Annotated in this window: 90 protein-coding genes and 1 pseudogene (2 of these 91 running past the window's edge); 57 read left to right on the forward strand and 34 right to left on the reverse strand. The window is 46.3% G+C overall.

The window, feature by feature from the left end; genetic code table 11:
* Positions 1-237, forward strand: the 3' portion of a protein-coding gene (gene natB, locus MY9_RS01610) for a sodium ABC transporter permease NatB (RefSeq protein WP_014662663.1). It extends 924 nt beyond the left edge of the window; the window shows 237 of its 1,161 coding nt (coding positions 925-1,161); its start codon lies beyond the left edge, outside the window; its stop codon occupies positions 235-237.
* 136 nt (positions 238-373) lie between these two features.
* On the forward strand, positions 374-1,306 hold the full coding sequence (locus MY9_RS01615; protein ID WP_014662664.1) for an aldo/keto reductase: 933 nt from the start codon (positions 374-376) through the stop codon (positions 1,304-1,306).
* Positions 1,307-1,345: 39 nt separating this feature from the next.
* Here MY9_RS01615 and MY9_RS01620 read toward each other — a convergent pair whose 3' ends face one another.
* Together MY9_RS01620 and MY9_RS21475 are read right to left on the reverse strand one after the other, a co-directional pair.
* Positions 1,346-2,410, reverse strand: a complete 1,065-nt coding sequence (locus tag MY9_RS01620; protein WP_014662665.1) for a DUF4352 domain-containing protein — start codon at positions 2,408-2,410, stop codon at positions 1,346-1,348.
* 22 nt (positions 2,411-2,432) lie between these two features.
* Entirely contained in the window at positions 2,433-2,564 is a 132-nt protein-coding gene (locus MY9_RS21475) for a hypothetical protein (RefSeq protein WP_134976045.1), read from the reverse strand.
* Between the two features lie 173 nt (positions 2,565-2,737).
* Here MY9_RS21475 and MY9_RS01625 point away from each other — a divergent pair, with 173 nt between their 5' ends.
* Positions 2,738-4,156 (forward strand): YcdB/YcdC domain-containing protein, encoded by a 1,419-nt coding sequence (locus MY9_RS01625; protein ID WP_014662666.1) that lies wholly within the window; start codon positions 2,738-2,740, stop codon positions 4,154-4,156.
* 185 nt (positions 4,157-4,341) lie between these two features.
* Complete coding sequence (locus MY9_RS01630) at positions 4,342-5,703, forward strand: YcdB/YcdC domain-containing protein (protein WP_014662668.1); 1,362 nt, start codon at positions 4,342-4,344, stop codon at positions 5,701-5,703.
* 7 nt (positions 5,704-5,710) lie between these two features.
* Here MY9_RS01630 and cwlK read toward each other — a convergent pair whose 3' ends face one another.
* A complete protein-coding gene (gene cwlK / locus MY9_RS01635; RefSeq protein ID WP_014662669.1) occupies positions 5,711-6,214 on the reverse strand; it encodes a peptidoglycan L-alanyl-D-glutamate endopeptidase CwlK in 504 nt (167 codons plus the stop codon).
* Between the two features lie 122 nt (positions 6,215-6,336).
* Here cwlK and rapJ point away from each other — a divergent pair, with 122 nt between their 5' ends.
* From rapJ to znuB, 6 genes are all read left to right on the forward strand, one after another.
* Entirely contained in the window at positions 6,337-7,458 is a 1,122-nt protein-coding gene (gene rapJ, locus MY9_RS01640) for a response regulator aspartate phosphatase RapJ (protein WP_014662670.1), read from the forward strand.
* A 107-nt stretch (positions 7,459-7,565) separates the two neighbouring features.
* Positions 7,566-8,342, forward strand: coding sequence for an SDR family oxidoreductase (locus MY9_RS01645; RefSeq protein WP_014662671.1), 777 nt, complete (start codon positions 7,566-7,568; stop codon positions 8,340-8,342).
* 26 nt (positions 8,343-8,368) lie between these two features.
* Complete coding sequence (locus MY9_RS01650) at positions 8,369-10,057, forward strand: glycoside hydrolase family 13 protein (protein ID WP_014662672.1); 1,689 nt, start codon at positions 8,369-8,371, stop codon at positions 10,055-10,057.
* Positions 10,058-10,242: 185 nt separating this feature from the next.
* Entirely contained in the window at positions 10,243-11,202 is a 960-nt protein-coding gene (locus MY9_RS01655; protein WP_014662673.1) for a metal ABC transporter substrate-binding protein, read from the forward strand.
* A 55-nt stretch (positions 11,203-11,257) separates the two neighbouring features.
* A complete protein-coding gene (gene znuC / locus MY9_RS01660; RefSeq protein WP_014475714.1) occupies positions 11,258-11,953 on the forward strand; it encodes a zinc ABC transporter ATP-binding protein ZnuC in 696 nt (231 codons plus the stop codon).
* Positions 11,911-12,753: a zinc ABC transporter permease ZnuB gene (znuB, locus tag MY9_RS01665; RefSeq protein ID WP_014662674.1), complete on the forward strand. Its 843-nt coding sequence runs from the start codon at positions 11,911-11,913 to the stop codon at positions 12,751-12,753. The genes znuC and znuB overlap by 43 nt, the downstream gene beginning before the upstream one ends.
* Before the next feature lie 36 nt (positions 12,754-12,789).
* Here the strand turns inward: znuB and MY9_RS01670 are convergent, their stop codons facing one another.
* Positions 12,790-13,785 (reverse strand): LLM class flavin-dependent oxidoreductase, encoded by a 996-nt coding sequence (locus MY9_RS01670; RefSeq protein ID WP_014662675.1) that lies wholly within the window; start codon positions 13,783-13,785, stop codon positions 12,790-12,792.
* A 283-nt stretch (positions 13,786-14,068) separates the two neighbouring features.
* On the opposite strand from MY9_RS01670, the gene MY9_RS01675 reads away from it, so the two are divergent.
* From MY9_RS01675 to niaP, 7 genes are all read left to right on the forward strand, one after another.
* Positions 14,069-14,668: a TerD family protein gene (locus MY9_RS01675; RefSeq protein WP_014662676.1), complete on the forward strand. Its 600-nt coding sequence runs from the start codon at positions 14,069-14,071 to the stop codon at positions 14,666-14,668.
* Positions 14,669-14,689: 21 nt separating this feature from the next.
* Positions 14,690-15,271: a TerD family protein gene (locus tag MY9_RS01680; protein ID WP_014475718.1), complete on the forward strand. Its 582-nt coding sequence runs from the start codon at positions 14,690-14,692 to the stop codon at positions 15,269-15,271.
* A 34-nt stretch (positions 15,272-15,305) separates the two neighbouring features.
* The gene (locus tag MY9_RS01685) at positions 15,306-15,884 is read left to right on the forward strand and encodes a TerD family protein (RefSeq protein WP_014662677.1); all 579 of its coding nucleotides are present in this window, start codon (positions 15,306-15,308) and stop codon (positions 15,882-15,884) included.
* 51 nt (positions 15,885-15,935) lie between these two features.
* The gene (locus MY9_RS01690; protein ID WP_014662678.1) at positions 15,936-16,709 is read left to right on the forward strand and encodes a TerC family protein; all 774 of its coding nucleotides are present in this window, start codon (positions 15,936-15,938) and stop codon (positions 16,707-16,709) included.
* 83 nt (positions 16,710-16,792) lie between these two features.
* Complete coding sequence (locus MY9_RS01695) at positions 16,793-18,406, forward strand: YceG family protein (protein ID WP_014662679.1); 1,614 nt, start codon at positions 16,793-16,795, stop codon at positions 18,404-18,406.
* Between the two features lie 15 nt (positions 18,407-18,421).
* The gene (locus MY9_RS01700) at positions 18,422-19,513 is read left to right on the forward strand and encodes a toxic anion resistance protein (RefSeq protein ID WP_014662680.1); all 1,092 of its coding nucleotides are present in this window, start codon (positions 18,422-18,424) and stop codon (positions 19,511-19,513) included.
* A gap of 121 nt (positions 19,514-19,634) precedes the next feature.
* Complete coding sequence (niaP, locus tag MY9_RS01705) at positions 19,635-20,837, forward strand: niacin permease NiaP (protein WP_014662681.1); 1,203 nt, start codon at positions 19,635-19,637, stop codon at positions 20,835-20,837.
* Between the two features lie 31 nt (positions 20,838-20,868).
* Here niaP and MY9_RS01710 read toward each other — a convergent pair whose 3' ends face one another.
* Together MY9_RS01710 and MY9_RS01715 are read right to left on the reverse strand one after the other, a co-directional pair.
* Positions 20,869-22,041 (reverse strand): MFS transporter, encoded by a 1,173-nt coding sequence (locus MY9_RS01710; RefSeq protein ID WP_041521241.1) that lies wholly within the window; start codon positions 22,039-22,041, stop codon positions 20,869-20,871.
* Between the two features lie 68 nt (positions 22,042-22,109).
* The gene (locus MY9_RS01715) at positions 22,110-22,412 is read right to left on the reverse strand and encodes an ArsR/SmtB family transcription factor (RefSeq protein WP_010886398.1); all 303 of its coding nucleotides are present in this window, start codon (positions 22,410-22,412) and stop codon (positions 22,110-22,112) included.
* 289 nt (positions 22,413-22,701) lie between these two features.
* Here MY9_RS01715 and opuAA point away from each other — a divergent pair, with 289 nt between their 5' ends.
* From opuAA to opuAC, 3 genes are read left to right on the forward strand one after another with little or no spacing between them, the layout of a single operon-like run.
* Positions 22,702-23,958: a glycine/proline betaine ABC transporter ATP-binding protein OpuAA gene (gene opuAA / locus MY9_RS01720; protein WP_014662684.1), complete on the forward strand. Its 1,257-nt coding sequence runs from the start codon at positions 22,702-22,704 to the stop codon at positions 23,956-23,958.
* Between the two features lies 1 nt (position 23,959).
* Entirely contained in the window at positions 23,960-24,808 is an 849-nt protein-coding gene (gene opuAB / locus MY9_RS01725) for a glycine/proline betaine ABC transporter permease subunit OpuAB (RefSeq protein ID WP_014662685.1), read from the forward strand.
* On the forward strand, positions 24,808-25,689 hold the full coding sequence (gene opuAC, locus MY9_RS01730) for a glycine/proline betaine ABC transporter substrate-binding protein OpuAC (protein WP_014662686.1): 882 nt from the start codon (positions 24,808-24,810) through the stop codon (positions 25,687-25,689). Before opuAB ends, opuAC begins: the two co-directional genes overlap by 1 nt.
* Before the next feature lie 38 nt (positions 25,690-25,727).
* On the opposite strand, the gene MY9_RS01735 is transcribed toward opuAC, so the two are convergent.
* Positions 25,728-26,879 (reverse strand): M20 peptidase aminoacylase family protein, encoded by a 1,152-nt coding sequence (locus MY9_RS01735; RefSeq protein WP_014662687.1) that lies wholly within the window; start codon positions 26,877-26,879, stop codon positions 25,728-25,730.
* Between the two features lie 149 nt (positions 26,880-27,028).
* Between MY9_RS01735 and MY9_RS01740 the strand changes: the two genes are divergently transcribed.
* The 5 genes from MY9_RS01740 (at position 27,029) to MY9_RS01765 (ending at position 34,077) form a co-directional block, all read left to right on the forward strand.
* On the forward strand, positions 27,029-28,462 hold the full coding sequence (locus tag MY9_RS01740) for a YfcC family protein (protein ID WP_014662688.1): 1,434 nt from the start codon (positions 27,029-27,031) through the stop codon (positions 28,460-28,462).
* A gap of 114 nt (positions 28,463-28,576) precedes the next feature.
* Complete coding sequence (locus tag MY9_RS01750) at positions 28,577-29,068, forward strand: DUF6773 family protein (protein ID WP_014662689.1); 492 nt, start codon at positions 28,577-28,579, stop codon at positions 29,066-29,068.
* Between the two features lie 231 nt (positions 29,069-29,299).
* Positions 29,300-31,279: an alpha-amylase gene (amyE, locus tag MY9_RS01755; RefSeq protein ID WP_014662690.1), complete on the forward strand. Its 1,980-nt coding sequence runs from the start codon at positions 29,300-29,302 to the stop codon at positions 31,277-31,279.
* Positions 31,280-31,454: 175 nt separating this feature from the next.
* Complete coding sequence (locus MY9_RS01760; RefSeq protein WP_014662692.1) at positions 31,455-32,420, forward strand: L-lactate dehydrogenase; 966 nt, start codon at positions 31,455-31,457, stop codon at positions 32,418-32,420.
* Between the two features lie 31 nt (positions 32,421-32,451).
* Positions 32,452-34,077, forward strand: coding sequence for an L-lactate permease (locus MY9_RS01765; protein WP_014662693.1), 1,626 nt, complete (start codon positions 32,452-32,454; stop codon positions 34,075-34,077).
* Positions 34,078-34,120: 43 nt separating this feature from the next.
* Here the strand turns inward: MY9_RS01765 and bmr3 are convergent, their stop codons facing one another.
* The gene (gene bmr3, locus MY9_RS01770) at positions 34,121-35,659 is read right to left on the reverse strand and encodes a multidrug efflux MFS transporter Bmr3 (protein WP_014662694.1); all 1,539 of its coding nucleotides are present in this window, start codon (positions 35,657-35,659) and stop codon (positions 34,121-34,123) included.
* Positions 35,660-35,771: 112 nt separating this feature from the next.
* Between bmr3 and MY9_RS01775 the strand changes: the two genes are divergently transcribed.
* The 3 genes from MY9_RS01775 to MY9_RS01785 all read left to right on the forward strand — a co-directional run bounded on the left by MY9_RS01775 (position 35,772) and on the right by MY9_RS01785 (position 37,770).
* Positions 35,772-36,236 carry a MarR family transcriptional regulator gene (locus tag MY9_RS01775; protein ID WP_014662695.1) on the forward strand — a complete coding sequence of 155 codons (465 nt, stop codon included), beginning with the start codon at positions 35,772-35,774 and terminating at the stop codon, positions 36,234-36,236.
* A gap of 73 nt (positions 36,237-36,309) precedes the next feature.
* Entirely contained in the window at positions 36,310-36,939 is a 630-nt protein-coding gene (locus MY9_RS01780) for a LysE family translocator (RefSeq protein ID WP_014662696.1), read from the forward strand.
* A 69-nt stretch (positions 36,940-37,008) separates the two neighbouring features.
* Positions 37,009-37,770, forward strand: coding sequence for a YqcI/YcgG family protein (locus tag MY9_RS01785; RefSeq protein ID WP_014662697.1), 762 nt, complete (start codon positions 37,009-37,011; stop codon positions 37,768-37,770).
* Position 37,771: 1 nt separating this feature from the next.
* Here the strand turns inward: MY9_RS01785 and MY9_RS01790 are convergent, their stop codons facing one another.
* Positions 37,772-39,112, reverse strand: a complete 1,341-nt coding sequence (locus tag MY9_RS01790; protein ID WP_014662698.1) for an amino acid permease — start codon at positions 39,110-39,112, stop codon at positions 37,772-37,774.
* A 129-nt stretch (positions 39,113-39,241) separates the two neighbouring features.
* On the opposite strand from MY9_RS01790, the gene MY9_RS01795 reads away from it, so the two are divergent.
* Together MY9_RS01795 and nadE are read left to right on the forward strand one after the other, a co-directional pair.
* Positions 39,242-39,838, forward strand: a complete 597-nt coding sequence (locus tag MY9_RS01795; RefSeq protein ID WP_003246345.1) for a DUF1989 domain-containing protein — start codon at positions 39,242-39,244, stop codon at positions 39,836-39,838.
* Positions 39,839-39,967: 129 nt separating this feature from the next.
* Entirely contained in the window at positions 39,968-40,786 is an 819-nt protein-coding gene (nadE, locus tag MY9_RS01800) for an ammonia-dependent NAD(+) synthetase (protein ID WP_014662699.1), read from the forward strand.
* A gap of 49 nt (positions 40,787-40,835) precedes the next feature.
* On the opposite strand, the gene tmrB is transcribed toward nadE, so the two are convergent.
* A complete protein-coding gene (tmrB, locus tag MY9_RS01805) occupies positions 40,836-41,429 on the reverse strand; it encodes a tunicamycin resistance ATP-binding TmrB (protein ID WP_014662700.1) in 594 nt (197 codons plus the stop codon).
* 255 nt (positions 41,430-41,684) lie between these two features.
* Between tmrB and MY9_RS01810 the strand changes: the two genes are divergently transcribed.
* On the forward strand, positions 41,685-42,245 hold the full coding sequence (locus MY9_RS01810) for a shikimate kinase (RefSeq protein WP_014662702.1): 561 nt from the start codon (positions 41,685-41,687) through the stop codon (positions 42,243-42,245).
* Between the two features lie 27 nt (positions 42,246-42,272).
* On the opposite strand, the gene MY9_RS01815 is transcribed toward MY9_RS01810, so the two are convergent.
* The gene (locus MY9_RS01815; protein ID WP_014662703.1) at positions 42,273-43,034 is read right to left on the reverse strand and encodes a class I SAM-dependent methyltransferase; all 762 of its coding nucleotides are present in this window, start codon (positions 43,032-43,034) and stop codon (positions 42,273-42,275) included.
* Between the two features lie 117 nt (positions 43,035-43,151).
* Between MY9_RS01815 and MY9_RS01820 the strand changes: the two genes are divergently transcribed.
* The 7 genes from MY9_RS01820 to putR all read left to right on the forward strand — a co-directional run bounded on the left by MY9_RS01820 (position 43,152) and on the right by putR (position 51,617).
* Complete coding sequence (locus tag MY9_RS01820) at positions 43,152-44,126, forward strand: LysR family transcriptional regulator (protein WP_014662704.1); 975 nt, start codon at positions 43,152-43,154, stop codon at positions 44,124-44,126.
* A gap of 71 nt (positions 44,127-44,197) precedes the next feature.
* Positions 44,198-45,154 (forward strand): cephalosporin C deacetylase, encoded by a 957-nt coding sequence (gene cah, locus MY9_RS01825; RefSeq protein WP_014662705.1) that lies wholly within the window; start codon positions 44,198-44,200, stop codon positions 45,152-45,154.
* Between the two features lie 83 nt (positions 45,155-45,237).
* Positions 45,238-46,020, forward strand: coding sequence for a nucleotidyltransferase domain-containing protein (locus tag MY9_RS01830; RefSeq protein ID WP_040084228.1), 783 nt, complete (start codon positions 45,238-45,240; stop codon positions 46,018-46,020).
* 187 nt (positions 46,021-46,207) lie between these two features.
* Positions 46,208-47,119: a proline dehydrogenase PutB gene (gene putB / locus MY9_RS01835; RefSeq protein WP_014662707.1), complete on the forward strand. Its 912-nt coding sequence runs from the start codon at positions 46,208-46,210 to the stop codon at positions 47,117-47,119.
* A 16-nt stretch (positions 47,120-47,135) separates the two neighbouring features.
* Complete coding sequence (pruA, locus tag MY9_RS01840; RefSeq protein ID WP_014662708.1) at positions 47,136-48,683, forward strand: L-glutamate gamma-semialdehyde dehydrogenase; 1,548 nt, start codon at positions 47,136-47,138, stop codon at positions 48,681-48,683.
* A 124-nt stretch (positions 48,684-48,807) separates the two neighbouring features.
* Positions 48,808-50,229, forward strand: coding sequence for a sodium/proline symporter PutP (gene putP / locus MY9_RS01845; protein ID WP_231560788.1), 1,422 nt, complete (start codon positions 48,808-48,810; stop codon positions 50,227-50,229).
* Between the two features lie 152 nt (positions 50,230-50,381).
* Entirely contained in the window at positions 50,382-51,617 is a 1,236-nt protein-coding gene (gene putR, locus MY9_RS01850; RefSeq protein WP_014662710.1) for a proline utilization transcriptional regulator PutR, read from the forward strand.
* Positions 51,618-51,653: 36 nt separating this feature from the next.
* Here putR and MY9_RS01855 read toward each other — a convergent pair whose 3' ends face one another.
* The 3 genes from MY9_RS01855 to MY9_RS01865 all read right to left on the reverse strand — a co-directional run bounded on the left by MY9_RS01855 (position 51,654) and on the right by MY9_RS01865 (position 54,351).
* Entirely contained in the window at positions 51,654-52,511 is an 858-nt protein-coding gene (locus MY9_RS01855; RefSeq protein ID WP_040084224.1) for a TIGR03943 family putative permease subunit, read from the reverse strand.
* A gap of 4 nt (positions 52,512-52,515) precedes the next feature.
* Positions 52,516-53,397: a permease gene (locus MY9_RS01860; RefSeq protein WP_081483659.1), complete on the reverse strand. Its 882-nt coding sequence runs from the start codon at positions 53,395-53,397 to the stop codon at positions 52,516-52,518.
* Positions 53,398-53,487: 90 nt separating this feature from the next.
* The gene (locus MY9_RS01865; protein WP_014662713.1) at positions 53,488-54,351 is read right to left on the reverse strand and encodes an alpha/beta fold hydrolase; all 864 of its coding nucleotides are present in this window, start codon (positions 54,349-54,351) and stop codon (positions 53,488-53,490) included.
* A 161-nt stretch (positions 54,352-54,512) separates the two neighbouring features.
* Between MY9_RS01865 and ffoR the strand changes: the two genes are divergently transcribed.
* Positions 54,513-55,523, forward strand: a complete 1,011-nt coding sequence (gene ffoR, locus MY9_RS01870; protein ID WP_014662714.1) for a ferredoxin--NADP(+) reductase — start codon at positions 54,513-54,515, stop codon at positions 55,521-55,523.
* Positions 55,524-55,554: 31 nt separating this feature from the next.
* Here the strand turns inward: ffoR and cobA are convergent, their stop codons facing one another.
* The 5 genes from cobA to nirB all read right to left on the reverse strand — a co-directional run bounded on the left by cobA (position 55,555) and on the right by nirB (position 64,414).
* Positions 55,555-57,006, reverse strand: a complete 1,452-nt coding sequence (gene cobA, locus MY9_RS01875; RefSeq protein WP_081483591.1) for a uroporphyrinogen-III C-methyltransferase — start codon at positions 57,004-57,006, stop codon at positions 55,555-55,557.
* Between the two features lie 60 nt (positions 57,007-57,066).
* Positions 57,067-57,387, reverse strand: a complete 321-nt coding sequence (nirD, locus tag MY9_RS01880) for a nitrite reductase small subunit NirD (RefSeq protein WP_014662717.1) — start codon at positions 57,385-57,387, stop codon at positions 57,067-57,069.
* A 31-nt stretch (positions 57,388-57,418) separates the two neighbouring features.
* Positions 57,419-59,836 carry an NADPH-nitrite reductase gene (gene nasD / locus MY9_RS01885; protein WP_014662718.1) on the reverse strand — a complete coding sequence of 806 codons (2,418 nt, stop codon included), beginning with the start codon at positions 59,834-59,836 and terminating at the stop codon, positions 57,419-57,421.
* 120 nt (positions 59,837-59,956) lie between these two features.
* Entirely contained in the window at positions 59,957-62,089 is a 2,133-nt protein-coding gene (gene nasC / locus MY9_RS01890) for an assimilatory nitrate reductase catalytic subunit NasC (protein ID WP_040084218.1), read from the reverse strand.
* A 6-nt stretch (positions 62,090-62,095) separates the two neighbouring features.
* A complete protein-coding gene (nirB, locus tag MY9_RS01895) occupies positions 62,096-64,414 on the reverse strand; it encodes a nitrite reductase large subunit NirB (protein WP_014662720.1) in 2,319 nt (772 codons plus the stop codon).
* A 179-nt stretch (positions 64,415-64,593) separates the two neighbouring features.
* Between nirB and MY9_RS01900 the strand changes: the two genes are divergently transcribed.
* The 4 genes from MY9_RS01900 (at position 64,594) to zinU (ending at position 68,922) form a co-directional block, all read left to right on the forward strand.
* Positions 64,594-65,799 carry an MFS transporter gene (locus MY9_RS01900; protein ID WP_014662721.1) on the forward strand — a complete coding sequence of 402 codons (1,206 nt, stop codon included), beginning with the start codon at positions 64,594-64,596 and terminating at the stop codon, positions 65,797-65,799.
* Positions 65,800-65,915: 116 nt separating this feature from the next.
* On the forward strand, positions 65,916-66,830 hold the full coding sequence (gene folE2 / locus MY9_RS01905) for a GTP cyclohydrolase FolE2 (protein WP_014662722.1): 915 nt from the start codon (positions 65,916-65,918) through the stop codon (positions 66,828-66,830).
* A complete protein-coding gene (locus tag MY9_RS01910; protein ID WP_014662723.1) occupies positions 66,827-67,411 on the forward strand; it encodes a L,D-transpeptidase in 585 nt (194 codons plus the stop codon). Before folE2 ends, MY9_RS01910 begins: the two co-directional genes overlap by 4 nt.
* A gap of 317 nt (positions 67,412-67,728) precedes the next feature.
* Positions 67,729-68,922, forward strand: coding sequence for a zinc metallochaperone ZinU (gene zinU / locus MY9_RS01920; protein ID WP_040084212.1), 1,194 nt, complete (start codon positions 67,729-67,731; stop codon positions 68,920-68,922).
* A gap of 46 nt (positions 68,923-68,968) precedes the next feature.
* On the opposite strand, the gene MY9_RS01925 is transcribed toward zinU, so the two are convergent.
* Both MY9_RS01925 and MY9_RS01930 read right to left on the reverse strand, forming a co-directional pair.
* The gene (locus MY9_RS01925) at positions 68,969-69,649 is read right to left on the reverse strand and encodes an amino acid ABC transporter permease (RefSeq protein ID WP_014662727.1); all 681 of its coding nucleotides are present in this window, start codon (positions 69,647-69,649) and stop codon (positions 68,969-68,971) included.
* Positions 69,650-69,658: 9 nt separating this feature from the next.
* Positions 69,659-70,522, reverse strand: a complete 864-nt coding sequence (locus tag MY9_RS01930; protein ID WP_014662728.1) for a transporter substrate-binding domain-containing protein — start codon at positions 70,520-70,522, stop codon at positions 69,659-69,661.
* 161 nt (positions 70,523-70,683) lie between these two features.
* Here MY9_RS01930 and MY9_RS21480 point away from each other — a divergent pair.
* The 7 genes and pseudogenes from MY9_RS21480 to bglC all read left to right on the forward strand — a co-directional run bounded on the left by MY9_RS21480 (position 70,684) and on the right by bglC (position 74,898).
* Positions 70,684-70,879, forward strand: a pseudogene (locus tag MY9_RS21480) (hypothetical protein).
* Between the two features lie 19 nt (positions 70,880-70,898).
* Positions 70,899-71,354 (forward strand): RDD family protein, encoded by a 456-nt coding sequence (locus tag MY9_RS01940; protein WP_014662729.1) that lies wholly within the window; start codon positions 70,899-70,901, stop codon positions 71,352-71,354.
* An 80-nt stretch (positions 71,355-71,434) separates the two neighbouring features.
* Positions 71,435-71,767: a YckD family protein gene (locus MY9_RS01945; RefSeq protein WP_014662730.1), complete on the forward strand. Its 333-nt coding sequence runs from the start codon at positions 71,435-71,437 to the stop codon at positions 71,765-71,767.
* Positions 71,768-71,893: 126 nt separating this feature from the next.
* A complete protein-coding gene (locus MY9_RS01950; protein WP_041521243.1) occupies positions 71,894-72,316 on the forward strand; it encodes a MarR family winged helix-turn-helix transcriptional regulator in 423 nt (140 codons plus the stop codon).
* Entirely contained in the window at positions 72,304-72,645 is a 342-nt protein-coding gene (locus tag MY9_RS01955; protein ID WP_014662732.1) for a DUF3147 family protein, read from the forward strand. Before MY9_RS01950 ends, MY9_RS01955 begins: the two co-directional genes overlap by 13 nt.
* A gap of 18 nt (positions 72,646-72,663) precedes the next feature.
* On the forward strand, positions 72,664-73,392 hold the full coding sequence (locus MY9_RS01960) for an AAA family ATPase (RefSeq protein ID WP_014662733.1): 729 nt from the start codon (positions 72,664-72,666) through the stop codon (positions 73,390-73,392).
* 72 nt (positions 73,393-73,464) lie between these two features.
* Complete coding sequence (gene bglC / locus MY9_RS01965; protein WP_014662734.1) at positions 73,465-74,898, forward strand: 6-phospho-beta-glucosidase; 1,434 nt, start codon at positions 73,465-73,467, stop codon at positions 74,896-74,898.
* A gap of 36 nt (positions 74,899-74,934) precedes the next feature.
* Here the strand turns inward: bglC and nin are convergent, their stop codons facing one another.
* The 5 genes from nin to hxlA all read right to left on the reverse strand — a co-directional run bounded on the left by nin (position 74,935) and on the right by hxlA (position 79,004).
* Entirely contained in the window at positions 74,935-75,333 is a 399-nt protein-coding gene (nin, locus tag MY9_RS01970; RefSeq protein WP_014662735.1) for a DNA-entry nuclease inhibitor, read from the reverse strand.
* A 26-nt stretch (positions 75,334-75,359) separates the two neighbouring features.
* Positions 75,360-75,809, reverse strand: a complete 450-nt coding sequence (gene nucA / locus MY9_RS01975) for a DNA-entry nuclease (protein WP_014662736.1) — start codon at positions 75,807-75,809, stop codon at positions 75,360-75,362.
* A gap of 167 nt (positions 75,810-75,976) precedes the next feature.
* The gene (gene tlpC / locus MY9_RS01980) at positions 75,977-77,698 is read right to left on the reverse strand and encodes a methyl-accepting chemotaxis protein TlpC (RefSeq protein ID WP_014662737.1); all 1,722 of its coding nucleotides are present in this window, start codon (positions 77,696-77,698) and stop codon (positions 75,977-75,979) included.
* A 110-nt stretch (positions 77,699-77,808) separates the two neighbouring features.
* Entirely contained in the window at positions 77,809-78,366 is a 558-nt protein-coding gene (hxlB, locus tag MY9_RS01985; protein WP_014662738.1) for a 6-phospho-3-hexuloisomerase, read from the reverse strand.
* A gap of 5 nt (positions 78,367-78,371) precedes the next feature.
* Positions 78,372-79,004, reverse strand: a complete 633-nt coding sequence (gene hxlA / locus MY9_RS01990) for a 3-hexulose-6-phosphate synthase (RefSeq protein WP_014662739.1) — start codon at positions 79,002-79,004, stop codon at positions 78,372-78,374.
* A 232-nt stretch (positions 79,005-79,236) separates the two neighbouring features.
* Here hxlA and hxlR point away from each other — a divergent pair, with 232 nt between their 5' ends.
* The 6 genes from hxlR (at position 79,237) to MY9_RS02025 (ending at position 107,638) form a co-directional block, all read left to right on the forward strand.
* Positions 79,237-79,599, forward strand: coding sequence for a transcriptional activator HxlR (hxlR, locus tag MY9_RS01995; protein ID WP_014662740.1), 363 nt, complete (start codon positions 79,237-79,239; stop codon positions 79,597-79,599).
* Between the two features lie 563 nt (positions 79,600-80,162).
* Positions 80,163-90,926, forward strand: a complete 10,764-nt coding sequence (srfAA, locus tag MY9_RS02005; RefSeq protein WP_014662743.1) for a surfactin non-ribosomal peptide synthetase SrfAA — start codon at positions 80,163-80,165, stop codon at positions 90,924-90,926.
* A gap of 12 nt (positions 90,927-90,938) precedes the next feature.
* The gene (srfAB, locus tag MY9_RS21815; RefSeq protein WP_014662744.1) at positions 90,939-101,690 is read left to right on the forward strand and encodes a surfactin non-ribosomal peptide synthetase SrfAB; all 10,752 of its coding nucleotides are present in this window, start codon (positions 90,939-90,941) and stop codon (positions 101,688-101,690) included.
* 36 nt (positions 101,691-101,726) lie between these two features.
* A complete protein-coding gene (gene srfAC, locus MY9_RS02015; protein ID WP_014662745.1) occupies positions 101,727-105,554 on the forward strand; it encodes a surfactin non-ribosomal peptide synthetase SrfAC in 3,828 nt (1,275 codons plus the stop codon).
* A 28-nt stretch (positions 105,555-105,582) separates the two neighbouring features.
* Positions 105,583-106,311, forward strand: coding sequence for a surfactin biosynthesis thioesterase SrfAD (gene srfAD / locus MY9_RS02020; protein ID WP_014662746.1), 729 nt, complete (start codon positions 105,583-105,585; stop codon positions 106,309-106,311).
* A gap of 100 nt (positions 106,312-106,411) precedes the next feature.
* The gene (locus tag MY9_RS02025; protein WP_014662747.1) at positions 106,412-107,638 is read left to right on the forward strand and encodes an MFS transporter; all 1,227 of its coding nucleotides are present in this window, start codon (positions 106,412-106,414) and stop codon (positions 107,636-107,638) included.
* Positions 107,639-107,652: 14 nt separating this feature from the next.
* Here the strand turns inward: MY9_RS02025 and MY9_RS02030 are convergent, their stop codons facing one another.
* A complete protein-coding gene (locus MY9_RS02030; protein WP_014662748.1) occupies positions 107,653-108,210 on the reverse strand; it encodes a YcxB family protein in 558 nt (185 codons plus the stop codon).
* Between the two features lie 53 nt (positions 108,211-108,263).
* Positions 108,264-109,202, reverse strand: a complete 939-nt coding sequence (locus MY9_RS02035; RefSeq protein WP_014662749.1) for a DMT family transporter — start codon at positions 109,200-109,202, stop codon at positions 108,264-108,266.
* Positions 109,203-109,325: 123 nt separating this feature from the next.
* On the opposite strand from MY9_RS02035, the gene MY9_RS02040 reads away from it, so the two are divergent.
* Positions 109,326-110,660: an aminotransferase-like domain-containing protein gene (locus MY9_RS02040; protein WP_041521470.1), complete on the forward strand. Its 1,335-nt coding sequence runs from the start codon at positions 109,326-109,328 to the stop codon at positions 110,658-110,660.
* Here MY9_RS02040 and MY9_RS02045 read toward each other — a convergent pair.
* The 6 genes from MY9_RS02045 to bsdA form a co-directional block, all read right to left on the reverse strand.
* Positions 110,655-111,329: a 4'-phosphopantetheinyl transferase gene (locus tag MY9_RS02045; protein ID WP_014662751.1), complete on the reverse strand. Its 675-nt coding sequence runs from the start codon at positions 111,327-111,329 to the stop codon at positions 110,655-110,657. The genes MY9_RS02040 and MY9_RS02045 overlap by 6 nt on opposite strands.
* A 103-nt stretch (positions 111,330-111,432) precedes the next feature.
* Positions 111,433-112,080, reverse strand: a complete 648-nt coding sequence (locus tag MY9_RS02050) for a YczE/YyaS/YitT family protein (protein ID WP_014662752.1) — start codon at positions 112,078-112,080, stop codon at positions 111,433-111,435.
* A gap of 123 nt (positions 112,081-112,203) precedes the next feature.
* The gene (tcyC, locus tag MY9_RS02055) at positions 112,204-112,947 is read right to left on the reverse strand and encodes a cystine ABC transporter ATP-binding protein TcyC (protein WP_014662753.1); all 744 of its coding nucleotides are present in this window, start codon (positions 112,945-112,947) and stop codon (positions 112,204-112,206) included.
* A 13-nt stretch (positions 112,948-112,960) separates the two neighbouring features.
* Positions 112,961-113,665 carry a cystine ABC transporter permease TcyB gene (gene tcyB / locus MY9_RS02060; protein WP_014662754.1) on the reverse strand — a complete coding sequence of 235 codons (705 nt, stop codon included), beginning with the start codon at positions 113,663-113,665 and terminating at the stop codon, positions 112,961-112,963.
* Complete coding sequence (tcyA, locus tag MY9_RS02065) at positions 113,652-114,458, reverse strand: cystine ABC transporter substrate-binding lipoprotein TcyA (RefSeq protein WP_014662755.1); 807 nt, start codon at positions 114,456-114,458, stop codon at positions 113,652-113,654. The genes tcyB and tcyA overlap by 14 nt, the downstream gene beginning before the upstream one ends.
* Before the next feature lie 115 nt (positions 114,459-114,573).
* A protein-coding gene (gene bsdA, locus MY9_RS02070; protein WP_014662756.1) for a transcriptional regulator BsdA crosses the window boundary here: on the reverse strand, positions 114,574-115,343 show its 3' portion. 103 nt of this gene lie beyond the right edge of the window; the window shows 770 of its 873 coding nt (coding positions 104-873); its start codon lies beyond the right edge, outside the window — the gene reads right to left on this strand; its stop codon occupies positions 114,574-114,576.

Raw genomic sequence — 115,343 nt, forward strand, 5'->3', positions numbered from 1 at the left:
TTTCTGCCTGTGTTCCCGATGTTTTTCATCTTCAGCAAGGCACCGAATCAATTTGATTTATCGTACTTTCTTATCCCGTTTCTGAACCTGCATGCGTTATTCAAACAGCTTTTATTCGGGATGGTTGACCCGGCTGCCATTTGGTGCACGTCAGGAACCATCGCCGTGCTCATCGCCATTTTCTTTTTACTGGCCAGAGCCTGCTTCCTGAAAGACAAATGGGTTCTTCCGAAATAAACTTTGCAAAAGGAGAAATACACTTTCTCCTTTTTGTATATCCTGAAAAAAGAAGGAAAATAGAAAAAGGATATCTAATACAAAAAGTGAACCTGCACTATTTTTCATCAAAATTGGTTTCGAAGGAGAAGGAACAATGGATCATACACGTACACTCGGCAAAACGAAGCTGAAGGTGAAGCGGATCGGACTCGGCGCGAATGCGGTCGGCGGGCATAATCTATTTCCAAATCTACATGATGAAATAGGGAAGGATTTAGTGCGCACGGCATTGGATGGCGGCGTGAACTTTATCGACACCGCCTTTATATATGGATTGGGGCGATCTGAAGAATTAATCGGCGAAGTTGTGCAGGAGCGCGGCGCACGGAATGAGCTCATCATTGCCACCAAAGGTGCCCATAAAGAAGTGAATGGCAGCATTGAATTAGACAATAGCCGGGAGTTTCTTCGCAGTGAGGTGGAAAAGAGCCTGAAGCGGCTGAAAACAGATTACATTGATTTGTATTATGTTCATTTTCCGGATGGAAAAACGCCTCTCGCTGAAGTGGCGGGCACTTTGAAAGAGCTGAAGGATGAGGGGAAAATCAAAGCGATCGGCGCATCGAACCTTAATTATCAGCAATTGCAGGAATGTAATGCTGACGGCTATTTGGAGGTCTTCCAAGCCGAATACTCTCTCATTCAGCGTGATGCCGAGAAGGAGCTTCTTCCATACTGTGAACAACACGGCATTTCTTTTATTCCTTACTTTCCGCTTGCGTCCGGACTGCTGACAGGAAAATTCTCGCAAGACACAGTCTTTGATGACTTCAGAAAGGATAAACCGCAATTTCAGGGTGAAACGTTTATCCACAATCTCAAAAAAGTAGATAAACTGAAAGCGGTAGCGGAGGAAAAACAAGCCGAGACAGCACATGTTGCTTTGGCGTGGCTGTTAACGAGACCAGCGATTGATGCCATTATTCCAGGAGCTAAACGACCTGAGCAATTACAGGATAACCTGAAAACCTTAAACGTTGATCTGACCGAGGATGAAGTGAATTTCATCAGCGACATTTTCAAATAAAAAAGGAAATAGCCGTCAAGGCTATTTCCTTTTGGTGTTTTATTCTTTGATGAATGCTTCGACTAATTCTGCTGCTCTGTAATCGTCCATATCAAGCTGCCATTGATCGATGTCATTTTTCTTCATTTTCACTTCAACCGTTTTTTCAGATGAAGCCGGTCCAAGCTTTTTGAATTCCTCAGGATAGACTTGAAGCGCGTATTTCACAGCTTCTTCATAGCTGGCATTAGAGTTTTTGCTATAGTAGTCTTTCACTTTGTCTTCGATACGGTCTGAAAGAGAAGATGCATCTACAGGTTTCACTGTGGCTTCAACAATGGCTTCGTCCTTAGAGATTGAAGTCGTTTTTGCCTGAATGGAAGAGTTTTTGCTTAATCCCTCTTTAATGCCGTTTACGATATTATCAAGCGCTTTGCTGTCCGCATATGTGCTGGAAAGGCCGGAAGCTGATAGATAACCGTCTTTGGCTGATTCGTTGAAGTCATTGACAATTTCATTCTTGTTAGCGCCGGTGATTTTTTCGAAATCGGCGTTATCTTTGCCGAAAAGAAGGACATCAATATAAGCCGATAACGCTTTTGCAGAATCTTGGAGCTTATCTGCCGTCGCCAGGATTTTTTTGTCTTTTCCGTCAATTTTAAAAGTAACTGATTTTGGCTTTTTATCACCGTAAGACTCCGGCGTATAGTTAAGCTCGTATTGCTTGCCTTTATCTACAACGAAGAACAGATTTCCTTCAACGGATTTGTCAGCGTTAATCGTGCTGCCTTGAAGCTTTTCACTATAGTCTTCAGGATCTGTGTCAGACATTTTCGTATCACCTTGATACAAAGTGAAATCCATGCTGTCTACATTCAGCGGGTCTTTTCCTGTGTTTTTCACAGCGACATTCACTTTTAACACAAGCTGGTCATCTGAAGTGGACTTATCATATTTAGACGGAAGCGTGTAAGAAACATCCTTGATTTTGACTTGAGCTATATCTGAGCTTTTTTCTGTTTCTGATTCTTTCTTATCCGCGCTTGTTTTGCTGCCGGAACAAGCAGCTGTAAACATCATCAGCAGAAGAATTAGGAAAACAGCGTACGTTTTTTTCTGAAACATTCATTTTTCCTCCTCAAATGGTTTAGGGAAGGGGAGTCTTTTGTCTTTGAGAAATGGATCTTTTTGAATGGATTAGCATCATATAACCAAAAAAATCAGTTCTTTTCTCACGGTTTTCACCGGATTTTCTGGAAACTCCGCCCTCCTTTGTCATGAATGGACCTATAAAAAGTTACAACGGAATTAATTTTAAGATTATTAGCTTTTATATTGAATAGGTTCATCATCCTATTTTTGGCGAAAAATGTTCTGGTAAAACTGGTAAACTCAGAAAAATGTGTATTTTAGACTATTACTTTTTAACCTGTTGAAGGGGACATATGAAGGATGAAAGGGGCTGTCTTTGTGAAGAAAGAGGAATTGAAACAAAAAGCACTGGAAATCGGCCGGGTGCCGACACACTTAAAACTGGAAATTGAAGATTTTGACGATGATGACAAAAGAGCTCATTTTTGTTGGACAGATCCTCAGGATGAGAATATCGGCATTATCGTGGAACTTGGACCGGGCGGGGAGCTGGAATCCCTTTCCCGTGATATGGAGCCTGAAAGCGGAGAAAGGCTGTCTGAGGAGAAACTAGAGGATATCATGCGCCAATTTGTAGAGACCCATCATCCGGGAGCACTCTCTGCCTTTGTTCGTGAAGAAAATGACCGTACATCCTGTGATAAAGTGAGATTTTCATATGTTCAAATGGAGGCCGGGCTTCCTCTCCCTATGAGCGGATTTATGGCTGATGTTTCTTTATCAGGTGAGATCGTTTCCTTCCGCTATTACGGCAAAGCGAGCAGCATCATCAAGCCAAAACGGATAGCGGATGTTGAAGAGGCACTTGCCTTCTTCAAGAAGGACGTGGAGTTTGACCTTTTGTTTGAAGTTCTCCATCGTTCTGTTTACGAAAACGGAGATGATCAGCCGCATTTGGTGTATGAGCCTGAATGCAGGGCCATTACCGTACCTGCGGATTTGGTTCAAGAAGAACAGGCAGTTGATGATGACGATGATTACAGGGAGCCGGAGAGCTTTCCTCTCCCTTTATTCGAGGAGATTTACGAAAAGGCCGATCCTGTCAGCATGATTGGAATCGAAAAAGGATTTGTCAAAGAACGGGAAGTGGATTTGGACGATGGGAGAATCGGGATCGTTTGGCGGAATCCGAATGAACCTATGTATCAGCCGGCGGATAAAAGTTTGTACAGTTGGTTCAAGGGACGGACGCATCAAGTGCTGAAAACCATCTATCACAAAGAAACCGGAAAACTCGAAGGCGTCATGTCATTTATGGAGAAAAAAGGGCCGTTGACAGTAACTGAGGCAGAGTGCGAAAAAATCGCGCTGCGCTTTCTGTTTGCTTTATTTCCAAATGCCGATCAATATTTTAGGATCAGATACGACGAAAAGGATGAAGAAGAGAACGCAGTCGCTGGTTTTACGTTTGAAGCGCATTGTCACGGAGTTCCGCTCCGATTTGGGCAGATCAGAATTTGCGTCAGCCGCCAGACAGGGGATATCACCGTTTATATGGGGCCGGATATTAATCCAAATGAGCTGGCAGCCATTGATCCCGTTCCGGCCATTTCAGTTGAACAAGCCAAGTCTATCTTTTGGCAGCATTTTAAAGTTGAGCTTGGCTGGGAAAGAGAGTACGGGGATGATGAAGAACACAGCTACCGGCTCGTCTATCAGCCGGTGTATCCCCGTTTTATCGAAGCCCATACAGGAGAGCCTGTCTTTAGCTCATGGTAAAACAGCTAAAAGTCACACAATTGCCTTAGATTTATAAAGGGATATGTGATGAAAGTAACAGGAGGAATGTCAAAAAACAATGATAATAATAGAAAAGGACCTTTCTTCACTTTAAAAGAAGAAAGGTCCTTTTATATAATAAACTGGATTCTCTTTGTCGTAGACTCTTTGAAAGGATGACTTCATTGGTAAATAAACAGCTGAAAAAGAAGGCGCAAGAGATCGGGAATGTACCGCCGCATTATGAGCTTGAGATAGAAGATTATGATCAAAAACAAAAGAAGAAGGGGCGGGCATACTTCATCTGGAGGGACCCTGAAGATCCGGAAAAGCACATTACAGTGGAACTCGGAAATGACGGTGCTTTGCTCACCTTTTCAACATCCGTCCGCTCCGAGACAGACAAACAACTTCCAGACGCCGAGCTGAAGCTGACGGCTCTTCAGTTCGCCGCTGCTAACCATCCCGGCACATTTATGAATTTTCATTTTCAAGGCAAGGAAGAACGGAGGCAGCACATTCGTTTTATGTATACCAAAAGGGAATTAGGGCTTCCGCTTCCTAATTCAGGCTTTTTAATTGATGTGACACGCAGCGGTCAGATCATCCATTTTTTATATTACGGAGAAGGGCATAAAGCCGAAGTTCCAAAAGAATTTGTAGCGAAAGAGAAGGTTGTGTCCCATTACTTAAATACAATGTCTTTTCAGCTGATGTACGATGTTATTGATGGCGATCAGGCACCCAGGCTTGTATATGAACCGATTCTGCCGGGATACAGTTATCCCGCGGATATAGACGAAATTGTGCCCGACCAGCATATCGGAGATGAAAGAATAGAAAACGCGGCGCCATTGCCGCAGCTTCGGAACAACGAAGAAGTCGATATATTTGCCTTGCTGGGTCTTACCCCTGATATGCAGAAAGTCAGTGAAAAAGACTTTGGGGAACAAATAGGAAGCACGTGGCGCAGGGGCACTGCACCGGAGCGTAAGGATCTGAGCATAGGAAGCTATTTTGAAATGAGAAATAAAAACACAATCAAAATGAAGACGGATAAAAGAACCGGAAAATTAAAAGCAGCGCTTTCTTTTATTGAGCGGCGCAACAACCGCCAATGCTCAATGGAAGAATGCCAGACAATAGCGCTTCAATTTTTGTATGCTCTTTATCCGAGAGCAGCCGAGTTTTTCAAATTGAATCCCGTCCGAATTGATGAAAGAGGGAGAATCCGCAATCATTTTTCTGTCTGGTATAAAGGAGTGCCGCTGCGGTTCGGCGCCGCCCGTATCATTGTCAATCCGGAAACGGGATTGATTGATGCTTTTATGGCGCCTGATATTGAACCTGAACAATTGGAAGCAATAAATCACAGGCCGGATATTTCCGCTGAAGAAGCGAGAGAAGCGTTTTTAGCCGCTTTTGATGTGAAGCTGGAATGGCAGCCTGATTTTACAGCAGGCAGTGACCAGCACTGCAAACTTGTCTATAAGCCGGTTTACCCTTCCTATATTGATGCGCACATAAGGAAAAAGAAAAGGCTGTGAGGGATGTCTAGTTGGGAATCATCTCCAAGTGGGGATAGTCCTTGAATCGTTTCCAATCCCCGCCCCATTCAAAACCGAGTTGCTTGGCGATCTCGACAACCTCCAGCCAATCCGATTTTCCATTTTGATTGCCGTCATATTCCATATCCCATATGATGCTGCCATCCTTTTTTTGAAGGGCGAAATCAATCGCTAAACCATAGTTGTGATACGATTCCCCTCCTCTTGCATAGGTGACAATATTCCCTTTTTTTGTACGTCCCTGTTTATATAATTCGTCTTGTTCCTTAAAGGATCTGAATCCTTCAGTAATAACGACGGTAATGCCTTTATTCGCTGCAGCGGCTTTGAGTGCATCGGCATTCTGCTTCACAATCGGGTGAAGATCCGAAGGGACAGGCATGTGCTGCAAGGCGTTTTGAGAATGCCATTCATGCCGAATATAACTAACACAAAGATTTAGAAAAAATAGAATACATAAGATAACAGATGTTTTTGCGGCCAACTTCATATCGGTCTCACTTTCTCAAGATGTGCTGAATGTTAACGCTTTTAAGTGATTGACTCTCTCTAAAAGCGGACAGCTATGATAAAATATAACATAAATAGTAGCAGGAGGAAGGAGGCAGACTGATGAGAGCAAAGATTCCATCTGAAGAAGTAGCAGTAAAGCTAAATGAATGGTACAAGCTCATTCGCGCATTTGAAGCAGATCAAGCAGAAGCGTTAAAGCAGGAGATTGAATACGATTTAGAAGATATGGAAGAGAACCAGGACTTGCTTTTATATTTTTCTTTGATGGAATTCCGGCACCGAATCATGCTTGATAAGCTGATGCCGGTGAAAGACAGCGACACCAAGCCTCCGTTCTCTGATATGCTGAATGAAATTGAAAGCAATCAGCAAAAACTCACGGGCTTATTGGAATACTACTTTTATTACTTCAGAGGAATGTACGAATTTAAGCAGAAAAATTTCATATTAGCGATTGACCATTATAAACATGCTGAGGAGAAGCTCGAGTATGTTGAGGATGAGATCGAAAAAGCTGAGTTTCTTTTTAAGGTTGCAGAAGTGTATTACCACATCAAACAAACGTATTTTTCCATGAACTATGCGAGCCAGGCGCTTGATATCTATACGAAATATGAACTGTACGGCCGCCGCCGCGTGCAGTGTGAATTTATCATCGCCGGAAATTTGACGGATGTGTATCATCATGAAAAAGCACTGACCCACTTGTGCAGTGCCTTAGATCATGCCAGGCAGCTGGAAGAAACGTATATGATCGCCGCTGCCTATTATAATGTCGGCCACTGTAAATACAGCCTGGGCGATTACAAAGAAGCGGAGGGCTATTTCAAAACAGCCGCCGCTATTTTTGAGGAGCACAACTTTCAGCAGGCTGTTCAAGCTGTATTTTCACTGACTCATATGTACTGTAAAGAAGAAAAATACGACAAAGCAGTAGCGACATATGAACGCGGGATAAAGAGCGCGGCTGAATGGAAAGATGACATGTACTTGACGAAATTCCGCCTCATTCATGAGCTGTATCTTGGAAGCGGCGACCGGACCGTGCTTACAGAATGCTTTGACCTGCTGGAATCCAGGCAGCTTCTTGCCGACGCCGAAGATCTGCTGCATGATACAGCGGAACGTTTCAATCAGGTGGAACATTACGAGTCCGCCGCTTTCTTTTACCGCAGGCTGATGAATATTAAAAAGAAGCTAGCCGAGCAGCGCTTTCAATAGAAAAAAGCAGAGAACTACAGGTTCTCTGCTTTTTTTGTGCTGTTTTCAACTCGGAAAAACAGGGTATTTTCCACTGCATAGTGAGAAATCAGAGGAGGATATCATGTATGTATAAAGAGTTAACTGGAAAAACAGCGATTGTGACAGGGTCTTCAAAAGGAATCGGGAAAGCCATTGCGGAACGGTTCGGACAGGAGAAAATGAATGTTGTTGTAAACTATCACAGCGACCCGTCTGGAGCCGATGAAACTGTGGACATCATTAAGCAGAACGGAGGGAAAGCCGTTGCAGTTGAGGCGGATGTGTCCAAAGAAGAAGGGATTCAGGCGCTCTTGGACACCGCTTTAGAGCATTTCGGAACGCTCGATGTGATGGTAAACAACTCCGGTTTTAACGGCGTTGAGGCGATGCCGCACGAGATGAGTATTGAAGATTGGCAGAGAGTGATTGATGTCAATGTCACTGGAACCTTTATGGGAGCGAAAGCGGCACTTAACCACATGATGAAAAACAATATCAAGGGCAATGTGCTGAATATCTCAAGTGTTCATCAGCAGATTCCGCGCCCAGTCAATGTTCAGTATTCCACATCCAAAGGCGGCATCAAGATGATGACGGAAACGCTGGCGCTCAATTATGCGGATAAGGGAATCCGCGTCAATGCGATAGCGCCAGGCACCATTGCCACAGAATCAAATGTTGATACGAAAAAGGAAGAGAGCAGGCAAAAGCAATTGAAAAAAATCCCGATGAAAGCCTTCGGAAAACCGGAAGAGGTGGCGGCAGCAGCTGCTTGGCTCGTATCTGAGGAAGCAAGCTATGTGACCGGGACTACACTTTTCGTCGACGGCGGAATGACACTTTATCCGTCTCAGCTTGAATAGAACATCAAATACAGGGGGATTGCGGGATGAACACAGACTGGTGGAAGGATGCGGTGGTGTACCAGATTTATCCGAGAAGCTTTCAAGACAGCAATGGAGACGGAATTGGGGACTTGCGGGGGATTATTTCCCGTCTTGACTACATAAAGGAGCTCGGGGCGGATGTGATTTGGGTTTGCCCAATCTATCCTTCTCCGAATGTTGATTACGGCTATGATGTGACAGACCATAGGGCAATCATGGATTCATACGGAACAATGGACGATTTTCACGAGCTGCTGGACCAGGTGCATCAGCGGGGATTAAAGCTGGTGATGGACTTTGTGTTAAATCACACCTCGGTCGAGCATCCGTGGTTTAAAGAAGCGGAGCTGGACAAAAACAGCAAATACCGCAGCTATTATTACTGGCGTCCCGGCACAAAGAACGGCCCGCCGACGGACTGGCTCTCAAACTATGGCTGTCCGGTCTGGCAATACGAGGAGCATACCGGAGAATATTATCTCCATATGAACGCCGTCAAACAAGCTGATTTAAACTGGGAAAATCCCGAAGTTCGCCAAGCGGTGTATGACATGATGAAGTTTTGGCTCGATAAAGGGGTCGATGGCTTGCGCATTGATCAGCTCCACCTCATTTCTAAGAAAGAATATCTTCCTTCGTATGAGGACTATATCAATCAGCAGGCAGAGCCGAAGCCCTTTCAGCCAAATGGCGATCGAATCCATGACTATTTGAAAGAAATGACAGATGAAGTGTTTTCTCAATATGATGTCATGTCTGTCGGAGAAGTCGGCAATGTCACGCCGGAAGAAGGCCTAAAATATACAGGAACAGATAAGCATGAGCTGAATATGATTTTTCACTTTCAGCATATGGAGCTTGACCAGCAGCCCGGAAAAGAACATTGGGATGTAAAGCCCCTTGAGCTTTCTGATTTAAAATCGGTTTTGACAAAATGGCAAAAAAAGCTTGAACATCAAGGCTGGAATACATTATATTGGTGCAACCACGACCAGCCCCGGATTGTATCCAGATTCGGGGACGATGGGAAATACCGCAAAGCATCTGCGAAAATGCTGGCTACCGTACTTTATTTCATGAAGGGCACGCCGTACATTTATCAGGGAGAAGAAATCGGGATGACAAACGCGCCGTTCACCCAGATTGAGGACTACAAAGATATCCAAACGATCAATATGTATCATAAACGGGTATTTGAAAAAGGCTATGATCCAGAGGATGTAATGAGATCAATCTTAGCCAAAAGCCGGGATCATGCTCGGACCCCGATGCAGTGGAACAGCGGCAAACATGCCGGATTTACTGATGGCATGCCATGGCTGAAGGTCAACCCGAACTTCACCTCCATCAATGTGGAGGAAGCGCTGAGAGACCCCGATTCGGTCTTACTCTATTACAAAAAGCTGATCAGACTGAGAAAGCGGTATGCTGACCTTATAAAAGGAAGCTATGATCTTTTGCTTCCGGACGATCCGCAGTTGTTTGTATATATGAGAGGAAACGGTAACCAGCAGCTTTTGTCAGTCAATAATTTTTCAAAAGAGCAGGCTGTTTTCCCATGGCCTAAGAACTGCTGCAAAGCTCAGGCATCTCTGCTTCTCAGCAACTATAACAACAACGGCGACCTTGCTGACGAAATGGTGTTCCAGCCTTATGAAAGCAGGGTGTACCTTCTGGACAAAACAACCTAATGATTTAGCAGCCCGGCATTCAGCCGGGTTTTTTTAGTACATATATTCGCTCTGCAGGCGGGAAGAATAAAAAGAAAATGAAATTTATTCTTGCAAAACGTAATGACTTCGGTTTATTATGATATAGGATTACAAAATCGTTATCATTTTGATTTAAAGCTACTGAAAAAGAGGGGATATACGATATGTTTAAAAAATGGAGCGGTTTGTTTGTGATTGCAGCGTGCTTTTTATTGGTTGCAGCATGCGGCAACTCATCAACAAAAGGGTCGGCGGATTCAAAGGGTGATAAACTGCACGTTGTCACAACGTTTTATCCGATGTATGAATTCACAAAACAAATTGTAAAAGACAAAGGCGATGTGGATCTGTTAATCCCATCTTCCGTTGAACCGCATGATTGGGAACCGACGCCGAAAGACATTGCCAATATTCAGGATGCTGATCTGTTCGTTTATAATAGTGAATACATGGAGACATGGGTTCCGTCAGCTGAAAAAAGCATGGGCCAAGGCCACGCCGCTTTCGTTAACGCAAGCAAAGGCATTGATTTAATGGAAGGCTCTGAAGATGAACACGAAGACCACGATCATGGGGAGCATGAGCACAGTCATGCAATGGACCCTCACGTATGGCTAAGCCCTGTTCTGGCGCAAAAGGAAGTTAAAAATATTACGGCGCAAATCGTAAAGCAAGACCCGGATAACAAAGAATACTATGAGAAAAATAGTAAAGAATATATTGCAAAACTGCAGGATCTTGATAAACTATATCGTACAACCGCAAAAAAAGCGGAGAAAAAAGAATTTATCACGCAGCATACTGCTTTTGGCTATCTCGCAAAAGAATATGGCCTGACGCAGGTTCCGATTGCAGGGCTTTCTCCTGACCAAGAGCCGAGCGCAGCCAGCTTGGCAAAGCTGAAAACATATGCCAAAGAACATAATGTAAAAGTCATTTACTTTGAAGAAATTGCATCCTCAAAGGTCGCAGATACGCTCGCCAGTGAAATCGGCGCGAAGACAGAAGTGCTGAATACACTGGAAGGCTTAAGCAAAGAAGAACAGGATAAAGGTTTAGGGTATATCGACATTATGAAACAAAACCTCGATGCCCTGAAAGATTCACTATTGGTTAAATCATAAGATAGTGTGCGCCGAAGGGGTGCACACTATTTCTTTGTGAGAAAGGAAGATTAACATGAATCTCGTCTCATTGAAAGATATCGTTTTCGGCTATTCCCATACGCCTGTTTTAGATAAAGTATCACTTGATATTGAAAGCGGTGAGTTCGTCGGCATCACTGGACCAAACGGGGCCTCTAAATCGACGCTCATAAAAGTAATGCTCGGCATGCTGAAACCGTGGGAAGGCACAGTGACGATCAGTAAAAGAAACACAGAAGGGAAACGCCTGACCATTGGGTACGTCCCGCAGCAAATTTCTTCATTTAACGCCGGCTTTCCGAGCACGGTGCTGGAGCTTGTTCAGTCAGGCCGATACACAAAAGGGAAATGGTTTAAACGTTTAAATGAAGAAGATCATCTTGAAGTAGAAAAAGCACTGAAAATGGTGGAAATGTGGGAGCTCCGCCATCGCAAAATCGGTGATTTATCAGGCGGACAGAAGCAGAAAATCTGTATCGCCAGAATGCTCGCCAGCAACCCGGATCTCCTGATGCTGGACGAACCGACAACTGCAGTTGACTACGACAGCAGAAAAGGATTTTACGAATTTATGCATCACCTCGTGAAAAATCACAACCGCACAGTTGTGATGGTTACTCACGAACAAAACGAAGTACAGCAATTTTTAGATAAAGTGATTCGGTTAGAGAGAGGAGAAAAAGGCGGATGGAAATGTTTGACTTGGAATTCATGCGACGAGCTTTTCTAGCAGGCGGCATGATTGCCATCATGGCTCCGATACTGGGAGTGTATCTCGTTCTCAGAAGACAGGCCTTAATGGCTGACACACTTTCACATATCTCGTTGTCAGGTGTGGCCATCGGCTTTTTTCTCAGCACCAATATTACCGCAGCGAGCATAGTCGTCGTGACCATCGGCGCGATCGGAATTGAATACATGCGGCGGGCGTATCGGACTTATTCAGAAGTGTCCATTGCCATCTTAATGGCAGCAGGTTTGTCCTTCGCGATGTTTTTAATCAGCCTTTCCAAAGGCACAGCCAATATGAGCATCGATCAATACCTATTTGGATCGCTTGTGACAGTCAACCAGCAGCAGGTCTATATTATCGGTATTATCACACTGCTGATCCTGCTTTACTTTATCGTATTGAGAAGGCCGCTCTACCTGCTGACGTTTGATGAAGCAACAGCCAAAACATCGGGAATCAATACAAACGTTCTCTCGTTGTCATTCAGTATTGTCACAGGTCTTGCGATTTCAGTCATTATACCGATCATCGGGGTCCTTCTTGTATCAGCCCTGCTCGTATTGCCGGCAGCATTCGCCATTAGAATTGCAAAAGGCTTTAACATGGTCTTCATTACAGCTATACTCATTTCGTTATTCAGCGTATTTGCGGGACTGACATCATCCTATCAGCTCGGGACGCCGCCAGGGCCGTCAATTACCCTGCTATTGATCGTTCTGCTTTTGCTCGGATTTGCAGTTCAGGGAGTTTGGATGTTTATCAAAAAAGAAGCACAGCGCAAAAAAGGGCGCCAATAACAAAAAAAGCAGTTTCCCCAGGGGAAACTGCTTTTTTTATAGAAACAATCCGGCAAGGCGCTCATAAGATTCTTTTTTCGCCTCAAAATCAAACACATTGCACAGAGCCATGATTTCATTTGTTTCATAGCGGTCTGTGAGGTCTAACAGCTGCTGTTTGACAGTGCTTGGAGAACCGACTACCATCCGCTTTCTGTTTTCTGCAATGAGTTTTTTATCGGACTCAGTGTAGGGATGCGCTTTCGCTTCCTCGATGCTCGGCACGCGGCTGTCCAAGCCTTTTCCGACGTGAAGAAGCCATAAATCCTGGCTTAATGCGAGTTCCTCTGCCTCTTCATCTGATTTTGCGCAAATGACAAAAATCGTAAAAAGGGCGGCCGGATTTGAGAAATGGGCTGAGGGCCGAAAGCTTTCTCGGTAGATGCGGAACGCATTTTCTCCTCGTTCTGGATTAATGAAATGCCCAAATACATATCCAATCCCCTGGTGCGCTGCACGTCTTGCACTGTTTTCGCCAAGACCGAGCACCCATAGCTCTGGTGCAGTATCAATCAGGGGCGCCGCTTTGATTCCGGCATACGGATGGTCGGGAGGAAGGGAATCTGTGAGAAAATAAGAGACATCCTGCAGCTGTCTGTTAAATTCGGTTAAGCTTCTTTTCACCCCGTCTGTTAGCGCAAGCCGGGTTTTTGTCGTGCCTCCGGGGGAACGGCCGACGCCAAGGTCAATCCGGTTTGGGTAAAGGGCTTCAAGCTGTCGAAAGGTTTCAGCCACCTTAAACGGGCTGTATTGAGGCAGGAGCACGCCGCCTGATCCGACACGAATCGTGTTTGTCTGTGCTGCGATGCGGGCGATCATGATTTCAGGCGCTGTGCTTGCCAGTCCTTTCGTGCTGTGGTGCTCGGCAAACCAATAACGCTTATAGCCCCACTGTTCGCTTAATTGAGCAAGCTCAACCGAATGCTGAAGAGTTGTCACAGGGCTTTCTCCTTTAGAAACAGGTGCCTGATCAAGTATGCTTACATGAATCAAATGGCCGCTTCCTTTCTGTCTGTTTTTACAATGTGACACAAGAATAGGCAAAATGACTCGCTCACGTCAAATGGTTTGTTTAAGAAGTGCATTTTATAGCATTTGCAAATCATATATCAAATATGGAAGTTTTTTTTCGAGGTTTTTCGTCAATTATTCTTAACTTTTACGAAACTTTGATATAATAACAAACGTATATATTAGTAATTTACGGCTTATTTTCCTTGTGAGCGTAAAAATAAATGTGACTATCTTCACATTTTGATGAGTAGGAGTGAATCGTGTGGCAATTTCTTTAGAAAAAGGTCAACGAATTGATTTAACAAAAGGAAAAGCCGGTCTGTCAAAATTGATGGTCGGTCTCGGCTGGGACCCAGTGTCCTCAGGCGGAGGATTCTTCAGCAAACTGCTTGGCGGAGGCGGTCCGAATATCGACTGTGACGCTTCAGTGCTGATGTTGGAAAACGGAAAATTCACCGAAAAGAAAAATCTGATTTATTTCGGCAACCTGAAAAGCCGCTGCGGCGGTGTACAGCATACAGGCGACAACCTGACGGGTGACGGTGCGGGCGATGACGAGCAAATTATGATAGATTTAGATAAAGTGCCTGGAAACATCGATAAGCTTGTATTTGTAGTGAACATTTACGATTGTGTCAGAAGAAAACAAGATTTCGGCATGATTCAAAATGCGTTTATTCGCGTAGTTGATCAATCTAATCATGAAGAAATGCTCAAATACAATTTGAGAGACAATTATGCCGGCAGAACAAGCCTGATTACAGCAGAAATCTACCGCAGCGGCAGTGAGTGGAAGTTTGCGGCGATTGGTGAAGGCACGAACGATACGAGATTAGAAGATATTATCAGCCGATACGTATAAAAGAAAAGGAGTGGATGAAACATGACAATTTCATTGGCAAAAGGACAAAAAGTAGATTTAACAAAAACAAATCCGGGTCTTTCAAAGGTTGTTGTCGGTTTGGGCTGGGATACGAACAAGTATGACGGCGGACACGACTTTGATCTTGACTCAAGTGTGTTTCTGTTAGACGCTGCAGGCAAATGCGCGTCACCAAACGACTTTATTTTCTATAACCAACTTGAAGGCGGCAACGGTTCAGTCGTTCATTCAGGCGACAACCTGACTGGTGCTGGCGAAGGCGACGATGAGAATGTAAAAGTAAATCTCAGCGCTGTACCGGCAAACATTGATAAAATCTCATTTGTTATTACCATTCACGAAGCAGAAGCGCGCAGCCAAAACTTTGGACAAGTTTCAAACGCGTTCGTCCGCATCGTAAATGAAGAAACAAATGAAGAGCTCATCCGTTACGATCTTGCAGAAGATTTCTCTATTGAAACGGCAATCATTGCAGGGGAGCTTTACAGACATAACGGCGAGTGGAAATTCTCCGCAATCGGCTCAGGCTACCAAGGCGGCCTTGCCCGCATTGCAACAGACTACGGTTTGCAAGTCGGTTAAGAAAAATACGAAGAGCAGAAAGGAGAGAGGCAGTATGGCCATTCAATTATCAAAAGGACAGCGCATTGATTTAACAAAAACAAATCCGGGACTGACAAAAGCGGTGATCGGTTTAGGCTGGGATACAAACAAGTACTCCGGCGGACACGATTTTGACCTGGATGCTTCGGCCTTTTTAGTTGATGCGCATGATAACTGCGTAAATGATCTCGATTTCGTCTTCTATAATAACCTTGAACACCCGAGCGGCGGTGTCATCCATACGGGTGACAACCGTACGGGTGAAGGCGACGGAGATGATGAGCAGATTATCGTGGATTTCTCAAAAATTCCTGCTCACATTGAGAAAATCGGCATCACAGTGACCATTCACGATGCTGAAGCACGCAGCCAAAACTTCGGACAAGTTTCCAATGCGTTTGTGCGTGTTGTGGACGAAGAGACGCAGAATGAGCTTATTCGCTTCGATTTGGGAGAAGACTTCTCCATAGAAACAGCTGTTGTCGTTTGTGAGCTATACAGACACGGCGGCGAGTGGAAATTCAATGCGATCGGCAGCGGTTTTTCCGGCGGGCTGGCTGCATTGTGCCGGAATTATGGTTTGCAAGTGTAAACGAGTGACAAATAGAGAAGTCACCGTTTCAAATTAATAGGAGGAAAAAACTTGGACTTTTTACATCATATCATGTCTACGTATGCTTCATTTTTCGATTGGAAAATGTGGGGGGAAGTTCTGACTGATCCTGTTTCCTGGGGTCTGATCGGTTCCCTTGTTGTTCTGGAAGGCCTTTTATCGGCCGATAACGCGCTTGTTCTTGCGGTCATGGTCAAACACCTGCCGGAAAAACAGCGTAAAAAAGCGTTAACGTATGGTTTGTTTGGAGCTTATATTTTCAGGTTTATTTTCATCGGGCTCGGTATGCTCCTCATTAAATTCTGGTGGATCAAGGTGCTTGGCGCGCTTTACCTGGCTTGGCTCGTCATTAAGCACTTCTGGATAGGCGAAAAAGAAGAAGAAGCGGACGGCATGAAGAAAAACTCTTGGATGGTCCGCACGTTCGGGATCTTCTGGGCGACTGTCGTTTCAGTAGAATTAATGGATCTTGCCTTCTCTGTGGACAGCATCCTGGCCGCGTTTGCGGTATCTGAAAAAGTATGGGTGCTTCTGATCGGCGGTATGCTTGGTATTTTAATGATGCGTACAGTGGCAAAAGTGTTCCTTGTGCTGATTGATAAAATTCCTGAGCTGGAAAACACAGCATTCGTGTTGATCGGCATTATCGCGCTCAAAATGGCGGGGAGCGCTTTCCATTACGAAATGCCGCACTCTGTATTCTTCATCATCATTATCGCTGCATTTGCGGTAACATTGATCATTCACTACATCAACAAACAAAAGCAGGTGCGTGAACAAACAGCCGCTTCAAAAGAAGAATAAAACAAAACAAGGAGGGAGGTTCAATGTCCTTCCTTTTTTGTTACCGAAATATCGTTCAATGACAAACCGGAAAGGAGGATATGATGAGACAAGAAGAAGTAATCATTCATAAAGCACTTCCGGCTGATGGGGATTGGAAAAGCCTGCTGTTTCAGCCATTGCCGGAGCGGGATCACTATGAAACAGCACAGGGCCTTTCGTTTTCCCGCCTTGCCGGACAGATATTAGGCACGCCTATTGATGAGACAGACTACTATAACGAGCTGTATGAGCTGTCTGTAAATGACCGCATGACTATTTTGAGTGAAACGCTTGATAAAACAATCGAACCGGAAACATTTCAAAAGCTTCAGCATATTCATTCCATCAATCAGAAAGAAAAAGGGCTGTCAGTCAGCCGCTTTGTTGCCTTTCTGGACGGGGAAAAGCTGATTGCGAAGCACTCAAACCCCTTGATGCACCGCCATTTAAGAAAAGCGCTGATGACGCTTTTACATACCTTTGCGGACAGTCATGAGAAGGGGCTGAATCATCCTGATTTTCGCAGAGTGCTGCTTGATGTCTCGAAGTTTTCTTTAAATCACCTGAATCCGTGGCTGGAAAAAACCGATATAGAGCGTGAGATGCCAAAGGTTGTTTGGTATGGAGATGCGACGAAAAGCCAGCTCTATTTCTTATATTATCTGATGCTGGTCGGCTGTGATGTTCTGCTGTTTCATCCGGCGGGTACCGATCAGCTGGCGCTTGTCGATCCAAAGCAGGAGCTCAGTTTTACGGAAAAGCTCCCGGATGTTTCGGAGCTTCAGCCGTTTCCGAAAGAAAAACCAGACCGTAAATCAACAGTGGCTTACCGCTCAACAAAAGAAATTGAACATGTGCTGAATCACGAGGAGTCCATGCTGTACAAGCCATGGCAGTTCAGAGATCACACACCGGTGTCCGTTACGCTGAAAACGACCTATGATGAACTGTTTTTAATCACGAAAGAACGCGCCTTTATTCGGCCGAATTTCAAAGCAGATAAACACTCCATTGAAATTCCGAATGTATTCGCCAAAATTATGGGCGTGTCGAAAGACAATAAGGAATATTGGAACAGGCTTCATACTCTAGCGGATTATCAGGAAACAGAAATGGTCAGAAGCTTTCCATTTACAGAAGAAATAAAGTCGAACTATCAATTTCACTACAGCCACGCACTTGATCAAGAAGGGAATATTGATCCGGACAAGCTGATGGCAAGCAATGTGTGGCAGTACAAACAGCTGCCGGCGGGCGTTCAGACCGCCATTGCCAAAACGATTTCGAGAATGTGCAGGCATCCTCGGCTTAAGGCTTTGCATCAGGAACAAGTCAAGGATGTTCAAATCTATTTGTTTAAACAAACGACAAACCTGCCTGCTAATCTGCTGAAATTAATTCAAATGTTTGACTATGCGCAAACCGTTCCGAAACTCGTTTTATATCATACGGAAATGAGCGGCGGACTCACGCGTTCGGATGCTGCCGCCCTGCTGTTCCTGAATGAAATCGGAATCGATATCATCATTTATAATCCGCCCGGACACCAAGATATTGAGCAGTTTATTGAAGAGGATCAGTATGATATCCACTGGCTGGACGACATGGTGTTCCAGCAGGACTACAAAGAGCCTTCGCTTGTGAAAAGGCTCTTCAGAAACATTACCCAAAAATAAGGAGAGAAGAAAAGCATGACAACAGAAAATCAAAATCCGCTTGTTCTCGATAAAAATGAAGAGATTTCCCAGCAAAAAGCTGACGATATCCGTCTTCAGCTCCGTCAGGAACCAGAGGTAAAGCGGCTTGCTCAACAAATTGACGTCAAAAACCAAATGGAGCTGCTTGAGTACGGCAAGGAGCCGGCCGTTGAAATTTCCAAGTTCTCTGACCGCATCTTGGGGATGATGAAAACAACAAGTGTGACAGACTCTGGCACAATGCTGACCCAGCTTGGAAAAATCATGGACCGCTTCGACAAAAATGATTTTGATGAGCCTAAGGGATTAATGGCGAAAATTTTCAAACGCGGCGGCAGCATGATTGAAAAAATCTTTAAAAAGTATCAGACACTTGGCGGAGAGATTGAAAAAATCAACGTTGAGATTTCGAAATACAAAGATGAGATGACGAAGACGAACTACACGCTCGATGAAATGTATGAAAACAATATCAAATACTATATGGAGCTTGAAAAATACGTCGTTGCCGGGCAGATGAAACTGGAAGAGATGCAGTCGATCCTTCCTTCATATGAGGAAAAAGCGGCAAGCGGAAACCAGCTGGCGCAAATGCAGCTCGATACACTGCGCAACGGCATTCAGGCGCTTGAGGAACGGGTGTATGATCTTGACATGGCACGGATGGTGGCGCTTCAAACCGCACCACAAATCCGTCTCCTGCAGCGCGGAAACGCAAAGCTGATCGGGAAAATCAACTCCGCGTTTATCATTACCATTCCGATTTTCAAAAACGGCATTATTCAGGCTGTTACGGTGAAACGGCAAAAGCTTGTGGCTGATTCTATGAGCGAGCTTGACCGCCGGACAAACGAGATGCTAAAACGAAATGCTGAAAACATCTCGAGCCAAAGTGTTGAAATTGCGAGAATGGCCGGCAGACCGAGCATAGATATTGAAACGATCGAATCGTCTTGGAACACGATTGTCAGCGGCATGCAGGAAACAAAACAAATCGAAGAAGAAAACAAACGCCTCCGCGAAGACGGCGCGAGACGAATTGCCCAGCTTCAGGATAATATTAAAAAAGCAGCATTACAGCAATAATCAGAACCCCGCTTGTGGAACATAAGCGGGGTTTTTCATTTACATCATTTAGTTAATGACAATGTGTAAAGACAGGTGTAAACTTAAACGGTAATCATTTTGCATATCAGAGGTGTTGGCAATGGGAAAACAACAGCCTATATCCCAGCGTAAACTGCTGGGCGTCGCCGGTTTGGGGTGGCTGTTTGATGCAATGGATGTCGGAATATTATCGTTTATTATCGCCGCGCTCCATGTAGAGTGGAATCTGTCGCCCGAGGAAATGAAATGGATCGGAAGCGTCAATTCCATCGGCATGGCTGCGGGAGCGTTTTTGTTCGGTCTGCTGGCTGATCGAATCGGCCGAAAAAAAGTATTTATTATCACCCTTCTATGCTTTTCCATCGGAAGCGGCATTTCAGCTTTTGTGACAAGCTTATCGGCATTTCTAATCCTTCGTTTTGTGATCGGCATGGGACTTGGCGGAGAGCTTCCAGTCGCTTCGACACTCGTTTCGGAAGCGGTTGTGCCTGAAAAGCGGGGCAGAGTGATTGTGCTTCTGGAGAGCTTTTGGGCTGTGGGCTGGCTCGCAGCGGCCTTGATTTCTTACTTTGTGATACCAAGCTTCGGCTGGCAGGCTGCCCTGCTGTTAACCGCACTGACTGCTTTTTATGCGTTATACCTGCGGACGAGTCTGCCTGATTCACCAAAATATGAATCGCTTTCTGCCAAAAAGAAATCTGTGTGGGAGAATGTAAAAAGCGTCTGGGCAAGACAGTATATACGGCCGACCGTAATGCTGTCGATCGTTTGGTTCTGTGTGGTGTTTTCTTATTACGGCATGTTCCTATGGCTCCCGAGTGTCATGCTGCTGAAAGGCTTCAGCATGATTCAAAGCTTTGAATATGTCCTGCTGATGACGCTTGCTCAGCTACCGGGCTATTTCTCTGCCGCATGGCTGATTGAAAAAGCGGGCCGGAAGTGGATACTCGTCATTTACCTGATTGGTACAGCAGGAAGCGCCTATTTCTTCGGAACGGCTGATTCCTTAGGCCTTTTGCTTACGGCTGGAATGCTGTTATCGTTTTTCAATCTCGGTGCGTGGGGCGTGCTGTATGCGTATACCCCGGAGCAATATCCGACTGCGATTCGCGCAACAGGTTCAGGAACGACGGCGGCGTTTGGAAGAATCGGCGGCATCTTCGGGCCTTTGCTCGTAGGAACGCTCGCAGCCCGTCATATTTCGTTTTCGGTCATCTTTTCAATCTTTTGCATTGCTATCTTACTCGCAGTTGCTTGTATTTTGATTATGGGGAAAGAGACGAAACAAACTGAGCTGGAATAGGAAAAGCACCTCTTGAAAGAGGTGCTTTTTTTTACATTTGCGCCCGGGCTGCGGATTGGCGTTTCCCGGTTTTACTGATTGTCTGGTAGAGCGTCATAGAAAGTATGAACAGAATGGCAGTAAATCCTGTGACAGCTCCGAAGTGCTGTGTGCTTTGATATAAAAAACCTGCAATACCTGTGCCGACAGTGGTTCCTGCATACATAGCGGCATTGGAAAGGGAAGCGATGGTTCCACGCGCGTTTGGTGAAATGGATTGAGAGACACCCATCATTAACGGAAAGATAATGCCAGCTGTAAAGAACGTGAGAAAAAAGCTCGTCTCGACTAAAAATAAGTTAGGAAAGAAAGGAAGAGCGAAATAGAGAGCGCCCATCAGCAGCATCCCGCCGATCAATGTCTTAAACATGCCCAGCTTTGCTGAAATCCGGCTGCCGATAAGGCTTCCGAGCATATTTCCCAGTCCGAGAACAAGCATAGCGGCTCCAATTTGTGACACGGTTAAATGATAATCCGCAGCAAGCCAAGTGCCTAGAAAGCTGAATGAAGCGAAGTTTCCGGTTTGAAAGAGAAAATAGGCAAGCAGAATGACCGATGTTTTCGGCAATGAAAAAAGCTCCCGATATGGGTTGATTATTGATGGGCGCCCCAAGGATTCAGAAGGGCGGATATCAGGCATAACCACCGCCAGAATCAATAGAAGAATAATCGAGCACGCTGACAAAACGAAAAATGGCGTATGCCATGTAAAGGAAGCGAAAAACCCTCCGATCGGCAGTCCGAGCATTTGTGAAGCAGCCAATCCTGCTGTCGCTATCCCCATGCTTTTTATAATCTGAGACGGCTTAACAATGATTGGGATGGACGCCCAAATCTGAGGCGTCACAAACGCAGCGCTAACGCCTGCGGCAAAACGGAACAGGCACATGACGGCAAAAGAGGGAGCGATGCCGCATAAAAACGTGGATACGATAAAGCCCGCAAGCCCCCATAGCATGACTGTTTTCCTGTTCAAACGGTCTGAGATTGGGCCCGCAATGAAAGCGAAGAGCGCATAACCGAGTGCATAAGCACTGACCATCCAGCCTGACAAATCAGTAGAGATATGAAACTGCTCCTGTAAAAGCGGGAGAAGCGGAGAAAGCAAAAAGGTATCTGTGCCAATGACAAACATGACACTGAAGAAAAGCCAAATACGATTCAAATTTTATCACTCCTATAGTTTTATAACTTTGAAACTATGAAACAAATATGTATAGAGAAAACCCTTTGTTAGAGGGTTTCCAAAAAGCCAGGCAGGTATGTTTGAAATGTGTCTTCACGGAGACTGACATATTTTGTCCGCGAATCTTTTCGGGTTGCCGTCAATCCCGCTTCACGCAGCGTTTTAAAATGATAAGATGCCGTGGTTTTCACAATATTGCACTTTTCACCTACTTCACCGCAGCTGAGTTCTTTTCCGCTGACATAAAGCGTACGAATAATAGCAAGCCTTGATTCATCAGACAGTGCTTTAAAAATTTGCGCTCTGATTTGATCATCTGATTGTTTCATAGTCATGAAACTATAATACATAATTGATGCTGGGAAAGCAACTTATTTTTCCAGTAAAGGAGCAGGAAGTCATAATAGGCAGGAGGAATTCAATTCCAATAAAAGCGTTTCCACCTATAGATAGGAGAAAAATCACCCGTAAAATACAATTATATAGGAGGATTACAGAGTATTTAGAAGCATAAATAAGATCATGTGGTCACATGGATGTTTATAAAGAAATGGTACAGAATAAAAGAGAATATGCTGTTTGTGTAGGAAGTTACATAAATGTTACGGTTATTAGGATTGCTTAATATGGAGGGAAAATATGAGTGTAGATGAGAAACCAATTAAGATAAAAGTCGAGAAAGTCTCCAAGATTTTTGGGAAACAAACAAAGAAGGCAGTTCAAATGCTTGCCAATGGAAAGACAAAAAAAGAGATCCTGAAAGCAACCGGTTCAACCGTTGGGGTTAATCAGGCAGATTTTGAAGTATATGATGGTGAGATATTTGTCATCATGGGTCTATCAGGGAGCGGTAAATCAACTTTAGTACGGATGTTAAACCGGCTTATTGAACCGACTGCCGGAAATATTTACATTGATGGTGACATGATAACAAATATGTCTAAAGACCAGCTCCGGGAAGTCCGCCGGAAAAAAATCAGCATGGTCTTCCAAAAATTCGCTCTGTTCCCGCACAGAACGATACTTGAAAATACAGAATACGGACTGGAGCTTCAAGGTGTAGACAAACAGGAGCGCCAGCAAAAAGCGCTTGAGTCCTTAAAGCTCGTCGGACTTGAAGGATTTGAACACCAATATCCTGACCAGCTTTCCGGCGGGATGCAGCAGCGTGTCGGCCTTGCCCGCGCGTTGACAAATGATCCGGACATTCTTCTGATGGATGAAGCGTTCAGTGCGCTCGATCCACTGATTCGTAAAGATATGCAGGATGAACTTCTTGATCTTCACGATAATGTCGGAAAAACGATTATCTTTATTACGCACGACTTGGACGAAGCATTGCGGATCGGCGACAGAATTGTTCTGATGAAGGACGGCAACATCGTTCAAATCGGCACGCCTGAAGAAATCCTGATGAATCCATCTAACGAATATGTTGAGAAATTCGTCGAGGATGTTGATTTATCTAAAGTCCTCACAGCAGGCCATATTATGAAACGCGCTGAAACAGTGCGGATTGATAAAGGGCCTCGCGTGGCATTGACATTGATGAAAAACCTTGGAATTTCTTCAATTTACGCAGTGGATAAACAAAAGAAATTGTTAGGTGTTATCTATGCGTCTGATGCGAAAAAAGCGGCTGAATCTGATTTGTCACTTCAAAATATCTTGAATACAGAATTTACGACTGTACCAGAGGATACGTATTTGACAGAGATTTTTGACGTTGTTTCTGACGCGAATATTCCAATTGCGGTTGTAGATGAGAAGCAAAGAATGAAAGGGATTGTCGTAAAAGGCGCACTGATTGGCGCGCTTGCCGGCAATAACGAGTATATCAATGCTGAAGGCACTGGCGAACAAACACAAGATCCTTCTGCACAGGAGGTGAAGTAAGATGGATAGACTGCCTAGAATACCTTTAGCAGATATCATTGACCGTTTTGTTGACTGGATTACAATGACGTTTGGCGGGTTCTTCGACGGAATCGCAAACGGACTTGCCGCTTTTGTAAATGGAATTGTCAGCGGACTTGGATTTATCCCATCTATTTTGTTAACGATTATTTTCGCCGCACTTGCGTGGTGGATCAGTACAAGAGGAATTGCGTTATTTACATTGATTGGATTCCTCCTGATCGATTATTTAGGATATTGGGACCCAATGCTGCAAACATTGGCGCTTGTTTTGACATCTGTGATTATTTCGATTGTGGTCGGGGTTCCGATCGGAATTTGGGCGTCCCAGAAAGAAATGGTACGCCGTATTGTAACGCCAATTCTTGATTTAATGCAGACAATGCCTGCTTTCGTATATCTATTGCCGGCGATTTTCTTCTTTAACATTGGTGTTGTGCCGGGTGTTGTTGCATCAGTTATTTTCGCGATGCCTCCGACAATCCGCATGACCGTTCTCGGTATTAAACAAGTGCCGGCGGATCTGATTGAGGCGACTGAGGCGTTCGGTTCTACAACAGCTCAGCGTTTGTTTAAAGTTCAGCTTCCGCTTGCGACAAAAACCATCCTGGCCGGAATCAACCAAAGCATCATGCTTGCGTTATCAATGGTTGTTATCGCCGCAATGGTCGGTGCGCCGGGACTTGGTTCTGAAGTATACAGCGCCGTTACACAGCTGAAAACCGGGGTCGGAGTAGAGGCGGGTATCGCCATCGTTATCGTTGCCATTACCCTGGACCGTATTACTCAAAATATTAAAGTGAAGAAGAAAAGCAGGGGGAATGCCTGATGCTTAAAAAAATCATCGGCATTGGCGTTTCCGCCATGCTGGCGCTCTCACTTGCGGCTTGCGGTTCACAACACGATGAAAATGCAACCGCAGCAGAACAGGTGAATAAGACCATCATCGGGATTGACCCCGGTTCAGGGATTATGGCCCTGACTGACAAAGCGATGAAGGATTATGACCTGAATGACTGGACATTGATTTCAGCGTCAAGTGCCGCGATGACCGCAACACTTAAAAAGTCATACGACCGTAAGAAACCGATTATCATTACAGGATGGACACCGCACTGGATGTTCTCCAGATATAAGCTGAAATATCTCGATGATCCGAAACAATCTTATGGCAGCGCGGAGGAAATCCATACAATCACACGCAAAGGCTTCAGCAAGGAGCAGCCGAATGCCGCAAAGCTTCTGAGCCAGTTTAAATGGACGCAAGACGATATGGGCGAAGTGATGATCAAAGTGGAAGAAGGCGAGAAGCCTGCCAAAGTCGCAGCTGAGTATGTGAAGAAGCACAAAGATCAGATTGCGGAGTGGACAAAAGGCGTTCAAAAGGTCAAGGGGGACAAAATCAACCTTGCCTATGTGGCGTGGGACAGTGAAATTGCAAGCACAAACGTGATCGGCAAAGTCTTAGAAGACTTGGGCTATGAGGTGACGCTTACTCAGGTAGAGGCCGGTCCGATGTGGACTGCAATCGCGACGGGAAGCGCGGATGCATCCCTTTCCGCATGGCTGCCGAATACCCATAAAGCATACGCCGCCAAATATAAAGGCAAATATGACGATATTGGCACCAGTATGACGGGCGTGAAAATGGGTCTTGTTGTTCCTCAATATATGAAAAACGTTAACTCAATTGAAGATTTGAAGAAGTAATGAAGAAAGCAGCCTGGGATCAGGCTGCTTTTTTTGCGTTAAGAAGCGTTAGCGGCAGCAAGCGATTCCGCTTTCTGAAATGTTTTGAGCACGGCGTTCGCCAAAATGTGAATGCCGTTGAACATTGCATTTCTGTCAAAGGTCATGTGCGGATGATGGAGTCCCGGCTGGAGTCCGCAGCCGAGACCAAGCATTGTTGTTTTGAGGTTCGGCACTTTCACGGCGTAAAAATGGAAATCCTCGCCGCCGGTGGTGACAAGCGGGTCATCAAGCTGCTCAGCCCCGATGATTTCCGTAATGGCTTCTGCCATGATCGCTTCAGCTTCTTTGTTTTGTGTCGCTGCAGGAAGGCTGTGTTCTTTTTGCAGATCGATCTTTGCGCCGAATGCGGCGGCGGCCGCTTCACAGGCTCTTTCTGTTTCGGCAATTAACGCCTCCATGGCTTCATTGGTCTGTGCGCGCAAATCAAGGCTGAACGATGCTTTTCCCGGAATGATGTTAGAGCTTTCTCCGCCGGCTTGAAGCTTTGTCATTTTGACGGTATGCGGGATTTGCGGGTCAATATGGATGAGCCCGAGCTTATGTACAAGAAATGCCGCAATTTCAATGCTGTTTTTCCCGAGGTGCGGGCGGGCGCCGTGGGCTTCCTCTCCGATAATCGTTCCCTCAATGTGCTGGCTTGATCCGTGCAGAATAGACGGGGCGCAGCGGCCGTTTTGTGTTTCCTGAATTGGGCGAACGTGAACACCGTACAAATAGTCGGCATCATCAAGCACGCCTTCTTCTATCATTTTCAAGGCACCGCCGCCTTTTTCTTCTGCCGGCTGAAAGATAAAACGGATTGTGCCCTTCGGAAGCTCAGGTTGTTTTCTCAGCAGCATTAATGTACCCAATGCCATTGTCATATGTGCATCGTGTCCGCAGGAATGGTTGGCGCGAAATGTGCCGTTTACCTCCTGCCATAGCGCGTCAATATCAGCGCGTACCGCTACAACAGGTGAGCCTGAGCCGATTTCACCGACAACTCCGGTGCAGTCTGAAAACGTGCGCGTCCGGCATCCTAATTCCTCAAGCTTTTGTTTGAGAAATGCAGTTGTCTCATATTCCTTCCAGCTGACTTCAGGGTTCGCGTGCAGATGCTCGAAGATGTCCATAATGGTTTGTTTCATGTCTTCTGAAAGCTTTTGCATGGTAAGAAATACCTCCTTCTATTAGAATGAATTTTTACCTTCTTTACTTTATTTATATTGAAACAGGAAGATAGGCTGTATATAATATAGCACATATTGAGACTTTTCAGAATAATTAATATTTTCAAACAGAGGGGATGGATCGAAATATGAGTATGCCAGCAGCCGAAACACAGTCTAAGAAAAAACGAATGACATTTAAAATGCCTGACGCCTATGTCCTCTTATTTATCATTGCTTTCATTTGCGCAATCGCTTCATATATTGTGCCGGCAGGTGAATTTGACCGCGTGACAAAGGGGGATGTCACGACTGCTGTTCCGGGAAGCTATCATTCCATTGAACAGTCACCGGTCAGCCTGATCGGTTTTTTTACTTCCCTACAGGATGGAATGGTCGGATCAGCACCAATTATCTTTCTGATTTTATTCACAGGCGGCACCATTGCCATTTTAGAAAAAACGGGTGCCATCAATGGCCTGATTTACAATGTCATCAGCAAATTCCGCACCAAGCAATTATTATTTATTTGTATTGTCGGCGCGTTGTTCTCTATTCTCGGAACAACCGGGATTGTCGTGAATTCAGTTATCGGTTTTATCCCCATCGGCCTCATTGTGGCACGATCCTTAAAATGGGATGCCGTCGCGGGAGCCGCTGTCATTTACATCGGCTGCTACGCTGGATTTAACTCCACCATACTATCACCGTCCCCGCTCGGTTTATCACAATCAATTGCGGAGCTCCCTCTTTTTTCAGGAATCGGCCTGCGAGTTGTGATATACATTTGCTTTTTGCTGTCTTCTATTATTTATATCTATTTGTATACGAGAAAATTAAAAAAATCAAAAGATGCCAGTGTGTTAGGAACAGATTGGTTCCCTGGAGCAGGAATGGGCGAAGCCGGTAAAGAAGAAGATCAGTCAGTGTCATTTACTGTTCGCCATAAGCTGATTTTGGCCGTAGCGGGACTCTCGCTGGTCGGATTTTTATACGGCGCTTTGAAGCTTGGCTGGTCGGATTCCCAAATGGCTGCGACATTTATTTTTATTTCTGTCCTTGCCGGTTTAATAGGCGGACTTGCGGCGAACGATATTGCCAAAACCTTCATTACGGGCTGTCAAAGCCTTATATACGGGGCGCTGATTGTCGGGATGGCACGAAGCATTTCCGTCATCCTTGAAAATGGAAAGTTACTCGATACAGTCGTCAATGCTTTGGCTTCACTGTTGGACGGTTTCAGTCCGATTGCCGGGGCAATCGGCATGTATATCGCCAGTGCGCTGCTTCATTTTCTCATCTCCTCAGGATCTGGCGAAGCCGTTGTATTTATTCCAATCCTGGCGCCGCTCGCTGATTTGATGGGAATCACGAGACAGGTTGCGGTGGAGGCGGTTATGCTTGGAGAAGGGGTCGTCAACTGTGTCAATCCAACATCCGGTGTTCTCATGGCGGTACTTGCCGCCAGCGGCATTCCGTACGTCAAGTGGCTGCGGTTTATGGTGCCGCTTGCTCTGATTTGGTTCTTGATCGGGCTTGTTTTTATTGTGATCGGCGTCATGATCAATTGGGGGCCGTTTTAACAATTGCTGCCCGCCGGCTTGTACGGCGGGCTTTTGAGTTATTCATTGCAGAAGCGCAGGCTGTTATTGTAACATGTAAGCCATAGCCATTCGTAAAAGTGCGGGAGGAAGGTCATGAATAATCTGCGTAATAGACTTTCAGGCGTGAATGGGGAAAATAAGAGAGTAAAAGAAAAAGAACAAAAAATCTGGTCGGAGATTGGGATGATAGCGGGATCGTTTGCGCTCCTTGATGTGATCATCCGCGGCATTATGTTTGAATTTCCGTTTAAAGAATGGGCTGCAAGCCTTGTGTTTTTGTTCCTCATCATCTTATATTACTGCATCAGGGCAGGAGCGTCAGGAATGCTCATGCCGAGAATAGACACCGAAGAAGAACTGCGAAAACGGGTAAAGCAGCAGCGAATAGATTCAATTGCGGTCGCCTTTGCGGTAGTGGTGCTTACGATGTACGACAGGGGGATTCCCCATACATTCTTCGCTTGGCTGAAAATGATCCTTCTTTTTATCGTCTGTAGCGGCGTTCTGTTTTTGCTTCGATATGTGATTGTGAAGCTGGCTTACAGAAGAGCGGTAAAAGAAGAAGCAGAGAAGAAATCATCTTAATGGTGGTTTCTTTTTTGTTTATAAGAGAAATTTCTTTTTATTTGATAGGAATATAGATTTGAATTCACTCTGCCGCGTTGCTTTGATAGAGAGTGTGTGATAAGTTCAAATGTAAGCGTTAACATAATTCTCCAGTCTTCACAACAGTTGAAAGGAGGAAGCTGAAGAAAGAGTAAGAGGAATTTTTGACTCCGCAGTCAGTCTTCAAAAATCAAATAAGGAGTGTCAAAAATGTTTAAAAAACGATTCAAAACCTCTTTACTGCCGTTATTCGCTGGATTTTTGTTGCTGTTTCATATGGTTTTGGCAGGACCGGCGGCTGCAAATGCTGGAACACAGAACACATCAAATGAACTGGCAGCGCCATCGATTGAAAGTGGGACCATTCTTCATGCTTGGAATTGGTCATTTAATACGTTAAAACACAATATGAAGGACATTCATGATGCAGGATATACAGCCATTCAGACGTCTCCGATTAACCAAGTAAAGGAAGGGAACCAAGGAAATAAAAGCATGTCGAACTGGTACTGGCTCTATCAGCCGACATCGTACCAAATTGGCAACCACTACTTAGGCACTGAACAAGAATTTAAAGAAATGTGTGCAGCTGCTGAAGAATATGGCGTAAAAGTCATAGTTGACGCGGTCATCAATCATACCACCAGTGACTATGGCGCGATTTCTAATGAGATTAAGAGTATTCCAAACTGGACACACGGAAACACACAAATTAAAAATTGGTCGGACCGATGGGACATCACTCAAAATGCATTGCTAGGGCTGTATGATTGGAATACACAGAACACTGAGGTGCAAACCTATCTGAAACGTTTCTTAGAAAGAGCATTGGATGACGGAGCAGACGGGTTCCGCTATGATGCCGCCAAGCATATAGAGCTTCCGGATGATGGGAATTACGGCAGCCAATTTTGGCCGAATATCACAAATACATCGGCGGAGTTCCAATACGGAGAAATCCTGCAGGATAGTGCTTCCAGGGATACTGCTTATGCGAATTATATGAATGTGACAGCTTCTAACTATGGGCATTCCATCAGATCCGCTTTAAAGAACCGTAATCTGAGTGTGTCGAATATCTCCCATTATGCATCTGACGTGTCTGCGGACAAGTTAGTCACATGGGTGGAATCACATGATACGTATGCCAATGATGATGAAGAGTCCACATGGATGAGTGATGACGATATCCGTTTAGGCTGGGCAGTGATTGGTTCGCGCTCAGGAAGCACGCCTCTTTTCTTTTCCAGGCCTGAGGGCGGAGGAAATGGTGTAAGATTTCCAGGGAAAAGTCAAATAGGAGATCGCGGGAGCGCCTTATTTAAAGATCAGGCGATCACTGCGGTCAATCAATTTCACAATGAAATGGCCGGGCAGCCTGAGGAACTCTCAAATCCGAATGGGAACAATCAAATATTTATGAATCAGCGCGGCTCAAAAGGTGTTGTGCTGGCAAATGCAGGTTCCTCTTCTGTCAGCATAAATGCTTCAACGAAATTACCTGATGGCAGCTATGATAATAAAGCCGGGACCGGTTCATTTCAAGTCAGGGACGGTAAACTGACAGGCACGATCAATGCAAGATCTGTGGCTGTGCTTTATCCTGACGATATTGCAAATGCGCCTCAAGTTTTCCTTGAGAATTACAAAGCAGGCATAACACATTCTTTCAATGATCAACTGACGATTACCCTGCGTGCAGATGCGAACACAACAAAAGCTGTTTATCAAATCAATAATGGACAAGAGACAGCGTTTAAAGATGGAGATCAATTCACAATCGGAAAAGAAGATCCATTTGGCAAAACATACACCATCATGTTAAAAGGAACGAACAGTGATGGTGTAACGAGGACCGAGGAGTACAGTTTTGTTAAAAGAGATCCAGCTTCGGCCAAAACCATCGGCTATCAAAATCCGAATCATTGGAGTCAGGTAAATGCTTATATCTATAAACAGGATGGGGGCGGGGCAATTGAATTGACCGGATCTTGGCCTGGAAAACCAATGACTAAAAATGCAGACGGAATTTACACGCTGACGCTGCCTGCGGATACGGATACAACCAACGCCAAAGTGATTTTTAATAATGGCAGCGCCCAAGTGCCTGGCCAGAATCAGCCTGGCTTTGATTACGTGCAAAATGGTTTATATAATGACGCGGGCTTAAGCGGTTCTCTTCCTTATTGAGTACAAGGCTGATGGGTTATAGTGAAAGAAACCATCATAGATGGTTTCTTTTTTGTTCATAAATCAGACAAAACTTTTCTCTTGCAAAAGTTTGTGAAGTATTGCACAATATAAATGTGAAATACTTCACAAACAAAAAGACATCAAAGAGAAACATACCCTGGAAGGATGATTAATGATGAACAAACATGTAAATAAAGTAGCTTTAATCGGAGCGGGTTTTGTTGGAAGCAGTTATGCATTTGCGTTAATTAACCAAGGGATCACAGATGAGCTTGTGGTCATTGATCTAAATAAAGAAAAAGCAATGGGCGATGTAATGGATTTAAACCACGGAAAGGCGTTTGCGCCGCAACCGGTCAAAACATCTTTCGGAACATATGAAGACTGCAAGGATGCTGATATTGTCTGCATTTGCGCCGGAGCAAACCAAAAACCTGGCGAGACACGCCTTGAATTAGTAGAAAAGAACTTAAAGATTTTCAAAGGCATTGTCGGTGAAGTCATGGCGAGCGGATTTGACGGCATTTTCTTAATCGCGACAAATCCGGTTGATATCCTGACTTACGCGACATGGAAATTCAGCGGCCTGCCAAAAGAGCGGGTGATCGGAAGCGGCACAACACTAGATTCTGCGAGATTCCGTTACATGCTGAGCGAATACTTTGGCGCAGCGCCTCAAAACGTGCACGCGCATATTATCGGAGAGCACGGCGACACAGAGCTTCCTGTCTGGAGCCATGCGAATATCGGCGGTGTGCCGGTTAGTGAACTCGTTGAGAAAAACGATGCGTACAAACAAGAGGAGCTGGACCAAATTGTAGATGACGTGAAAAACGCAGCTTACCATATCATTGAGAAAAAAGGCGCGACTTATTATGGCGTTGCGATGAGTCTTGCCCGCATTACAAAAGCGATTCTTCATAATGAAAACAGCATATTAACTGTCAGCACATATGTGGACGGGCAATACGGTGCAGATGACGTGTACATCGGTGTTCCAGCTGTCGTGAACCGCGGAGGGATCGCTGGTATCACTGAGCTGAACTTGAATGAGAAAGAAAAAGAACAGTTCCTTCACAGCGCCGGCGTCCTTAAAAACATTTTAAAGCCTCATTTTGCAGAACAAAAAGTCAACTAACCGCAACTTTAGAGTAAAGGGCTGATTGTCAATGTGGGAGCAGTTGTATGATCCGTTTGGAAACGAGTATGTGAGCGCACTTGTGGCGCTCACTCCGATTCTCTTTTTTCTCTTGGCTTTAACTGTTTTGAAAATGAAAGGCATACTTGCGGCGTTTCTTACTCTAGCCGTCAGTTTCTTCGTCTCCGTTTTGGCATTTCACATGCCAGTTGAAAAAGCGATTTCTTCTGTTTTGCTAGGAATCGGGAGCGGGCTGTGGCCCATTGGCTACATTGTCCTGATGGCGGTGTGGCTGTATAAAATCGCAGTGAAAACCGGGAAATTTACTATTATTCGGTCCAGCATTGCCGGCATTTCGCCTGACCAACGATTACAGCTATTATTAATTGGTTTTTGTTTTAACGCGTTTTTGGAAGGCGCGGCCGGTTTTGGTGTTCCGATTGCGATCAGCGCGGCGCTGCTCGTCGAACTTGGTTTTAAACCGTTAAAAGCGGCAGCGCTCTGCTTGATCGCAAACGCAGCTTCCGGAGCCTTTGGGGCAATCGGGATTCCTGTCATCACAGGGGCGCAGATTGGTGATTTGTCTGCTCTTGAGCTGTCACGGACATTGATGTGGACACTGCCGATGATCTCATTTTTCATACCGTTTCTGCTTGTATTCCTATTAGACCGAATGAAAGGAATCAAACAGACATGGCCTGCCCTTCTGGTTGTGAGCGGTGGGTATACAGCGGTTCAGACCCTGACAATGGCGGTGCTCGGGCCGGAATTAGCCAACATTTTGGCGGCCTTGTTCAGCATGGGCGGGCTTGCCCTCTTCCTCCGCAAATGGCAGCCGAAAGAGATTTACCGGGAGGAAGGAGCCGGCGATGCTGGTGAGCAAAAGACATACCGTGCCGCTGACATTGCGAAAGCGTGGTCACCTTTCTACATTTTAACTGCGGCGATCACCATCTGGAGCCTTCCCGCCTTCAAAGCGCTTTTCCAAGAAGGCGGACTGTTATATCAAACAACGCTCCTGTTTAAAATGCCTTTTCTGCACCAGCAAATTATGAAAATGCCGCCGATTGCTCCATCTGCCATGCCGTTAGATGCGGTCTTGAAAGTTGATTTGCTGTCAGCGACTGGTACAGCGATTTTAGCCGCAGTCATCGTGACAGGACTGTTCAGCAAAAACTTCTCCTCTCGAGATGCCTTTGCTTCCTTGAAGGAGACAGGAAAAGAGCTGTGGGTGCCGATTATCACGATCTGCTTCGTGATGGGGTTTGCCAATCTGGCCAACTTCGCAGGGCTCAGCTCTTCAATTGGATTAGCGCTGGCGAAAACGGGAGACCTGTTCCCGTTTGTCAGTCCCGTTCTCGGCTGGATCGGCGTGTTCATTACCGGATCTGTTGTCAGCAATAACGCTTTGTTCGGACATTTGCAGGTTGTCACCGGAGCGCAGATCGGTGCGGGTTCTGACTTGCTGTTGGCCGCAAATACTGCGGGCGGGGTCATGGCGAAACTTGTTTCTCCTCAATCTATCGCCATCGCTGCCGCAGCGGTCGGCCAAACAGGAAAGGAATCTAAACTGTTTAAACGGACAGTGGCGTACAGCCTGGTTCTGTTATTGGGCATATGTATTTGGACGTTTATTCTTGCAAGATTAGGAGTGTAATAGAAAAAAGCAGTACATGCCCAGCATGTACTGCTTTTTTATGTTAATTTGCTTTCTTTGTTATTTCGGCAGTTGTCTTCACTCTGGCTTTTCCCATAAACAAAATGGTAATCGCCGCGAGGACAATTGGAATCAAAGCGAGCAAAAAGACATACGTGATACTTGATGACATTGCGTCAATAATGCGATTCAGAATCGCGTCAGGAATTTGGGAACGTGTTCCCGCTTGGAAAATCTCCTGCGGGTCGCCGATATTTTGCGCCGCGCCTGATCCCGCTGAACCTTTCATGCCGCTGAAGGCGTCACTCAGCTTGTTTGAAAATACGTTTGTTTGCACCGTTCCGAAAATGGTGACGCCCAGGGTCATGCCGAATGATCGCAAAAACGAATTTGTAGAGTTTGCCGTTCCCCGAAAGCGAGGTTCGAGGTCATTCATCGAGGCCGCCGGCAGCAGTGAGAAGTTAAAGCCTACGCCAAAGCCTGAAATCATCATAAAGACTGTCAGCCATACCCGTGCTGTGTCAGGCGTCATATTGGAAAGAAGCAGCATGCCGATAAAGAAAGCTATAACAGATATCAGCATCAAATTGCGGAAGCTTGCCTTCGTTTGGAAGATTCCGCCGATCATGCTGCCGATGACTGATCCAATCATCATCGGCGTCAAAATGAAGCCCGCGCTTGTCGCTGAGCTGCCGTAGACCGCCTGAACGAAAATCGGAATAAATACCGCTAAAATAATGAATGTTCCGCCATATAGGAAAGCGAGAATCTGTGCTGTGGCAAACAATCTGTTTTTAAACATCCAGAAAGAAATGATTGGCTCTTCCGCTTTTCTCTCCACAATAAAAAAGGCGATGAAGAAAACAGCGAATACAATAAACAGCCCAATGATCTGAATGGAGTTCCAATCGTATGTTTTGCCGCCAAGCTCAAGGGCGAACATCAGGCATACAATGGATACGACTAAGGTAATCGCGCCGCCCCAGTCAATTTTCTGCTTTCTGGGCTCCAGAGATTCTTTGTAATAGCGAATAATGAAAAACAATGACAATGCGCCGATTGGCACATTAATGTAAAACACCCAGTGCCAGCTGATCGAATCTGTAATGATTGCGCCTAAAAGCGGACCAAGAACACTGGATAATCCGAATACAGCGCCGAACATGCCGGACATTTTTCCGCGTTTTTCCGGCGGAAACAAATCAAAGATAATCGTAAAGGCAATTGGCAGAAGCGCGCCGCCTCCGATCCCTTGAATGGCCCGGTAGATGATCAGCTGATTCATCGTCTGGGCAATTCCGCATAAAGCCGAACCGATTAAGAAAAAAATGAGTCCAAACAGGAAAAAACGTTTTCGGCCGTACATATCGGAAAGCTTGCCGTAAATCGGCATGCCAGCCATAACCGCCACCATATAGGATGCCGTCACCCAGGCAAATTTATCGAAGCTTCCAAGATCGGCTACGATGTTGCCCATCGCGGTGGCAACAATCGTATTGTCCATCGCGGACATCAAGATGCCCAGCAGGAGACCGAGAACAACAAATTTTGTGGAAGCCTGTTTTGCTGTTGTTGTGTCCATTTGTTCTACCTCCTCTTACTTTTCTATGTAAGTTCTGATATCATGATAATAGTTTGATCATTGAATATCTCGATTATCAAGATAAACTCGATTTTATAGGGAGGACTGTCAGTTGTCAACAAGAAATTCCAGAAGTGAGTTGGAAAAGACGGCCGTTCAGCTTTTTCGGAAACTGGGCACAAGAACGGTTCTGTTTCATCAGGCAGCCGCTCAAGCCCTCGGTCTGTTTCCCACCGATTTGAAATCAGCTGACATCTTAAATGAAGCAGGACCGATGACGGCCGGAGAACTGGGCAAAAAAACCGGACTTAGCACGGGTTCCGTCACGGCGCTTGTTGACCGGCTGGAAAAAGCGGGGTATGTGGCTCGTGAAAAGGACCCGAACGATCGCAGGAGAGTCGTAATCGTCCCTTTGACTGCTTCGAAAAAACATATAAAGGATTTGTTCCGTCCTCTGTCTGAGTCGACGATGGATTTGTGCTGCGAATATACGGAAGAGGAACTGGAACTCATTTTCAGTTTTGTAGGCAAAGCCGCTGATATCATGGAGAAAGAGCTTCAACGTTTGAAACAGTAAGTGAAATTGTGCATAGCTTGGCCCGTTCCCGAATAAATTGTACAAGTTACGTAAGAGAAGGGAGTACGGGCCGGTGAACATTTTTTTGAGCTATATTGTGCTGGGACTGTCCTTGTCTGCGCCTGTGGGGCCAGTGAATACGGCGCAAATAGACAAAGGAATTAAAAACGGTTTTTGGCATGCATGGATATTTGGTTTAGGCGCCATGACAGCGGATGGGCTGTACATGCTTTTTATCTATTTCGGGCTGTCACAGTTTTTGACCGCTCCATTTGTGAAAACGTTTTTGTGGCTCTTCGGCTTTTTTGTGCTGACCTATACTGGAATTGAAACGCTGAAAAACGTCAGAGAGCCGATGGATGTGCGAGGCTCGCGGGGAAAGCCGTCATTCCGGAAAACGTTCGCTTCAGGTTTTCTCATTTCACTCTCGAATCCATTGAGCATCCTTTTTTGGCTTGGAATTTACGGAAGCATTCTTGCGAAAACAGCAGAGGCCTACAATATGAATCAGCTTCTGATCTATAGCTCGGGCATCATGATCGGCATTTTAATCTGGGATTTCTGCATGGCGATTACAGCCAGTACATTCAGAAACCTGCTTCATGAAAAGCTATTGAGAGGATTGACCGGAATGGCCGGTGTATCACTCCTCGTGTTTGGTTTTTACTTTGGTTATCAGGGCATTAAACAGTTATTGGGCTGATTCATAAAGGACAGTCACCTGCCGCTTCCAGTTTTAATATAGTATCCAGATGATACTGGAGGTGGATCAATGGTGAGTGGGATTTACACCAAAAGTTTTCTGGAACGTATTCAAGAAGAGCTTCCTGAATGGCAAAGAATCGCTTTTGAGCTGCTGGCAGAAACTCTGGCGGACGATGCGGATACGTTTCCGTGCATTCCCGGACGCCAGGCGTTTCTGACTGATCAGCTTCGCATTGCTTTTGCCGGAGATCCGCGGGAAAACCGTACAGCGGAGGAACTGGCTCCGTTGCTTGCGGAGTACGGAAAGATATCGCGGGACACTGGAAAATACGCATCCCTCGTTGTGTTGTTTGATACACCGGAAGATTTGGCGGAGCATTATTCGGTTGAAGCGTATGAAGAGCTGTTTTGGCGCTTTTTAAATAGACTGAGTGAACAAGACGAAAAAGAATGGCCGGAAGACATTCCGGCCGATCCCGAGCATTATAAATGGGAGTTTTGTTTTGACGGCGAACCGTACTTTATTCTTTGCGCTACACCGGGGCACGAGGCGAGAAAAAGCCGAAGCTTTCCTTTTTTTATGATCACCTTTCAGCCGAGATGGGTGTTTGAAGAGTTAAATGGCTCAACGGCTTTTGGCCGCAACATGAGCAGACTGATCCGCTCCCGTTTAGAGGCCTATGATGAAGCTCCGATTCACCCGCAATTAGGCTGGTATGGAGAAAAGGATAATCGTGAATGGAAGCAGTATTTCCTCCGTGATGACGAAAAACAGGTATCGAAGTGCCCATTTTCTTATTTAAAGAACATGTTCAACAAACTGAAATAAATCACGGACTTGCAGGGCGGTCTTTATGACCCTGCTTTTTTTGATAGATCATGGTCACGATGGCGATGATCACAAGAAAACCGATGCTCACAAAAAAACCGGGCCGGCTTGATTTTTCAAACAATGTACCGGACACAGCCGCAGCAATCAGAATCATCGCTAAATAAATTTGCGTTTTTCCCATGCCCTCAGGATCAGTCAGCTTTTTGCTGGAGAACAGGATAAACAGCCAAGTGTATAAAAGCATAAGCCCCGCGGCTGTTGTCATATGCTCATAAATGTTTTTAGGCAGCACTAATGACAGAATAATGGAGAGGATAAGCCCCGCAAACGTCAGCCCCAGTGCCGGCCAGCATATTTTTTTGCCTTCCTTTAGAGTAAAGCATTTCGGCGCGTCGCCGTCATCAGCCATCGTACAAAGCAATGTCGTAACCGCAAAAAGCGAAGCGACAAGGGTCGAGAACCCGGCGATGATGAAAATCCCGTTAAATATATCGAGGATGATCTCAAGGTTATATCCTTTTAACGACGTAATGAACGGACTGTCCTGTTCAGTGAACGAGTGTAACGGAACCAAAAGCAGAGCCAGCCCGATTGAAATGATATAAACAATCGCCAGTGTCGCCAGCATCAGTTTCCCTGATTTAGACGCTTCCTCAGGTTTTTTTAAGTGAACCGCCATCAGCCCCATGACCTCAATTCCACCAAAAGCGTAAAACGCGTAGATTAAACCTGTCCACAGCCCCATGGCGCCGTATGGGAAAAACTCACTCGTCTTATTTGGAACATGTATGCCATGATTTCCGCCGGACAGGATACCGCATAAAGCCAGGATGGCAATGACAATAAACATAAAAATAGCAGCTGTTTTAATGACTGCCAGCACGTTTTCTGTTTTTTCAAAGACGGACAGGCCGGTGAAAATAATAAGGAGCCCCAGTACTGCGTAGATTGAGGCAAACACCCATAGCGGCACTTGAGGAAACCAATGCTTCGTAAATAGCGAAATGGCTGTCAGCTGGCTGCCGGTAATCAGCATTTCTGACGACCAGTACACCCAGCCGTTGCTGAAGCCTGCCCATTTGCCGAATGCTTTTCGCGCATACGCACAAAACGAGCCCTTTTCCGGCTGCTTCGCCGACAGCTTGGCGAGCTGTTCAAAGACAAAATACGTACCGATCCCTGCGATCAGAAATGAAAGGAGAACGGAAAAACCACTTTTTACAATTGCGATGCTGGAACCGAGAAAAAAGCCAGTTCCAATCGTGCAGCCGACTCCGATCAGTGACAGCTGCCACCAAGCCAGATTCCCTTTTGGCTGGTCTTTTTTTGTTTGGCTCATTATTTATTCAACCCCTTTTATCTAAGGTTAGATTGCGACCCGCCCGAAGCTTATATACATCAGATTTTTGCCTCTTTTTACATGGAGATGGAGGCGGACGCTCATACTAATGAAAAAAGGAGCAAACCAATGACACAGCAATATATTGTGGAGCCGAAAAAAGGGCTTGGGCTGAAGCTGAAAAAGGGGCAGATTTTAAAGGTGGTTGATGTAGAAGGGCAGCAGGTGGCTGATTTTGTCGCATACCATGCCAAGGATTTTTATGAACACCTTGATCAGGGAGCGACAATTGACGCCAATCATTCCATTCATGTGAAGGTCAACGACCATCTCTACTCCAACCTGTACAAGCCGATGCTAACACTGATTGAAGATACGGTCGGCAAGCATGACCTGCTTCTGCCCGCCTGCCGTCCTGATATGAACAGGCTCTTATACGGCAAGCAAAAGGATGAGTTTCAGGATACGTGCTATGACAATATGAACCGTGCGCTTGAACAGTTTGGCGTGCCGAAGCCTCACATGCATTATCCCTTTGCGATTTTTATGAATACCGTTCTTGATGAGAAAGGGAATCTGTCTGTGGAAACACCGCTTTCAAATGCCGGAGATTACGTAAGGCTTAGGGCGGAGATGGATTTAATTGTCGCGTTTTCTTCCTGCCCGATTGAAAAAGGGAAATGCAATGGCGACAGTGTGACATCCATACGGGTTGAAGTCAGCTGATCTCTCTTGTTCACTGTGAATGAAGACCTGTGCTATATTTAAGAGGGATACATAACAGTCATGATTCATTTTCATTGATTTGGGGAAATGAACAGTAACAAGGGAAAATGTACAGGAGGAATGATTGGGATGAGCATGCAGGAAAAGATTATGCGTGAGTTACATGTGAAGCCCTCAATTGATCCAAAGCAAGAAATTGAGGACCGAGTCAATTTTTTAAAACAATATGTAAAGAAAACCGGTGCTAAAGGCTTTGTATTGGGAATCAGCGGCGGACAGGATTCAACGCTTGCGGGAAGACTTGCCCAGCTTGCGGTGGAGAGCATTCGTGAGGAGGGCGGGGACGCTCAATTTATCGCGGTCCGTCTTCCGCATGGCACACAGCAGGATGAAGACGATGCCCAGCTCGCTTTGAAGTTTATTAAGCCGGATAAATCATGGAAGTTTGATATTAAATCGACAGTCAGCGCGTTTTCGGATCAGTATCAGCAGGAAACAGGCGATCAGCTAACTGACTTTAATAAAGGAAACGTAAAAGCAAGAACAAGAATGATTGCGCAATACGCGATCGGCGGCCAGGAAGGCCTTCTTGTGTTAGGAACAGATCATGCGGCTGAAGCAGTGACTGGTTTCTTTACGAAGTACGGAGACGGCGGAGCAGACCTCCTGCCGCTGACAGGCTTGACGAAGCGCCAGGGAAGAAGCCTGCTGAAAGAGCTGGGTGCACCGGAACGCTTATATTTAAAAGAACCAACTGCCGATCTGCTCGATGAAAAACCGCAGCAGTCGGATGAAACAGAGCTTGGCATTTCCTACGAGGAGATTGACGATTATCTCGAAGGAAAACAAGTATCAGCGAAAGTATCAGAAGTATTGGAAAAACGCTACAGCATAACTGAACATAAACGTCAGGTTCCAGCGTCAATGTTTGATGACTGGTGGAAATAAGTTGAAGAAAGCCCGCTCTCGGAGCGGGCTTTTGTCGTGAACAGGCGCTTTATTTGATGCGGATATGATTCAGCTTAACCCTTAATCTGTCGGTGAACCTTCTGAGACTGCCTCTTGTATCAGGGTCTAATGGAAGACTGGCTCTCGCGGCAATGGTTTCTGCCACATCCTGAATCGACAGGTTGTCTGTTTGAATGCGGCCCTCAAAAATGGGTGATGATAATCCTTCAACGCAGCGGTCAATTTGTTTGGCGGCCCATGAGTTTTTTCCTTCTGCTCTGGTGCGCAGCCGTTTTAACAAGGTTTCCTTTGAAGCCATTAGTGTAAAGTGGTGAACGATCCTGCCTTCATGTCTGAGCCTGCCGATGATCTCATTGAAGTATTCAGGATGCACAATCGTCATTGGTACAATAATGATGCCGCGGTATGTATCTGTCAGAGAAGCTAGCAAACGGTAATTGAACGTCCGCCATAAGGGATAGCTTTGAAAATCGTCCTCCGCAATCTCCTGCGGCACCATGGAGCGTAGCGCAAAGCCCATTTTCTCAGGATCATACACATAAGAGGATTTCAGCCTTCTGTGCAGCTCGAAGGCTGTTTGTGTTTTTCCGGAACCGAATGCCCCGTTTATCCAAATGATCATTGCCATTTCTCCCTTCTTATTTATCATACAAAAAAAGACCCTTCGATCAAAGAATCAGCTGGAAAAACACAGAAGGTTTTAATGCTTTTTTGCGTCGAAGTATTAAAATATCTGCGGAAATGTTGTACAATGAATGTCATTCAGGCAAAAACGTTTGAACGGAAAAGGACGGGCAAGCCGGCATCTATATAAATATTCGCTAAATAAGCATATAATGAAAATAAAATTTCATTCCTTAGGAGGATTTCGCCGAAGATGAACGCAAAACGAGCCATCCCAGTAAGAGAAAGAAATATCGTCCTGATCGGATTCATGGGTGTTGGAAAAACAACAATCGGCCAATTGGTCGCTAAAAAATTATATAGAGATTTTATCGATATTGACCAAGAGATCGAAAAGGATTTCAACATGTCAATCCCTGAGATGTTTGAGGAAAAGGGAGAAGACTTTTTCCGAAAAACGGAGAAGGAATATATTTTAGACATCTGCCATCATAAAAGATTCAAAATCGTATCTCTGGGTGGGGGATCTTTTAAACAAGAGGAAATCAGAAATTGCTGTCTGGAAAACTGTCTCGTGCTTCATCTGGACCTCTCATGGGAGAACTGGAAGCAGCGCGCGGATTTATTGATTGAAAGCCGCCCGGTGCTGCATAACCGTTCAATGGATGAAATGGAACAGCTGTTTAACGAGAGAAAAGTCATTTATGACAAGCACAATTCAAAAGTGGCAACAGACAACCTTTCCCCGGAAGAGGTTGCCGATTATATTGTAGAGACATTAAAAATTGGCTGGGACCTTTACCAGCCGATGTAAAAAGCCGTGCGCAGCGCACGGCTTTTTTTATCGTTTTATCCCTTGTATCAAAATCGCTTTTAAACAAAAGGAGTCGGGCTGTCCGTTTTGGTTCAATGTAATACAGAATGTGTCTTGTGCTTCGTCTGATGCGTGATTCAAGTGGGTAATGATTTGTTTTTCCCGGTCAGCGGAGGTTCCGCCTCGTTTGATCCAGCTGTCATATTGAATCGGCAAATTCCACTTTTGGATGTCTTGATAGGCCAGTTGGTTGGCGCTGAACATCGCCTGCCATTCTGATAATGAGCTTTCTCGAACATGGGAAGGGTCTCGAAGCCGGTTCAACTGATTGACAAACTCATCAAGAACGGGATCTTCAGGCGCATAATGATCCACTAAAAGAAAACGTCCGTCCTGTTTCAATACGCGTGCAACCTCGCTGACGGCTTTGCGTACATCTGAAAAATGGTGGGCTGCGTATCGGCAGGTGATGATATCAAATGAATCGTCAGGGAAGGGAAGTGACTCTGCCGTTCCTTGCTGAAAGCGTACGTTTTCAGCTCCTTTTTCTTGCGCGAAGGAGGACGCAACCTCTACCATCTCTTTCGTCGCATCAATACCGATGCACTCCTGCACATAAGGAGAAAATGCCAGCGCCGTATGTCCGGCACCCGCTCCGATATCCAGCACCCGATGCTCTGCCCGATATTCCGCCGTTTTGATCATCAGCCCCAAATCTTCCCCCTCGGCAAATACCTTCTCATCCCGATACATCTCGGCATTTGTAGAAAACGGTGTTTCATTTGTCATTTGAACCAGCTCCTTCTTTTGTTTAATGATGATATGGATTATGTTAGCAATTTCTGTTATGATTCGTCCAAGATATAAAAATGATAAAAACGATAGGTTCAACCTATGGAGGCTGAAATGGATATTAGAGTAATGGAATACGCAGCGGAAATCGCCCGGCACCAAAGCTTTACAAAAGCGGCGGAGCATCTTCATATCGCTCAGCCGTCTCTCAGCCAGCAAATCAAAAAGCTTGAGGCAGAGCTGGGGCTTACTCTTTTTCACAGATCCCCCGGCTCTGTTACACTGACACCCCACGGCAGGCGTTTCATTGAAAAAGCCGAGGACATCATTCGTTCCAGAAATGACTTGCTCCGGGAGATGCAGGAGCGCTCGCAAGGACTGGAGCAAAAGCTTTCGATTGGAATTCCTGCTGTAACAGGGAGATATCTCTTTCCGCCGCTGCTGAAGAAGTTTTTGGCGCGCTATCCCCATGTGGAGGTTCAGCTTGTTGAAAAAGATCCGGTGTCATTAGAGGAAATGACGGCAAAGGGAGAGGTTGACCTTTCTGTTTTATCCTTGCCGATCGAAGATGAACGGCTCTCCATTATACCCTTGCTCATGGAACCGATTGTTCTCGCAGTGCCGAAGGAAAAGCAAAGATGGATGCCGCCGGAAATGATCGCGCTGATTGAAACAGCGCTGGAAGGTAAAGAGGGCCGCCAGCCGTGCGTGCCGCTTGACATGGTCAGGCAGGTGCCGTTTATTCTGTTAAAAGAAGGCTTCGGCTTTCGCAGAACAGTTCTCGATCTCTGTGCGGAAAGCGGCTTTAAGCCGAATGCTGCCTTCAAGACGAGCCATATTGAAACGGCCCAATCCCTTGTGGCTAACGGATTAGGTGTGACAATGGCGCCGAATATGGTCAGAAGGGATAAAGATCCGGGTGTGATCTATTTATCGATTCAATCCGCGCCATCACGAACCCTCGTCTTTGTCTTTCTAAAGAACCGCTATGTCAGTCTGACAGCCCGGGCCTTTATGGAACTGAGCCGGGAAGGTCTTAAACAAACGTTTGATGAAAGCTGTCTGGGAAACAAAGATGAAAATATTTAGAAAACAAATCCGAAACATGATAGTATAGGAATACAAACTAAATCTTATAAAACAAAGGGGAATAATCGGAAATGCAACTATTCGATCTGCCGCTCGACCAATTGCGAACATATAAGCCTGAAAAAACAGCATCGAAAGATTTTTCTGAGTTTTGGAAATTGTCTTTGGATGAACTTGCAAAAGTCCAAGCAGAACCTGATTTACAGCTGGTTGACTATCCTGCTGACGGAGTAAAAGTGTACCGTCTCACATATAAAAGTTTCGGAAACGCCCGCATTTCTGGATGGTACGCGGTGCCTGACAAGGAAGGCCCGCATCCGGCGATCGTGAAATATCATGGCTACAATGCAAGCTATGACGGTGAAATTCATGAAATGGTAAACTGGGCACTTCATGGCTACGCCGCATTCGGCATGCTTGTCCGCGGCCAGCAGAGCAGTGAGGATACGAGTATTTCACCGCACGGTCACGCTTTGGGCTGGATGACCAAAGGCATTCTTGATAAAGATACATACTATTACCGCGGTGTTTATTTGGACGCCGTCCGCGCGCTTGAAGTGATCAGCAGCTTTGACGAGGTTGACGAAACAAGGATCGGTGTGACAGGCGGAAGCCAAGGCGGAGGATTAACCATTGCAGCCGCAGCTCTGTCAGACATTCCAAAAGCCGCCGTTGCCGATTATCCTTATTTAAGCAACTTCGAACGGGCCATTGATGTGGCGCTTGAACAGCCGTACCTTGAAATCAATTCCTTCTTTAGAAGAAATGGCAGCCCGGAAACAGAACTGCAGGCTATGAAGACACTTTCATATTTCGATATTATGAATCTCGCTGATCGAGTGAAAGTGCCTGTCCTGATGTCGATCGGTCTGATTGACAAGGTTACGCCGCCGTCCACCGTATTTGCCGCCTACAATCATTTGGAAACAGAGAAAGAGCTGAAGGTGTACCGTTACTTCGGACATGAGTATATCCCTGCTTTTCAAACGGAAAAACTCGCTTTCTTTAAGCAGCATCTTAAAGGCTGATAAATGTGAAAAGCCGCCAAATATTTTCCGGCGGTTTTTTTCTGCAAACTGCCGGAATGAGAACAGACTGGAGACGAATAGATATGAAACAAAGAATCATTGATGAATTAAAACGAATCGAGCAGTCATACGGGGTCAAAATCGTGTATGCCGTCGAGTCAGGAAGCCGCGCATGGGGATTCCCGTCGCAGGATAGTGATTACGATGTCCGCTTTATTTATGTGCCGAAAAAGGAGTGGTATTTTTCAATTGAGCAGGAGCGCGATGTCATTGAAGAACCGATTCACGATTTGCTGGATATCAGCGGCTGGGAGCTGAGAAAGACGCTTCGGCTTTTCAAAAAGTCAAACCCTCCGCTCCTCGAATGGCTGTCCTCAGACATTGTGTATTACGAAGCGTTTACGACCGCAGAGCAGTTAAGAAAACTGCGAACGGAGGCATTTAAGCCTGAAGCAAGCGTGTATCACTATATCAATATGGCGAGAAGGAACGTCAAGGATTACCTTCAAGGACAAGAGGTCAAAATCAAAAAGTATTTCTACGTGCTTCGGCCTATCTTGGCCTGCCAATGGATTGAAAAGCACGGAACCATTCCGCCAATGGACTTTACTGTTTTGATGGAGGAACTTGTTGCTGAACCTGAGCTGAAGGCTGAAATGGAGACCTTGCTTGAACGGAAAAAAAGAGGTGAAGAGCTTGACCTCGAAGCAAGAATCGATGTTATTCACCAATTCATTGAAACGGAAATCGAAAGAATCATGGAAGCGGCAAAAGAACTGAAGGCAGAGAAAAAAGATATGACACCTGAATTGAACCGTTTGCTTTTGAATACGGTTGAAGAAGTGTGGAAGGATGGAGGAAGCTGATGTTTTTTGTCGCTTCCTTTTCTCCTTTATTCGACAGAATTCCCCGACTTTCTAACTATCTGATTGTGGAAAAACCACAAAAATAATCAGAATCTTTGTATTTTGAGAATATTGTGAACGTCGGTTTTGTCCATTTACAATAAACTCATACAAATACTTCTTAGATTGCGGGGTGTTGAGGTTGGAAGTGATCACAAGAGATTTTTTCTTATTTTTATCCAAAAGCGGCTTTCTCAATAAAATGGCAAAGAACTGGGGAAGCAGAGTAGCAGCGGGTAAAATTATCGGCGGGAATGACTTTAACAGTTCAATCCCGACCATTCGACAGCTTAACAGCCAAGGTTTGTCAGTTACTGTCGATCATTTAGGAGAGTTTGTGAACAGCGCCGAGGTCGCACGGGAGCGTACGGAAGAGTGCATTCAAACCATTGCGACCATTGCGGATCAGGAGCTGAACTCACACGTTTCTTTAAAAATGACGTCTTTAGGTCTGGATATAGATATGGATTTGGTGTATGAAAATATGACGAAAATCCTTCAGACAGCTGAGAAGCATAAAATTATGGTCACCATCGACATGGAAGATGAAGTCAGATGCCAGAAAACGCTTGATATTTTCAAAGATTTCAGAAGGAAATACGAGTATGTAAGCACAGTGCTGCAAGCCTATCTGTACCGGACGGAAAAAGACATTGACGATTTAGATTCTTTAAACCCGTTCCTTCGCCTTGTAAAAGGAGCTTATAAAGAATCAGAAAAAGTAGCTTACCCGGAGAAAAGCGACGTTGATGAAAATTACAAAAAAATCATCCGAAAGCAGCTCTTAAACGGTCACTATACAGCGATTGCCACACATGACGACAAAATGATCGAATTTACAAAGCAGCTTGCCAAGGAACATGGCATTGCCAATGACAAGTTTGAATTTCAGATGCTGTACGGCATGCGGTCGCAAACCCAGCTCAGCCTCGTAAAAGAAGGTTATAACATGAGAGTCTACCTGCCATACGGTGAGGATTGGTACGGCTACTTTATGAGACGCCTTGCAGAACGTCCGTCAAACATTGCCTTCGCTTTCAAAGGAATGACAAAGAAGTAAAAAAGGAGAGATTATCATGACAACACCTTATAAACACGAGCCATTCACAAATTTCCAAGACCAAAACAACGTGGAAGCGTTTAAAAAAGCGCTTGCGACAGTAAGCGAATATTTAGGAAAAGACTATCCGCTTGTCATTAACGGCGAGAGGGTAGAAACAGAAGCGAAGATCGTTTCAATCAACCCGGCTGATAAAGAAGAAGTCGTCGGCCGAGTGTCAAAAGCTTCTCAAGAGCACGCTGAGCAAGCGATTCAAGCGGCTGCGACAGCATTCGAAGAGTGGAGATACACATCTCCTGAAGAGAGAGCGGCTGTCCTGTTCCGCGCTGCTGCCAAAGTCCGCAGAAGAAAACATGAATTTTCCGCTTTGCTTGTAAAAGAAGCAGGAAAGCCTTGGAACGAGGCGGATGCAGATACGGCTGAAGCGATTGACTTCATGGAGTATTATGCACGCCAAATGATCGAACTGGCAAAAGGCAAACCGGTCAACAGCCGTGAAGGCGAGAAAAACCAATATGTATACACGCCGACTGGAGTGACAGTTGTTATTCCGCCGTGGAACTTCTTGTTTGCGATTATGGCAGGAACAACAGTGGCGCCGATCGTTACTGGAAACACAGTGGTTCTAAAACCTGCGAGTGCTACACCTGTTATTGCAGCAAAATTTGTTGAGGTGCTTGAAGAGTCCGGATTGCCAAAAGGCGTAGTCAACTTTGTTCCTGGAAGCGGAGCAGAAGTAGGCGACTATCTTGTTGACCATCCGAAAACAAGCCTTATCACATTTACGGGATCAAGAGAAGTTGGCACGAGAATTTTCGAACGCGCGGCGAAGGTTCAGCCGGGCCAGCAGCATTTAAAACGTGTCATCGCTGAAATGGGCGGTAAAGATACGGTTGTTGTCGACGAGGATGCGGACATTGAATTAGCGGCTCAATCGATCTTCACATCTGCATTCGGCTTTGCCGGACAAAAATGTTCTGCAGGTTCACGTGCAGTTGTCCATGAAAAAGTGTATGATCAAGTATTAGAGCGTGTCATTGAAATTACGGAATCAAAAGTAACTGCTAAACCTGACAGTGCAGATGTTTATATGGGACCTGTCATTGACCAAGGTTCTTATGATAAAATTATGAGCTATATTGAGATTGGAAAACAGGAAGGGCGTTTAGTAAGCGGCGGCAATGGTGATGATTCGAAAGGATACTTCATCAAACCGACGATCTTCGCTGACCTTGATCCGAAAGCAAGACTCATGCAGGAAGAAATTTTCGGGCCTGTCGTTGCATTTTGTAAAGTGTCAGACTTTGATGAAGCTTTAGAAGTGGCAAACAATACTGAATATGGTTTGACAGGCGCGGTGATTACAAACAACCGCAAGCACATCGAGCGTGCGAAACAGGAATTCCATGTTGGAAACCTATACTTCAACCGCAACTGTACAGGTGCTATCGTCGGCTACCATCCGTTTGGCGGGTTCAAAATGTCCGGAACGGATTCAAAAGCAGGCGGTCCGGATTACTTGGCACTGCATATGCAAGCAAAAACAATCAGTGAAATGTTCTAAAGCGGGACTAAATGGGCATCCTCCCTGCGGGGATGTCCATTTCATCCATATACCATAAAAAAGAGGAGGAAGTGCCATAGAAAACATACAGCTGATTATTTCGATTTGTATTTATATGGCGGGGATGATGCTGATCGGCTACTTTGCTTACAAGCGCACGTCGAATCTGACGGATTACATGCTTGGAGGACGCTCTTTGGGTCCGGCCGTAACCGCTCTCAGTGCCGGCGCTGCCGATATGAGCGGCTGGCTGCTGATGGGTCTCCCGGGCGCCATGTTTTCAACAGGTCTGAGCGGTATTTGGATTGTGTTCGGACTTTGCCTTGGGGCATGGGCGAACTGGCTCTATGTTGCGCCTCGGCTGAGAACCTATACTGAACAAGCGGGGAATTCCATCACAATTCCCGGGTTCCTTGAAAATCGCTTCGGAGACCATTCGAAGCTGCTGAGACTCTTTTCAGGGATTGTGATTTTAGTTTTCTTCACATTTTATGTTTCGTCTGGAATGGTATCCGGCGGCGTTTTATTCAACAGTATTTTGGGGATGGATTATCATACCGGCTTGTGGGTTGTGACTGGTGTTGTTGTGGCGTATACCCTGTTTGGCGGCTTTTTGGCAGTCAGCTGGACAGATTTTGTTCAGGGGATCATTATGTTTGCCGCACTCATCCTTGTTCCGATCGTTACGTTTTTCCATACGGGAGGAGCAAGTGAAACAGTTACTGAAATCCGCTCTGTTGATCCAGATATGTTTAATATTTTCAAAGGAACAAGCGTCCTTGGCATTATTTCTTTGTTTGCCTGGGGTTTGGGCTACTTTGGCCAGCCGCATATCATTGTGCGTTTTATGGCGATAACGTCCGTAAAAGAGATCAAAAGAGCGCGCAGAATCGGAATGGGCTGGATGATTTTGTCGGCAGTCGGCGCTGTGCTGACCGGTTTGGGCGGAATCGCTTATTACCATCAGAATGGCATGACACTGAAGGATCCTGAGACGATTTTTATTCAATTAGGGAATATTTTGTTCCATCCGATTATCACAGGTTTTCTGATTTCAGCTATTTTGGCCGCAATTATGAGCACAATTTCTTCCCAGCTGCTTGTGACATCAAGCTCTCTGGTAGAAGATTTGTATAAGTCGATGTTCAGACGCTCAGCTTCTGATAAAGAGCTGGTGTTTTTGGGCCGTATGGCTGTGCTTGTGATTTCTGTCATCGCATTATTCCTTGCTTGGGAGAAAAATAATACAATCCTTGGATTGGTAAGCTATGCGTGGGCGGGCTTCGGTGCATCATTCGGGCCGGTTGTGCTGCTCAGTCTGTTTTGGAAACGAATGACCAAATGGGGGGCACTCGCCGGCATGATTGTGGGAGCAGCAACTGTAATCATTTGGGCGAATGCCGGTCTTTCGGACTTTCTGTATGAAATCATACCTGGTTTTGCTGCGAGTCTATTAACTGTCTTTATCGTCAGTGTATTGACGCAAGCTCCGTCACAAGCTGTCGAAGACCAGTTTAAAGACTACCAAGATACAATGTCACAATAAAGATCGAAAGGAGGAGGAAGGGGCTATCCCTTTTTCCTCTTTTCTCCTTTTAAGCGGCCATTTTTTTCTTTTGGAAACAAACGTATTTTTTTCTATACAAAAAGCCCCCGTATGGATATGATTAAAGTAAAAAAAGTATAGGAGAAAAAGGTATGGAAGAGCTTTTAGAGAGAGTTTTTTCATTTTCAGATGTTGATAAGCTGATTGATTTTATCAGTTATGAACTGCAAAAACCAGTCATCCTGGAAAGCGCGGATTTCTTTTTGTTAGCCTATAATTCTTACTATATTAACCATTTTGACTCTGCCAACCAGCAGACTATTTTCTCAAAAAAATGTCCGGTTCAGATTTTTGAGAGGTTTTTGAAGGACGGAATCATTGAAAAACTGAAAACAGAACCTGAGCCTTTTCGCGTCAATAAAATTGAAAGCATTGGGTTAAACCAGAGGGTGGTCGTGAGTGCAAAGCACAAAGGGGAAGTCATGGGCTACATCTGGGTTCAGGAGCTGGACCAAAATCTGACGGAAGAAGAGCTCGATTTTTTGTATGAGACCTCTTTTCATGTCGGGAAAATCATTTATAAAACGAACAAATTGAAACAGGAAAAGGAAGAAAAAGCAGAGGATCTCATCAAACGGGCTATCTATCAGCAATTCACCTCTGAGAAGGACCTCAGAAGGGAAGCTGAAAAGATCAACACCGTGCTGCCTTCCATGTTTTCAGTTGTTATCCTGCACGCCGCAAATGGGGATGGGGAAGCGGTTGAGGATTTAAAGGAAAATATCAGGTCGTACCTGAATTTACGGGATAAAGTCAGTCATGTCTTAACGATCGAATCAAATATTGTCATCGTCGTAGCGAGTTTTTCCCAAAAAAGCTCCGTCTCCTCAGCAGCTTCTGAATTTATTAACAAGCTGTTAACACATTTTCACTTTCAAAAAATACCTACCCCTATTTATATCGGTATCGGAAACGAATATAATCACCTTCTCAAGCTTGGCAAGAGCTACACAGAAGCACTCGAAGTCATCAAAGCCGCAGAAATCACCGGCAATCAGGAAAACATTCCATATGAATATGCCAAACTCGGCATTTATCGCTATTTAGAAAGCATTGAACAGAAAAACGAACTTTTAGAATACGAGAATAAGGATTTGGCTTTATTAAAAGCGAAAGACGAAGAAAGCAGCACTGAGCTGCTCAAAACCTTGGAAATCTATCTCCTCAACAACTGCAAAACAAAACCAGCGGCTGAACAGCTGTTTATTCACCAAAATACATTGAATTACCGCATCAAACAGATTACTGAGATGACATCGATCGATTTAAGCGATTTCAGAACGCGATGCCAGCTCTATCTTGATTTGATGCTGATGAAAAAGAAATAAAAAAGAAACCAGTACTTGTACTGGTTTCGTCTTCATTTAAAATCCTCTGTAAACGTACGGGTCATCAGGCTTTTTAATGGTGTTCCAGTCGGTTACTTTCACAACAGGAAGAGTTGACTTGAATGGCTGGTAATATTCTGAGGCCAAAGTGCCTTTAATCTGAATCCATTCATCATCCTTGATGTTCATGTCCTTCGGAAACTCCACTAGCATCCCGTACACGCCGGAATCAGCGATACAGTGAATGACGCCAAACCTCAACACGAACAGCTGATTTTTGTTAATCGCGTTTCCTTTGTACGCAAATCCATGAAATTCAATCGTCCGTCCGAGAAATTCACCCGGATAGTTATAGATGGTTTCCATTCCTTTTAGGAAATCATCATCGGTCAGAGAAATCTCTTTTTTGCCGGAATACTTATTAAACAGCTGTTTCATCTGTTTGTCATAGCTGTCTTGCGCGTAATAAAGGCTGGCATCAGGCCGCAAATACTGTGTTTGGGAGTAATGATCTCCGCTCTCCATCGCCTTAAACGAGAACCCTTTTGTTTTGACAATCGATGAGTCAAGCGTTGCAATCGGGAAGAAAATGCCTGACACCAAAGGAAAAAGAAAAACAACATAAATCAAATAACGCTGATAAAATGGCTTGTTTTGCTCATGATCATGCTCGTGATCATGGCCGCACCCGCAATCATGGTCATGGTGATGCCCGCCTTTTTCAGGCGACTTGATAAATAGATATGCTTGGACGGCGGTCAGAATGGCCAGCAGGAAGATCGCAATAAAGGAAAGATAGGCATATTTCATATTGATATATTTTGTTAGATTTCCTGAGGCATGCAGATGATAAAAGAAAAACGTAAATCCCATCAGCACCAATAGACGAAACACCCAATCACCCCTTTACCAGTAGTGATCCCGCTAAAACAATCACGACAATGTATGTAATCAGCAGGAAAACAAATCGTTTTTTGAAGGCCGCAAGCATCATCAATAGATTCTTAATATCCACCATTGCCCCAAAGACGAGAAAGGCGATTAACGATCCTAATGAAAATGTGCTGCTGAAGGAAGACGCGATGAATGCATCAACTTCTGAACAAAGCGACAAGACAAATGCCAGACCCATCATCACGAGGGAAGAGGATACATCATTCTGCCCGATCGCAAGCAAAGTGGATGTTTTGACATACGTCTGCATGGCTGCTGCGATAAAGGCGCCGATGATTAAATATTTCCCCACGGAGAAAAATTCATCAATGGCATGACGCAAGGTCCCGCCCAGCTTTTGGAGCAAGGTGCCGTGATGATGATGGTGCCCAGGTTCGTCAGGCTTTAAAAGCTGGTTATCCTTAAATTGATAGGATAAGATGACCCCGATGATCAGCGAAACGGTGAGAGCCAGTCCGCCTCTGTAAAAGACCACGCTCCATCTATTTCCGAACGCAATAAAAGTAGAAAATAAAACGATAGGATTAATGATAGGCGCGGTCAGCATGAAAGCAACGCCCGCATGCAAAGGGACTCCCTTTAATAGAAGCCGCCTCGTAATCGGGATGATGCCGCATTCGCAGGCGGGAAATAAAACGCCGGCCAGCGCACCGAATAAAACGGCGAGAAAACGGTTTTTCGGCATGATTCTTGCAATCATTTCTTCAGAAACAAACATTTGAATGATTCCGGAAAGTATGACGCCAATCAGAATAAACGGAATGGCTTCTATTAAAATGCTGATAAAAATAGAATTCAGCTGAAGAAAAGATGATGGTGCTGTCACAATAAAACCTCCGCTCATGGTAAGCTGCCTCTCTTATGATACCAGAAAAAAAGGCACTGCTTGTTTGACGGAGGAGGGGAAAGGATCGTTTCACTTTGGTGGGGATTCTAAAAAGCCGAGTAGGATACTGTCTGTTTCAGCAGCTTCTTTTCCGAGCCAAATCAGGTGCCCCCATGAGTGAAGCAAACAGAGGGTGGCGTCACGAATGTGCTCTTTTGCATGATGTGCATGTGACAAGTCAACCAATCCATCATAAACACTTTGCATAATCAGCACAGGACATGAGATAGCCTGCAGTTCTTTCGAAGAGACAGCGGTTGTTTGTGACAAGTCAAGAAGAAATCCTTCACCCGAGCGCTGGCGGCTGTTCATTTTTCGAAAAGCTTCTATGTCGCTTTCATCCATCAAGGACTTGATTCGCTGAAACGGAAGCGTGCTGAATTGCGGGCTCATAGCACGAAATATCCAACGTGGAAAGGCGTTATTCAAAGAAGAAATCAGCTTCCATATCCACTTTTCCAGCGGTGGACGGAAGAGAATCCTCCCCAATTTATATTCAGTATCTTTTGGGGTGAGCCATTCTTTGGTGACCGCGGATTGCAAGGTCAATGTATTTACTCTTTCCGGATAATGTGAGGCAAAGCATATGCCGCTCGGCCCTCCTGCTGAGATGGCGATCACATGGACGCGTTCGAGTTGTAAATGATCTAATATATTCACATAAAAACGGCAGGCATCAGCAAGGATTTTTCCAATCTCTTTTGACGTTCGTCCGTAGCCGGGCCTTGAAGGCGTAATGATGGAATACCCCTGCTCAATCAGTGCTGTGTACCCGAATTCCTCGTAACAATTTGAATGGCCGCCATGCATGACAAGGATTGGGGTGCCCTTGCCTGTCACAGAATATTCTAGTGTACGGCCTTCGATAGTGATTGTTTCGACTCGTCTTTTCATTTGTTTCACCCAATTGTTTTTTGCCTATTATAGAGTTTTCAGCAATTGACCACAAGGAGAAGAAATGAATAAACAAAGGACCTTGAAATATGATATACTTTGTATTGATATTCATTCTCAATTAAAGTTGTTGATATAGATGTGAACGGGAGGCAGGACGGATGGCTGAGAATCAAGAGGTATATGACGTTACGATTATAGGCGGGGGGCCGATTGGGCTGTTTACTGCTTTTTACTGCGGGATGCGGGAGCTGAAAACAAAGGTAATCGAATTTTTGCCGAAGCTCGGAGGGAAAGTGTCTTTATTTTTTCCTGAGAAAATCATTCGCGATATCGGCGGCATACCGGGGATTGCGGGAAAGCAGCTGATCGAGCAGCTGAAGGAGCAGGCGGCGACGTTTGATCCTGATATCGTGCTGAATCAGCGTGTGACCGGGTTAGAACGCCTGAATGACGGCACCATTGTATTGACAGGTTCTGAAGGGGAAAAGCACTATACAAGAACTGTGATTTTGGCTTGCGGCATGGGCACGCTTGAGGTCAATGAGTTTGACAGCGAGGATGCAACTCGGTACGCGGGCAAAAATCTTCATTATGGAGTGGAGAAGCTTGATGCGTTTAAAGGGAAGCGCGTGGTGATATCAGGCGGCGGAGATACTGCCGTCGATTGGGCCAATGAGCTGGAACCGATTGCGGCGTCTGTGACTGTCGTTCATCGCCGCGAGGCATTCGGAGGAATGGAAAGCAGTGTGACGAAAATGAAGCAATCATCGGTGCGAGTGCTGACGCCTTATCGTCTGGAGCAGCTGAGCGGCAATGAGGAGCGCATCCAAAAAGTGACGATTTGCCATACGGAGTCTGGCCAGAGGGAAGAGATAGAGGTTGATGAACTGATCATTAATCATGGCTTCAAAATTGATCTCGGGCCGATGAAGGAGTGGGGGCTGGAGATTGAAGAAGGCAGGGTGAAAGCAGACAGACATATGCGGACGAATCTTCCGGGCGTGTTTGTGGCAGGGGACGCGGCTTTTTATGAAAGCAAGCTGAGATTGATTGCCGGAGGCTTTACCGAAGGCCCGACAGCGGTCAACAGCGCTAAGGCTTATTTGGACCCTAAGGCTGAGAATATGGCGATGTATTCAACCCATCATAAAAAATTGGTGCATAAATAAAACAGCCCTTGAGGAAAAGGGCTGCTTGCCATCAGCTGTGAAGGAGTTTTTTTTCCGCTTGTTGATTGTGGATGAAAGCAAACAATTCATCCTGTGCTTGGACGGCTGCGAATCCATAAGCGCCGGCAGCCGAATCATCGCCTATGCAGACGATAGGGGGGCGGCTTGCTGATGGTTCCGGTGAAATGCCAATTTGTTGTCCATTACTGATCAATTGCTGAACGGACAGCTTGTTCGGGCAAATGACCATGTGCAACGGGGATTCACTGATGGTGCGCTGAATCATGTGGGTGAACCGGTCGTCTATGACATTTTCATGAGTGATATAAAACGAACTGGACTCATGCGTCTGGACATTTTCCACTGCAGGGCGGCTCCCGACAACAAGGCGTTTTTCTGAATCAGGCTGAATGGCGGTGACAAGAAAACCCCGTTTTTCAAGCTCCGCCTTTGCTTGCTCAGTTGCTGCACTCAGTCGGGCTGTCAACTGGCGGATGTCGATTTTCTTAGAAGCCAGTGCTTTGAAAAATTCACAAACCGCACGGCGCGATGTGAAAAGTATGTCTTCAAAGCTGCCGATCTTTCGAAGAATGTCTTCATTGACGGGCATATTTTCAGTCCGCCACTTGGGCCATTCGATGACATCGGCGCCGGAATCACGCAGCCTGTCTGCAAGCGGGTCTTCATCCTCGCCATGAGTGACTATCATCATATGCCGGCCGATAAGTGGTTTGCTTTCAAACCAGCTGTGTGTTTGAAAGTTAACGATATCTCCGATGACGATAATCGCAGGGTTTGTTATCTGGTGCTCCTGAACTTTTTGCTGAATGTTCTCAAGCGTTCCTTTCACACTTCGCTGGCGGCCCCACGTTCCCCATTGGATGACAATGACAGGGACAGAAGGCGATTTTCCGTATGAAATGAGCTGCTGGCAAATATAAGACAAGTTCTTGACACCCATGTAAAAAACAAGGGTTTGAACGCTTCGGGCAAGCCCTTCCCAGTCAAGGTTCGGCGTGCCTTTTAATGATTTATCATGCGCTGTAATCATGGCAAAAGACGATGCGAAATCCCGATGCGTGACGGGGATGCCTGCATATAGCGGCGCTGCAATTCCAGAGGTGATTCCAGGCACCATTTCATAGCGAATGCCGTGCTCATGAAGAGCATCCGCTTCCTCGCCGACTCTGCCGAATACGCTCGGATCTCCGCCCTTCAAGCGAACGACGGTTGACCCATTTAATGCTTTTTCAACCAGCAGGGCGTTAATTTCTTTTTGTTTCATAAAATGGCGGTCTGGCAGTTTTCCGCAATAAATAAACTGGCAGTCCGGTGATGCAAATTCGAGCAGCCTCGGGTTGGCGAGCCGGTCATATAAAATCACATCTGCTTCCTCGAGCGCCTGTTTTCCTTTGATGGTGAGCAGCCCTGGGTCACCGGGTCCGGCTCCCACGAAATATACGATTCCGTTCTTCATGATCATGTCATCCTTCCGTCACTGTAAAAAATGAAGGACCACTAGAAAAGTGATCCGGTCTTTTGATCAATATACGAGATAAACATGTTCTCCTTCGATCAGTGTTTCGTATGTTTTGACGCATCCGTGGTCAGGTTCTTGAACGATCCCGTCTTCTAGGGAGATTTTCCAGTCGTGCATCGGGCAAAAAACATATTCGCCGCTGACGATGCCTTCTGCCAGAACGCCGCCCTTATGCGGACAGCGGTTTTCGATGGCGCGGATGCTTCCGTTTGAAAGCTTGAAGACTGCAAGCTCCTTATCTTCAATATACACTGTTTTGCCTAATTGTTCAGGCAATTCTCCAATTTTTCCGATACATACTTTTGTTACGTCTTTGTTTACCATGTCCATTCCTCCTTAATGTTTGTTTTTGTCATTATGATGTGGTGACGACATTTTCAAATAATTCTTTAGAAGTTTGTTTATCCTCTAAAAAGTCTTTCCACGGATCCTTGTGGACAGAGAGTGTTTCATTCATTCTGTCGTTCAGCTCCTGTCGCTTTTTAGGATCGTTTAACACGGACTGGACATGGGATAAACCGACGCGCTCAAGCCATGCGGATGTACGCTCCAGATAGTTTGCAGTTTCCCGGTAATATTGCAGGTAAGCGCCTGCGTATTCTAACACTTCTTCATTTGTTTTTACCTTCATCAGCAAATCGCCGGCACGCAAATGGGTTCCGCCGTTTCCGCCGACATAAAGCTCCCAGCCTCCGTCGATGCCGACTACGCCAAGGTCCTTAATGCCGGATTCCGCACAGTTTCGCGGGCAGGCAGACACGGCCATTTTGACTTTATGAGGCGTGTGCAGCCCTTCGAATTTTTTCTCAAGTGCAATGCCCAGTGCCATGGAGTCTTGTGTGCCGAAGCGGCAGAATTGCTCGCCTACGCATGTTTTGACTGTCCGAAGTGTCTTTCCGTACGCGTAGCCTGATGGCATATCAAGATCTTCCCATACCTTCGGAAGGTCTTCTTTTTTCACACCGATAAGATCAATTCGCTGTCCGCCTGTCATTTTCACGAGCGGGATCTCATATTTGTCGACGACATCAGCGATTTTGCGCAAATCTGTAGAGTTGGTCACGCCGCCGTACATCCGAGGAACGACTGAGTATGTTCCGTCTTTTTGAATATTGGCGTGCATTCGTTCATTAACAAAGCGGGATGTCCGTTCATCCTCGTATTTGGTTGGATTGATCATGCCTAAGTAGTAGTTCAGAGCCGGACGGCATTTGGAACAGCCTTCTGGCGTTTTCCAGCCGAGCACATTCATGACTTCTCTTGTATGTGACAGCCCTTTGGCTTTGATTTCTTCTACGACCTCATCTCTCGACAATGTGGTGCAGCTGCAAATGGCTTCTTTTTGCGCTGACGCATCAAAGTCTGATCCGAGCGTATGCTGGAGGATTTCTTCTACGAGCGGCTTACAGCCTCCGCATGAACGGGATGCACCGGTGCATGCTTTGATCTCGTCCGTTGACGAGCAGCCCTTTTCCTGTATGGCTTGAATAATCGCACCTTTTGACACGCCGTTGCAGCCGCAGATGATTTCATCGTCGCTCATCGCTGCGGTAATGCTTGTGCCTGCTTCTTGGTCGAGAGGCTGTAAGATTGATATTTTTGAGGTTTCAGAGATATCGGCTTCTTTTTGAATCATAGAAAACAGGCGGTTGCCCTCGCTGCTGTCGCCGAATAAAACAGCACCGACAATTTGGTTGCCTCTCAGGACGATTTTTTTATAGATGCCGTCCTGCTCATCAAAGACTTTAATCGCTTTTTTCTCCTCTGATTCGTTAAAGTCACCGGCAGAGAAGACTTCGACGCCTGATACCTTTAACTGTGTAGAGAGAACAGAACCTTCATACGGTTTTGTGTCGATGCCGCAAATATGCTTCGCCAGCACTTTTGCTTGTTCATAGAGCGGCGCCACAAGCCCGTAGGCGATTCCGCGGTGCTCAGCACATTCGCCAACCGCGTAAATGTGCGGGATTTCCGTCTGCATATAATCGTTGACGATGATACCGCGGTTAACCGGAATGCCGCTCTCGGCGCCGAGCGTTGTATTTGGGCGGATGCCGACAGCCATGACGACCAAATCAGCTTCAATGCTTGTGCCATCCTTGAAACGGAGGCCTTCGACACGATCGTCACCAACAATTTCTTCGGTTTGCTTTTCAAGTAAAAAGGTCATCCCTTGTTTTTCTAACTCGTTTTGCAGCAGGCGTCCTGCCGTTGCATCAAGCTGGCGCTCCATCAGGAATGGGGCGAGGTGGATGACGGATACTTCCATGCCGAGATTCAGCAGTCCGCGAGCGGCTTCCAAACCAAGAAGTCCTCCGCCGATGACGGCTGCTTTTTTATATTGTTTTGACGCGGCGAGCATTGTGTCTGTATCTTTTATATCCCGGAAAGCTGTGACGCCTTTTTTGTCTGCTCCCGGAATCGGAAGGATAAAAGGGACAGAGCCTGTCGCCAGGATTAATTCGTCGTAAGGCTGGATTCTGTCTGAGTCTGTGATGACTGTTTTGTTTTCTGTATCTACTTTGATGACCGTTTCATTTGTATACAATTGAATGTTGTTTTCTTCGTACCAGTCCCAATCGTTTAACGTAATATCTTTAATATCTGTATCGCCTTGAAGCACTTTTGACAAAAGGATTCGATTATAGTTGGGATGCGGTTCGGCACCAAAAATTGTGATCTGAAACTCGTCTTTAGCAACACTCAGTATCTCTTCAATGGCCCTTACCCCGGCCATTCCATTACCAACAAGAACTAGCTGTTTTTTTCCCATCAGATGATCCGCTCCTTATCAATGTTTTTTCCAGCGTAGCACAGCAAAAAGGAATATTTAAGATACATGTTATAAAATGTAACAAAATATACGAAAAGTTCTAAAAATTTTATGAAAAATTTAAATAGGTCTGATTCGGACGGCGCATACCTTAAAACCGGGCATTTTACAGGCTGGATCTAAGGCCTCCCCGATTAAATCATTCACATTTTGAGCGTCTGCCCAATGAATGGGAACAAAAACGGTATCCTTTCTGATTTGTTCTGATAATTTGCTGCGGACGGTGATGCTTCCCCGCGGAGATTCTATTTTTACCAGTACACGGTCCTCGATATTGTAGGTCGCTGCTGTTTGCGGATGGATTTCCATAAACGATTCAAAATGTCTCGCGGCCAGGGCGGCGCTTTTTCTTGTTTGAACGCCTGTTAAGTAGTGAGACATGACGCGGCCTGTCGTTAAATAAAGCGGATAATCGGCTGTCGGCTTCTCTTTTGGCACAGGCGGTTCATTTGGAATTACACTTAATGCCGCTTTTTGATCCGGATGAGCAAATGATTCTGTAAACAAGCGCCCGGTTCCGGGATGATCAGGTTCCGGACATGGCCAGTGAATGCCGCCTTCACGTCTTAGCCTCTCATATGTGATGCCTGAATAATCGGCGATCCCTCCTCGGCTCGCTTCTCTTAATTCATTAAAAATATCCTCCGCTGACGTGTAAGAAAAGTAGCGGCCTTTGCCGAGAACGGATGCGAGATCACAAATGATCTGCCAATCATGCTTTGCTTCGCCGGGACATGGCCGGCTTGCTTCTCTTAATGTCACGCGTCCTTCTACATTTGTCATGGTGCCCTCATCTTCTAAATAAGAGGAGGCTGGCAAAATCACATCTGCGTATTCCGCAGTCTCTGAAATAAACAAATCGATTGCGACAAAGAATGTTAGTTTTCTTAGGGCTTTTTTCACGAGATTCGCATTTGGGCTGGAGACAGCAGGATTGGAGCACGTGAGGAACAGTCCTTTAATGTCGCCGTCATGGATTTTTTCCATCATTTCATAGGCTGAGACACCTTTTCGCGGCAGATCATCCTGATGAATTCCCCACACTTTCGCAATATGTGCCCGGTGTTGCTCATTTTCGATAGATCGGTAGCCCGGAAGCTGATCGGCTTTCTGGCCATGCTCTCTTGCACCTTGCCCGTTGCCTTGTCCGGTGATCGCTCCGTAACCTGAGTAAGGCTTGCCGATTTTTCCTGTGATCAGCACCATGTTTAAGAAGCCTTTCACAGCCGCTGTTCCATCGGTTTGCTGTTCAATCCCGCGGGCTGTAAACAGCATGCCGGACGTTTCCTTTGCAAACTTTACAGCAGCTTTTCTTATATGCGCCAGCGGGACACTCGTCTGTTCAGCGATGTTATTCAGGTTCAACGAGTCAGTATGCTGCTTCAGCTCCTTGAATCCATTTGTTCGTGATTGAATGAAATCCTCGTTTATGAGCTGCTCGTCAATGATGATTTTGACGAGACCGTTGGCAAGGGCGGCGTCTGTGCCGGGTTTTATTTTCAGATGAAGATCGGCGATTTTTGTTGTCGCTGTTTCACGCGGATCAATGGCAATGATGTAAGCTCCGTTTTCTTTCGCTTTTTCAAAATACGGCATCATTGTAGGCTGGCATTCCGCAATATTGGTGCCGGCCAGAATGATCACACGGGTGTGGGGAATGTCTGATAAGGGATTCGTTAGGCCTCTGTCCGCGCCGAATGTTTGGTTGGCTGCGGTTGCGGCGGCGGACATACAAAGCCGCCCGTTGTAGTCAATGTATTTGGTCTGTAAGCCCACTCGTGCGAATTTCCCCAACAAATACGCCTCTTCATTTGTTATCGAGGCGCTTCCGTATACAGCCATGGCGTCATGGCCGTGTTCTGTTTGGATCGTTGTCACTTGTTCTTTGATGTAATTCAGTGCTTCTTCCCAAGAAACAGGCATAAACTCGCCGTTTTTTTTTAGCAGCGGGTGGGTGATGCGAGAGGAGTTCAACGCATGCTGGTGAGCATTCATGCCCTTCATGCAGAGACGGCCCTTTGTCGTAGGATTGTCAATCCCAATCGCTGTGTACTTTTTCCGTGTGACGATGGTTTGTTCCACGAGCTGCATTTTGCACTGCATGCTGCAAAACGGGCATTGGGTGTCATACGTTTTTTCTGATTGGATGTCTTGCTGTTTATCGCGGAAATATCTAAGCAGTCGTTCGGTCAAAATGCCTCATCCTTTCTTATGTGCGCCAGCCTCTATAGGCGGATTTTGAATCAGTGACAGGTCTGTATGAAGGCTTTCCAGCAGCTGTGTCCTTAGGTCTTCTTCAAATAGCACTTCTCTGATATGAACGATTCCGAGACGGTCCATCCACTGATGAACGGCTTCTAAGTAATGAGCTGTTTCACGATAATACTGGATCATTCCTTTGATCATGCCGACAGTTTTTTCTGCGTTGTCTGTCACGCAAAACAGGGCTCCGGAACGGGCATGAGTTCCGCGGATGCCGCCGATGTATATGTCCCAGCCAGCTTGTGTCCGAACCGCGCCGACATCCTGCAGGGCGGCATCGGTGCAGTCTGTTTCACATGATAAGCTGATAGAAATGGGAGCGGGGAAGGAAAGCGTCTCAAGGTGTCTTTCGATTTGGGCTGCCAGCTGCTGAATGAATCGATTTTGCCCGCATGTACATGCTTTGATGCTTTGCAGCGTGTGCCGGAATTCATTGGTGGAAACGGGCATCTTCAGGTCTTTTTTTATGTTCGGGAGATCCGCAGATTTGATCCCCGAAAGCTTCAGTCTTTGGCTGTGAGTGATGGATACGTCAGGGATGCTGTATGCCTCAATGATGTTGGCGATGTTTCTTAACTGCTCCGCGTTTGTCCGCCCGCCGTACATTTGCGGAATCAGAATGCATGTGTCCTCAGCGGCTGGCTCAGGCTGAACAAAACCTGGGTACAGCATTTCCAGGTAGTATTGAATCGCAGGAACACAAGTACTGCATCCGTTTTTCGTTTTCCACCCAAGCTTGTTCATTGCTTCTGCCGGATCAGTGAATGGCCTGCGTTGAAGCTCAGCGATGATGTCGTCTTCCGTAAAATCGGTGCAGCCGCAAAATGAAGGTGTGCCTGCGGGCTCCGTATAATATTCGCTGCTTGCCATATATCTCAAGAGTTCTTCAACAAGCGGTTTGCACCCTCCGCAGGAGCCTGATGCTTTGGTACAGTGCTTGATTTCCTCAAGAGTTGTTAAGTTTTTCGTGTGCACCGCTCCTTCAATCGCGCCTTTTGTCACTGAGTTGCATTGGCAAATCGTTTCACTGGAAGGCATGGATTCAAATAAAGTGCCGCTTTTCTGCGGTTCGATGATCTGCTTTTTGACAATGGAGATGTCTCGTTGTTTCAGTAAGCTGTCGAGAAGCCGCTGCTTATCACGGGTGTCTCCGAATAAAATAACGCCGGCCAGCTTGTCATCCTCAAAAAGTGCTTTTTTGTAAATGCCAGCTTGTTCGTCGTAAATATTGATGCTCGTCGTGTGTTCATCCTCTTGAATTTTTCCTGCTGACCACACATCGATTCCAGCTATTTTTAATGCCGCAGCTGAGGCTGAGCCTTGATATCCCTCACATGGAACGCCGCAAATATGTTTGGCGAGAACGTTTCCCTGCTCATAAAGCGGTGCCACCAATCCGTACACCGTTCCGTTATGCTCGGCGCATTCGCCAACGGCGTAGACATTCGGTTCGCTTGTCTGCATGCAGTCATTCACGATGATCCCGCGGTTCACTTCGATTCCAGCGGATACAGCCAATTCAATATTCGGTCTAACGCCAGCCGCCATCACAATCAGGTCTGCTTTTAGTGAAGCGCCATCTTTAAAATGGATTCCGTCTGCCCGCGTGGTGCCGGAAATGGAGACGGTGTCTTTCTCCAAAAGAAAGGTTAAGCCTTTTTGTTCCAGCTTCGTTTGCAGCAGCCGCGCTGCAGTTTGATCGAGCTGTTTTTGCATAATGCCGGCGGAGTGGTGAATGACGCTGACATCCATGCCGAGCCGCTGTAAACCGATTGCAGCTTCCAGTCCTAATAAGCCGGCTCCGATCACCGCCGCCTTTTGATAGCGCTCGGCCATCTCCATCAGCGCTTGGCAGTCTTCTATTGTCCGAAATCCATAGACGCCTTCTTTGTCTGCCCCGGGGATAGGGAGAATATAAGGGGAGGAGCCTGTTGCAACAATGAGTTTGTCATACGACAGGATGCGCTTGCGATCCGTTATGATGCGCTGCTGATCTTTATCAATTTGAATAACCGTTTCGCCTGTGTAAAGCGTAATCCCGTGCTTGTCATACCAAGCCTTGCTGTTCAGTGTAATGTCATCGAGTGACGCTTCACCCTGCAATACAGAGGATAAGAGAATGCGATTGTAGTTGGGATGCGTTTCGCTTCCGAAAATGACAATCTCAAACATGTGGCGATTCAGCTTTACTATTTCTTCAATACAGCGAATACCGGCCATGCCGTTTCCTGCTAACACCAACCTTTGTTTCTTCATGTATCAGACCTCCTTTGACGCGGCTCGTAAGTTTTCTCCTATTAAAAATTATGTCACAATGCATTGTTAACGCATTAAACGTGTCATAAAAACTAACACATGTCTTTTCCAGAAAATAATGGTCCTATATCCTTGATTCAGAAAATGTAAAATAATGAGGGTCAAGAAAGGGGAATCTTATGAAGCTGTCGGAACTGAAAACTAGCGGTCATCCACTCACTTTGCTCTGTTCCTTTTTATATTTTGATGTCAGTTTTATGATATGGGTGATGCTTGGGGCGCTGGGTGTTTATATTTCTCAGGATTTTGGCCTGTCTCCTTTTGAGAAAGGGCTTGTCGTGGCTGTGCCGATTTTATCTGGATCTGTGTTTCGTATCATTCTGGGTATTTTAACGGACAGAATCGGACCGAAAAAAACGGCAGTGATCGGGATGCTGGTGACAATGATTCCGCTGCTGTGGGGGACATTTGGCGGCCGTTCACTTACTGAGCTGTATGCCATCGGGATTCTGCTTGGCGTAGCTGGGGCAAGCTTTGCCGTTGCGCTGCCAATGGCAAGCCGCTGGTATCCGCCTCATTTGCAGGGGCTTGCGATGGGGATTGCCGGCGCGGGAAACAGCGGCACGTTGTTTGCAACCCTGTTTGGCCCTCGTCTGGCAGAGCAGTTCGGCTGGCACATTGTTATGGGAATTGCGCTTATTCCATTATTGATCGTCTTTATTCTTTTTGTCTCCTTGGCTAAAGATTCTCCTGCACAGCCGGCTCCGCAGCCGCTCAAAAGCTATCTTCATGTGTTCGGGCAAAAGGAAACATGGTTTTTCTGCCTGCTGTATAGCGTCACATTTGGCGGATTTGTCGGGCTCTCAAGCTTTTTATCCATTTTCTTTGTTGATCAATACCAGCTGTCAAAAATTCACGCAGGGGACTTCGTTACATTATGTGTGGCGGCAGGGAGCTTTTTCAGGCCTGTCGGGGGTTTGATTTCGGATCGCGTCGGCGGCACGAAAGTTCTTTCTGTATTGTTTGTCATCGTGGCACTGTGTATGGCCGGAGTCAGCAGCCTGCCGTCCCTCTCAATGGTCATTGTTCTATTGTTTGTCGGAATGATGGGGCTCGGAATGGGCAACGGCGCAGTATTCCAGCTCGTGCCGCAGCGTTTTCGCAAAGAAATTGGCATGGTGACGGGAATCGTCGGTGCGGCCGGAGGTATCGGAGGTTTTTTCCTGCCGAACATCCTAGGATCTCTCAAACAGATGACAGGCACATATGCTATCGGTTTTATCACGTTTTCCTGTATCGCGCTGCTGGCGTTTGCACTCGTGCTTGCCGCAGGCTATTACTGGCGGAAAAGCTGGAGCGCGGAAAGCAGCCCGGCGGATGTGTAGGTTTTTGACGGACACGCGTTTGTGCGTGTCTTTTTTATTTTCTCTTGATTTTCATCAGTGAACCGATCAGAATAAATAGTAATTATTACGATTTGTTAGCGAGAGGAGTTTTCTGAATGAATCAACACATGCTGCTCCCGAAAAAAACGGAGCGTCTTCAATACTTTGGGTCGGTCAGTCCGGCCAAGGGTGAGAAACCAGTGGAAAAAGAGAAAATGAAGGACCTGCAAAATATCAGGAAGGATTATTTTTTTGACATTCAGCATGTAGGTGTCGCGAATGTGTCCCATCCAGTCACAATCACTTCTGCCATGGCGCCTGCCGAGCAAACAACGGCCGCGAACTTTATTATGACTTGTGATTTGCCGAGAAATCAAAAGGGGATAAACATGAGCCGGTTAACAGAGCTGCTCCAAGTCTATCATCAAAACGGCTGGATTCTCTCATTTTCCTCCCTTCAGCAATTTACGAAAGAGCTTGCAGAAAACATGGACGCATCCTCTGCTTCAGTTGAAGTGAGGTTTCCATGGTTTTTCGAACGAGAAAGTCCGAAGCTTGAGAAAGCAGGTCTGATGCATGCTGACATATTCATGTCTGTTACGTATCGTGAAGATCAGCCGTTTAAACAGCGTGCCGGCATCTCAGCTAAAGTAACGACTCTGTGCCCTTGTTCCAAGGAAATTAGTGAATACAGTGCCCATAATCAGCGGGGAACGGTCAATATTTGGACTGATATTCACCCGGCTGCATCGCTGCCAAGTGATGTTAAAGCTGATTTGCTTCACGTCGCAGAATCAAATGCCTCTGCGAGACTGCATCCGGTATTGAAGCGCCCTGATGAAAAAGCGGTGACGGAAACGGCCTATGAGAATCCGAGGTTTGTTGAGGATCTCGCCCGGCTGATTGCTGCGGATTTGTTTGAGCTTGAATGGGTGTCAGCCTTTGAGATTGAATGCCGGAATGAAGAATCAATCCATCTCCACGATGCCTATGCGAAGCTGTGTTTTTCAAAGGAAGTGGATAGAATATGAAACTCTCATTATTCATTGTTGCCGTTTTTATGCCAGCATGCCTGCTGTCAGCCTGCTCCGATCATGCGGAAGAACACGCAAGTGCCGATAAAAAGAAAACGGCAGAGCACGTAACGTCCGATCAAAAGACAGAAAAAACTAGCATCGATTGGACAAAACCATCGGGCGGTAAATACCCGGATATCAAGCAGAAACATGTCTGGATTGATGTGGACGTGAAAGAACAGAAGGCTTACATCAAAGAAGGAAGTAAAACTTTATATACAATGATTGTCTCGTCAGGACTGGATCAAACAAAGGATGATGCTACGCCAAAGGGCACCTTTCATATAGAGCCTGAACGGGGAGAATGGTTTTTCTCCGAAGGATACCAGGAAGGCGCGGAATATTGGGTATCATGGAAAAACCATGGAGAATTTCTATTTCATAGTGTGCCAATGACAAAGGATCAAAAAGTCATCAAAGCTGAAGCAGCAAAACTAGGAACGAAAGCATCTCACGGGTGTATCAGGCTGACCATCCCGGATGCGAAATGGATATATGAAAATATCCCTGAACATACAAAAGTGGTGATCAACTGAATTGAAAGCTGTTGACAAAAAGGAAAAAAGACCATACAATTCAAATCGTAACAATTACGTTTTGTGATAAATGGGTTATCATTGGCTGTGCATCCGTGAGAAACAGAAAGACATTGATTAAGGATCTTGTTGTCGGCAAGGGGAAGAGATTTGCGATGGGGAAAAGGATTAAACGCGGTTGGAGCCTTTACTGATTTAGCAATCGGGCGGCAGCAAGAAATGTTTTCGGAGCGCGAAAAGCTGCTTACACCATTGCTTATACGGCGAAGCATAAAATTTAAATCGTAATCGTTCTATTTTAAAGGGAGGATATCATGATGAAAAAAATTCCGGTTACCGTACTGAGCGGCTATCTCGGTGCGGGAAAAACAACGTTGTTGAACAGCATTCTGCAGAATCGCGAAGGCTTAAAAATAGCGGTCATTGTAAACGATATGAGCGAGGTGAACATTGACGCAGGCTTGGTTAAGCAGGAAGGGGGCCTTTCCAGAACAGATGAAAAGCTTGTGGAAATGTCAAACGGCTGCATTTGCTGCACGCTTCGCGAAGACTTATTAATAGAGGTTGAGAAGCTGGCAAAGGACGGACGGTTTGATTATATCGTCATCGAATCGACAGGAATCAGCGAACCGATCCCGGTGGCCCAGACTTTCTCTTATATCGATGAAGAGATGGGAATCGACCTGACAAAATTCTGTCAGCTGGATACGATGGTGACAGTGGTGGATGCCAACCGTTTTTGGCATGATTATCAGTCTGGCGAAAGCCTTCTGGACCGCAAAGAGGCATTGGGGGAAGAGGATGAAAGAGAAATCGCCGACCTCTTGATCGATCAAATTGAATTTTGCGATGTACTGATCTTAAATAAATGTGATTTGGTCAGCGAGCAAGAGCTCGAACAGCTTGAAAACGTTCTACGCAAACTGCAGCCTAGGGCCAAATTCATACGTTCTGTCAAAGGAAATGTAAAACCGCAGGAGATTTTACATACAGGGCTATTTAACTTCGAGGAAGCGAGCGGATCGGCCGGCTGGATTCAAGAGCTGACGGCAGGCCATGCGGAACATACCCCGGAAACAGAAGAATACGGTATCTCTTCATTTGTGTATAAGAGACGTTTGCCGTTTCATTCTACACGATTTTACCGTTGGCTGGATCAAATGCCAAAGAACGTGGTACGTGCCAAAGGAATCGTCTGGTGCGCATCTCATAACAACCTTGCTTTACTGATGTCGCAAGCAGGTCCGTCGGTTACGATTGAGCCTGTATCATATTGGGTGGCGGCGCTGCCAAAGCTTGAGCAGGAGCAAGTCAAACAGCAAGAGCCGGAAATGTTGGCGGAGTGGGACCCTGAATTTGGCGACCGCCTAACGCAGTTAGTGTTTATTGGAACTGATCTGGATGAAGAAGCGATCACGAAAGAGCTTGATCAATGCCTGCTGACTGAGTATGAATTTGATTCCGACTGGTCGCTGTTTGAAGACCCATTTAAATGGAAACTGAATCAATAGAAAAAAGCCGTCCCCTGGGGAGCGGCTTTTTTAATGAAACGTTTGTTTAAACATAATGAGCGTATTTTTTCTCAAGGATATTCTGAAAGGTTGCGGCAATTGAGCAGATGGCCCAATAAATGAGAGCGGTCAGAATATACATGGTCATGTAATCAAACTCTCTGCCTCCGATGATTTTCGCATGCTGGAGCAATTCCGGCACTGTAATCATTGCAGCGAGAGATGACGCTTTGATTAAGTCGAGCAATACATTGGCAAGCGGAGGCAGCGCAATACGTATCGATTGCGGCAAAATGATGCCCCTCATCGTCTGCCAATAGGAAAGGCCCAGCGAGGATGCCGCCTCCCATTGTCCTTTATCAACGGATGAAATGGCTGAACGGTTAATTTCCGCAATGTAGGCGGCACTGTTAAGGCTAAAGCCGATTAAGGCAGCCGTGACAGCGGAAAATTCAATGCCGATGTATGGAAACCCAAAATAAAGGATAAACAAAATCACCAAAATCGGAACGCCCCGCATAAATGAGATATAGAGCTTCGCCGGCCATCTTAACAAAGCAAGCTTAGACATTCTGGCGAGTGATATGAACAGGCCGATCACAGTTCCTGCAAACATGCTTACAAAAGAGATGAGCAGTGTATACCCAATGCCTTTTATGACATAAGGAAACGATTCAATGGCCAGCTTCGTGTTGAAAATATATTCCCACTGAATGCTATTGATCATGGCGTCCGATTACAAATCAACGTCCTGAACGTCGACATTCAGTTTCTTTGATACATCTGCTTTATTGAAGAATTGCTTCGACAGCTTAGTCAAAGTGCCATCCTTGCTCATTTCCTTCAATGTTTCATTCATCTTTTTCTGAAGTGCCGCATTGCTTTTTTTCATGACAAGCGCCTGTTTGTTCGGCATGTACTTGATGTCAGGATGGATCATAATGTTGAGATCCGGGAATGCTGCGAGCGCGAGTGTCTGCAGGTAATAGTCGTTTAAAATGACATCAGTGCGTCCGTTGGCGACATCTTTTAAATATTGCTCATTCGTCGCATTATCATAAATCACTTCTTTGGCGCCGTATTTTCTCGCGACATCCATGTAGACGGTGGTAGCAGCGCCAGCCGCTTTCTTCCCTTTCAAATCCTTAAGCGTTTTAATCCCTGATAAATCGTCTTTACGGACGATTGCCGTGCCGTATGAATATTTATATGGAGTAGAAAATGCGAACTTCTTCTCGCGGTCCTTCGTCACATCGATGTCATTCGCGGCTGCGTCAACCTGTCCGCTGTTCACCGCTGTCAGCATCCCGTCAATACCCATCTCCTTGAACTCAACCTTCAGCCCCAATCGTTTTGCAGCTTCGCGAACGACTTCAACCTCGTAGCCCGTCAGCTTATCGGAGCCAGAGTCGGTATCGTGATAAGAAGTAGGATAGAGCGTACCTGATGTAGCGACTACGATTTTCCCTTTATCCTTAATCTGCTCCCAGCCTGTATCCTTGGAATCGGCTTCATTTTTGCCGGAACAGGCTGCCAATATAAGAAAGAAAGCCATTGTGAAACTGAATATAACGGCTTTGGATTGCTTGAATGATTTCACCTATAGTTCCCCCAATCTGTTAATCAACTAAAAAGATAGCATTGAACATAAGGGGTTGCAATATGTTGATGACGTTTTCAAAAAGTTCGAATTGTGTATACAAAAGGCATGGGTGGGTGTTTAAAAGCGGCTATGAAGGGAAGAGGTGATGAAAAAAGGAGTTGTTCAAGGATGAATGCCAGACGTATCAAGGAAACGCATGTTAAAGGAAGGATGCAGCAGATCCGTCATTCATCTATGCCAATACCGTAAGAAATGGTCAAGAGGCATGAAAGCGATCTTCAGAATAAATTAAGTCTTGCTGATGCCCCTAAGGCATATGATATATTCGATGAGAAAGAAAATGGAAACATTTAAACCATAATGGGGGAGTCAAATGAATATTTACAGACCAGCCGGATTTTGGATCAGACTTGGAGCTGCATTGTTAGATTACATTATAGTCTCGGTACCTCTTTTGCTGATCTATTGGCTGATTACAGGAAAAGACCCGAACGACAGCATGTTCATCAGCTTGGTTGTTCTGCTGTACTCTATGCTGTTGCCAGTGTTTTGGCGCGGCTACCTTATCGGAAAAAGAATCTGCGGAATCAGAATCGTAAAAAAAGACGGATCACAAGTCAGCCTGTTAACAATGTTTTTACGAGTTATTGTTGGCGGCCTTGTTTACGGTATAACCTTCGGACTTGGCTTGATCGCCAGCCTGATTCTGATTGCCGTACGAGAAGACAAACGAACCCTGCATGATTTAATCGCGGGAACGTATGTCACGTACGCGTCACCCGGTGAAGAAGAACTTTATACTGACGAAGAGATTAGAAAGAGCGAATAATATTCGCTCTTTCTATTTTTATGCATAAAAAATACAATGCAGCAAAACATATGAAAAATAGGATTGGAGGAATAAACTGGATGAAACGAATAACCATCAACGTGATCATAATGTTCATTGCCGCGGCTGTCATTTCTCTGACCGGTATAGCTGAAGCCGCTGAAAAACAGCAGCAGCCTCCCGCAAATGTCACACTGACAGATCAGCAAAAGAAAGAGATTGAAAAAATGGAAGCAGAGATTCTAAAAAAACGCAAAGACGTGATCTCAAAGTATGTACAATACGGCGTACTGCCTAAAGAAAGAGGAGAATATATTAAAAATCATATGGACAAACACTTTGAAATGATGAAACAAAACGGTTTTGTTCCAAAGCCCCATCCCCATCCGCATAAATTTGAAAAAAGACATTAAGACGGTAAGCATCCAATGGGAATTGGGTGCTTTTTTATTGTTAAAGGTTGCAAAATGAAATTTCCGAAAAATACATCGTTTAAATTGATTATATCTTATGATAAGATATAAATGAGGTGTATAAAGATGGAAACGGACTTCATAGCAAAACTTAATCAGCAGTGGACAGAAATTTATTATTTATTACATTATCAACATAAGGATAATATTTCTCACCAAGCAATACGAATCATGCAACATATCGAAAAGCAAGGTGAGGCAACAATAGGAGCTTTGGCTGAATACTTGTCTGTCTCACACAATACAGCGTCTGAGCATATTAAACGTTTGATTCAAAAGGGATTTATAGCTAAACGGCGAAGTCAGCAGGATGAACGAAAAGTTTTCGTTTTCTTAACGCAAGAAGGAAGAGCTGTTCTTGAACAGCATACACAGCTAGATAAAGAGAAATTGAAAGAAATAATTGAACGAATGAGCACATCAGAAAAGGAATTAGTTGAACAGGCATTTGAACTATTGAGTAGGAAAGCTAAACAATGGCAGTTTTAAGTAAAGTAATCATCTCTGCGTTGATTATCGGTTTTGTTACTGAAATATCAAAAAGACATCCGACCTATGGAGGGATCATTGCCGCTTTGCCCTTGGTCAGTTTATTAAGCCTTTTTTGGATGCAGTTACAAGGTGAAAAAACAGCTCAATTAAGTCAATTTGCATCTGGTGTGCTTACAGGAATCCCAGCTACAGTTTGTTTACTAGCTATTTTGGCTTTTTTGCTGAAAATTCATGTGCCGTTTTGGTTTGCATTATGTGTTGGAATACTAGGATGGGCTATGTTTTTATGGATGCAGAAGATCTTTCTCAATATATTATTTAACTGAGTATAGAAAGGAGATGCTATGTTTTTAAAAAAGGTTACTCTTCTTCGAGATAAGATTTTGGACTTTGACAGATTTCCTTTTACTATCCCGGCTATAAGTCAATTAAATGACATCTTATTTACTAGCCAAGTGACTTTTTTTGTGGGGGAAAATGGGTCTGGAAAATCTACTTTGCTTGAAGCGATAGCAGATAAGTGTGAATTCAATACAGCGGGTGGAAGCCGAAATAATGTCTATGAATTACAGGAGTCAGATTCCCATTTAGGAGATTACATACGTTTATCTTGGCTTCCAAAGGTAACAAATGGCTTCTTCTTAAGAGCTGAAGCGTTTTATCATCTTTCTCTTCATCTGGATGAAATGGAATTAGATGCTCCTCAGCCCTACCGTTCCTATGGAGGGAGACCGCTACACAAACAATCACATGGAGAGTCCTTTATGTCTCTATTCCGTCATCGTTTTAAAGAGAAAGCGATTTATCTTTTAGATGAGCCAGAAGCAGCACTTTCTCCAGCTAGGCAGCTAGCTTTTTTGAGAGTTATACATGATTTGGTGAAGGGCGGAAAGGTACAAATGATCATTGCGACTCATTCCCCTATCCTGCTGGGCTATCCCAATGCTAATATTTTAAGCTTTGATGATGGAAGAATACATCATATTGAATATGAGAATACAGAACATGTTCAATTAACACGATATTTTCTTGGACAAAGAGAAAAAATATTAGCTGAACTGTTCCGCGACTAAGATCGAGTTGATCTGAAACGCGTTTCATAGCCTATGATAGGTTTATCAAATCATTCAGGAGTGATAAACACTATGATTCACCAGCATCCAGAATCTTTTCCGAAACATTTTTTGTGGGGCTCTGCTTCTGCAGCGTACCAGATTGAAGGCGCTTGGAATGAAGATGGCAAAGGCCCTTCTGTTTGGGATGTATTTACGAAAATACCGGGCAAAACGTTTAAAGGAACCAATGGAGACATTGCGGTTGACCATTATCACCGATATAAAGAAGATGTCGCCCTGATGGCTGAGATGGGATTAAAAGCGTATCGATTTTCCGTCAGCTGGCCGCGGATTTTTCCAAAAGGAAGAGGGGAGATCAATGAAGCAGGTCTAGCGTTTTACGACAACCTGATTGATGAATTGCTTTCTCATCACATCGAGCCGGTTTTGACTTTATATCACTGGGATTTGCCTCAAGCGCTTATGGACGAGTACGGCGGGTTTGAGTCAAGAAAAATCATAGAGGATTTTAATCATTACTGTATTACTCTTTATAAACGTTTTGGAGACAGGGTGAAATATTGGGTTACGTTAAACGAACAGAACTACAATTTTAATCACGGCTTTATTACAGCCATGCATCCGCCTGGAGTGAAAGACAGAAAACGATTTTATGAAGCAAACCATATTGCATTTCTGGCTAATGCAAAAGCCATTGAATCCTTTAGAGATTATGTGCCTGAAGGCAAAATCGGTCCAAGCTTTGCTTATTCTCCGGCTTATCCTTTATCAAGCCATCCAGAGGATATCCTGGCATTTGAAAACGCAGAAGAATTTATGAACAATTGGTGGCTTGACATGTATTGCTGGGGAACCTACCCGCAAATCCCTTTCCGTTACTTGGAAAAACAGGGATGGGCGCCGACTATCGAAGCGGGAGATATGGAGCTCCTTGCCAAAGGGAAGCCTGATTTTGTAGGTGTCAATTATTATCAGACGATCACCTACGAACGAAATCCGCTTGATGGTGTGTCGGAAGGGAAAATGAATACGACAGGTCAAAAGGGAACCAATCAAGAGACGGGGATACCGGGAGTGTTCAAAACGAAAAAAAATCCTCACCTGACAACGAGCAACTGGGATTGGACAATTGACCCAACTGGGCTGCGTATCGGCCTTCGCCGAATTACAAGCCGCTATCAGCTTCCAGTGTTTATAACAGAGAACGGTTTAGGTGAATTTGATAAAGTTGAGGACGGCACTGTACAGGATGATTATCGAATTGATTATTTGCGTTCGCATCTTGAGCAATGCAGACAAGCCATCAGTGACGGTGTCGATTTAATCGGCTATTGCAGCTGGTCGTTTACTGATCTGTTAAGCTGGCTAAACGGCTACCAAAAAAGATACGGATTTGTATACGTCAATCGTGATGAAGAAAGCACACACGATTTAAAACGCTTGAAGAAAAAAAGCTTTTATTGGTATCAGGATGTCATCAAGACGAACGGAGAAAGTTTATAAAGAGTCCCTGAGAGTTATTCTCTCAGGGGTTTTTCATTACACAGAAACAGCATCAATAATATAAGTGTCAGCGTGCAAATCTGACATTTCAGCCGGCACAGTCCAGCATGTCAATTGATAGTCTCCTTTGGGGAGATCAAAGGACAGTCTTTTAGACATGATGCTTTCAATTTGAATTCCGTTTTCTGTGAGATGAAAAGGAACAGTCACTTTTTTCTCGTAGGAGTTTACTGTTTCTGAACTGTTCAGGCGCAAAAGAATAAAGGCCTTTGTATTTCGCTGCGCCTCAAAGGAAATGGCCCCGTCTGCCGCAGTATAACCTTTTTCAATCGCTTCGTCAGTCCAATCCATTACAGGAGGTGCAGAATCCTTTTGAAATACAGTAAATTGATGATATGAAATCGAAAGTTCTTGCGGCTTCCATGATTTGATCAATGTGCTGTTCCTCCTCTATGTATTGTTTACTGAATTGTGAATAAAACCTTTGTGCCGTCTGGATAATCGGTAAGCTGATGCCCGACCCAAGAGCCTGCTCCGCGATTGTCAGCGGGAGAAATGTATTCTACAGAAGCTCCCTCACCGCCTTCTTTGCACATGGCCATTGGCCATTCATCTCTGTCATACCCCGTTTTGGAAGGTACGTCCTTTAATGATTGCTCGCGGCGTTCCTCAGCTCCGTCTCTGTCGATGGTGCACACATCTGAGTGCCCCTCATTTATCGCATCCTTAATATGCTTGGCCGTTTCGGGATAACGGTCAGAAGGGAAGGCGATTGTTTCATCATATTCTTTCGTTTGAGACGTTTTTTGATCAGCTGAGAAAAAGTCTCCTTTTATCAGGCCGACAGCTGCAGCTGCTATGATGACGATGACGAGAAGTATCGTTTTTATGATGTCCGTCGTGATGTTCACCTCCCGCTTTTAAAACTGACACAAGAGTAATCCAGAAAGCATGTGGTGTAAAGGTTTAAATTTTAGGTTTTCTGCTCAGTTTATTGCAGAAATCGTAATTTTAGCAGGTCGAAATATTAGCTTTCAGCAAAATACGATTGCCAATTTACAATAATGATAGTAAGTCATCAGCCGTTTTCAGCTTGATTAATCATTTTAAATTGGCTTATGATACCGGTAAGCTCCTCAGCTAATTGAGACAGCGTTTCAGAAGCTGCGGTAATCTCCTCCATTGCAGCAAATTGCTCCTCTGTTAATGCAGCCGCTTGCCGGGTATTTTGAGTAGATTCTTTAATGTCGGCCGTATTGGCTGCAAAGGAATCATTGATTTGATGTGCACTGGCTGAAATGTTTGTTACAGATGCTGATAAATCACTAATCTCGGCGCTGATTTCACCTGTTGCAGCTGCAATTTCCTTAAATGCATCTCTGGTGCGCTGGATCATGGTGACTCCTTCTGCAGCTTCTGTTTTCACATGCTCAACAGATCTTGCAGATTGGTTCATATCATTTTGTATTTCTTTGATCAGTTTTGAAATCTGTCCCGCAGACTGTTGAGACTCTTCCGCTAATTTGCGTACCTCATCGGCAACAACAGCAAAGCCTTTTCCATGTTCACCGGCTCTGGCAGCTTCGATCGCTGCATTCAGCGCAAGCAGGTTTGTCTGGTCGGCAATTTGGGTGATGACAGATAAAATTTGCTCAATTTGTTTAGAGCGGCCGTCTAGCTGGTGTATGATTTCTCCGCTTTTCTGAATTGAATCGTGAATCGCGTCCATTTGAGCCTGTACATGTAAAATTTCCTTTTGCCCAATATCTGCTTTTGATTGCGCGAGCTGTCCTTTGTCGGCGATAGCGGCAGTATTTGCAGAAATATCCCGGATGTCTGCTGAAGCTTGTTGTAATGAGCTTTCACTGTTTTCAATTCGTGTGATCTGATCTTGGGCTCCATTTGCAATCTGCTGTACAGCTTCTGTAATCTTTTCTGAAGCTTGATTCGTTTCTTCTGCTCCGGCTGAGAGCTGCTGAGAGGCTGATGCAAGCTGAAGGGCTGATTGTTGTACAGTTTGGATGGTATCGTTCAGCTTCATTCTCATCTTGTTATAATAGGCGCTTAGTTCTGAGAGCTCGTCACCGGTTTTATCTGACACCTCTATTGTCATGTCTCCGTTTCCGGCACTTTCAAACGCGCTTTTTAAAGCGTTCAGCCGCTTATTGATTTTTTTTGTGAAAAGCAGGACAAGGATGACTGATACCATAATGACGATAACAAGAACGATAGCGAATTGAGTGAAAAGCGAATGTGTAAGTGATGCTAATATGCTTTGATTTGCTCCGGTATAAAGCATGCCGATAATGTTCCCGTTTTGATCTTTTAACGGCATGTATGCCGTCTGATAAGAAGAGCCTGCAACATCTGCTTGTCCGTAGAACCGTTTTCCGTTCTTTAATACAGTGTCAGTAACTTCAGAAGAAGCCTGGGTGCCAACAGCTCTTTCTCCATTCTTCATGACATTGGTTGCAACACGGGTATCGCCTTGGAAAATGGTAATGGTATCACCCGTTTTTTCGCCAAGCAGATCAACGATATCTTCATTTCCATTGATTTGTGTTTGCCCTTTATAGAGCTTATTGTTTTTCACCTGCCAGTCCCCTGAAATGACATCATCAATATAAGCATTGCTTAAAGCGAGATCCCCTTTCGCTTTTTCAGTTGCCATTTGTTTCATGTTTTCTGTAATTTCCTTAAGCATCACCGTGCCGACTGATGCGGAAAATAAAAGAATCACCACAAAAACCAGGAAAAGAATTTTAGTTCCTAGCTTTAACTTAAGTCGTTTTATCAACATAATTCCTCCTTTTGTGATTCGTAGGTCATATTACTTATCGGATTTTGGGGCTTAAAGTTTTATTTTAGAAAAAATAAAACCGGCCTGATCTTCAGGCCGGTTGTGTAAGGCTATTCAAGGTTCGCGTGGTGGGTGAACATGGTTTCAGAATCGAGCTCTTTTTTCTCCATGAGTTTTAAAATTACTGCATCGTAGAATAGCAGCAACGTTTGTTCAAATAATGATCCCATTGGCTGGATGGTTTTATAGCTTCCGTTTGACTGGTCTTTAGGAGAACCAGGCATTCTAATGATCAGGTCTGCTTGTTTTCCGATACTTGATTGCGGATTGATGGTTAAAGCTGCAACATTTCCGTGTAAGCTTTTCGCTTTTGCTGCGGTATGAATCAAGCTTTTTGTCTCGCCTGAGCCTGAGCCGATAATAACTAGATCTCCTTCGGCGAGCGGCGGAGTGAGAATTTCACCGACTATATGGGCGTTGAAGCCCATGTGCATCAATCTCATCGCGAAGGATTTTGCCATCAGGCCAGACCGCCCCGCACCCGCAGTAAAAATTTGATTAGACGAAAGAATGTGATCGGCAAGCTGGTCAGCTTCTTCATCAGAAATATAAGCTGCTGAACGGTGTAACTCATTGAGAATTTCCGTTACGTATTCAGTCGTTTTCATCTGATTTATCCTTGGACAATCAGCTGTTTCATTTTTGAAGCTGTTTCGGCTTTGTCTGCCGCGCTTGTAATTCCGCCCCCAACAATGACAAGGTCAGGCTTTTGTTTGATTACTTCTGGCAGTGTATCAAGTTTGATGCCGCCCGCGATTGCGGTTTTTGCGTTTTTTACGGTATTTTTGATTGTCGTTAATTCTTCGAAAGAGTTTTTGCCCTCTGCTTGAAGATCATAACCAGTGTGGACGCAGATGTAGTCAACACCGAGTGCGTCGATTTCTTTCGCGCGGGATTCGATGTCTTTCACGTTAATCATGTCCACTAGGATTTTCTTCTTTTGTTTTTTGGCTTCTTCTACTGCGCCTTTAATCGTTGCATCGTCTGTAGCCCCTAAAACGGTGATGATGTCAGCGCCCGCTTCCGACGCTTTCATGATTTCGTAGCCCCCGGCATCCATGATTTTCAGGTCTGCAAGAACTTTCAATTCCGGAAATGTGTCTTTTATTTCTTTAACGGCTTTTAGGCCTTCATTAATGACGACCGGTGTTCCGATTTCAACCACGTCGATATATTGTTCCACTTCTTTGACAAGCTCAATGGCTTCGGGGATGTTGACGAGGTCTAATGCAAGCTGTAATTCCATTGTTGATCCACTCCCTTTTTCGAATTATTTTTCATTCTATAGGTTCCTTCTTTTGATGAGAAGTAGGCACTTTGAAGTCAACAAGTTACTTGGAGGATACTGTGTGGAGCGGTAATCAGATTTCTTTCTCTTAGTATTATGAGTGAGTATAATGAAAAAAGAGTCTGCAAAAAAGTAAGTAAGTGACGATACGTATCTAACATATAAAAAGGTTACTGAGGGGGGATTTCTTTTGAGCCGGATGGACGGAAAAAGGTTTAATTGTGAGAAGGAATTAACGCTTGCAGTGATTGGCGGTAAGTGGAAAATGCTCATTTTGTGGCATTTAGGAAAAGAAGGCACAAAACGGTTCAATGAATTAAAAACATTGATTCCTGATATTACGCAGAAGATCCTCGCGAATCAGCTGAGAGAGCTTGAGCAGGATATGATTGTTCACAGGGAAGTGTATCCGGTTGTCCCGCCGAGGGTTGAATATTCTCTGACCTCGCAAGGAGAGAGCCTCATGCCTATTCTTGATGCCATGTATGAGTGGGGAAAAGGCTATATGGAATTGTTTGATATCGACAAAAATGTCATGAAAGAATCGTTGTAAGGCGCTCTTCGCAAGGGTGTCTTTTTTTTGCCTGTTTTTCGGTTTTTGCGCGGTAAACATATATCATGTAAAGACTGTAAATCGCAGTCAACAATAAATAAGATTGAACGCAGAAGTTTGTTTTAAAAATTTTTATTTTTCTGTAAATAATGTTTAGTGGAAATAATTGCGGCATCCCGCAAAAATATCCCTGTAAATAAACTGGAATCTTTCGGCATCCCGCATGAAACTTTTCACCCATTTTTCGGTGATAAAAACATTTTTTTCATTTAAAGTGAACGGTAGTAAGATAAAAAATATTGAAAACAATGAATAAATAGCCAAAATTGTTTCCTATTAGGGTGGGGGGTCTTGCGGTCTTTATTCGCTTGTGTTAGACCCCGCAATGCTGACTGACGGCAGCCTGTTTTAATAGCGGTAGATTGGAAGCACTGCTTTTTAAGTGTAGTACTTTGGGCTATTTCGGTTGTTAGTTCATAAGAATTAAAAGCTGGTATGGATAAAAAAGAGAAAATGCGCTGCACATGTTCACTGCTTATGAAGACTAGGGGAGGTATGACAATATGGAAATAACTTTTTATCCTTTAACGGATGCACAAAAACGAATTTGGTATACAGAAAAATTTTATCCTCACACGAGTATTTCAAACCTTGCGGGGATTGGTAAGCTGGTTTCAACTGATGCGATTGATTATGTGCTTGTTGGGCAGGCGATTCAAGAGTTTATTCGCAGAAATGAGTCCATGCGCCTTCGGCTGCGGCTCAATCAAAATGGGGAGCCTGTTCAATATATTAGCGAGTATCGGCCTGTTGATATAAAACATACTGACACTACTGGAGATCCGAATGCGATAGAGTCTATTTCACAATGGAGCCGGGAGGAAACGAAAAAACCTTTGCCGCTGTACGATTGTGATTTGTTCCGGTTTTCCTTGTTCACCATAAAGGAAAATGAAGTGTGGTTTTACGCAAATGTTCATCACGTAATTTCTGATGGCATCTCCATGAATATTCTCGGGAATGCGATCATGCACATTTATTTAGAATTAGCCAACGGCTCAGAGAAAAAAGAAGGAATCTCGCATTCATTTATCGATCATGTTTTATCTGAACAGGACTATGCTCAATCGAAGCGGTTTGAAAAGGACAAGGCGTTTTGGAACAAGCAATTTGAATCGGTGCCTGAACTTGTTTCCCTGAAACGGAATGCTTCCGCAGGAGGGAGTTTGGATGCTGAGAGGTACTCTAAAGATGTGCCTGAAGCACTTCATCAACAGATTCTATCGTTTTGTGAGGCAAACAAAGTCAGTGTTCTTTCGGTGTTTCAATCGTTGCTTGCCGCCTATTTGTACAGGGTCAGCGGCCAGAATGATGTTGTGACGGGAACCTTTATGGGCAACCGGACGAATGCGAAAGAGAAGCAAATGCTAGGCATGTTTGTTTCTACGGTTCCGCTTCGGACAAACATTGACGGCGGGCAAGCGTTTTTAGAATTTGTCAAAGATCGGATGAAGGATCTGATGAAGACACTTCGCCACCAAAAGTATCCGTATAATCTCCTGATCAACGATTTGCGTGAAACAAAGAGCTCTCTGACCAGGCTGTTTACAGTTTCTCTTGAATATCAAGTGATGCAGTGGCAGAAAGAAGAGGATCTTGCCTTTTTGACAGAGCCGATTTTCAGCGGCAGCGGATTAAATGATGTCTCGATTCATGTAAAGGATCGATGGGATACTGGGAAACTCACCATAGATTTTGATTACCGAACTGATTTATTTTCACGTGAAGAAATCAACATGATTTGTGAGCGCATGATGACCATGCTGGAGAACGCGTTAACGCATCCAGAACATACAATTGATGAATTAACACTGATTTCTGAAGGGGAGAAAGAGAAGCTGCTTGCGATGGCCGGCGGTAAATCTGTGAACTACCGTAAGGACATGACGATCCCAGAGCTTTTCCGAGAAAAGGCTGAGCTGCTTTCAGATCACCCAGCAGTTGTATTTGAAGATCGCACATTGTCCTATCGAGCGTTACATGAGCAATCTGCACGTATTGCCAATGTGCTGAAACAAAAAGGGGTTGGCCCGGACAGTCCTGTCGCCGTACTGATTGAACGCTCTGAACGGATGATTACATCTATCATGGGGATTTTAAATGCCGGCGGAGCCTATGTGCCGATTGATCCCGGTTTTCCTGCTGAGCGGATTCAATATATTTTGGAGGATTGCGGGGCGGACTTCATCCTGACTGAATCGCAGATTGAAGCTCCTGCGTCCGATGCTGAATTGATTGATTTTGATCAGGCGATTGCGGAAGGCTCAGACGACATGCCGGAGGCTGATGTAAACGCGCGGAATCTTGCTTACATTATTTACACATCGGGAACAACCGGACGTCCGAAAGGCGTTATGATCGAGCATCGCCAGGTTCATCACTTGGTTGAATCTCTGCAGCAGACGATTTATCAAAGCGGCTGCCAAACCCTGCGAATGGCATTGCTTGCGCCTTTCCACTTTGATGCGTCAGTGAAGCAGATTTTCGCGTCGCTTCTTTTGGGACAAACCCTATATATCGTACCGAAGAAAACAGTGACGAACGGGGCCGCCCTTGCTGCGTATTATCGGAGAAATAGCATTGAGGCGACGGATGGTACACCTGCCCATCTGCAAATGTTGATAGCGGCGGGCGATCTTGTCGGACTTAAGCTGAGGCATATGCTGATTGGCGGAGAAGGCCTATCCTCTGTCGTTGCGGATAAGCTGATGAAGCTGTTTAAAGAAACAGGCTCGGCGCCGCGTTTGACCAATGTGTACGGGCCGACTGAAACGTGTGTTGACGCCTCTGTTCATCCGGTTATCTCGGAGAGTCCCGTTCAATCAGCGTATGTGCCGATCGGGAAAGCGCTGGGTAATAACCGCTTATATATTTTGGATCAAAAAGGCCGGCTGCAGCCTGAAGGCGTGGCGGGCGAGCTTTATATCGCGGGAGACGGTGTAGGCCGAGGCTATTTGCATTTACCTGAATTGACGGATGAGAAGTTTTTACAAGATCCGTTCGTGGCGGGCGAGCGCATGTACCGAACCGGGGATGTGGTGCGCTGGCTTCCAGATGGAACAATCGAATATTTAGGCAGAGAGGATGACCAGGTCAAAGTCCGCGGATACCGAATTGAGCTTGGGGAAATTGAAGCTGTGATTCAGCAGGCGCCCGACGTTGCAAAAGCCGTTGTTTTGGCACGGCCTGACGAACAGGGAAATCTTGAGGTTTGCGCATATGTTGTGCAGAAGCCTGGAAGCGAATTTGCGCCAGCCGGCTTGAGGGAGCATGCGGCCAGACAGCTTCCTGACTATATGGTGCCGGCTTACTTTACAGACGTGACAGAAATCCCGCTTACGCCAAGCGGCAAAGTCGATCGCCGCAAGCTGTTTGCGCTAGAGGTGAAGGCTGTCAGCAGCACGGCCTATACAGCGCCGCGAAATGAGACTGAAAAAGCAATCGCAGCCATTTGGCAGGATGTGCTGAACGTTGAGAAGGCGGGGATCTTTGACAATTTCTTTGAAACGGGCGGACATTCATTGAAGGCCATGACCCTTTTAACGAAGATTCATAAGGAAACAGACGTCGAGATTCCGCTTCAATATTTGTTTGAGCATCCGACGATTGCGGCTCTTGCACAGGAAGCAGATCACAGAGAAAGCCGGGCATTTTCGGTGATTGAACCTGCTGAAAAACAGGAGCATTATCCGCTTTCTCTGGCACAGCAGCGAACATATATCGTCAGCCAGTTCGAGGATGCGGGAGTCGGCTACAACATGCCGGCGGCAGCAATTCTGGAAGGGCCTTTAGATATTCAAAAACTGGAGCGCGCATTTCAGGGGTTAATCCGACGCCACGAGTCTTTGAGAACGTCATTTGTTCTTGAAAACAGCACGCCGAGACAGAACATTCACGACAGCGTTGAATTCAACATTGAGATGATTGAAAGAGGCGGCCGCTCAGATGAGGCAATTATGGCTTCATTCGTTCGGAGATTTGACTTGGCGAAAGCTCCGCTGTTTAGAATCGGTTTGCTGAAGCTTGAAGAGAACCGTCATATGCTGCTGTTTGACATGCACCACTTGATTTCTGACGGTGTATCCATTGGCATTATATTGGAGGAATTAGCACGCATTTATAAAGGCGAACAGCTTCCTGAGCTTCGTCTCCAGTATAAGGACTACGCCGTATGGCAAAGCAGGCAGGCTGCTGAAGGGTACAAGAAGGACCGGGCTTATTGGAAGGAAGTCTTTGCAGGCGAGCTCCCGGTGCTTCAGCTTCTGTCCGATTACCCGAGACCGCCTGTTCAAAGCTTTGAAGGGGATCGGGTGTCAATCAAGCTGGATGCGGGGGTAAAGGATCGCCTCAATCGTTTGGCTGAACAAAACGGCGCCACTTTGTATATGGTGATGCTTTCCGCTTACTATACGCTTTTGTCAAAGTATACGGGACAGGATGACATCATTGTCGGGACGCCGTCAGCCGGCAGAAACCACTCCGATACAGAGGGCATTGTAGGGATGTTCGTCAATACGCTTGCGATTCGCAGTGAGGTCAAGCAGGATGAGACGTTTACTCAATTGATCTCGCGTGTCCGCAAACGCGTGCTGGATGCCTTTTCTCATCAGGACTATCCGTTTGAGTGGCTTGTTGAAGAGTTGAACATCCCGCGTGATGTAAGCAGGCATCCGCTGTTTGACACGATGTTCAGCCTTCAAAACGCGACAGAGGGCATTCCGGCTGTCGGCGATCTGTCCTTGTCTGTTCATGAGACCAATTTCAAGATAGCCAAATTTGATTTGACAGTGCAGGCGAGAGAAACCGATGAAGGCATTGAGCTTGATTTGGATTACAGCACGAAGCTCTTTAAACAAAGCACGGCAAACAGGCTGCTTACGCATTTTGCGCGTTTGCTTGAAGATGCTGCGGCTGAGCCGGAACAGCGGATTTCCGAGTATAAGCTTCTTTCTGAAGAGGAGGCTGCTTCGCAAATTCAGCAGTTTAACCCGGGCAGAACACCTTATCCGAAAGACAAAACAATTGTTCAGCTGTTTGAAGAGCAAGCGGCGAAAACGCCAGACCATCCGGCGCTTCAATATGAAGGTGAAACACTCACCTATCGTGAGCTGAATGAACGGGCCAATCGTTTAGCCCGCGGCATTCTTTCTCTTGGTGCTGGCGATGGCAGAACTGCGGCTGTCTTATGTGAGCGGTCCATGGAGATGATTGTGTCGATCTTGGCAGTATTAAAATCAGGTTCGGCTTATGTTCCGATCGATCCCGAACACCCGATTCAGCGAATCCAGCATTTCTTCCGTGACAGCGGCGCAAAGGTGCTTCTCACACAGAGGAAATTAAAGGCTTTAGCGGAAGAAGCTGAATTTGGCGGCGTTATCGTGCTCGCAGATGAGGAAGAAAGCTATCATGACGAAGCGCGAAATCTCGCACTGCCTCTTGATTCTGCGGCAATGGCCAACCTGACGTATACCTCCGGAACGACAGGAACCCCTAAGGGGAATATCGTGACACATGCCAATATTCTCCGTACGGTGAAGGAAACGAATTATCTCAGCATTACAGAACAGGATACGATTCTCGGTCTTTCCAATTACGTGTTTGACGCGTTTATGTTCGATATGTTCGGTTCTTTGTTAAACGGTGCCAAGCTGGTGCTGATACCGAAGGAAACCGTCTTGGATATGGCTCGCCTGTCTCGCGTCATTGAACGGGAGAACATCAGCATTCTCATGATTACAACCGCTTTGTTCCACTTGCTTGTGGACTTGAATCCGGCGTGCTTGTCAACGCTGCGCAAGATTATGTTTGGCGGGGAACGGGCTTCCGTTGAGCATGTCAGAAAAGCTTTGCAAACGGTTGGAAAGGGCAAGCTCCTTCACATGTATGGGCCGTCTGAAAGCACGGTTTTCGCGACATATCATCCGGTTGATGAGTTAGAGGAGCACACGCTGTCTGTTCCGATTGGAAAACCGGTCAGCAATACGGAAGTATACATTCTTGACCGTACGGGACACGTGCAGCCGGTGGGGATTGCTGGAGAGCTTTGCGTCAGCGGCGAGGGACTCGTGAAAGGCTATTACAACCGTCCAGAGCTGACTGAGGAGAAATTTGTTCCCCATCCGTTTGCATCCGGCGAACGCATGTATAAAACGGGAGACCTTGCGAGATGGCTGCCGAATGGCAACATCGAATTTATCGGGCGAATCGACCATCAGGTGAAGATTCGCGGACAGCGTATCGAGCTTGGAGAAATCGAACATCAGCTGCAAACCCATGATCGTGTTCAGGAGAGTGTTGTGCTTGCTGTTGAACAAGGAGCGGGAGATCAACTGCTTTGCGCTTACTATGTCGGAGAGGGAGACATCTCATCACAGGAGCTGAGAGAGCATGCTGCGAAGGACTTGCCGGCATATATGGTTCCTGCGGTGTTTATCCAAATGGACGAGCTGCCGCTGACTGGGAACGGAAAAATTGATCGGAGAGCGCTGCCGATTCCTGATGCCAACGTTTCAAGAGGTGTTTCATATGTTGCGCCACGCAATGAAACGGAACAAAAAGTCGCAGACATTTGGGCGCAGGTGCTTCAGGCTGAACGAATCGGCGTCTATGACCACTTCTTTGACATTGGCGGACACTCATTAGCAGGCATGAAGATGCTTGCCTTGGTTCATCAGGAACTGGGCGTTGAGCTGTCACTCAAAAATCTCTTCCAGTCACCGACGGTTGAGGGCTTGGCACAAGTGATTGCTTCTGCTGAAAAAGGGACAGCCGCAAGCATCAGCCCGGCAGAGAAACAAGATACGTATCCTGTTTCTTCACCGCAAAAACGGATGTACGTGCTTCAGCAGCTTGAGGATGCGCAAACGAGCTATAACATGCCGGCGGTTCTGCGCCTGACAGGTGAGCTTGATGTTGAAAGGCTTAACAGCGTCATGCAGCAGTTAATGCAGCGTCATGAAGCCTTGAGAACCACGTTTGAAATAAAAGATGGAGAAACGGTGCAGCGGATCTGGGAAGAGGCTGAGTGTGAGATGGCCTATTTCGAAGCCCCGGAAGAAGAGACAGAGCGGATCGTTTCTGAGTTTATTAAGCCTTTCAAAATCGACCAACTTCCACTGTTCAGAATAGGGCTGATCAAGCATTCAGACACTGAGCATGTGCTGCTGTTCGATATGCATCACATTATTTCTGACGGTGCGTCTGTCGGTGTGCTGATTGAGGAGCTTTCAAAGCTGTATGACGGAGAAGACCTTGAGCCGCTCCGTATTCAATATAAGGATTATGCCGTGTGGCAGCAGCAGTTCATTCAGTCTGAGCTTTACAAGAAGCAAGAGGAACATTGGCTGAAGGAGCTGGATGGAGAGCTGCCGGTATTGACGCTTCCGACTGACTACAGCCGGCCTGCCGTTCAAACATTTGAGGGAGACCGCATTGCATTTTCATTAGAAGCAGGCAAAGCCGATGCTCTGCGCAGGCTTGCGAAAGAAACGGATTCCACGCTTTACATGGTGCTTCTGGCTTCATACAGTGCGTTTTTATCAAAATTGAGCGGACAAGACGATATCATCGTCGGTTCACCTGTGGCCGGACGATCTCAAGCGGACGTCAGCCGTGTCATCGGAATGTTCGTCAATACATTGGCGCTGCGCACGTATCCGAAGGGTGAAAAGACCTTTGCTGACTATCTTAATGAAGTGAAAGAAACGGCACTCAGCGCTTTTGATGCGCAGGATTACCCGCTTGAGGACTTGATCGGAAATGTTCAGGTTCAGCGTGACACAAGCAGAAATCCGTTATTCGATGCAGTTTTTTCAATGCAAAATGCGAATATAAAGGATTTAACAATGAAAGGGATTCAGCTTGAGCCGCATCCGTTTGAACGGAAAACAGCCAAGTTTGACCTCACACTGACAGCTGACGAAACCGACGGAGGGCTTACATTCGTACTCGAATACAATACAGCTCTGTTTAAGCAGGAAACGATTGAACGATGGAAGCAATACTGGATGCAGCTTTTAGATGCTGTTACCGGCAACCCGAACCAGCCGCTTTCCAGCCTGTCACTCGTCACTGAAACAGAAAAACAAGCGCTTCTCGAGGCGTGGAAGGGCAAAACGCTGCCTGTGCCGACAGACAAAACGGTTCATCAGCTATTCGAAGAGACTGTTCAGCGCCACAAAGACCGCCCTGCTGTCACATACAACGGCCGGTCCTGGACGTACGGCGAACTGAATGCGAAGGCAAACCGTCTCGCGCGGATTCTGATCGACTGCGGCATCAGCCCGGATGACCGCGTCGGCGTCCTCACGAAGCCGTCGCTTGAAATGTCCGCCGCGGTGCTTGGCGTCTTAAAGGCGGGAGCGGCATTTGTGCCGATTGATCCTGACTACCCGGATCAGCGGATTGAGTATATTTTGCAGGACAGCGGCGCGAAGCTTCTCTTAAAGCAAGAGGGCATTTCAGTGCCGGACAGTTATACGGGAGATGTCATTCTTCTCGACGGAAGCCGCACGATTCTAAGCCTGCCGCTTGATGAAAACGACGAGGAAAATCCAGAAACCGCTGTAATCTCGGAGAACTTGGCGTACATGATTTACACGTCTGGAACGACCGGACAGCCGAAGGGTGTCATGGTCGAGCACCATGCGCTTGTGAACCTGTGCTTCTGGCACCACGACGCGTTCAGTATGACAGCGGCGGACCGCAGTGCGAAGTACGCGGGCTTCGGATTTGACGCCTCCATTTGGGAAATGTTCCCGACCTGGACGATTGGCGCTGAGCTTCACGTCATTGATGAAGCGATCCGCCTCGATATTGTCCGCCTAAACGATTATTTCGAAACGAACGGTGTAACGATTACGTTCCTGCCGACACAGCTGGCGGAACAGTTCATGGAGCTTGAGAACACATCACTCCGTGTCCTCTTGACTGGAGGAGACAAGCTGAAGCGTGCCGTGAAAAAGCCGTACAAGCTCGTCAACAACTACGGGCCGACAGAAAACACGGTCGTTGCCACAAGCATGGAAATCCATCCGGAGGAAGGCTCGCTTTCCATCGGACAGGCAATCGCCAATACGAGAGTGTACATTCTTGGCGAGGGCAATCAGGTGCAGCCGGAAGGCGTAGCCGGAGAGCTTTGCGTGGCGGGACGCGGATTGGCGCGAGGCTATCTGAATCGAGAAGACGAAACCGCGAAGCGGTTTGTCGCTGATCCTTTTGTGCCGGGTGAACGCATGTACCGCACTGGTGATTTGGTGAAGTGGGTGAACGGCGGCATTGAATACATCGGCCGGATCGACCAGCAGGTCAAGGTCCGCGGCTACCGGATCGAGCTTTCAGAAATTGAAGTCCAGCTCGCGCAGCTTTCTGAGGTGCAGGATGCGGCGGTGACAGCTGTCAAGGATAAAGGCGGCAATACAGCGATCGCGGCGTATGTCACACCGGAATCAGCTGATATAGAAGCACTAAAGTCTTCGCTTAAAGAAACCCTGCCGGATTACATGATCCCGGCGTTCTGGGTGACGCTGAGCGAGCTTCCGGTTACGGCAAACGGCAAAGTCGACCGCAAAGCCTTGCCTGAGCCGGACATCGAAGCGGGAAGCGGAGAATACAAAGCGCCGACGACCGACATGGAAGAGCTGCTTGCCGGCATCTGGCAGGACGTGCTTGGAATGGCTGAAGTCGGTGTCACCGACAATTTCTTCTCGCTTGGCGGAGATTCTATCAAAGGAATTCAGATGGCGAGCCGCTTGAACCAGCACGGCTGGAAGCTGGAAATGAAAGATCTCTTCCAGCACCCGACGATCGAGGAGCTGATCCAATACGTAGAGCGTGCCGAAGGCAAACAGGCAGACCAAGGCCCGGTGGAGGGCGAGGTCATCCTGACGCCGATCCAGCGCTGGTTCTTTGAAAAGAACTTCACGAATCAGCACCACTGGAACCAATCGGTGATGCTTCACGCCAAGAAGGGCTTTGATCCTGAACGTGTGGAGAAAACATTGCAGGCGCTGATCGAGCATCATGACGCGCTCCGCATGGTTTACCGTGAGGGACAGGAAGATGTCGTTCAATACAACAGAGGACTAGAAGCCTCTTCCGCTCAATTGGAGGTCATCCAGATTGAGGGCCAAGCGAAAGATCACGAAGACCGTATAGAGAGAGAAGCGGAGCGTTTGCAAAGCAGCATCGACTTGCAGGAAGGTGGCTTGTTAAAAGCAGGCTTGTTCCAAGCGGAAGACGGAGATCACTTGCTTCTTGCCATTCACCACTTAGTGGTTGACGGCGTGTCGTGGCGGATTTTACTGGAGGATTTCGCAGCGGTATATACACAGCTTGAGCAAGGTAATGAACCGGTTCTCCCGCAGAAAACACATTCATTTGCAGAGTATGCAGAGAGATTGCAAGACTTCGCGAACTCCAAAGCCTTTTTGAAAGAAAAAGAGTATTGGAGACAGCTTGAAGAACAAACTGTCGCAGCAAAGCTTCCGAAGGATCGCGAATCTGGTGATCAGCGAATGAAACATACAAAGACAATTGAATTCTCGCTGACTGCTGAAGAGACAGAACAGCTCACCACAAAGGTGCATGAGGCATATCACACAGAAATGAATGATATTTTGCTGACGGCATTCGGATTGGCGATGAGGGAGTGGACAGGCCAAGATCAAGTAAGTGTTCATTTAGAGGGGCATGGACGTGAAGAAATCATAGAAGACCTGACCATTTCCCGCACAGTCGGCTGGTTTACAAGTATGTACCCGATGGTGCTTGATATGAAGCATACGGATGACCTGGGCTACCAGCTGAAGCAAATGAAAGAAGATATCAGACATGTGCCGAATAAGGGAGTCGGATACGGCATTCTGCGCTATCTGACGGCACCGGAACATAAAGAAGATGTGGCGTTCTCGATTCAGCCGGATGTCAGCTTTAACTATTTAGGTCAGTTCGATGACATGTCGGATGCGGGTTTGTTCACGAGATCAGAGCTGCCATCAGGACAGTCATTAAGCCCTGAAACAGAAAAACCGAATGCGCTGGATGTTGTCGGATATATCGAAAACGGAAAACTGACGATGTCACTGGCCTATCATTCTCTTGAATTTCATGAAAAAACGATAAAGTCATTCAGCGATAGCTTTAAAGCGCATCTACTCAGAATCATTGAACATTGCCTATCTCAAGATGGTACGGAACTGACCCCGAGTGACCTTGGTGACGACGATTTGACGCTGGATGAGCTTGATAAATTAATGGAAATTTTCTAATAGAGGTGGCATATGAGCAAAAAATCGATTCAAAAGGTGTACGCACTGACACCAATGCAGGAAGGAATGCTGTATCATGCGATGCTTGATCCGCATTCTTCCTCATACTTCACACAATTAGAGCTTGGGATTCACGGCGCTTTTGATCTTGAAATCTTTGAGAAAAGCGTCAATGAACTGATTCGGTCATACGATATTCTCCGTACGGTATTTGTGCATCAGCAGCTGCAAAAACCGCGTCAGGTTGTATTAGCGGAACGCAAAACAAAGGTGCATTATGAGGATATCAGTCATGCAGACACGAGCCGCCAGAAAGAGCACATTGAGCGTTACAAACAAGACGTTCAGCGACAAGGCTTTAACCTGGCAAAAGATATTTTGTTCAAGGTAGCAGTTTTCCGCCTTAATGCAGATCAGCTGTATCTCGTCTGGAGCAATCATCATATTATGATGGACGGCTGGAGCATGGGCGTCCTCATGAAAAGCCTGTTCCAAAACTATGAAGCGCTCAGAGCAGGCAGGACACCTGCAAACGGTAAAGGCAAGCCTTATTCCGATTACATCAAGTGGCTTGGAAAACAGGACAATGAAGAAGCGGAGAGCTACTGGAGCGAGCGCTTGGCGGGTTTTGAACAGCCAAGTGTGCTCCCGGGCCGCCTGCCTGTGAAAAAAGACGAATACGTCAATAAAGAATATTCATTTACATGGGACGAAACACTGGTTGCCCGTATTCAGCAAGCCGCAAACCGCCATCAAGTGACGGGGCCTAACCTATTTCAGGCCGTTTGGGGCATTGTTCTCAGCAAATACAACTTTACGGATGATGTGGTCTTCGGAACGGTCGTCTCGGGAAGGCCGTCTGAAATCAACGGAATTGAAACGATGGCGGGGCTGTTTATCAACACCATTCCAGTGCGGGTAAACGTTGAACGAGATGCTGCTTTCGCTGATATTTTCACAGCTGTTCAGCGGCATGCAGTAGAGGCGGAGCGTTACGATTACGTGCCGCTCTATGAGATTCAAAAACGCTCAGCCCTTGATGGCAATCTCTTAAACCATCTGGTCGCTTTTGAAAATTATCCGCTTGATCAGGAGCTTGAAAATGGCAGCATGGAAGACCGCCTCGGGTTCTCGATCAAGGTAGAAAGCGCATTTGAACAAACGAGCTTCGATTTCAACCTGATTGTGTATCCGGGCAAAACGTGGACCGTCAAAATCAAATATAACGGCGCCGCCTTTGATTCCGCTTTTATCGAACGGACAGCGGAGCACCTTACCCGCATGATGGAAGCAGCTGTCGATCAGCCGGCCGCGTTTGTGCGTGAGTACGGGCTTGTGGGAGCCGAAGAGCAGCGGCAAATTGTCGAGGTGTTTAACAGCACGAAAGCCGAACTCCCGGAAGGAATGGCTGTTCATCAAGTGTTTGAAGAGCAAGCGAAACGGACGCCGGCGAGCACTGCCGTTGTATATGAAGGAACCGAGCTGACATATCGCGAGCTGAATGCAGCGGCCAATCGTCTGGCGAGAAAGCTGATTGACCAAGGCCTTCAAAAAGGGGAAACAGTCGCGATTATGAACGACCGCTCAATAGAAACCGTTGTCGGCATGCTGGCTGTGTTAAAAGCAGGCGCTGCATATGTTCCGCTTGATCCAGCGCTTCCTGGGGACCGTCTTCGGTTCATGGCAGAGGACAGCTCCGTTCGAATGGTCTTGACCGGAATTTCTTATACAGAGCAGGCGCATCAGCTGCAGGTGCCGGTCCTTACACTGGACATAGGCTTGGATGAGAGCGAAGCGGTTGACAATCTCAACCTGCCATCCGCCCCGTCCGACTTGGCATATATCATGTACACATCCGGTTCAACGGGCAAACCAAAAGGCGTCATGATCGAACATAAAAGCATTCTGCGCCTCGTCAAAAATGCCGGGTACGTTCCTGTTACTGAAGAGGACCGTATGGCGCAAACAGGAGCGGTCAGCTTTGATGCCGGAACGTTTGAGGTATTCGGTGCACTGCTAAATGGCGCAGCGCTTTATCCGGTCAAAAAAGAGACGCTGCTTGATGCGAAACAATTTGCTGCATTCCTGCGCGAGCAAAGAATCTCGACGATGTGGCTGACATCACCATTATTCAACCAGCTTGCCGCAAAGGATGCGGGTATGTTCGGCACACTGCGACATTTAATCATCGGCGGAGACGCCCTTGTCCCGCATATTGTCAGCAAAGTCAAACAGGCATCGCCGTCGCTTTCATTGTGGAACGGATACGGCCCGACAGAAAACACGACGTTTTCAACAAGTTTTCTGATCGACCGCGAGTATGGCGGCTCTATCCCAATCGGGAAGCCGATCGGAAATTCCACTGCCTACATCATGGATGAGCAGGCACGCCTGCAGCCAATCGGCGCACCCGGCGAGCTTTGCGTCGGCGGAATCGGTGTGGCGCGTGGCTATGTCAATCTCCCTGAGCTGACGGAGAAGCAATTTCTCGAAGACCCGTTCAGACCGGGTGAAAGGATTTATCGCACTGGCGACTTGGCAAGATGGCTGCCGGACGGCAATATCGAATTTTTAGGCAGAATCGACAACCAAGTGAAGGTGCGCGGCTTCCGAATTGAGCTTGGCGAAATTGAAACAAAACTGAACATGGCTGAGCATGTGACAGAGGCTGCGGTGATCATCCGCAAAAACAAAGCGGATGAAAATGAAATTTGCGCGTACTTTACGGCGGACTGTGAAGTGACTGTGAGCGAGCTGAGAAAAACGCTATCTCAGTCTTTGCCTGATTATATGGTCCCTGCCCACCTGATTCAAATGGACAGTCTGCCGCTCACGCCAAACGGGAAAATCAACAAAAAAGAACTGCCCGCGCCGCAATCAGAAGCCGTGCAGCCGGAATACGCAGCACCAGAAACAGAGAGTGAAAAGAAATTAGCGGAGATCTGGGAAGGAATACTCGGTGTCAAAGCAGGCGTTACCGATAACTTCTTTATGATCGGCGGCCATTCTTTGAAAGCGATGATGATGACGGCAAAAATCCAAGAGCATTTCCATAAGGAAGTACCGATTAAAGTGCTTTTTGAAAAGCCGACCATTCAAGAATTGGCGCTGTATTTGGACGAGAACGAAAGCAAGGAGGAGCAGACGTTTGAACCGATCAGGCAAGCACCTTATCAGCAGCATTATCCTGTATCCCCGGCCCAGCGGAGAATGTATATCCTCAATCAGCTTGGACAAGCAAACACAAGCTACAACGTCCCCGCTGTACTTTTGCTGGAGGGAGAAGTAGATAAAGACCGGCTTGAAAACGCGATGCAGCAATTAATCAACCGGCACGAAATCCTTCGTACATCGTTTGACATGATCGACGGAGAGGTTGTACAAACCGTTCATAAAAACATATCGTTCCAGCTGGAGGCTGCCAAGGGACGGGAAGAGGACGCGGAGGAAATGATCAGAGCGTTCGTTCAGCCGTTTGAATTACATCGTGCGCCGCTCGTCCGTTCGAAGCTTGTCCAGCTGGAAGAAAATCGCCACCTGCTGCTCATTGATATGCATCATATTATCACTGACGGCAGTTCAACAGGCATTCTGATCGGTGATCTTGCCAAAATGTATCAAGGCGCGGATCTGGAGCTGCCGCAAATTCACTATAAAGATTACGCAGTTTGGCACAAAGAACACGCTGATTATCAAAAAGATGAGGCATACTGGCTCGATGTCTTTAAAGGCGAGCTGCCAATACTGGATCTTCCCGCGGATTTCGAGCGGCCTGCTGAGCGGAGCTTTGCGGGAGAGCGCGTGATGTTCGGGCTTGATCAACAGATGACTGCTCAAATCAAGTCATTCTTAGCAGAAACGGATACGACAATGTACATGTTTTTGCTGGCGGCATTCAATGTACTCCTTTCTAAGTACGCGTCGCAGGATGATATCATTGTCGGCTCGCCGACAGCTGGCAGAACACATCCTGATCTGCAAGGTGTGCCGGGGATGTTTGTCAACACGGTAGCACTCAGAACGGCACCAGCGGGGGATAAAACCTTCGCGCAATTCCTTGAGGAGGTCAAAACAGCCAGCCTTCAAGCCTTCGAGCACCAGAGCTATCCGCTTGAGGAGCTGATTGAAAAGCTTCCCCTTACAAGGGATACAAGCAGAAGTCCGCTGTTCAGCGTGATGTTCAATATGCAGAATATGGAGATTCCTTCTTTAAGATTAGGAGATTTGAAGATTTCCTCGTATTCCATGCATCATCATGTGGCGAAATTTGACCTCTCCTTGGAAGCGGTCGAGCGTGAAGACGATATCGGCCTAAGCTTTGACTATGCGACTGCTCTGTTTAAGGACGAGACGATCCGCCGCTGGAGCAGCCACTTTGTCAATATCATCAAAGCGGCCGCGGCTAATCCGAACATTCGGCTGTCTGAAGTAGATATGCTCTCATCTGCAGAAACAGCTGCTTTGCTGGAAGAAAGACATATGACTCAAATTACGGAAGCCACCTTTGCAGCTCTTTTTGAAAAACAGGCCCAGCAAACACCTGACCATCCTGCGGTGAAGGCTGGCGGAAATCTGCTGACCTATCTCGAGCTTGATGAACAGGCGAACCAGCTGGCGCACCATCTTCGTGCCCAAGGGGCAGGAAGTGAAGATATCGTTGCGATTGTTATGGACCGGTCAGCTGAGGTGATGGTATCCATTCTCGGTGTCATGAAGGCGGGGGCAGCTTTCCTTCCGATTGATCCTGATACACCCGAAGAACGAATCCGTTATTCATTAGAGGACAGCGGAGCAAAAATTGCGATCGTCAATGAAAGAAACATGACGGCTATTGGGCAATATGAAGGGGCAATCGTCAACCTTGATGAAGGTAAATGGAGAAATGAAAGCAAGGAGCGCCCAGCTTCCATTTCAGGGTCTCGCAATCTTGCATATGTCATTTATACATCCGGTACGACCGGAAAGCCGAAGGGCGTGCAGATCGAGCATCGCAATCTGACAAACTATGTCTCTTGGTTTAGTGAAGAGGCGAGCCTGACGGAAAAGGATAAGACTGTATTGCTATCCTCTTACGCATTTGACCTAGGCTATACGAGCGTGTTCCCCGTGCTTCTGGGCGGGGGCGAGCTCCATATCGTACAGAAGGAAACCTATACGGCGCCGGATAAAATAGCGCACTATATCAAGGAGCATGGGATCACATATATCAAACTGACCCCGTCTCTGTTCCATATAATGGTGAACACATCCAGTTTTGCAAAAGAGGCGAACTTTGAATCCCTGCGCTTGATCGTCTTGGGAGGAGAAAAAATCATCCCCGCTGATGTTCTTGCCTTTCGCAGGGTGTATGGACATACCGAATTTATCAATCACTACGGCCCGACAGAAGCAACGATCGGCGCCATCGCCGGACGGATTGATCTGTCTGAGCCGGATGCATTTGCGAAACGCCCGACAATCGGAAAACCGATTGCGAATGCCGGCGCGCTTGTCTTAAATGAAGCATTGAAGCTTGTGCCGCCGGGAGCGAGCGGACAGCTCTATATTACGGGACAGGGGCTTGCGAGAGGATATCTCAACAGGCCTCAGCTGACAGCCGAGAGATTTGTGGAGAATCCATATTCACCGGGCAGCCTCATGTACAAAACCGGAGATGTCGTACGGAGACTTTCTGACGGTACGTTTGAATTTATCGGCCGGGCTGATGATCAGGTGAAAATCCGCGGCTACCGCATTGAGCCGAAAGAAATTGAAACGGTCATGCTCAGCCTCAGTGAAATTCAAGAAGCGGTTGTGCTAGCGGTTTCCGAGGGCGGCCTTCAAGAGCTTTGCGCGTATTATACGTCGGATCAGGCCATCGAAAAAGCAGAGCTCCGGAACCAGCTTTCACAAACACTGCCGTCTCATATGATTCCTGCTTTCTTTGTGCAGGTTGACGCAATTCCGCTGACGGCAAACGGGAAAACCGACAGAAACGCTTTGCCGAAGCCGAATGCGGCACAATCTTCTGGCAAGACCTTGGCGGCACCGGAAACAGCGCTTGAAGAAAGCTTATGCCGCATATGGCGGAAAACGCTTGGCATAGAAGCCATCGGCATTGACGACAATTTTTTCGATTTAGGCGGCCATTCATTAAAAGGAATGATGCTGATTGCCAACATTCAGGCAGAATTGGAGAAAAGCATACCGCTTAAAGCACTGTTCGAGCAGCCAACTATTCGCCAGCTGGCGGCTTATATGGAGGCGTCTGCTGTTTCAGGCGGCCATCAAGTCCTCAAGCCGGCTGACAAGCAGGCTATGTATCCATTGTCATCCGCGCAGAAACGGATGTATGTGCTCAATCAGCTTGACCGTCAGACGATAAGCTACAACATGCCATCTGTTCTTTTAATGGAAGGTGAGCTTGATGTTTCACGCCTGCGCGACTCGCTCAATCAGCTTGTGAACCGTCATGAATCATTGCGGACGTCATTTATGGAAGCTAATGGTGAGCCTGTTCAGCGCATTATTGAGGAGGCGGAAGTTGATCTTCATCTGTTTGAAGCGGAAGAAGACGAAGCGGACCAAAAGATTAAGGAATTTATCCAGCCATTCGATTTAACCGACGCACCGCTCATTCGCGCCGCTTTGCTTCGAATAGAAGCGAAGAAACATTTGCTGCTTTTAGATATGCATCACATCATCGCAGACGGCGTCTCAAGAGGCATCTTTGTAAAAGAATTGGCGCTGCTTTACAAAGGAGAGCAGCTTCCGGAGCCGTCGCTTCATTATAAAGATTTCGCCGTTTGGCAACATGAAGCTGAGCAAAAAGAACGGATGAAGGAACACGAGGCGTACTGGCTGTCGGTTCTTTCAGGCGAGTTGCCAGAGCTTGATCTCCCGCTCGATTACGCCCGTCCGCCGGTGCAAAGCTTTAAAGGAGATACGATTCGTTTCCGTACGGGAAGTGAGACGGCAAAGGCGGTCGAAAAGCTGCTCGCGGAAACCGGAACGACCTTGCACATGGTGCTTTACGCGGTTTTCCACGTCTTTTTAAGCAAAATTTCCGGACAGCGGGATATCGTCATCGGCTCTGTTACTGCGGGCCGGACGAATGCCGATGTCCAAGACATGCCGGGAATGTTCGTCAATACACTTGCCCTGAGAATGGAAGCGAAAGAACAGCAGACATTTGCGGAGCTTCTGGAGCAAGCGAAGCAGACGAACCTGTCAGCGCTGGAGCATCAGGAGTATCCATTTGAAGATCTGGTTAATCAGCTTGATCTCCCTCGGGATATGAGCCGAAATCCAGTATTTAATGTGATGGTGACGACAGAAAACCCCGATAAAGAACAGCTTACATTGCCAAATCTGAGCATTTCACCTTATGAGGCTCATCAGGGAACCTCTAAGTTTGATCTGACATTGGGCGGGTTTACTGATGAAAACGGCATTGGCTTGCAGCTCGAATATGCGACAGATCTGTTCACAAAAGAAACGGCTGAAAAATGGAGCGAATACGTTCTGAGGTTACTAAAGGCTGTTGCGGAAAACCCGAACCAGCCGCTTTCCAGCCTGTCACTCGTCACTGAAACAGAAAAACAAGCGCTTCTTGAGGCATGGAAGGGCAAAACGCTGCCTGTGCCGACAGACAAAACGGTTCATCAGCTATTCGAAGAGACTGTTCAGCGCCACAAAGACCGCCCTGCTGTCACATACAACGGCCGGTCCTGGACGTACGGCGAACTGAATGCGAAGGCAAACCGTCTCGCGCGGATTCTGATCGATTGCGGCATCAGCCCGGATGACCGCGTCGGCGTTCTTACGAAGCCGTCGCTTGAAATGTCGGCCGCTGTGCTCGGCGTCTTAAAGGCGGGAGCGGCGTTTGTGCCGATTGATCCTGACTACCCGGATCAGCGGATTGAGTATATTTTACAGGACAGCGGCGCGAAGCTTCTCTTGAAGCAAGAGGGCATTTCAGTGCCGGACAGCTATACGGGGGATGTCATTCTTCTCGACGGAAGCCGCACGATTCTAAGCCTGCCGCTTGATGAAAACGACGAGGAAAATCCAGAAACCGCTGTAACCGCGGAGAACTTGGCGTACATGATTTACACGTCTGGAACGACCGGACAGCCGAAGGGTGTCATGGTCGAGCACCATGCGCTTGTGAACCTGTGCTTCTGGCACCACGACGCGTTCAGTATGACAGCGGAGGACCGCAGTGCGAAGTACGCGGGCTTTGGGTTTGACGCTTCCATTTGGGAGATGTTCCCGACTTGGACGATCGGCGCCGAGCTTCACGTTATTGATGAAGCGATCCGCCTCGATATTGTCCGCCTAAACGATTATTTCGAAACGAACGGCGTAACGATTACGTTCCTGCCGACACAGCTGGCGGAACAGTTCATGGAGCTTGAGAACACATCACTGCGCGTATTGCTCACAGGCGGAGACAAGCTGAAGCGAGCAGTGAAAAAGCCGTATACACTCGTCAACAACTACGGGCCGACAGAAAACACGGTCGTTGCCACAAGCACAGAAATCCATCCGGAGGAAGGCTCGCTTTCCATCGGACAGGCAATCGCCAATACGAGAGTGTACATTCTTGGCGAGGGCAATCAGGTACAGCCGGAAGGCGTAGCCGGAGAGCTTTGTGTAGCGGGACGCGGATTGGCGCGAGGCTATCTGAATCGAGAAGACGAAACCGCGAAGCGGTTTGTCGCTGATCCGTTTGTGCCGGGTGAGCGCATGTACCGCACCGGCGATTTGGTGAAGTGGACAGGGGGCGGCATCGAATACATCGGCCGGATCGACCAGCAGGTCAAGGTCCGCGGCTACCGAATCGAGCTTTCAGAAATCGAAGTCCAGCTCGCGCAGCTTTCTGAGGTGCAGGATGCGGCGGTAACAGCCGTGCAGGATAAAGGCGGCAATACAGCGATCGCGGCGTATGTCACACCTGAATCAGCTGACATAGAAGCACTGAAATCAGCACTGAAGGAAACCCTGCCGGATTACATGATCCCGGCGTTCTGGGTAACGCTGAGCGAGCTTCCGGTTACGGCAAACGGCAAAGTGGACCGCAAAGCCTTGCCTGAGCCGGACATCGAAGCGGGAAGCGGGGAATACAAAGCGCCGACGACCGACATGGAAGAGCTGCTTGCCGGCATCTGGCAGGACGTGCTTGGAATGGCTGAAGTCGGTGTCACCGATAATTTCTTCTCGCTGGGCGGAGATTCCATCAAAGGAATTCAGATGGCGAGCCGCTTGAACCAGCACGGCTGGAAGCTGGAAATGAAAGATCTCTTCCAGCATCCGACGATCGAGGAGCTGACCCAATACGTAGAGCGTGCCGAAGGCAAACAGGCAGACCAAGGCCCGGTGGAGGGCGAAGTCATCCTGACGCCGATCCAGCGCTGGTTCTTTGAAAAGAACTTCACGAATCAGCACCACTGGAACCAATCGGTGATGCTTCACGCCAAGAAGGGCTTTGATCCTGAACGGGTGGAGAAAACATTGCAGGCGCTGATCGAACATCATGACGCGCTCCGTATGGTTTACCGTGAGGAAAACGGGGACATCATTCAGGCGTATCAACCGATCGGTGAGAGCAAGGTAAGTTTCGAAATCGTGGATCTGTACGGCTCTGATGAAGAGATGCTGAAAAACCAGATTAAGATTCTGGCGAACAGGCTGCAAAGCAGTATTGATCTGCAAAACGGGCCCCTTCTAAAGGCGGAGCAATACCGCACGGAAGCTGGGGATCACCTGCTCATCGCTGTACACCATCTCGTGGTCGACGGTGTGTCATGGCGGATTTTGCTTGAAGATTTTGCTTCAGGCTACATGCAGGCTGAGAAAGAAGAGAGCCTTGTCTTCCCGCAAAAAACAAACTCCTTCAAGGACTGGGCGGAAGAACTGGCGGCATTCAGCCAATCAGTGCATCTTTTACAGCAGGCTGAATACTGGTCGCAAATTGCCGCTGAGCAGGTTTCTCCTTTACCGAAGGATTGTGAAACAGAGCAGCGGATCGTCAAGGATACATCATCCGTCCTATGTGAATTAACGGAAGAAGACACGAAGCATCTTTTAACAGATGTTCATCAGCCATATGGAACTGAAATCAACGATATACTTCTCAGCGCGCTTGGTTTGACAATGAAAGAATGGACAGCCAGTGCCAAAATCGGCATTAACCTTGAGGGACACGGCCGGGAGGACATCATCCCGAATGTGAATATCTCCAGAACGGTCGGCTGGTTTACGGCACAATACCCAGTTGTGCTCGACATCTCTGAAGCAGATGTCTCAGCTGTGATCAAAACAGTCAAAGAAAACCTGCGCCGCATTCCGGATAAAGGTGTTGGCTACGGCATTCTTCGTTATTTCACAGAAACATCGGAAACAAAGGGCTTCACACCGGAGATCAGCTTCAACTATTTGGGCCAATTCGACAGTGAAGTCAAAACCGATTTCTTTGAACCGTCCGCTTTCGATATGGGGCGCCAAGTAAGCGGAGAATCAGAGGCGCTGTACGCTTTAAGCTTCAGCGGCATGATCAGAAACGGCCGGTTTGTGCTTTCCTGCTCCTACAATGAGAAGGAGTTTGAAAGAGCCACGATTGAAGAGCGAATGGAACGGTTTAAAGAAAATCTTCTGATGCTGATCCGTCATTGCACGGAAAAAGAAGAGAAGGAATTCACGCCAAGCGACTTCAGCGCCGAAAACCTTGAAATGGACGAAATGGGAGATATCTTTGACATGCTTGAGGAGAATTTAAAATAAAACGCAAGGGAATTACAGAAGGCGGGAGCGAAACATATGAGTCAATTTAGCAAGGATCAGGTTCAAGATATGTATTACCTATCGCCGATGCAGGAAGGGATGCTTTTTCATGCCATCCTGAATCCCGGCCAAAGCTTTTACCTTGAACAGATCACGATGAAAGTAAAAGGCAGCTTGAATATCAAATGTCTTGAAGAAAGCATGAATGTGATCATGGACCGGTACGATGTATTTCGTACCGTGTTCATTCACGAAAAAGTAAAAAGGCCTGTCCAAGTCGTATTGAAAAAACGGCAGTTCCATATAGAAGAAATCGATCTGACACACTTAACGGGCAGCGAGCAAACAGCCAAAATCAATGAATACAAGGAACAGGATAAGATCAGAGGCTTTGATTTGACGCGGGATATTCCGATGCGGGCAGCTGTTTTCAAAAAAGCTGAAGAAAGCTTTGAATGGGTGTGGAGCTACCACCACATTATTTTGGACGGCTGGTGCTTCGGCATCGTCGTACAAGATCTATTTAAAGTATACAATGCTCTGCGCGAACAAAAGCCGTACAACCTGCCGCCAGTCAAACCGTATAAAGACTATATCAAGTGGCTTGAAAAGCAGGATAAACACGCATCACTGCGTTACTGGCGCGAGTACTTAGAGGATGTTGAGGGACAAACGACGTTTGCGGAGCAAAGAAAGAAACAAAAGGACGGCTATGAGCCGAAAGAGCTGCTCTTTTCATTGCCGAAGGCGGAAACAAAGGCCTTTACCGAGCTTGCAAAATCGCAGCATACCACTTTAAGCACGGCGCTGCAGGCAGTCTGGAGCGTATTGATCAGCCGCTATCAGCAGTCTGGCGATTTAACGTTTGGTACAGTCGTTTCCGGGCGTCCCGCGGAAATTAAAGGCGTTGAACATATGGTTGGACTGTTTATCAACGTTGTCCCGAGACGTGTGAAGCTGTCTAAGGATATCACATTTACCGGCTTGCTCAAGCAGCTGCAGGAGCAATCGCTGCAGTCCGAGCCGCATCAATATGTGCCGCTTTATGACATCCAAAGCCAGGCCGATCAGCCGAAACTGATTGACCACATCATTGTTTTTGAGAACTATCCGCTTCAGGATGCGAAAAATGAAGAAAGCAGTGAAAACGGCTTTGATATGGTGGATGTTCATGTTTTTGAGAAGTCGAATTATGATCTCAACCTAATGGCTTCTCCAGGTGAAGAGATGCTGATTAAGCTTGCTTATAATGAGAATGTGTTTGATGAGGCGTTTATCCTGCGCTTGAAATCTCAGCTTCTCACAGCAATTCAGCAGCTCATCCAGAATCCCGAACAGCCTGTCAGCACGATCAACCTCGTTGACGACAGGGAGAGAGAATTTTTGCTTACAGGCTTAAACCCGCCGGCTCAAACTCATGAGACAAAGCCCCTGACCGATTGGTTTAAGGAAGCGGTGAATCTCAATCCGAATGCGCCGGCGCTTACGTATTCCGGCCAGACCCTGTCTTATCGCGAATTAGATCAGGAAGCGAACCGCCTTGCGCACCGTTTGCAAAAACACGGTGCGGGCAAAGGCTCCGTTGTAGCGCTGTACACGAAGCGCTCACTTGAACTGGTGATCGGCATTCTCGGTGTATTAAAGGCGGGAGCGGCTTATCTGCCGGTTGACCCGAAGCTGCCAGAGGACCGAATCTCGTATATGCTGGCTGACAGTGCGGCAGCCTGTCTGCTGACACATCAGGAGATGAAAGAACAAGCGGCTCAGCTGCCGTATACAGGCACAACGCTCGTCATCGATGATCAAACACGGTTTGAGGAAAAGGAAAGCGATCCTGCCACCGCAATTGATCCCGATGATCCGGCATATATCATGTACACGTCCGGCACAACCGGAAAGCCAAAGGGCAATATGACCACTCATGCCAATATTCAAGGGTTGGTCAAGCATGTAGACTACATGGCATTTTCTGAAAAAGATACGTTCTTATCTGTTTCGAATTACGCCTTCGACGCATTTACCTTTGATTTCTACGCTTCCATACTGAATGCGGCACGGCTCATTATCGCAGATGAACATACGCTGCTTGATACAGAACGGCTCACTGATCTGATCAAGAAGGAGAATGTCAATGTCATGTTTGCCACAACTGCGCTGTTTAATCTTCTCACAGATGCGGGAGAGGATTGGATGAAGGGGCTTCGCTGTGTATTATTCGGCGGAGAGCGCGCATCTGTTCCGCACGTCAGGAAAGCGCTGCGGGTCATGGGGCCGGGCAAGCTGATTAACTGCTACGGGCCGACTGAGGGAACAGTGTTTGCGACTGCTCACGTCGTGCATGATATACCGGATTCCATCTCCTCATTGCCGATCGGAAAGCCGATCAGCAATGCCAGTATTTATATTCTGAATGAGCAAAGACAGCTCCAGCCATTCGGGGCGATCGGTGAACTGTGCATCAGCGGAATGGGCGTGTCAAAAGGATATGTAAATCGTGCTGACCTCACGAAGCAAAAGTTTATCAAGAACCCGTTTAAGCCGAAAGAAATGCTTTACCGCACAGGGGATTTAGCACGCTGGCTGCCGGATGGAACGATTGAATACGCCGGCCGTATTGACGATCAGGTCAAAATACGGGGACACCGGATTGAGCTTGAAGAAATTGAAAAGCAGCTGCAGGAATACCCGGGAGTGAAAGATGCGGTCGTTGTTGCGGACTGCCCTGAGTCTGGCGATGCATCAATCAACGCCTACCTGGTGACCCGGACGCAGCTTTCAACTGAAGGCGTAAAGGCGCACCTGAAAAAACAGCTTCCTGCTTACATGGTGCCGCAAACCTTTACTTTCTTGGATGAGCTTCCTTTAACGACAAACGGGAAAGTCAATAAACGGCTGCTGCCAAAACCTGATCAGGATCAGCTGGCGGAAGAATGGATCGGACCGCGAAACGAGATGGAAGAAACAATCGCGCAAATCTGGTCTGAGGTTCTCGGCAGAAAACAAGTCGGCATTCATGACGATTTCTTTGTGCTCGGAGGACATTCCTTGAAGGCAATGACCGCCGCCTCCCGCATCAAGAAGGAGCTCGGGATTGATCTTCCGGTAAAGGTTTTGTTTGAAGCGCCGACAATCGCCGGTATTTCAGCGTTTTTGAAAAACGGGGGCTCAGATGGATTGCAGGATGTAACGATAATGAATCCCGATCGGGAGCAGATCATTTTCGCATTTCCTCCAGTCTTGGGCTATGGCCTCATGTACCAAAATCTGGCCGCCCGCTTGCCGTCATACAAGCTGTGCGCCTTTGACTTCATTGAAGAAGAAAATCGCCTTGACCGCTATGCGGATTTGATCCAGAAGCTTCAGCCGGAAGGGCCTTTGACTTTGTTTGGATATTCAGCAGGATGCAGCCTGGCGTTTGAAGCTGCCAAAAAGCTTGAGGAACAAGGCCGTATTGTTCAGCGGATCATCATGGTGGATTCCTATAAAAAACAAGGTGTCAGTGATCTGGACGGACGCACGGTTGAAAGTGATGTCGAAGCGTTGATGAATGTAAACCGGGACAATGAAGCGCTCAACAGCGAAGCCGTCAAACAAGGACTTAAGCAAAAAACACATGCCTTTTACTCATACTACGTCAGCCTGATCAGCACAGGCCAGGTGAAAGCAGATATTGATCTGCTGACTTCAGGCACTGATTTTGACATGCCGGAATGGCTTGCATCATGGGAAGAGGCAACAACAGGTGTTTATCGTGTGAAAAGAGGCTTCGGAACACACGCAGAAATGCTGCAGGGCGAAACGCTAGATAGGAATGCCGTAATTTTGCTCGAATTTCTTAATACACAAACCGTAACGGTTTCTTAAATGAAGTGATGAAAGGAGGAGACAGCCAATGAGCCAACTCTTCAAATCATTTGATGCGTCGGAAAAAACGCAGCTCATCTGTTTTCCGTTTGCCGGCGGCTACTCAGCGTCGTTTCGCCCTCTCCATGCTTTTTTGCAGGGGGAGTGTGAGATGCTTGCTGCTGAGCCGCCGGGACACGGCACGAATCAAACGACAGCAATTGAGGATCTCGAAGAGCTGACGGATTTGTACAAGCAAGAACTGAACCTGGGCCCTGATCGGCCGTTTGTGCTGTTCGGACACAGTATGGGCGGCATGATCACCTTCAGGCTGGCGCAAAAGCTTGAGCGGGAAGGCATCTTTCCACAGGCCGTTATCATTTCTGCGATACAGCCGCCTCATATTCAGCGGAAGAAAGTGTCCCATCTGCCTGATGATCAATTCCTTGATCATATTATCAAATTAGGCGGAATGCCCGCAGAGCTTGTTGAAAATAAGGAGGTCATGTCCTTTTTCCTGCCTTCCTTCCGATCGGACTACAGGGCGCTTGAACAATTTGTGCTTCACGATCTGGCCCCGATCCAATCGCCTGTTCATGTCTTTAACGGGCTTGATGATAAAAAATGCATTCGAGATGCGGAAGGCTGGAAGAAGTGGACGAAAGACATCACATTCCATCAATTTGACGGCGGCCACATGTTCCTGCTGTCACAAACGGAAGAAGTCGCAGAACGGATTTTTGCAATCTTGAATCAGCATCCGATCATTCAATCGTGATCAAAAGCGGACAGCTCAGGCTGTTCCGCTTTTTTAGTGTGGAATGACAATTTTCGCATGGTATAATAGTCGAAATACTCAGATAAAGGCAGGTCAAAACATGCGCACGTCTCCCAGGATGAAATGGTTTGTATTGCTGTTTACGTTTGTTTTCGCCATCGGAATGAACTCATTCAGAAACTCCTTTCAATTTTTTATGCTTCCAATGGCGGATGCCTTCCATGCCGACAGGTCGCTGATCTCGGTTTCTGTCAGCATTTTTATGATCACAACCGGCATCGTCCAGTTTTTTGTCGGTTTTTTTATCGACCGGTTCAGTGTCAGAAAAATTATGGCGCTGGGGGCTGTTTGCATCAGCGCTAGCTTTTTGGTGCTTCCGTATTCACCAAATGTTCATGTGTTTTCCGCTATTTACGGTGTGCTTGGCGGGATCGGCTATTCCTGTGCGGTCGGCGTGACGACCCAGTATTTCATCAGCCGCTGGTTTGACACACACAAAGGTCTGGCGCTTGCTATTTTGACCAATGCCAACTCTGCGGGCTTGCTCCTTCTCTCGCCCATTTGGGCAGCGGCTCCGTACCATGCCGGCTGGCAGAACACCTATACCATTTTGGGAATCGTCATGGCGGCTGTTCTGCTGCCGCTCCTCGCCTTCGGGATGAAGCATCCGCCACATGCACAAGTGCAGTCAGTGAAAAAATCTTATGACTGGCGGGGATTTTGGAACGTGATGAAGCAGTCTCGCCTCATTCATATCCTGTACTTCGGGGTGTTTACTTGCGGATTTACGATGGGAATCATTGATGCTCACCTTGTCCCGATACTGAAGGATGCGCATGTCTCTCATGTTAACGGAATGATGGCTGCGTTCGGGGCGTTTATTATCATTGGCGGATTATTGGCGGGCTGGCTGTCAGATCTCCTCGGCAGCAGAAGCATCATGCTATTCATCTTATTTTTCATCCGGCTGCTCAGCCTGATTTGCCTGCTCATCCCCATTTTCGGAATTCATCACAGCGAACTTTGGTATTTTGGCTTTATCCTGTTATTTGGACTCAGTTACACAGGCGTGATCCCGCTGACCGCGGCGTCAATTTCAGAAAGCTATCAAACAGGATTGATCGGTTCGCTGTTAGGCATCAATTTCTTTATCCATCAGGTTGCCGGGGCTCTCAGTGTGTATACGGGCGGTTTGTTTTTTGACATGACTCATGATTATCTGCTGATTGTTGCTGTGTGTATCGTGTTTGTAGGTGTATCGGCTGTAATAGAGCTTGTGCCGTTTTTCGATAAACAAAAGGCAAAAGAAACCCATCAATCAATATAAAAGAACCGGCACTATCAATGCCGATCCTTTTTAAATTTGAGTTTTTTTGTTTCGGTATTTTTAAGGATAATCTCCTTGAATCTGTTCATCTCCACTTCGGAATGAAAAAAATGTTTTGGTATCGCAATATATTGGCTGCTGGATGTATTGATGCGGAAGATATTCTTATACTCGAAAACAGCTGTGATTTCATTCCAATTGAAAATGAGGTCATATTTTTTAGAACTTATACGAATTCCTTCTTGATTCACAGTATATGTTCTTTTGGATTTCATCCGTTCGTTCTTCTTGTATGCTCTGGAAAACTTCACATATAGAAGAAGGAGAAGCAGCAGTGTAAACAGAACGGACATCGCGATAATCAACATACTGTTCATAAACAAGTTAAGCGCGTCACTGCCATAAACGATACGGGGCCATCCGTTAATGAAGTTAACTGCAGCAAATATGGCGCAACACAACAGAAAGTAAAAGCATGACATTTTTGCGATTTGATAAAAAAAGATTTCTCTTACATCCTTAAAAGTGATTTCTCCTGGAAGAATGATACTTTCACTAGCATATTGAATCATACGGTAAACCTACACCTCTAACCATGTTTTTCCTTTCAGTCTAGCATAATTTCTCATTTTTTTGCAGGCATACCAGAGCGCTTTGTTTTTTTCTGCAGATTGGTATTGCTCCCCAGCACGCCAATCATAATACAAACTGCTCCGGCAAAGTGATACCAGGCAAGGCTTTCGTTTAGAATCACCACTCCTGCAATCATCGTTACGATAGTAGATACATGATTAAAAGCACTCATTTTAAACGCCTCAATCCGTGACAGCGTATAGTTAGACAAGAATGAAGTGACAAGTGAAGACAGCACGCCCAAATACACAATAGAGAGAACGAAGCCGGGCTCCCGGAATGGCTGAAAATAAGTGCCGACTGTTCCCGCCGCTCCGTGGCGCACAAGGGCAATGGCGTTGAAGACGACAAAACCGATGGCAGACATGATGTAGGTAAGCTCGGTCAGCTTGAACCGCTGCGTCATTTTTCTGGCAGCGGTATTGTACATCGCTGAAGACAAGGCGGACAACAGTATCAGCAAAGACCCTTTTAAGCTGGCTGATTCCACGTCAACGCCTTTCATCACAAAAATAAACATGACACCGGCAACGGATAAAACCGTGAACCCCTTTTGCATCCACGTCGGGCGTTCTTTTAAAACATAAGCGGCAAACACCATCGTGAAAATCGGAATGGCTGCCTGAATAACCCCCGCTTCAGATGAGGAAGAGTACACAAGGCCGAATGCCTGAAAGCTGAAAAATAGCGCGGGATACAGCAGGGCGAGCGGCAAAATGGCAATGACGTCCTTTACGCGGATTGAAAGCTTTACCCAGCCGAATAAGACAGGTACAGTGGCCGCAGCAAACGCAATGGTGAACCGGTGCGCCAGAATATCAAACGGCTCTGCTGTTTGCAGTGCGATTTTTACGAATAGAAAGGATAAACCGATAATAACCGAATAGAAAACAGCCGCTATATAAGCGGAGGCTTGCTGATGTTTAACCATAATGGGAGGTGCTCCTTTACCCGAATTGCAGCGCCGGTCGCTCCCTTTATTGTATGGCCGCGGTCAGCACGGTACAATGAGAAAAACAATGAACTGTACCGGTACAAAACAGGAGGAGAAGACATGGAGAAATATATGTGTCTATTAACGAGGATAGAGGAGATGATGCAAAGCACCGCCTATCAAGAAGGAGACAGGCTTCCATCTATCCGTCAGCTGTCCGCCCGCTACCAAGTCAGCAAAAGCACAGTGATCCGCGCGCTGCAGGAGCTGGAAAAGCGCCACCTTATCTATTCCGTTCCGAAAAGCGGCTATTATATTGTGAAAAAGACGGGGAAATCAAAAAGCGCGCAGCCTGGCCGAATCGACTTTGCCACATCTGCGCCAGATCCAGATGTGTTTCCGTATCTTGATTTTCAGCACTGCATCAACAAAGCGATTGATACATATAAAAACGATTTGTTTATTTATGGGACGCCAAAGGGGCTTCCATCACTCATCCGTGTACTCCGAAAGCTCTTGGCCAATCAGCAGGTATTTGCGGATGAACGGCACATTTTCATTACTTCAGGTGTCCAGCAGGCGTTATCCTTGCTTTGTGCCATGCCGTTTCCAAATGGGAAAGAGAAGATCGCCATTGAACAGCCGGGCTACCATTTGATGGTCGAACAGCTTGAGACGCTTGGAATTCCCGCCATCGGAGTGAAACGAACGGAAGAGGGGCTCAATTTAACCGAGGTTGAGCGGCTGTTTCAAACAGAATCGATCAAATTTTTTTATACGATGCCCCGCTTCCATAATCCGCTTGGCTGCTCTTTGTCAGAGCGTGATAAACAGGAGCTTGTAAGACTGGCAGAAGCGTATGATGTCTATCTCGTTGAGGATGATTATCTCGGTGATTTGGAGGAAAATAAAAAGGCAGATCCGCTGCACGCATATGACCTGTCCTCACATGTCATTTATTTAAAAAGCTTCTCGAAAATGATGTTTCCCGGCCTTCGCGTGGGGGCGGCTGTTTTGCCCGAAGCACTGACTGACAAGTTTCATGCGTACAAAAAGCTGAACGACATCGACTGTTCGATGATTTCTCAAGCGGCATTGGAGATTTATCTGAAAAGCGGTATGTATGGCAGGCACAAGGAGAAAATCAGAGATTCCTATAAGGAGCGATCACTGAGGCTTCATCAAGCCATTCAAACCCACAGGCAGCTGGGAAGCGGCCGCTTTACGTTTTCAGGCGGCCAGGCACCCTGTATGCACACCCATCTGGTGCTTCCTGTGGATCTACCGGCCTCAAGAGTGATTCATAGACTGAAAAAACAAGGGGTTCACCTTGAGGCGATAGACCGTCATTATTTATCAGGTTATCAAAAAGAAAATCTATTAAAAATCAATATATCCAATGTGAAAACGGAAGATATTGATCGCGGTGTCAAGCTGTTGATGAGCCATTTATAAAAGCGCTTCGTACGAGACCATTGTGATATCCTCAGGGAAATCAGGGTGCGCGGCGCATACAGCCATTTTGTAGCCGGGATCGATATCATACGTTTTGATATAGCAGGGGGAATGGCTGTCCGGAAGCTCAATGGATACTTCTCCGTCCTGATGCAGGCGCACTGAAAAGGAATCAAGCGGTAGTGATAACCCCTTGCCCTCCTGTTTGATAAAGCTTTCTTTCATTGACCATAGATGATAAAAATAGTCTGTTTGCTCGTCCTTGTTTTTGGCTAAAAGGTCGCTGTACTCTGTTTTTGAAAAGAAGCGCTTGGCGATCTCAAGGCTGATCGGTTTCATTTTTTCAATATCGATGCCGATGGGCTGTGAATCAAACGCACCAATGACCCAGCGGCCGGAATGAGAAATGTTGAAATGGGCGTCAGGAAGATCAGGGATGCAGGGCTTCCCGTATTCCTGCGCGCTAAAGCGGATATCAGATTTGTCCAACTGATACTGCCCGCTTATGACTGAACGAACAAGCACATCTCCCAGCAGGGTGCGGTGTGCATCTTCTTTATGATAAAATCTCCGGCATTTCTCCCGTTTTTCAGGCGATATGAAAGACATGAACCGTTCAGTCTCTTCCTGTGAAAGCGGGCGGTCCATATAAATTCCGTAAATCTTCATTCTAGGTCCTCCGTCTGCAAAAGATTGTCAAAACCATCCTATCATACATCAACAAGACTCATATAGAGGAGAAAATAAAAAACAAAGCCAAGACGGCTTTGTTTTAGTGTATAGGCGGAGATGCTTTCACAGCGGCTGTCCGCCTTGCCACGGCATAATTCAGCAGCTGGATTGACTGGGGTAGTGAAAAGCGCAAAATGAGTCCGGTGAGGATGGCGGTCAAAATGGTGCCAAAACCGATCGGGCCGCCCATGCCCCATGCCGCAAACAAAATAGTTAATTCCATGCCGTTCCGCACCCATTGCACATTCCAGCCGGTTTTTTCTGTAATCAGCATCATCAGTGAATCACGCGGCCCCGCGCCAAGGCCTGCTGATACATAAACACCGACGCCGTAACCGATCAGCACCACGCCGAGAGAGAAGACGATGACGGAGCCCGTGTAGGTCGAGGGAGCAGGCAGAAGAAAATTGAAAAAGTCTATAAATACACCGATGAGCACCATATTCAGGATCGCTCCAATTTTTGGCCAAGCCCTCGTGAACAATGACGTTAATCCGACGATGAGCGCTCCAATAATGATGGACCACTGGCCGACGGTAAGCCCGTAGTGCTGAAACAGGCTGTAATGAAATGCATCCCACGGACTAATGCCGAGTGCTTTTCCTTCTATCGTCAGGGATACACCAAAAGCCAAAATGATCAAACCGGCAAAATAAAATGTCCAGCGCAGAACAAGTTCTTGCTTCACGTGAGGTCCCTTCTTTCGTAAAAATCAGTCGATTGTCATTGTAGCACATCTGACAGAAGGGCGGAATAGGCGAAAGGAGCTCAACAAAAAAACAGGGCCGCCGCAGGCGCCCTGTTTTTCTTATTACAGCGGATTCAAAATCCGGTTCAAGAACCGCTGTGTCCGTTCTTCTTTTGGGGCGGAGAAAATTTGCTCCGGCGGTCCTTGCTCCACGATTACACCGCCGTCGATGAAGATGACTTCATCAGCAACCTCCTGCGCGAACTTGATTTCGTGGGTCACCACGACCATGGTCCAGCCTTCATTGGCTAAGTCCTTGATAACCTTCAGCACCTCTCCGACGAGCTCCGGATCAAGCGCTGAGGTCGGTTCGTCAAACAGCATGAGCTCAGGCTGAATCGCCAGTGCGCGGGCGATGCCCACGCGCTGCTGCTGTCCGCCGGAAAGCTGGAACGGATATAAATCCATTTTGTCCTTCAATCCGACTTTATCAAGAAGCTGGATCGCTTCTTTTCTGACTTCCTCTTTGTTCCGTTTTTGCACCTGAACAGGGCCCTCCATCACGTTTTCGAGGGCTGTGCGGTGCGGGAACAAGTGATACGCCTGAAATACCATTCCGGATTTTCGGCGAAGCTTTAGGATATCCGCCTGTTTCACCTTTTTGGAGAAATTGATGGAGAAATCATCAAATGCAAGCTCTCCGCGATTCGGAATCTCCAGCGCGTTCAGGCAGCGGAGCAGCGTCGTTTTCCCTGAACCTGAAGGCCCAAGTATGGCGATGACTTTTCCTTTTTCAATCTTCATATCTATCTTTTTTAAAATTTCATTTTCACCGAATGATTTGTTTAATCCCTTAACGGTAAGCATACTCGGAACCTCCTTATTTGGCCACGTAGCGGTCAAGACGCCGTTCGATGACATGCTGGACGAGTGAAAGCAGGAAGCAGATAATCCAATAAATAAAGGCTGCTTCAATATAGATCACTAAAATTTGATCAAGATTCCGCGCGCCGATTTCCTGGGCTTTTCTGAACAGCTCAGCGACCAGAATTTGGGAGGCGAGGGATGTATCTTTAATCAGGCTGATAAAAGTATTGGATAATGGCGGGATCGACACACGAAACGCCTGCGGCAGTATGACGCGGAACAGCGTTTTCTGATGTGTCATGCCGATTGTGTAGCCGGCCTCCCATTGCCCTTTCGGCACGGATAAAATAGATGCCCGGATGATTTCAGATGCATAGGCGCCGACGTTTAATGAAAAGGCGATAACTGCGCTTGGAAATGGATCTAATGTGATGTTAAAGGCCGGGAACAGATAGAAAATGATGAACAATTGAACGAGAAGAGGAGTGCCGCGTATTGCGGATACATATACGCTGAACACCCATCTCAAAGGTCTCACTTTCGACATTCTGGCAAGCGCCGTAATCAGCGCCAGGATCATTCCAAATATAAAGGAAAGAATCGTAAGGGGAATCGTATAGTAGATTCCCCCTGAAAGTATCGGCCAGAATGACTGCTGCACCAGATCCCACGGGATCGCCGTGCCAAGCGTCAATGCCGGCAGATTATTTAGAAACATCTTCGCCGAACCATTTTTTAGAAATTTTAGAAAGAGTCCCGTCCTCTTTCATTTCTTTTAATGCTTTGTTGACTTGATCAACAACCTCGCCGCTTCCTTTACGGAACGTGAAATACGTTTCCTGTGGATCGCCTGTTTCAAACGCGATTTTTACGTTTTTGTTGCCGGATGTTTTTAAGTAGTTCAATACGGCAAGCTTATCGTTGTAAGTCATATCGACGCGGCCTTGCTGGATCATTTGAAGAGCTTGTGCCATGCCCTCAACGCCTTCTACTTTAGCGCCGGCATTCGTAGCTAATTTGTTATAGTTGCTTGTCAGTGATTGAGCTGACGTTTTTCCTTTTACATCTGCTTCAGACTTAATATCGTTGTTGTCTTTTTTCGTCACGACAACGGCTCTTGATGTTGTGTATTTATCTGAGAAATCATATTTGTCTTCACGATCTGTTTTTCCGACTTGGTTGGCAACAACGTCAAACCGTTTGGAATTCAGGCCGGCAAACATGCTGTCCCATTGTGTTTCTTTAAAATCGACTTTCAGCCCGAGGCGTTTTGCGACTTCTGTGATGACTTCGACATCATAGCCAGTCAGCTTGTCAGTGTCTTTGTCGTGGTAAGTGAACGGCTCATATGTTCCTTCCGTTCCGACTGTGAGCACACCTTTTTTCTTGATTGAAGCCCAAAGATCGCCATCTTTGGCATTATCTTTTGACTGATTGTCATTTCCTGCTCCGCAAGCTGCAAGAGCTGCAATACTTACGACCATGAATAAAGCCAATAATGCTTTTTTCATCTTATTCCCCACTTTTCTGGTTGATTTTATTGAAATAAAAAATTAGCTTACAAATCTAAAGGATAACTTTTTTTTAGTATGAGTCAAGTATTTGGTTTTCATAAGACAAAATCTTTTAAAATAAATCCAAAAATTGCTGTGCCGGTTTAGGCAAATAACTGTCCGTTCTCCACATGACAGCAGGCGTCATAATGAAGGGATTATTTTCGATATGGACGGTGTGAACGTGATTTCGCATATGAACGGGAATCATTGTGACAGGCAGAATGGATGCGCCTAATCCGGATGACACGAGGCTGAGCAAAGTTGCAGAGTCATGGCATTCACAAACAATGCTCGGCTTCAGGTTCAAACGATGAAATTCATTCATGACCTGATTATAAACGCCTTTTCCGTTAACAGGCCGGAGCAGTATCAGCGGAAACGAAGGAATGTCCTCCATTTTAATCGTGTCTCCGCACGGATATCCGGCTTCATCTGAAAGCACGAGCACACATGGAATGTCATCAAGCTGCTTGAATTGTACTCTGTCACTTTTGATCAGTGTTGTCGTGACCGCCGCATCGATTTGCCGGCTTTCCAGCAGTTCCAACAGTGTCGCAGGCTCATTTTCCCAAATATTAAAGGTGAGATGGGGGTATCTCTCTTTGATCTGTGTGACTTTTTCAAGCATCAGAGCCGCGCAATAAATTGTTGAACCCACGGCTAGCGTGCCGGCTACCTCCTCCTTCAGCTCCTGTACCTCGATGACGGCATCTTCAAACCTATGCAAAATCTCCTTTGCTCTTTTCAGAAAAACAGTTCCTTCATATGTAAGCGTCATTTGTTTTTTCTTGTTCCGATCAAACAGAACAACACCAAGCTCATCCTCCAGCTGTTTGAGCT

It is taken from the genome of Bacillus sp. JS (assembly GCF_000259365.1).
GTDB classification, from domain to species: domain Bacteria; phylum Bacillota; class Bacilli; order Bacillales; family Bacillaceae; genus Bacillus; species Bacillus stercoris.

Bases quoted from the DNA above. Each gene is read 5' to 3' on its own strand.
- MY9_RS21475 (WP_134976045.1), bottom strand. From the start codon at position 2,564: ATGACAAAGGAGGGCGGAGTTTCCAGAAAATCCGGTGAAAACCGTGAG.
- opuAA (WP_014662684.1), top strand. From the start codon at position 22,702: ATGAGTGTAGATGAGAAACCAATTAAGATAAAAGTCGAGAAAGTCTCC.
- folE2 (WP_014662722.1), top strand. From the start codon at position 65,916: ATGAATCAACACATGCTGCTCCCGAAAAAAACGGAGCGTCTTCAATAC.
- hxlB (WP_014662738.1), bottom strand. From the start codon at position 78,366: ATGAAAACGACTGAATACGTAACGGAAATTCTCAATGAGTTACACCGT.
- MY9_RS01815 (WP_014662703.1), bottom strand. From the start codon at position 43,034: ATGACAAATGAAACACCGTTTTCTACAAATGCCGAGATGTATCGGGAT.
- opuAB (WP_014662685.1), top strand. From the start codon at position 23,960: ATGGATAGACTGCCTAGAATACCTTTAGCAGATATCATTGACCGTTTT.
- srfAA (WP_014662743.1), top strand. From the start codon at position 80,163: ATGGAAATAACTTTTTATCCTTTAACGGATGCACAAAAACGAATTTGG.
- MY9_RS01810 (WP_014662702.1), top strand. From the start codon at position 41,685: ATGAACGCAAAACGAGCCATCCCAGTAAGAGAAAGAAATATCGTCCTG.
- nirD (WP_014662717.1), bottom strand. From the start codon at position 57,387: ATGGTAAACAAAGACGTAACAAAAGTATGTATCGGAAAAATTGGAGAA.
- MY9_RS01795 (WP_003246345.1), top strand. From the start codon at position 39,242: ATGACACAGCAATATATTGTGGAGCCGAAAAAAGGGCTTGGGCTGAAG.
- putR (WP_014662710.1), top strand. From the start codon at position 50,382: ATGGAAGAGCTTTTAGAGAGAGTTTTTTCATTTTCAGATGTTGATAAG.
- MY9_RS01740 (WP_014662688.1), top strand. From the start codon at position 27,029: ATGAGTATGCCAGCAGCCGAAACACAGTCTAAGAAAAAACGAATGACA.
- MY9_RS01820 (WP_014662704.1), top strand. From the start codon at position 43,152: ATGGATATTAGAGTAATGGAATACGCAGCGGAAATCGCCCGGCACCAA.
- MY9_RS01865 (WP_014662713.1), bottom strand. From the start codon at position 54,351: ATGAAAAGACGAGTCGAAACAATCACTATCGAAGGCCGTACACTAGAA.
- MY9_RS01830 (WP_040084228.1), top strand. From the start codon at position 45,238: ATGAAACAAAGAATCATTGATGAATTAAAACGAATCGAGCAGTCATAC.
- MY9_RS01735 (WP_014662687.1), bottom strand. From the start codon at position 26,879: ATGCAAAAGCTTTCAGAAGACATGAAACAAACCATTATGGACATCTTC.
- MY9_RS02040 (WP_041521470.1), top strand. From the start codon at position 109,326: ATGGAGAAATATATGTGTCTATTAACGAGGATAGAGGAGATGATGCAA.
- MY9_RS01925 (WP_014662727.1), bottom strand. From the start codon at position 69,649: ATGATCAATAGCATTCAGTGGGAATATATTTTCAACACGAAGCTGGCC.
- MY9_RS01680 (WP_014475718.1), top strand. From the start codon at position 14,690: ATGACAATTTCATTGGCAAAAGGACAAAAAGTAGATTTAACAAAAACA.
- MY9_RS01700 (WP_014662680.1), top strand. From the start codon at position 18,422: ATGACAACAGAAAATCAAAATCCGCTTGTTCTCGATAAAAATGAAGAG.
- rapJ (WP_014662670.1), top strand. From the start codon at position 6,337: ATGAGAGCAAAGATTCCATCTGAAGAAGTAGCAGTAAAGCTAAATGAA.
- znuB (WP_014662674.1), top strand. From the start codon at position 11,911: ATGGAAATGTTTGACTTGGAATTCATGCGACGAGCTTTTCTAGCAGGC.
- ffoR (WP_014662714.1), top strand. From the start codon at position 54,513: ATGGCTGAGAATCAAGAGGTATATGACGTTACGATTATAGGCGGGGGG.
- zinU (WP_040084212.1), top strand. From the start codon at position 67,729: ATGAAAAAAATTCCGGTTACCGTACTGAGCGGCTATCTCGGTGCGGGA.
- niaP (WP_014662681.1), top strand. From the start codon at position 19,635: ATGGGAAAACAACAGCCTATATCCCAGCGTAAACTGCTGGGCGTCGCC.
- pruA (WP_014662708.1), top strand. From the start codon at position 47,136: ATGACAACACCTTATAAACACGAGCCATTCACAAATTTCCAAGACCAA.
- cwlK (WP_014662669.1), bottom strand. From the start codon at position 6,214: ATGAAGTTGGCCGCAAAAACATCTGTTATCTTATGTATTCTATTTTTT.
- srfAC (WP_014662745.1), top strand. From the start codon at position 101,727: ATGAGTCAATTTAGCAAGGATCAGGTTCAAGATATGTATTACCTATCG.
- MY9_RS01900 (WP_014662721.1), top strand. From the start codon at position 64,594: ATGAAGCTGTCGGAACTGAAAACTAGCGGTCATCCACTCACTTTGCTC.
- tcyA (WP_014662755.1), bottom strand. From the start codon at position 114,458: ATGAAAAAAGCATTATTGGCTTTATTCATGGTCGTAAGTATTGCAGCT.
- tmrB (WP_014662700.1), bottom strand. From the start codon at position 41,429: ATGATCATTTGGATAAACGGGGCATTCGGTTCCGGAAAAACACAAACA.
- MY9_RS02035 (WP_014662749.1), bottom strand. From the start codon at position 109,202: ATGGTTAAACATCAGCAAGCCTCCGCTTATATAGCGGCTGTTTTCTAT.
- MY9_RS02025 (WP_014662747.1), top strand. From the start codon at position 106,412: ATGCGCACGTCTCCCAGGATGAAATGGTTTGTATTGCTGTTTACGTTT.
- MY9_RS01620 (WP_014662665.1), bottom strand. From the start codon at position 2,410: ATGTTTCAGAAAAAAACGTACGCTGTTTTCCTAATTCTTCTGCTGATG.
- MY9_RS02030 (WP_014662748.1), bottom strand. From the start codon at position 108,210: ATGATTCAATATGCTAGTGAAAGTATCATTCTTCCAGGAGAAATCACT.
- MY9_RS01790 (WP_014662698.1), bottom strand. From the start codon at position 39,112: ATGAGCCAAACAAAAAAAGACCAGCCAAAAGGGAATCTGGCTTGGTGG.
- MY9_RS01750 (WP_014662689.1), top strand. From the start codon at position 28,577: ATGAATAATCTGCGTAATAGACTTTCAGGCGTGAATGGGGAAAATAAG.
- MY9_RS01650 (WP_014662672.1), top strand. From the start codon at position 8,369: ATGAACACAGACTGGTGGAAGGATGCGGTGGTGTACCAGATTTATCCG.
- MY9_RS01655 (WP_014662673.1), top strand. From the start codon at position 10,243: ATGTTTAAAAAATGGAGCGGTTTGTTTGTGATTGCAGCGTGCTTTTTA.
- MY9_RS01910 (WP_014662723.1), top strand. From the start codon at position 66,827: ATGAAACTCTCATTATTCATTGTTGCCGTTTTTATGCCAGCATGCCTG.
- srfAD (WP_014662746.1), top strand. From the start codon at position 105,583: ATGAGCCAACTCTTCAAATCATTTGATGCGTCGGAAAAAACGCAGCTC.
- MY9_RS01615 (WP_014662664.1), top strand. From the start codon at position 374: ATGGATCATACACGTACACTCGGCAAAACGAAGCTGAAGGTGAAGCGG.
- srfAB (WP_014662744.1), top strand. From the start codon at position 90,939: ATGAGCAAAAAATCGATTCAAAAGGTGTACGCACTGACACCAATGCAG.
- MY9_RS01685 (WP_014662677.1), top strand. From the start codon at position 15,306: ATGGCCATTCAATTATCAAAAGGACAGCGCATTGATTTAACAAAAACA.
- cobA (WP_081483591.1), bottom strand. From the start codon at position 57,006: ATGATCATGAAGAACGGAATCGTATATTTCGTGGGAGCCGGACCCGGT.
- hxlA (WP_014662739.1), bottom strand. From the start codon at position 79,004: ATGGAATTACAGCTTGCATTAGACCTCGTCAACATCCCCGAAGCCATT.
- bglC (WP_014662734.1), top strand. From the start codon at position 73,465: ATGATTCACCAGCATCCAGAATCTTTTCCGAAACATTTTTTGTGGGGC.
- MY9_RS01960 (WP_014662733.1), top strand. From the start codon at position 72,664: ATGTTTTTAAAAAAGGTTACTCTTCTTCGAGATAAGATTTTGGACTTT.
- MY9_RS01760 (WP_014662692.1), top strand. From the start codon at position 31,455: ATGATGAACAAACATGTAAATAAAGTAGCTTTAATCGGAGCGGGTTTT.
- MY9_RS01950 (WP_041521243.1), top strand. From the start codon at position 71,894: ATGGAAACGGACTTCATAGCAAAACTTAATCAGCAGTGGACAGAAATT.
- tcyC (WP_014662753.1), bottom strand. From the start codon at position 112,947: ATGCTTACCGTTAAGGGATTAAACAAATCATTCGGTGAAAATGAAATT.
- MY9_RS02045 (WP_014662751.1), bottom strand. From the start codon at position 111,329: ATGAAGATTTACGGAATTTATATGGACCGCCCGCTTTCACAGGAAGAG.
- putP (WP_231560788.1), top strand. From the start codon at position 48,808: ATGATGCTGATCGGCTACTTTGCTTACAAGCGCACGTCGAATCTGACG.
- nasD (WP_014662718.1), bottom strand. From the start codon at position 59,836: ATGGGAAAAAAACAGCTAGTTCTTGTTGGTAATGGAATGGCCGGGGTA.
- MY9_RS01765 (WP_014662693.1), top strand. From the start codon at position 32,452: ATGTGGGAGCAGTTGTATGATCCGTTTGGAAACGAGTATGTGAGCGCA.
- opuAC (WP_014662686.1), top strand. From the start codon at position 24,808: ATGCTTAAAAAAATCATCGGCATTGGCGTTTCCGCCATGCTGGCGCTC.
- MY9_RS01645 (WP_014662671.1), top strand. From the start codon at position 7,566: ATGTATAAAGAGTTAACTGGAAAAACAGCGATTGTGACAGGGTCTTCA.
- tlpC (WP_014662737.1), bottom strand. From the start codon at position 77,698: ATGTTGATAAAACGACTTAAGTTAAAGCTAGGAACTAAAATTCTTTTC.
- bmr3 (WP_014662694.1), bottom strand. From the start codon at position 35,659: ATGGACACAACAACAGCAAAACAGGCTTCCACAAAATTTGTTGTTCTC.
- MY9_RS01715 (WP_010886398.1), bottom strand. From the start codon at position 22,412: ATGTATTATAGTTTCATGACTATGAAACAATCAGATGATCAAATCAGA.
- znuC (WP_014475714.1), top strand. From the start codon at position 11,258: ATGAATCTCGTCTCATTGAAAGATATCGTTTTCGGCTATTCCCATACG.
- nadE (WP_014662699.1), top strand. From the start codon at position 39,968: ATGAGCATGCAGGAAAAGATTATGCGTGAGTTACATGTGAAGCCCTCA.
- cah (WP_014662705.1), top strand. From the start codon at position 44,198: ATGCAACTATTCGATCTGCCGCTCGACCAATTGCGAACATATAAGCCT.
- MY9_RS01945 (WP_014662730.1), top strand. From the start codon at position 71,435: ATGAAACGAATAACCATCAACGTGATCATAATGTTCATTGCCGCGGCT.
- MY9_RS01785 (WP_014662697.1), top strand. From the start codon at position 37,009: ATGGTGAGTGGGATTTACACCAAAAGTTTTCTGGAACGTATTCAAGAA.
- MY9_RS01940 (WP_014662729.1), top strand. From the start codon at position 70,899: ATGAATATTTACAGACCAGCCGGATTTTGGATCAGACTTGGAGCTGCA.
- nirB (WP_014662720.1), bottom strand. From the start codon at position 64,414: ATGAAGAAACAAAGGTTGGTGTTAGCAGGAAACGGCATGGCCGGTATT.
- MY9_RS01695 (WP_014662679.1), top strand. From the start codon at position 16,793: ATGAGACAAGAAGAAGTAATCATTCATAAAGCACTTCCGGCTGATGGG.
- MY9_RS01625 (WP_014662666.1), top strand. From the start codon at position 2,738: ATGAAAGGGGCTGTCTTTGTGAAGAAAGAGGAATTGAAACAAAAAGCA.
- tcyB (WP_014662754.1), bottom strand. From the start codon at position 113,665: ATGTTTCTAAATAATCTGCCGGCATTGACGCTTGGCACGGCGATCCCG.
- MY9_RS01955 (WP_014662732.1), top strand. From the start codon at position 72,304: ATGGCAGTTTTAAGTAAAGTAATCATCTCTGCGTTGATTATCGGTTTT.
- amyE (WP_014662690.1), top strand. From the start codon at position 29,300: ATGTTTAAAAAACGATTCAAAACCTCTTTACTGCCGTTATTCGCTGGA.